Here is a 113486-nt window from a genome sequence, read left to right on the forward strand (position 1 = left end):
CCCCGGCCATTGCCCTGCTGCTCAAGGCGATAGTGCGTGGGCGCTTGAACGTGCTGATTTCCGGCGGTACCGGCAGCGGCAAGACCACCATGCTCAATGTCCTGTCCAGTTTCATTCCGCACAACGAGCGGATCGTGACCATCGAGGATTCGGCCGAACTACAACTGCAGCAGCCCCACGTGGTTCGCCTGGAAACCCGGCCTTCGAATATCGAGGGGCGTGGCGAGGTGAGCCAGCGGGAATTGGTGCGCAACAGCCTGCGGATGCGCCCGGACCGCATCGTGATCGGCGAAGTGCGCGGCGTCGAGGCGCTGGACATGCTGACGGCGATGAACACCGGCCACGACGGCTCGTTGACCACGATCCACGCCAACACCGCGCGCGATGCGTTGGGGCGGGTCGAGAACATGGTGTCGATGACCGGGGCGACCTTCCCGATCAAGGCCATGCGTCAGCAGATCGCATCGGCCATTGATGTGGTGATCCAGTTGGAACGCCAGGAGGACGGCAAGCGCCGTCTGGTCAGCGTGCAGGAGATCAACGGCATGGAAGGCGAGATCATCACAATGACCGAAATCTTCTCCTTCGCGCGCCATGGCATGGGCGAAAACGGCGAAGTGCTGGGTGACTATCGGCCCAGCGGCATGATTCCCGCTTTCCGCGATGTACTGGCCAAGCGCGGCATCGAGTTGCCGCTGGCAATGTTCAGGCCTGAGTGGATGGAGGCACGGCAGTCATGAATCAAATTCCTGGTGAATTCATTCTGATGTTTCTGGGCATGGTGTTCATTGCCGTCTTCCTCCTGTCCCAAAGCGTGGCGGTGCCGGTGTTTGGCGAGGCCGGCAAGATGCGCAAGCGCATCCGCGGCCGCCTTCACGTACTGGAGAAAGCCAATAATTTGCCCAACATGCAGACGGTGTTGCGGCAGAAATACCTGACGCGCTTGTCGCCCCTGGAGGCCAGGCTTGAGCAGCTGCCCTTTATGGAAGCATTGACGCAGATGATTGAGCAGTCCGGGCACGAATACCGGGCCTATCGGGTATTGCTGCTCGGGCTGGCGCTAGGTGTCTGGGCGGGCATCTTGATCTGGATGGTCTCGTCAGTCTGGTGGATGGCGCTGATCGCGGGCTTCGCGGTCTTCTGGTTACCCATACTGAAAATCTCTCGTGACCGTGGCAAGCGTTTCGCTGAGTTTGAGGAAGGCCTGTCGGATGCGCTGGATGCCATGTGCCGCGCTCTGCGTGCCGGGCACCCATTCAACGAAACCCTGCGTCTGGTGGCCGAGGAGCACAAGGGTGCGGTCGCTCATGAGTTTGGCCTGACCTTCTCCGATATCAACTATGGCAACGATGTACGCCGGGCCATGCTCGGCCTGCTGGAGCGCATGCCGAGCATGACGGTGATGATGCTGGTGACCTCGATCCTCATCCATCGCGAGACCGGCGGCAATTTGACCGAGGTGCTGGAGCGTCTGAGTCGCCTGATCCGCGGGCGCTTTCGCTTCCAGCGCAAGGTCAAGACCCTATCGGCCGAAGGGAGGATGTCGGCCTGGATACTGGTGGCCATTCCCTTCGTGCTGGCGGCGGTGATCGTATTCACCACCCCTAGATACATGCCGTTGCTGTTCAATGATCCGGTGGGCCATAAGCTGATATTCGGGGCTTTTGGTTCCATGTTGGTCGGGATTTTCTGGATTCGTAAAATCATCCGGATTCAGGTTTAAGCGGTATTCGCTACCGGGAGTACAGGTCATGGATTTTTTGCTCGGATTGTTCGGTCGGGTCACAGGGAACGAGGAGATGGCGCGCCTGTTGTTCCTTGGCGCGATCGGTTTGAGTACTGTGCTTGCGGTCGTCGCCGTGATCTTGTTGATGCAGGGTCTTCAGGACCCGGTGCAGCGGCGTCTGGCGCTGATCAAGCGTGGTCATTTAGGCAATACGACCGGGCAGGAAGCTCCGGGTAACCTGCAACTGTTGCTGGAGCGGGTCGGCCAGCGCTTTGCCTCGGCCGAATCGGCTCAGACGTCCGTTACCCAAACCCTGTTGATGCATGCGGGATACCGCTCCTCGTCGGCGGTGCAGATGTACTGGGCGGTACGCTTGATGTTGCCGCTGTTATTGATCGGTATTGCCTTGCTGTTGTTACCGATGATTCCCAAGGTTTCCCTGATCATGGGGCTGCTGTTGGTGGTCATGGTGGCTGGTATCGGATGGTTGGTGCCAGCGCTGTATGTCGCCAAGCGCAAGCAGTTGCGACAAGGCCGGCTGCGTGCCGCGTTTCCGGATGCGCTGGATCTGATGGTGGTGTGCGTGGAGTCGGGCCTGGCCTTGCCCACGACCATCGAGCGGGTGGCTGAGGAGATGTCGGTCAGTCAGGTCGAACTGGCTGAAGAACTGGCCATGGTCAATGCACAAATCCGCGCGGGCATTTCCAGTACCGAGGCGCTCAAACAACTGGCTGTGCGCACTGGCCTGGATGACGTACAAGGGCTGGTCAACCTGTTGGCGCAGAGTATCCGTTTTGGTACCAGCGTGGCCGACACCTTGCGCATCTATGCCGATGAGTTCCGCGACCGGCGTACGCAGGCCGCCGAAGAGATGGGGGCGAAAATTGGCACCAAGATGATATTCCCGCTGATTTTCTGTCTGTGGCCGAGCTTCTTCCTGATAGCCATTGGCCCCGCCATGATCGGGGTACTCAAGGCATTCGGTAAGTGAGCAGGAGTGGCTTGCTGTCGAACAGGATGGCTGTACTGCATAAGAACGGGGTGGAGCAGGCGAACGGAGTGCATTCACTCCAATCGCTTGCTCCACCTTGTAGTACCTGGACTGTATTTTCCTGCACTCGTGATTGAGCCCGGCTTTTTAGCCAGGCCACTCTGGACGACGCCAGAGGCTGATCACCCATCGATATGCCTCAGTTGCCGATAGTCATTTGTCCCGCTGCATCCTGGTCATAAAACTCCGGAATCGGGTAGTTGAAGCTATTCAGCCAGCGCTGCATGGCCAGGTCACGTTCGGTGGCCGAGGCGGTTTGCAGTTTAGGGGAGGCAACCACACCGCGAATCTGCAGCTGCAACCACTGTTCGGTGCCTTGTTGATACGGCGAAGAAGGGCCCGGCTCAATGGCCCAGGCAGTGGTTGACAGGCAAGCCGTGCACACGATCAACAGCCGTTTGGTATTCATCTCGACTCCTCGAACGTTCTACTTGTTCGCACTGGCTGAGGCATCGGCTACCTCAGTCTTGCGATTCCCCTCGGATGCCACCACTTTTTTGGCGGAGGCCTTGAGTTTTTCCGCGCGGGTTTGAGCCTCTACGACTTGCTTGGGGCTCAAGTCGGCGCGGGTCACGAGTTCGGCTGCCGCCTTCCAGTTATCCTGATAGATCAGCAACGTCACCATGTTGAGTGCCGCCAGTGTGTTTGCCTGCTTGAGCTCCATGGCGGTCATGAACTCAAAGCGTGCTTCGGGGATCCGTCGCTGATTGAGGTAGACGACCCCCAGGTCATTGCGCATCCTGTCGTCGGTGGGGGCCATCCTCACCGCACGCTCGAGGTGAGTGGCAGCGGCGGCATTATCATTTCTGGCGGCGGCCAACTGGCCCAGGCCATGTTCCCCTTCAGCCGCCAGACAGGTGCCTAGCAAGCCTTCGTACAACGGCTGCGCGTCGCCGCTACGCCCCATCAAGCGCAGCACCCGCGCTTTGCGCAGGCGAACCTGGACCAGGTTGTCGGGCAATCCTTCTAGATTCGCCAGGCTGGCATACAAACGGCCTTCGTCGGCCATGTTGTCGGCCAGGTTCAGGGCCAGTTCTTGCTCCGAACCGGGCTTGGCACAGCTGGCCGGTCGCGAAGACAGGCCATTGCTGGCACAACCTGCGAGCATTAATGTCGCCGCAATTGCAATGACTGCTTTCATCGAAGGTCCTCTGGCGACAACAGGTTGAGCGCCTGGCCAATGGCAATACAGCTGGCCCGGCAAGCGTTCAACGTCACCGTTACGAGTGAGGGCGAGGCCAGTCTGGTTCAGGCTCCGGTTCATTTCGAGAGTCCGCTGAGACTGTCGAAGTCGCCATTTTCCAGGAAGAACATGCGGTAGAAGTTCGGGTCGTAATTGCGCAGCTGCTCACCAGGCAATGACGGTAGTTGTGCATTGGCCGCCAGTGGCTGGACCAGATGGGGGGTGACGATCATCAGCAGTTCGCGCTCTTCACGGTTGATGGTGTTGTCGCGGAAAAACGCGCCCAGAACCGGGATATCGCCCAGCCCCGGAAACTTGTTCACCTGGGAATTGTTGCGGGAGCTGATCAGGCCGCTGATGACGAAACTTTCGCCGTCGGCCAGGGAGATGCTGGTATCGGTCCGGCGCACGGTCAGGGCCGGGACGACCGTGCCGGCGATGCTCACGGCGTTGGTGAAGTCCAGTTCACTGACTTCCGGCGCCACCTTCAGCGCGATACGGTTTTTCCCGACGATGGTCGGCGTCAGGGTCAGGCGGATACCGAATTCCTTGTACTCGATGGACACGTTATCGCTGCCTGAACTGGGCACCGGAATCGGTATTTCACCGCCGGCCAGGAAGCTCGCACTCTGCCCGCTGAGCGCTACCAGGCTTGGCCGTGCCAGGGTGTAGGCGAAGCCGCTGCCCTCCAGCGCATTGAGCGCCACCAGGGTACTGCCGGTAGCAAACGTGAGGTTGAAGTTGTCGTTGTTCACCGGTATCGACGGCGTGACAATGCCGCCGATGGTGGGCAAGGTTCTCGGCGAGCCGAACAGCCAGTTGCCACGGATGCCGAAAATCGAGGCGGAGGCTTCCTTGAGTTTGGTCCGGCTGACTTCAACGAAGCGGATATCGGTCTGCACCTGGCTCGGTAGCAACGGGTCGTCGGAGGGCACCGACGGCACACTGGTCAGCGCCGATGTGGCTCTACCCTTGACGAACACCATGCTTTGGCGTGGAGTTTTCGAACAGGCGGTCCAGACCATCAGGCTGGTGGTCCCCGGCGCAATGCCCGTGAGTATGAACGCGCTGCTGCCGCTGGGCTGCACGTCGGCAATTTTCGGGTCACCCACCGCCAGTTGTGTTACTGGAACGGGGCTGCGCAGTTCATTCTGCAGCCCTTGGCCGACCTCGTACGTAGACGGCCAATTGTCCAGTTGCGAGCAATTGGCCGGCGCGGCCTGAGCCGCATCCACGCTGAGGCCCATCCAGAACAGGCCATGGAAAATTCGCTTGAAAGCGGGCACGGTACGAAGGCTCATTAAGTACATCCTCACTGGATAGGCCATCTTTAGTCAGGCTGAGTTGTCTCGGATCACTTCACGGGGACCGGACTATCCCCCCCAATGCGCCAGACCACTTATCCACGGCCTCGGCGTTATTCCTTGCGTGCTACACACGAGCGGGCGCAGTTCGCTGATCTGGCTGGATAGCGAGCGACCTTTGCTGAAACGGTTTTCAGTGATCCGGTGACCTGGACTGCCCGTCGGAGCGAAACTCGCGCCTATGGTTCGACCTGGTCCCCCCGGAAAGTCATCGGCAATGCAGGTACAGAGCCGGAAAACGCCTGCCAGGATCATGGTGAGGTAACTCCTTTTGCCAATCCGCTATCTGATCACTGAAGCTAACGTGAAAACTCAAGCCGTTATGACTTCTTGTAGTTTGAAGGTAGTTCAATCAAACCAAAGTGCCATGAGATAGAGAGAAAACTATTGGTGCAAAGGCTGGAGATAGGCAGGCGGACGCTGCGGAAAAGGTCGCAGCACAGTGCGGTTGCCTGAAGTCGACGGGGTGCGCTGAAGGAAAAAAAAGGCCCGCATGCTCAAGCATGCGGGCCTTTGGCATCACTGATTGATGATCAGTGCTTGCTGTCCTGGTTCGACAGCGCCAGCAACTGCTTTTCCTGGTTCCAGTCGAAGGGCTCGTCGTTCTGTTCGGCTTCGAAGCGGCGCTCTTCCAGTGCCTGATACAGGTCGATTTCATCATCGGGCATGTAGTGCAGGCAGTCGCCGGCGAAATACCACAGCAGGTCGCGCGGGACCAGGTGAGCGATTTGCGGATAGCGAGTGATGACCTGGCACAGGATGTCCTGGCCCAGGTACTGGCTTTCGATCGGGTCGACAGGCAGTAACGCAAGCAGTTCGTCGAAGCGCTCAAGGAACAAGGCATGACTTTCGTCGGGAACCTGCTCGGCCTCACCTACGGCGACCAGGATGCTGCGCAGGTGGTCGAGTAAAACGAGATGATCGGCAACGATGTTGGACACGAGATAAGTCCTCAAGAGCAAAACGGGCGCGGGAGTATAAAGCGCCCGCGCCCGTTTTTACATGCTTGACGGGATCAGCGGACTTTTCCCTCCGCCAGTGCCAAGGCCTCTTTGTCAAAGTCATCGACATCGATCACCTTGCGCCGGGCCGCCTCGGCTTCTCGCAGGGTTTGGGCTTCCACCGGCTGCAATACACCCGCCTCGAGGGCGGCATCGATCACCGACTCGCCGGCCACCGGTTTGACCTGGCCACTCTTGAGTGCCATATGCAGTTTTTTCTGCAGCGGCTGTGCGGCGCTCAACAGGTTGCAGGCGTGTTGCAATGCACCGACCGGATCGTCGCTCGCTTGCGGTCGGTAGCACCCCAGGAGCACTTCCTCCAGTGCCGGGTCGCCCTTGGCGCGGCCGATCACCCTTGCGACTTCGACCCCGAGTTTGTCCGATGGCCCTTTGTGCCGGCGCCCGAACGGGAACACGATCACTCGCAACAGGCAGCCCGCGACTTTGTTCGGGAAGTTGCTCAGCAGTTCATCCATCGCCCGTTCCGCCTGGCCCAGGCTTTCTTCCATGGCCCAGGTCAGCAGTGGTGTCATGTACTGCGGTGAGTCAAGGTCGTTGTAGCGCTTGAGCGCGGCGGACGCCAGGTAAAGGTTGCTCAATACGTCGCCTAGCCGTGCGGACAGGCGTTCGCGGCGTTTCAGTGCGCCGCCCAGCAACATCATGCTGAGGTCGGCGAGCAGGGCGAAAGCAGCGGCCTGACGGTTGAGTGCGCGGAAATAACCTTGGCTGAGTTTGTCGCCCGGGGTGTGTTCCAGATGCCCGAAACCGAGATTGAGCACCAGCGTACTGGCGGCGTTGCCCACGGCGAAACCGATGTGCTTGAGCAGCAGGTCATCGAATTCTCTGAGCGCCTGATCCTTGTCTTCACGGCCGGCGAGGGCCATTTCCTTGAGCACGAACGGATGGCAGCGAATCGCGCCCTGGCCGAAGATCATCAGGTTGCGCGAGAGAATGTTCGCGCCTTCGACGGTGATGAAAATCGGCGCGCCGTTCCATTTGCGACCGAGGTAGTTGTTCGGCCCCATGATGATCGCCTTGCCGCCGTGCACATCCATGGCGTCGCTAATGCAGTCGCGGGCGCGTTCGGTCAGGTGGTACTTGAGAATTGCCGACAGCACCGACGGTTTCTCGCCCAGATCGACTGCATTGGCGGTCAGCATGCGGGCGGCGTCCATCATCCAGGCGTTGCCGCCAATGCGGGCCATGGCTTCCTGGATGCCTTCGAACGAGGCAATCGGCACATTGAACTGCTCGCGAACCTGAGCGTATTGGCCCGTTACCAGACTGGTGAACTTGGCCATGCCGGTGCCCACCGCCGGCAGGGAAATCGAACGCCCGACCGACAGGCAGTTCATCAGCATCATCCAGCCTTTGCCGAGCATCTCCTGGCCGCCGATGAGGAACTCCAGCGGGACGAACACGTCCTTGCCCGAGTTCGGGCCATTCATGAATGCCGCGCCCAACGGCAGATGCCGGCGGCCGATCTCGACACCGGCGATGTCGGTCGGAATCAGTGCCAGGCTGATGCCCAGGTCTTCCTTGTCACCCAGCAGGTGATCCGGATCGTAGGCCTTGAAGGCCAGGCCGAGGAGGGTGGCCACCGGACCGAGGGTGATGTAGCGTTTTTCCCAGTTCAGGCGCAGGCCGAGGACTTCCTGGCCCTCCCATTCACCTTTGCAGATCACTCCAGAGTCCGGCATACCGCCGGCGTCGGAGCCGGCCAGCGGACCGGTCAGGGCAAAACACGGGATGTCGTCGCCGCGCGCCAGGCGAGGCAGGTAATGATTGCGTTGTTCGTCGGTGCCGTAATGCAGCAACAGTTCGGCCGGGCCGAGGGAATTGGGGACCATCACGGTTGAGGCAAGGTCGCCGCTGTGGCTCGCCAGTTTCATCGCCACTTGCGAGTGGGCATAGGCGGAGAAGCCCTTGCCGCCAAACTCCTTGGGGATGATCAGGGCGAAAAAGCCGTTGTCCTTGATGAATGTCCATGCTTGTGGCGGCAGGTCCATGGTTTGACCGAGCTGCCATTCACTGACCATGGCGCAGAGTGTTTCGGTCGGCCCGTCGATGAAGGCCTGTTCCTCTTCATTCAATTGCGCCTTGGGATAGGACAGCAGCTTGCTCCAGTCCGGACGGCCACTGAACAGTTCGCCGTCCCACCAGACCGTGCCAGCGTCGATGGCATCGCGTTCGGTTTGCGACATCGGCGGCAGGGTTTTCTGGAACCAGTTGAACATCGGCGCGCTGAACAATTTGCGGCGCAGGTCGGGCAGCAGCAAAGGCGCGGCGACGGCGGCGATCAACACCCAGAAAACCAGCAGCAGCCAGCCCGGTGCGCGGCTGAAAGCGCCCATGGCCACGACATAGATGGCCACGATGACCAAGGCGGGCAGCGGGGCGATGCGGCGGTGGGCCAAATAAGCAATCCCGACCAGCAAAACCAGTATCCACAACAACAGCATATTCATTCCTCCGTGAAACCAGGGCGAACCAGCCCACAGAGCTTAGACGGCATCCGCGAAACAGGCTGGTTGGAGCGATGTGATTCGAATCGTGGGAAACCCCGGATGATTTTCGTGCGACAAATGGGCCGCACACGTGGGAAATACGTTCATTGAGCGAGCGGCAAAGCGGCCATGTTTGGCCGAAACGTCGTTATCTCTGTGCTGAAGCTCTCGCTAGACTCGGAGCTTCCCCAGGAGATTATTTTCATGCGCGAGTATCTGAGTCCCGGCCGCTTCATCGATAGTGACCATCCGTCCGTGGTGGAGTTCGCCGAAAAGCACCGTGGCGCCAGTCGCGATCCGCTAGAGCAGGCGATCAGTCTCTATTACGCCGTGCGCGAAGCGGTGCGCTACAACCCGTACACGTTCAGTCGCGACCCGCAGACCCTGCGCGGCAGTTATGCGCTGGCGGCCGGGGAGAGTTACTGCGTGCCCAAGGCCACGTTGCTGGCAGGTGCAGCGCGGCATTGCGGGATTCCCGCGCGGATCGGCCTGGCGGATGTGCGCAATCATTTGTCGACGCCACGGCTGCTCGAATTGCTCAAGAGCGACATGTTCGCCATGCACGGCTACACCGAGTTTTACTTGCAGGATCGCTGGGTCAAGGCGACACCCGCGTTCAACCGCAAACTCTGCGACCTGTTCAATGTGGCGCCGCTGGAATTCGACGGGATCAACGACAGCGTTTTTCATCCCTTCAACCGCGATGGCGCGAAGCTGATGGAGTACCTGGTCGATCACGGCCAGTTCGCCGACGTACCTGAAGCGTTCTTTTTCGAACACCTGGAAAAGTGCTATCCGCACCTGTTCGGTGAGCAACAGCAACCACTATTGGGCGATATGCAGAGCGATTTGAGTCGCGCCTGATCCGGCGTATGCTGCCTGCCCACTTACCGAAAAAGAGGCGGTCATGCTGAAGATCTGGGGTCGGAAAAACTCGTCGAATGTCAGAAAACCATTGTGGGCCGCCGAAGAACTGGGACTGGCCTACGAGGCGATCGATGCCGGTGGCGCCTTTGGTGTCGTCGATACACCCGAATACCGCGCCATGAATCCCAATGGTCGCGTGCCTGTCATTGAAGACGACGGTTTTGTGTTGTGGGAGTCCAACGCCATCGTGCGTTACCTGATGGCCTTGCATGCCGGCGGCACGGCCTGGTACCCGAATAGTCCCAAGGCGCGGGCCACTGCCGACAAGTGGATGGACTGGACCACCTCAAGCTTTGCCGGCCCGTTCCGTACCGTGTTCTGGGGTGTGCTGCGTACCCCGGCAGACCAGCAGGACTGGCCCGCCATCAAGGCCGCGATCAAGGAGTGCGACACGCTGCTGGCAATGGCCGATCAGGCGTTGGCGAACAAGCCCTACCTGTCCGGAGACGAGATCGGCATGGGCGATATTCCCCTGGGCAGTTTCATTTATGCCTGGTTCGAGATGCCGATCGATCGTGCGCCACAACCGCATCTGCAGGCCTGGTATGGCCGGTTGAAACAGCGTCCGGCGTATCAAAAGGCGGTCATGACCGCGTTGACTTAATACTCACTATCGACACGCTTGACTGTACTTGTGTGGCGGCGACAAGCACCATTGTGCCACTCCGCTGCGGTTGTATTGTTCGCCGCCGCCCATACTTATCCTTTTCTTCCCTTCTTGGTGCGTAAATCAGATATGAGTTCCGCTCTGTCCATCCGGCAGCTAACCAAAACCTACGGCAACGGTTTCCAGGCCCTGAGTGGTATCGATCTGGATGTCGCCGAAGGTGACTTTTTCGCCTTGCTCGGCCCGAACGGCGCCGGCAAGTCCACGACCATCGGCATTCTCTCGACCCTGGTGAACAAGACCAGCGGCACGGTGAACATCTTCGGTCACGACCTGGACAGGAATCCTGCGCAGCTCAAACGCTCCATCGGCGTGGTGCCTCAGGAATTCAACTTCAACCAGTTCGAAAAGACCTTCGACATCGTCGTGACCCAGGCCGGCTACTACGGCATCCCGGCGAAAATCGCCAAGGAACGCGCCGAACAGTACCTGACCCAGCTCGGCCTGTGGGACAAGAAGGACGTGCCATCGCGCTCGCTGTCCGGCGGTATGAAGCGTCGCCTGATGATCGCCCGCGCGCTGGTTCATGAACCGCGCCTGTTGATCCTCGACGAGCCGACCGCCGGGGTGGACATCGAGCTGCGTCGCTCGATGTGGAGCTTCCTCACCGAGCTGAACCAGAAAGGCATCACCATCATCCTCACGACCCACTATCTGGAAGAGGCTGAGCAGTTGTGCCGCAACATCGGCATCATCGACCACGGCACCATCGTCGAGAACACCAGCATGCGGCAGTTGCTCAGCCAGCTGCATGTCGAAACCTTCCTGCTGGACCTCAAGGGCGACCTGCCAGCTGCGCCGCAGTTGCTCGGCTATCCGTCCCGGCTGATCGACAGCCACACCCTGGAAGTCCAGGTGGAAAAGTCCATGGGTATCACCGCGCTGTTCACCCAGTTGGCGCAGCAGAACATCGAAGTGCTGAGCCTGCGTAACAAAACCAATCGCCTCGAGGAGTTGTTCGTGTCCCTGGTGGAGAAAAATCTGTCGAAGGTGGCGGTATGAGTTCCGAGCTGCGCCCCAACCTCGTTGCCCTCAACACCATCGTTTACCGTGAAGTCCGGCGTTTCACCCGGATCTGGCCCCAGACCCTGCTGCCGCCGGCCATCACCATGGTCCTGTACTTCGTGATCTTCGGTAATCTGATTGGTCGGCAGATCGGCGACATGGGTGGCTTCACTTACATGGAGTACATCGTGCCGGGGCTGATCATGATGTCGGTGATCACCAACTCCTATGGCAACGTGGTGTCGAGTTTCTTCGGCAGCAAGTTCCAGCGGTCCATTGAAGAATTGATGGTCTCGCCGTTGTCGCCGCACACCATCCTGATCGGCTACACCCTGGGCGGTGTGCTACGCGGCTTGATGGTGGGGATCATCGTGACCCTGCTGTCGCTGTTCTTCACCCATTTGCAGGTGCATCACCTGGGCGTGACCATTCTGGTGGTGGTGCTGACCGCGACCATCTTCTCGTTGCTGGGCTTCATCAACGCCGTGTTTGCGCGCAACTTCGATGACATTTCGATCATCCCGACTTTCGTGCTGACGCCACTGACCTACCTGGGCGGGGTCTTCTACTCGATCACCTTGCTGCCACCGTTCTGGCAGACCGTGTCCCTGGCCAACCCGGTGCTGCACATGGTCAACGCGTTCCGCTACGGCATCCTTGGCGTATCGGATATCCGCATCAGCGTGGCCATCGCCTTCATGCTGGTTGCGACCGCGGTGCTGTATCTCGGTAGTGCAAGGTTGCTGGTCAGCGGGCGCGGGATGCGGACTTAAGGGATACCGCGTTGCTTTCAATCGCGAGCAGGCTCGCTCCCACAGGGGATCTTGTTCGCCGCGTAGATTGAATGTGGGAGCGAGCCTGCTCGCGAAAGCGTCAGCCCGGACACCACAAAAAAAACGGCCTCCCAAGTGGAGGCCGTTTTGCATTCTCACATCCGGCTCTTCTTGCGCCGCTTCCACTGCCTGGCCACCCACCAGCGCCAATACATCATCACCAGAAAGTAGGCCAGTGCGCCGAGTACCAGCCCAGTTACCACCGAGCCCAACAGAAACGGTTGCCACAAGGTCGAGATTTCACCCGTGATCCATTCCCAGTTCAGTGAGTCCGGCAACTGTCGGGCGGGAACGTCCATCAGCCAGGCGCCGGTCTGGTAAGTGCAGAAGAACACGGCAGGCATGGTGATCGGGTTGGTCAGCCAGACCAGGCTCACGGCAATCGGCATGTTGCCGCGCACGATGATGGCGAGGATTGCCGCCAGCAGCATCTGTAGCGGGATCGGCAGGAACGCGGCGAACAGCCCCACCGCCATGGCGCGGGCAACGGAGTGGCGGTTGAGGTGCCACAGGTTCGGGTCATGCAACAGCGTGCCGAGAAAGCGTAAGGACTTGTGTTCCCTGATGCTCATCGGGTCTGGCATGTAGCGTTTGAATAAGCGCCGGGGCATAAGGCTTCTCGGTCGGTCAGGGCGGCAAGTATGTCTGGATTCCATGAACTGCCTATTCAGATTTTGTGACAATTATTGACGGCGCCCATGGGACGAGCGGGCTAAGCCTTGAAGGGGACTTTCAAGGACGGGCTTATGCGCACAGGGATGATGGCGCTGGCGTTGGGTCTTTTGACCTTGCGTTTTTTACCGGCATTACCGCCGGTCTGGTTATGGCTGGCGATGCCGGTGGCGGGTTTGATGTTGCTGCCGTTCAGGACTTATCCGGTGGCGTTTTACTTGTTCGGCTTGAGTTGGGCCTGCGCGAATGCGCAATGGGCGCTGGATGACCGGTTACCGCCGGCGCTGGACGGAGAAACCCGTTGGGTCGAAGGGCGGGTCACTGGCTTGCCCCGGCATGACGACGGTGTCGTGCGTTTCGAGTTGACCGACATCCAGTCCCGACGTACCCGGCTGCCGCAGCAAATGCGTCTGGCCTGGTATGGCGGGCCGCCGGTGAACAGTGGCGAGCGCTGGCGCCTGGCAGTCAAGTTGAAGCGTCCGGTCGGGCTGCTCAATCCGCAGGCCTTCGACTACCAGGCCTGGTTGCTGGCACAACGCATCGGGGCGACCGGGACGATCAAGCAGGGCGAACGCCTTGCGCCAGCCCAGTGGGCCTGGCGCGATGCAATCCGTCAGCGTTTGCTGGCGGTGGATGCCCAAGGGCGAAACGGCGCGTTGACGGCGTTGGTGCTCGGGGACGGCGCCGGGTTGAGTCGCGAAGACTGGCAGGTATTGCAGGACACCGGCACGGTTCATCTGTTGGTGATTTCCGGGCAGCACATCGGATTGCTGGCGGGCGTCGTGTATCTGCTGATCGCCGGCCTGGCCCGCTTTGGGTTATGGCCGAACCGTCTGCCATGGTTGCCCTGGGCGTGTGGCCTGGCATTCGCCGCTGCGCTCGGTTACGGGATGCTGGCCGGTTTCGAGGTGCCGGTGCGACGGGCCTGCTTGATGATTGGTCTGGTGTTGTTGTGGCGTCTGCGGTTCCGTCATCTCGGTGCGTGGTGGCCACTGTTGTTGGCACTCAACGGCATTTTGCTGCTGGCGCCGCTGGCGAGTCTCCAGCCTGGTTTCTGGCTGTCTTTCGCGGCCGTGGCAGTCTTGATATTGACCTTCGGCGGACGTTTGGGGCCGTGGCGTTGGTGGCAGACCTGGACCCGTGCCCAGTGGCTGATTGCAATCGGGCTGTGCCCGTTGTTATTGGCACTGGGGTTGCCAATCAGTCTGAGCGGGCCGCTGGCCAATTTGTTTGCGGTGCCCTGGATCAGTCTGGTGGTACTGCCACCGGCGTTGCTCGGGACGCTGTTGCTGCCGGTGCCTTATGTGGGTGAGAAATTGCTGTGGCTGGCGGGCGGTCTGATCGACGGTTGGTTCAGCGGCTTGGGGTTCGTCTCCGGTCAGGTTCCTGCGTGGGTGCCCGCGGCGGTCCCGCTATGGGCCTGGGCAATCGGTGCTTTTGGCGCCTTTTTGCTCTTGCTGCCGCGAGGCTTGCCGATGCGCCCGTTAGGGTGGCCCATGCTGTTGATGCTGGTTTTTTCGCCCAGGCCGATGTTGCAGGAGGGCATGGCGGAAGTCTGGCAACTGGATGTCGGTCAAGGCCTGGCGATCCTGGTGCGCACTAGGCATCACACGTTGCTGTATGACGCCGGACCGCGTTTCGGAGAACTCGACCAGGGGGAACGGGTGGTGCTGCCGGCATTGCGCAAACTGGGGGTGAAGGGCATAGACCTGATGCTGATCAGCCACGCCCACGCCGATCATGCCGGCGGTGCCCCGGCGATTGCCAGGGGGTTGCCGGTGAAACAGGTGGTCAGTGGTGAACCGTCAGACTTGCCTGCGCAACTGCAGGCCGGGAGATGTGAGAGCGGTCGGCGGTGGACCTGGGATGAAGTCGATTTCCAGCTTTGGCACTGGCCATTGGCCGGCGACAGCAACCAGAACTCTTGTGTCTTGCTGATCGAGGCCAATGGCGAACGGTTGCTGTTGAGTGGCGACATCGATGCCGCCGCCGAGAGAGCCCTGCTGGACAGTCCGTTGGCCCGGCCCACCGATTGGCTGCAGGCGCCACACCACGGCAGTCGCAGCTCGTCGTCCAATGCCCTGCTGGATGTCCTGCAACCCAAAGGTGCGCTGATCTCCCGCGGGCAGGGCAATTCGTTTGGCCATCCGCATCCCACGGTCATCGCGCGTTATCAAAAACGTGGAATGGCGATCTACGACAGCGTCGAACAGGGTGCCATTCGTCTGCAACTGGGACGCTTCGAGCCGCCGTGGTCATTGCGCCAGGAACGGCGTTTCTGGCGCGATCCGCCGCCCTTGAACCCATAACCGAGCGTTATCAAAGCCCGACCGGATGCGACATCACGGTCTTCGGTGCGTCCACCCCCTATGTTAGAGTGGCGCACTTTTTCGAGGGGGCTGTCACTGTGTGGGAATTGGTCAAATCCGGCGGCTGGATGATGCTGCCGATCATTTTGAGTTCCATCGCGGCCATGGCGATCGTTGCCGAGCGTCTGTGGACCCTGCGGGCCAGCCGCGTGACCCCGGAGCACTTGCTCGGGCAGGTATGGGTCTGGATCAAGGACAAACAGCTCAATAAGGAAAAGCTCAAGGAACTGCGCACCAATTCGCCTTTGGGCGAGATCCTGGCGGCCGGCCTGGCCAACTCCAAGCATGGTCGCGAGATCATGAAGGAGTGCATCGAAGAGGCCGCTCAACGGGTCATCCATGAGCTCGAACGCTACGTCAACGCCCTGGGCACCATTGCTGCCATGGCCCCGTTGCTGGGCTTGCTCGGTACCGTGCTGGGCATGATCGATATTTTCAGCGCGTTCACAGGCTCAGGCATGACCACCAACGCCTCGGTACTGGCCGGTGGTATTTCCAAGGCCCTGATCACCACGGCTGCCGGTTTGATGGTTGGTATCCCGGCGGTATTCTTCCATCGATTCCTGCAACGCCGGATCGATGAACTGGTGGTAGGGATGGAGCAGGAAGCGATCAAACTGGTCGAGGTAGTGCAGGGCGACCGCGACGTGGACCTGGCCGGGAGCAAAGCGTGAAATTCCGCCGCAAACCACGGGAAACGGTGGACATCAACCTCGCGTCGCTGATCGACGTGGTGTTCATCCTGCTACTGTTTTTTGTCGTGACCACCACCTTCACCCGTGAAACCCAGCTGCGCGTCGATCTGCCGGAAGCGGTCAGCGGCGCGCCGGCCGACGATCAGAACAAGCCTCTGGACATCGCCATCAGTGCCGACGGCGTGTTCTCGGTGAACAACCAGATCCTGCCGAAAAGCGACCTGGCTTCGCTGATGGACGCGCTGCAGAAGGAAGCCAATGGCGACACCAACCGGCCACTGTCGATCAGCGCTGATGGCAAGACACAGCATCAGTCCGTCATCACCGCCATGGATGCGGCCGGCAAGCTCGGTTTCAGCCATTTGCGCATGACCACTGTCGAAGCGGCGCCCCCCGCGTCCTGATGGCCATGTCCGATCGATTGCTCGCCGCGTGGTACGCAGGTCATCCGGCCCTGAAACTGTTGCAGCCACTGGAATGGCTGTACCGGCGCGTGGTCATGAACAAGCGCAAGCGCTTTCTGGCCGGTGAGGGCGAGATCTATCAGCCACCGGTGCCGTTGATCGTGGTCGGCAACATCACCGTGGGTGGCACCGGCAAGACACCGCTGATTCTGTGGATGATCGAGCACTGCCAGCGCAGCGGCCTGCGGGTCGGCGTGGTCAGCCGCGGCTACGGCGCCAAACCGCCGCAATTGCCATGGCGAGTCGAGGCCGAGCAAGGCGCCGAGGTCGCCGGTGACGAGCCGTTGCTGATCGTCCAGCGCACGGGCGTACCGCTGATGATCGACCCCAATCGCAGCAACGCCGTCAAAGCCTTGTTGGCCAGTGAGCCGCTGGACCTGATCCTGTCCGACGACGGCATGCAGCACTACCGCATGGCCCGTGACCTGGAACTGGTGCTGATCGACGCCGCCCGTGGCCTGGGCAATCGCCGTTGCCTGCCTGCCGGGCCATTGCGTGAGCCGGTCGAGCGCCTGCAAAGCGTCGACGCGGTCCTCTACAACGGTGCCGTGGCCGACCGCGATGATGGATTTGCCTTCCTGTTGCAACCCACCGCGCTGGTCAACCTGCTCAGCGGCGAACGGCGTCCCCTCGACCACTTTGGCGCAGGCCAGGCCGTGCACGCGGTGGCCGGCATCGGTAATCCACAACGTTTCTTCAAGACCCTCGAAACGCTACACTGGCAGCCGGTTCCACATGCGTTTGCCGACCACGCCGAATACAGCGTGGAGGCGTTGAATTTCACGCCGTCATTGCCGTTGGTGATGACGGAAAAGGACGCGGTGAAATGCCGTGCCTTTGCCGCCGCCGACTGGTGGTACCTGGCGGTCGATGCTGTGCCGTCGCCGGCCTTCGTGGCCTGGTTCGACACGCAGTTGATGCGCCTGCTGCCGGCTCGTTTGTTGCCTTAACTCCGTTTTTTCCAGGGAATGCTCATGGACACCAAATTGCTCGATATCCTCGCTTGCCCGGTCTGCAAAGGCCCGCTCAAGCTCAGCGCCGACAAGACCGAGCTGATCAGCAAGGGCGCAGGCCTGGCCTACCCGATTCGCGACGGCATCCCGGTGATGCTCGAATCCGAAGCGCGCACCCTGACCACCGACGAGCGCCTGGATAAATGACCACAGCCTTTACCGTCGTCATTCCATCGCGTTACGCCTCCACACGCCTGCCCGGCAAGCCGCTGCTGCTGATCGCCGGCAAGCCGATGATCCAGCACGTCTGGGAACAGGCGAGCAAAAGCAGCGCCGAGCGGGTAGTGGTGGCCACCGACGACGCGCGCATCGTCGAGGCCTGCAATGGCTTTGGCGCCGAAGTGGTGCTGACCCGTGAAGATCACAACTCCGGCACCGATCGCCTGGCCGAAGTCGCGATGAAGCTGGGCCTGGCGCCCGACGCAATCGTGGTCAACGTCCAGGGCGACGAGCCGCTGATCCCGCCGAACGTGATCGATCAGGTGGCCGCCAACCTGGCAGCCCACGCCGAAGCGCGCATGGCCACCCTGGCCGAGCCGATCGAAGACGTGGACACCCTGTTCAATCCCAACGTGGTCAAGGTCGTCAGCGACCTCAATGGCCTGGCGCTGACGTTCAGCCGTTCTACCTTGCCCTGGGCGCGGGATGCCTTCGCCGTGAACCGTGAGCAGTTGCCCGAAGGTGTGCCGTACCGCCGCCATATCGGCATTTATGCCTATCGCGCCGGATTCCTGCAGGATTTCGTCAGCTGGGGTCCATGCTGGCTGGAAAACACCGAGTGTCTGGAACAGCTGCGTGCGCTGTGGCACGGCGTACGAATTCACGTCGCCGATGCACTGATCGCGCCGCCACCCGGTGTCGACACCGTTGAAGACCTTGAGCGCGTTCGTCGCCTGCTGGAGGCGTGATGCGGGTTCTGTTTGTCTGCCTGGGCAACATCTGTCGCTCGCCCACGGCCGAAGGCGTGCTGCGGCATAAGCTGCGCGAGGCCGGCTTGGCCGATCAGGTTGAAGTGGCCTCCGCCGGCACCGGTGACTGGCATGTCGGCAAGGCGCCGGACAAGCGCAGTCAGGCCGCGGCGAAGCTGCGCGGTTATGACTTGTCCGCCCAGCGCGCCCGGCAAGTCAGCCGTGCCGATTTCGCCACCTACGACCTGATCCTGGCGATGGATAACAGCAACCTGCGCAACCTCAAGGCCTTGCAGCCGGCCAAGGGCAAGGCCGAGCTGGACCTGTTCCTGCGTCGCTACCAGTCGCCAGTCGATGAAGTGCCGGACCCGTACTACGACGGCGAACAAGGCTTCGAGCAGGTGCTGGACCTGATCGAGCACGCCAGTGATTTACTGGTGATCGAATTGAAGGGGCGGTTATGAGTTTGCAGGTTCAATCACAGGTTTCGCTCAAACCGTTCAACAGCTTTGGCGTGGATGTCCAGGCCCGGCTGTTTGCCGAGGCCCATAGCGACGCCGATGTGCGCGAAGCTCTGGCCTACGGGCTGGAGTACAAGGTCCCGGTGCTGGTGATCGGCGGCGGCAGCAACCTGTTGCTGACGGCGGATATCGAATCACTGGTACTGCGCATGGCCACGCGCGGGATTCGCGTGCTGAGCGATGAGGGCGGCAAAGTGGTGATCGAGGCCGAGGCGGGCGAGCCCTGGCATCCATTTGTGCAACACACACTGTCCCTGGGGCTGTCCGGCCTGGAAAATCTCAGCCTGATTCCCGGCACTGTCGGTGCGGCACCGATGCAGAACATTGGCGCTTATGGCGTCGAGATCAAGGATGTGTTCGCCGGCCTGACCGCCCTCGATCGCCAGACCGGCAAACTGCGCGACTTTACCCTGCAAGAGTGCAACTTCGCCTACCGCGACAGCCTGTTCAAGCAGGAGCCGGGGCGTTGGTTGATTCTACGTGTGCGTTTCGTCCTCGACCGCGCCGCGCATTTGCACCTGGAGTACGGCCCGGTGCGCCAGCGCCTGACCGAACAAGGCATCGAGCATCCGACCGCCAGCGATGTCAGCCAGGCCATTTGCAGCATCCGCAACGAAAAACTCCCGGACCCGGCCGTACTCGGCAATGCCGGCAGCTTTTTCAAGAACCCTTTGGTGTCGTCGGCGCTGGCTGCACGGCTCAAGGGTGAATACCCGGACCTGGTGGCCTATGCGCAACCCGACGGGCAGATGAAACTGGCCGCCGGTTGGCTGATCGAGCGGGCAGGGTGGAAAGGTTTCCGTGAAGCTGATGCTGGCGTGCATAAATTACAGGCGCTGGTGCTGGTCAACTATGGAGGCGCGACGGGCCTGCAACTGCTGAATCTGGCGCAGCGCATCCAGAAAGACATTCTCGAGCGTTTCCATGTCGATCTGGAAATGGAGCCGAACCGGTATTGAGCTAAGCTTTCAAGACGGATCAAAAAGCCCTGCACAATGTTTATTGTGCAGGGCTTTTTTGTTAATGCTCGGTTAACTTAGTCAGCTAACGATGCACACTCTTGCTCCACCAAAGGCCCGGTGCAGACCGTTTGCGTCCGCATAAGAGAGCCCATTAGCCTGAGTCGATCTGCGTGCGACCCACCGAGATCCAGCGGCAGATTGCTCGACCCCATAACTCAAGACCTATGCGGGCGTGCCCATGATTACCCTAAAACTCAATGGTCAAGACCATCAACTCGACGTCACCGAGGACATGCCGCTGCTCTGGGCGATCCGCGACGTGGCCGGTTACAACGGCACCAAGTTCGGCTGCGGCATGGGCCTGTGCGGCGCCTGTACCATTCATATCGAAGGAGCTCCGGCACGCAGTTGCATTACGCCCATCGGTTCAGTCGTCGGGCAGAATGTCAGCACCATCGACAACCTGCACGCCGATCCGATCGGCAAAGTCGTGCAGCAAGCCTGGCTCGACACGGCAGTGGCTCAATGCGGCTTCTGCCAGGGCGGGCAAATCATGTCGGCGACGGCGCTGCTCAAGACCCATCCGAACCCGAGCGACGAGCAGATCGAAGAAGCCATGGTCGGCAACATCTGCCGCTGCGGCACCTATAACCGTATCAAGACCGCGATCCGTCAGGCTTCCACTCACCTGAAGGAGGCCAAGGCATGAGCCGGTTACCGAATGATTTCGCCCTGAGCAACCTCAGTCGCCGTGGTTTTCTCAAGGGCGTGGGGGCGACCGGTGCGCTGGTGGTCGCCGCGAGTTGGGGCTGGCAAGACGCGTTTGCCGAAGAGAAAGAGAAGAAGTTCGGCGCCGACGGCATGCCCCACGGCTGGGTCGACGATCCGAAAGTCTATGTGAGTATCGCCGCCGATGGCACGGTGACCGTTATCTGCAACCGCTCGGAGATGGGCCAGGGCGTGCGAACCAGCTTGACCATGGTGGTGGCCGATGAACTGGAAGCCGACTGGGCGATGGTCAAGGTACAGCAGGCCCCCGGCGATGAAGTGCGCTTCGGCAACCAGGACACCGACGGCTCGCGCAGCATGCGTCACTGGTACGAGCCGATGCGTCGCTGCGGTGCCGCCGCACGCGCGATGCTGGAACAAGCCGCCGCTGACCAATGGAAAGTGTCAGTCGGCGAGTGCCAGGCGCAACTTCATAAAGTCATTCATAAACCGTCGGGCCGCGATCTGGGCTATGGCGCGCTGGCCGCCGCCGCTGGCGCTTTGGCCGTGCCTGCGCGAGAAAGCCTGAGACTCAAGCAACCTTCGGAATTTCGATATATCGGTAAGGAAGGCACCAAGGCCATCGACGGTGAAGACATCGTCAATGGTCGTGCGGTGTACGGCGCCGACGTGCATTTCGACGGCATGCTGTACGCGACCATTGCGCGGCCCACGGTGTATGGCGGCAAGGTCAAAAGCTTCGATGGCAGCGCGGCGATGAAAGTCCCTGGCGTGGTCAAAGTGGTACAGATCGAAAGCCGTCCGTTGCCTTCGGAGTTCCAACCCCTGGGCGGCATCGCCGTGGTGGCGAGCAATACCTGGGCGGCGATAAAGGGCCGCGAGGCACTGAAAATCGAATGGGACGACGGCCCCAACGCCAGCTACGACTCGATTGCCTATCGCAAGGAACTCGAAGCCGCCTCGCTCAAGCCCGGCAAGGTGGTGCGCAATACCGGCAACCTCGATGAGGCCATGGCCAGCGCCGATAGCACGCTGGAAGCCTCCTACTACTTGCCGCATTTGTCACAGTCGCCGATGGAACCGATGGTCGCCATTGCGCGGTTCAAGGACGGTGCGTGCCAAGCCTGGGGGCCAAGCCAGGCGCCGCAGGTCACCCGGGAACGGATCGGTGAGCGCCTGGGGCTGCCATTCGACAAGGTCACGTTCAACGTGACTCTGCTCGGGGGCGGGTTCGGGCGCAAGTCCAAGCCTGACTTCATCATCGAGGCCGCCATCCTCGCCAAGGAATTCCCCGGCAAAGCGGTGCGGGTGCAATGGACCCGCGAAGACGACATCCACTGTTCCTATTTTCACACCGTGTCGGCCGAATACCTCAAGGCCAGCCTGAACAAGGATGGCCTGCCATCCGGCTGGTTGCACCGTACGGTGGCACCGAGCATCACCGCGTTGTTTGCGCCGGGCATGAACCATGAGGCGGCGTTCGAACTGGGCATGGGGTTCACCAACATGGCGTATGCGATTCCCAACATTCGCCTGGAAAACCCCGAGGCAACGGTGCATACCCGGGTAGGTTGGTATCGCTCGGTGTCGAACATTCCCCATGGTTTCGCGATCCAGAGTTTTATCGATGAACTGGCGCACAAGGCCGGGCAGGATCCGCTGAAGTACCAGATCAGATTGCTCGGCCCGGACCGTCAGATCGATCCGCGTACCTTGAGTGAAGAGTGGAACTACGGAGAATCCCCTGAGCGTTATCCGATCGACACCGCGCGCCTGCGCACGGTACTGGAGACCGCCGCCAAAGCCGCCGGTTGGGGGCGTGAGTTGCCCAAGGGACGCGGCCTGGGCCTGGCAGTGCATTACAGCTTCGTGACGTATGTGGCGGCGGTGATCGAGGTGGAGGTCAAGGACGACGGTACGCTGGTGGTGCACAAGGCTGACATCGCCGTCGATTGCGGGCCGCAGATCAACCCCGAGCGGATTCGCGCGCAATTCGAAGGCGCCTGCGTCATGGGCCTGGGTAATGCGGTGCTGGGGGAAATCAGCTTCAAGGACGGCAAGGTCCAGCAGGATAACTTCCATATGTACGAAGTGGCGCGCATGTCCTTGGCGCCGAAGGAAGTGGCGGTGCATCTGGTGACGCCGCCGGGCAATGTCCCGTTGGGTGGTGTGGGTGAACCGGGCGTGCCACCGATTGCGCCGGCACTGTGCAACGCGATCTTCGCCGCCACCGGCAAACGCATCCGCAATCTGCCGGTTCGTTATCAGCTGTCGGGTTGGCAGAAGGCCGGCGCCTGATGGACAGCGCCGATCTGAACGTCCTGCGCAGCGTGTTGCAATGGCATCGCGCCGGTCAGCGGGTGGTGTTGTACAGCGTGGTCGAAACCTGGGGCACTGCGCCCCGGGCACCCGGCGCCATGCTGGCCCTGCGCGAAGACGGCATGGTGATTGGTTCGGTCTCGGGCGGGTGTGTCGAAGATGACTTGATTGCCCGGCTGCACGACGGACGCCTCGCACTTGACGGGCCGCCGGTGCAATTGATCACCTACGGCGTGACCCGCGAGGAAGCCGCACGTTTCGGCTTGCCCTGCGGTGGCACCTTGCGCTTGACCGAGGAGCGTATCGACGATGGGGATTGGGTCGAGCAATTGCTCGCCCGTTGCGAGGCCCATGAAATCGTTGCGCGTGAACTGAACCTGACCACCGGCGAAGTACTTTTGCAGCCGGCCAGTAAAGATGACGTGTTGACGTTCGACGGGCAGACCCTGCGGGTGATCCATGGCCCGCGCTGGCGCTTGCTGCTGATCGGCGCTGGGCAGCTGTCGCGCTATGTGGCGCAAATGGCCCGGCTGCTGGATTTCGAGGTGCTGATTTGCGACCCGCGTAGCGAGTTCGTCTACGGCTGGGAGGAACAGCACGGACGATTCGTTTCGGGCATGCCGGATGAGGCGGTATTGAATATCCAGACCGATGAACGCACGGCTATCGTGGCCTTGACCCATGATCCGCGTCTGGATGACATGGCGCTGCTCACGGCCCTGGATTCCAGGGCTTTTTACGTCGGAGCGCTGGGGTCGCGGGTCAACAGCCAGAAGCGCCGGGAAAACCTGGCTCAACTGGGTTTGTCGCAATCGGCGATTGACCGCTTGCATGGCCCGATCGGTTTGCACATCGGCAGTCATAATCCAGCGGAAATTGCCTTGTCGCTCATGGCGGAAATCGTGGCGGTCAAAAACGGCATCGAACTGAAGCAGAAGAAAGTCCTGCGGGAGAGCGTATGAGCAAATCCATCGGCGTTATCGTGTTGGCAGCGGGGCAGGGCAGCCGGTTTCGTCAGGTGGCGGGTGCCGAAAAGGATAAGTTGGTGGCCGATTGCACCGGGTGTGACGGCGTGGTGCGGTCCGTCATTGAGCACACATTGGTCAACCTGCCGGCGACGCTGGACAAGCGCGTACTGGTGACCACTGCTGACCGCCCGCAAGTGATTCGCATGGCTCAGGCCTATGGCTGCGAGATTGTGCTGATCGAATCGACGGGAATGGGCGACAGCATTGCCGCGGGAGTCGCTGCCTGCAAGCACCTCGATGGCTGGCTGATGGTGCTGGGGGATATGCCGTTCATCCTGCCATCGAGTATCGAGCAAGTGGTGGCGGGGATTGGCGATGACAGTATCAGCGTGCCCGTGCAGGACGGCGGGTACGGGCATCCGGTCGGGTTCGGACGGGACTTCGCGGCGGGGTTGATGGCGCTATCGGGGGATCGCGGCGCCAAGCCGCTGTTCGCCCAAGGGCGGGTGGTTGAAGTGAGCGTGGATGATCCTGGTGTGGTGTGGGATGTGGATGTGCCGCAGGCATTGATCTTCAAGCCTGCCTAGACCTTCAGGCCAGCCTGGATCCCCTGTAGGAGCGAGCCTGCTCGCGATAGCAATCTGGCATCCAACAGAGATGCAATCTGATCCACCGCTATCGCGAGCAGGCTCGCTCCTACAAGGGATTGCTGTGAAGTCCGGACATAAAAAAAGCCCCGCCTGGGATCACCAGGCGGGGCTTTTTAGTGGCCGATGGAATCAGACGAGAGGTTTAGGCTCGTGTTCTTTTTCCTGGGCTTGCTCGTGTTGCTCTACCGCTTCCTGAACGGAGCGCGGTGCTTCGTGGATCACCGACTCAACCGGCTCGGCAGCCACTTCGGCAGCCGGGGCAGGAGCTGCCTCAACCACTTCAGCAGCAACCGGTGCAGGCTCGGCGGCGACAACCGCTTCAGCTGGAGCCGCAGCGGCAGCCAGTTCAGCTTCCTTCTGCAGACGCTCGGCTTCACGCTTGCGACGACGCACTTCACGCGGGTCGTTAGGCGCACGGCCACTTGGCGTCAGGGCGCTGGCAGGAGCGGCTTCGACCACTGGTGCCGGTGCTTGGGCAACGACCGGTGCTTCAACGGCTGGCGCTTCAACCACCGGCGCCGGGGCCGGTTCGGCAGCGGCAACCACCGGCTCGGAAACCATGGCTTCTGCCACTTGGGTTTCAGCGGCTGGTGCAGCGGTTTCAGCGACCGCTGGCTCGGCAACCCAGTTGAATGCGGTTTGCTCTTCGCGAACTTCACGCACGGTGTCCGTCACGGTTTCAACAACCGCTTCTGCATCCTGGGCAGGTGCTTCTACCACTGGCGCTGGCTCGGCAGCCGCTTCAACAGCAGGCTGAGCTTCTGGCGCTGGCGCCACTTCGATTTCCGGCGAGGCGGTGACTTCGACCGGTGTGGTCGCTTCAACGACTGGCGCTTCAACCGGAGCTGCTTCCAGGGTCGCGGCAGTGGCGCGTTCGGCTTGCACATTGGCTTCAGCTTCTGCTGGAGCGCTGATCACGCTGCTGGCAACAGCTGCGGTGACAGCCAGGCCGGCGGCCAGATCGGCAGTGCTTGGCGCTTCAGCGTTTTCGCCGGACTCGGACTCTTCCGAACCTTCGATCACGTTGCCGTTGGCGTCACGCTGACGCTCGCGACGGTTGCTGCGACGACGCTGACCACGGGAGCGGCGGCGTGGACGGTCGCCTTCGGCGCTTTCCTGACCGTCTTCCGACAGTTGCTCTTCGTTGGTGGTCAGTTCTTCTTCAGTTGCGGCTGCGGCAGCTTGTTCGGCACGTGGCTGACGTTCTTCACGCGGTGGGCGTGGCGCGCGTTCTTCACGTGGCTGACGAGCCGGGCGTTCTTCAGCGGTAGCAGCCGTAGCGGTAGCAGCGGCGGCCGGAGCAGCCGGAGCGGCATCCAGAGGCTCGCGCAGTTCACGAACGCGTTCTTCACGCTCGCCACGTGGCTTGCGATCTTCACGCGGAGCGCGCGGTGCACGTTCTTCACGAGGCGCGCGTGGTGCGCGTTCTTCGCGGGCTACCGCTGGCGTTTCTTCGCGGGTTTCGCGAGGTTCACGCACTTCCCGTGGCTGGCGCTCTTCACGCGGCTCACGTGGTGCGCGTTCTTCACGCGGTGCACGCTCTTCGCGAGGCTTGCGCTCTTCATCGCGGCGACCGTTACGGTTGCGGCTCTGCTGGCGGCCGTTGCGACGCTCTTCGTTGCGGGCCGGACGCTCGGCGGCAGGTTTTTCAACCACAACCGGTGCGGCAGGCTCTTCCTTGGTGGCGAACAGGCTCACCAGCGACTTCACCAGGCCTTTGAACAGGCTTGGCTCCGGTACGGCGGCCGGGGCAGGGGCTGGAGCGGCCACTTCGGTCGGCACCGGAGCGTTGGCGCGGGCCGGGGCCGTTTTGACCGCAGCTTCCTGGCGAACCAGGGTGCGGGTCGCAGCGGCTGGCTGGACTTCTTCGACTTCGGCAGCGGCAGCGGCGATTTCGTAGCTGGACTGGTTGGTCGCGGCTTCCGGGCTGTCGTCACGCAGGCGCTGTACTTCGAAGTGCGGCGTTTCGAGGTGATCGTTCGGCAGGATGACGATGCGGGCACGGGTGCGCAGTTCGATCTTGGTGATCGAGTTGCGTTTTTCGTTGAGCAGGAACGCCGCCACCGGGATCGGCACTTGTGCACGAACTTCGGCGGTACGGTCTTTCAGGGCTTCTTCTTCGATCAGGCGCAGGATCGCCAGGGACAGCGATTCAACGTCACGGATGATGCCGGTGCCGTTGCAACGCGGGCAGACGATGCCGCTGCTTTCACCCAGGGATGGACGCAGGCGCTGACGGGACATTTCCAGCAGGCCGAAGCGCGAAATGCGACCGACTTGCACGCGAGCGCGGTCGGCTTCCAGGCATTCGCGGACTTTTTCTTCCACGGCGCGCTGGTTCTTGGCAGGGGTCATGTCGATGAAGTCGATGACGATCAGGCCGCCGATGTCGCGCAGGCGCAACTGACGGGCGATTTCCTCGGCCGCTTCAAGGTTGGTTTGCAGCGCGGTTTCTTCGATGTCGCTGCCTTTGGTGGCGCGCGCCGAGTTGATGTCGATGGACACCAGGGCTTCGGTCGGATCGATCACGATGGAACCGCCGGAAGGCAGTTCGACAACGCGCTGGAAAGCGGTTTCGATCTGGCTTTCGATCTGGAAACGGTTGAACAGCGGAACGCTGTCTTCGTACAGCTTGATCTTGCTGGCGTACTGCGGCATTACCTGGCGGATGAAGGTCAGGGCTTCGTCCTGGGCTTCAACGCTGTCGATCAGCACTTCGCCGATGTCCTGGCGCAGGTAGTCGCGGATCGCGCGGATGATCACGTTGCTTTCCTGGTAGATCAGGAATGGCGCGGCGCGGTCCAGCGAAGCTTCCTTGATGGCGGTCCACAGTTGCAGCAGGTAGTCGAGGTCCCACTGCATTTCTTCGCTGCTGCGGCCAAGGCCTGCAGTGCGCACGATCAGGCCCATGTCGGCCGGGGCAACCAGACCGTTCAGGGCTTCACGCAGTTCGTTGCGCTCTTCGCCTTCGATGCGACGGGAGATACCGCCGGCACGCGGGTTGTTCGGCATCAGCACCAGGTAACGACCGGCCAGGCTGATGAAGGTGGTCAGGGCTGCGCCCTTGTTGCCACGTTCTTCTTTTTCGACCTGAACGATGACTTCCTGGCCTTCGCTCAGGACGTCCTTGATGTTGACGCGACCTTCCGGGGCTTTCTTGAAGTATTCGCGGGAGATTTCTTTGAGGGGCAGGAAGCCGTGGCGCTCAGAGCCGAAATCGACAAAGGCAGCCTCGAGGCTTGGTTCGATGCGAGTAATCCGGCCTTTATAGATGTTGGCCTTCTTCTGCTCGCGTGCACCGGATTCGATGTCCAGGTCGTAGAGGCGCTGGCCATCTACCAGTGCAACACGCAACTCTTCGGGTTGAGTTGCGTTAATCAGCATTCTTTTCATGTAGTACCGTCGGTTTCCGGGCTGCCGGAAACGGCGTTCGGCACACACGACTTCTCACGGTCGGTGTCAGGTGCGTCGGGAGTGGTTGGCCATTTCCCGTGTCCAGCGAAGTCCGGCCAATGTGGGCCTTCATCGCGACGTACGCGTCCTGCTTGCTGTGGCTACTTAAGCACTCAGTCAGGAGGAGGAATCAACCAGCGGCTGTGGACGAGATGAAGCGTCTTGAGAAAGCCTGTTGCTACACAGTCCGGCGGTTGTGCATCTCCACCCTACACGTATCCCTGATAATTCGGGTGCTGCCGCGCGCAGAATCCGCAGCGGGTTGGCATTTACCGTGAGCTCCGAAAGGGGAGGTCACGCATCATGGCTAATTTAGGCGTTGTTTCCGATGCCTTCGCTCGGGGTCATTCGCAGCTGACTGCACTTTGTGAACTGGCCGTGAATATGGCTCGCAAAACGAGTGGAAAACTCTGCTTTGTGGCGTGATTCAGGCCTCATGTCACCTGCGCTCGTTACACCTGCAAACTCCACCGTTACGTAGCGAAAGCCCCGTAGGACGGCCTCGCGTCCTGGTGAATTGCGTTGGTCAGGGCCGGTTTTTGACCGTTGGTCCGCTGTCCAGGCCGCTTTTGGCGACGTTCGCGACTATAGCAGCAATGATTAAGTGCTTCAATTCCATAAAAAATTGTTATCATCCGCGCCATGACGACGACTACCCCCCCGACTCCAGGCGTACAACTGCTTGAGGTCTCGCCGGAATATGCCGGCCAACGCATTGATAATTTCCTTCTCGCCCGACTCAAAGGCGTGCCCAAGACCTTGATTTACCGCATTTTGCGCAAGGGCGAAGTGCGCGTGAACAAAGGTCGGATCAAGCCCGAGTACAAGCTGCAGGCGGGCGATATCGTGCGCGTGCCGCCGGTTCGGGTGCCTGAGCGCGACGAACCGGTGCCACTGGCACAAGGCCTGTTGCAGCGGCTCGAGGCCTCGATTGTCTTCGAAGACAAGGCGCTGATCGTGATCAACAAGCCCGCGGGCATTGCTGTTCATGGTGGCAGCGGCCTGACTTTCGGGGTGATCGAAGCCTTTCGTCAGTTGCGCCCCGATTGCAAAGAGCTCGAACTGGTTCACCGTCTCGACCGTGATACGTCCGGCCTGTTGATGATCGCCAAGAAGCGCAGCATGTTGCGCCACTTGCACACCGCATTGCGCGGTGATGGCGTCGACAAGCGCTACATGGCGCTGGTCCGCGGTAACTGGGCGAGCTCGATCAAGCAAGTCCGTGCGTCGCTGGGCAAGAGCAATCTGCGCTCCGGCGAGCGCATGGTCGAGGTCGACGAGGAGGAGGGGAAGGAGTCCGTGACCGTGTTCAAGGTCCTGCGCCGCTTCGGCGACTTTGCCACCCTGATCGAAGCCAAGCCGATTACCGGCCGGACTCACCAGATCCGCGTCCATACCTTGCACGCCGGGCATTGCATCGCTGGCGACACCAAGTATGGCGACGAAGGTTTCAGCAAGGAAATCCGCGATCTGGGCGGCAAACGCCTGTTCCTGCACGCCTACATGCTGACGGTGCCGCTCCCCGATGGTGGTGAGCTGAAGCTGCAAGCGCCGGTCGACGAGATGTGGGCCAAAACCGTGGAGCGATTGAGTGCGCCCATCTGATTACAAGCTGCTGATCTTTGATTGGGACGGCACTCTGGCCGATTCCATTGGTCGGATTGTCGAGGCGATGCACGTTGCCTCGCAGCGTTCCGGTTTTGAGCTGCGCGATGATCTGGCCGTCAAGGGCATCATCGGCCTGGGCTTGCCGGAAGCGATCCGCACCCTGTACCCCGAAATCGGCGATGCCGAGCTGATCGCGTTCCGCGAGCACTATGCTGAGCATTACATCGCGTCGGAGGCTGTGCCTTCGCCGCTGTTCGAGGGTGTGGTCGAGTCGCTCGAGGCATTTCGTGCCGAGGGCTATCATCTGGCTGTGGCGACCGGCAAGGCCCGTCGCGGGCTGGATCGGGTGTTGAAGTCCCATGGCTGGGAGAATTACTTCGATATCACTCGCGCCGCCGACGAAACCGCGAGCAAGCCCCATCCGCTGATGCTCGAACAAATTCTCGCCCATTGCGAGGTTCGCCCGGAACAGGCGTTGATGGTGGGTGATTCGTCCTTTGATTTGCAGATGGCGCGCAACGCCGGCATGGGTTCGGTGGCCGTCAGTTATGGCGCTCAATCGATCGATGCGTTGAGGTTGTATGAGCCGCGACTGGCCATCGACCGTTTTTCAGAATTGCATGCCTGGCTGAATCAGCGGGCTTAACCGGTTGTTTTTGGGGTGGATGGCATGACCGACGAATGGAAGGCGCCCGCCAAGGCGAGCGCAGAGAGCGGTGACGACAAAAGCTGGAAACTGCTGGAAAAGACCCTGCTGGCCGGCATACAGGAGCAGCGCCGGTCCCGTCGCTGGGGGATATTCTTCAAGTTTCTGATTTTTGTGTATCTGTTCGGCGCCATTGCCCTGTTTTCGCCTCTGATGGATATGGAAAAGGCCGGCACCCTTAGTGCCAATTACACGGCGTTGATCGATGTGAGAGGCATGATTGCCGACAGGGAGTCGGCCAGTGCAGACAATATCGTTGGCAGCTTGCGTGCGGCTTTCGAGGACAAGAAGGTCAAGGGCGTCATCCTGCGCATCAACAGCCCGGGCGGCAGTCCGGTGCAGTCGGGTTATGTCTATGACGAGATCAAGCGTCTGCGCGGTCTGCACCCGGACATCAAGCTCTATGCGGTCATTTCCGATCTGGGGGCTTCCGGCGCTTACTACATCGCCAGTGCGGCGGATCAGATCTACGCCGACAAGGCGAGCCTGGTCGGCTCCATCGGTGTGACGGCAGCCGGTTATGGCTTTGTCGGCACCATGGAGAAGCTGGGTGTCGAACGTCGTACCTACACCTCTGGCGAGCACAAGTCGTTCCTCGATCCATTCCAGCCACAGAAGCCGGAAGAAACCGCCTTCTGGCAGGGCGTGCTCGATACGACCCACAAGCAGTTCATCAATAGCGTCAAGCAGGGTCGTGGCGACCGCCTGAAAGACAAGGAGCATCCGGAGCTGTTCTCTGGCCTGGTCTGGTCCGGCGAGCAGGCGCTGCCATTGGGATTGATCGATGGGCTGGGTAATGCCAGTTCGGTTGCGCGGGATGTGATCGGTGAGAAAGAACTGGTGGACTTCACCGTTCAGGAATCGCCATTCGATCGCTTTTCGAAAAAGCTCGGCGCCAGCGTGGCTGAGCATTTGGCGATGTGGATGGGTTTTAACGGTCCGTCGCTGCGCTGATTCTGACGTGACATGAAAAACCGGCCTGCGTGGCCGGTTTTTTAGTATCGGGATTCAGGGAACCTGTACGCCTTCAGTCAGCAGCATGTCGATCAGGCGAATCAGCGGCAGGCCGATCAGGCTGGTGGCGTCAGGTCCTTCGGTGCTGCGAAACAGGCTGACCCCCAGGCCTTCGGCCTTGAAGCTGCCTGCGCAGTCGTAGGGTTGTTCGGCGCGCAGGTAGCGTTCGATGCGAGGTGCGTCGAGTGTGCGCATGTGTACGGTGAACGGCACGCAATCGACCTGGCAGTGCCCTGTCTGGCTGTTGAGCAGGGCCAGGCCGGTGAGGAACGTCACGCTGGCACCGCTGGCGGCCAGCAGTTGTTCCCGGGCTTTTTCGAATGTGTGGGGTTTGCCGATAATCCGCTCTCCCAGCACTGCGATCTGGTCGGAGCCGATTATCAGATGAGCGGTATGGCTGTCGGCCAGGGCGCGCGCTTTCTCTTCGGCGAGGCGCTTGACCAGCTCGATGGCGGACTCGCCCGGGCGATGGCTTTCGTCGATATCCGGCGAGCTGCAAGTGAAAGGCAGCTGCAGGCGGGTCAGCAATTCCCGGCGATAGGCCGAGCTGGAAGCGAGTAATAAAGGCAGCATGCACAACTCCATAAGGCGTGTGCGAATTCTAGCGAGGCTTCCAAGTGACGGACAGGGCTGAATTTCCTTTGACATGGGCGGGTGCATCCCTATAATGCTGCGCCTATGTTGAATGACCCGATTCCACCTCACGTTGACCCGCGCAAATTGGCTGATCGTGGCACCACCCTTCAAGGTGAAATGCTGCTGGCCGATTTGGAGAGACTCTGCGACCCGCTTTCCGACAATGTCGGTACGGTGCAGGCTAAATTCGTTTTTGAACGAGATGAACGTAAATCTGTGGTCATCCACAGCTTTATCGACACTGAAGTCAAAATGGTTTGCCAGCGTTGTCTTGAGCTGGTCACCCTGCCGATCCATAGCGAATGCAGTTACGCTGTGGTGAAGGAGGGTGCGAATACCCAGTCGTTGCCGAAAGGTTATGACGTGCTGGAACTGGGCGAAGATCCTTTGGATCTGCAGTCACTGATCGAGGAGGAGCTTCTGCTCGCCTTGCCCATTGTGCCTGCTCATCATCCGGAAGAATGCCAGCAGCCGGCGGGTCTCGATGAGCCCGAACCGAGCGAGGACGAGGTAACGCGGTCCAACCCGTTCAGTGTATTGGCGCAGTTAAAGCGTGACCCAAACGTTTAGGAGTTAATCAATTATGGCTGTTCAGCAGAACAAAAAATCCCGCTCTGCCCGTGACATGCGCCGTTCGCACGACGCTCTCGAGGCTAGCACCCTGTCTGTAGAAAAAACCACCGGTGAAGTTCACCTGCGTCACCACGTATCGCCAGAAGGCGTATACCGTGGCCGTAAAGTGATCGACAAGGGCGCTGACGAGTAATCACTTGTCCGCTCAAGTCATCGCGATTGACGCAATGGGCGGGGACTTCGGTCCCCGCAGCATTGTCCAGGCCAGCCTTGCTTGCCTGTCTGCCACGCCCTCGCTGCACCTGACCCTCGTCGGTCAACCCTCCCTTCTTGAAGAATTGATCGCTGGCCATCCGGCTGTGGATCGCGCGCGCCTGTCGATTACGCCGGCGTCCGAAGTCATCACCATGGACGAAAAGCCTGCCCAGGCCTTGCGCGGCAAGCCCGACTCGTCGATGCGCGTGGCGCTTGAGTTGTTGCGTGACGGCAAGGTCCAGGCTTGTGTCAGTGCCGGTAATACCGGTGCGTTGATGGCGTTGTCGCGGTTCGTGCTCAAGACCTTGCCCGGCATTGACCGTCCGGCCATGGTAGCGGCGATTCCGACACAAAAGGGTTATTGCCAATTGCTCGACCTGGGCGCCAACGTCGATTGCAGTGCCGAGCATCTGTTGCAGTTTGCGGTCATGGGCTCGGTGGCGGCCGAGACCTTGGGCATAGCGCGTCCTCGGGTGGCGTTGCTGAACATCGGCACCGAAGACATCAAGGGCAATCAACAGGTCAAGCTGGCAGCGACATTGTTGCAAGGCGCCCGTGGCATCAATTACATCGGCTTTATCGAGGGCGACGGTTTGTACCGTGGCGAAGCGGATGTGGTGGTGTGTGACGGTTTTGTCGGCAACATTTTGCTCAAATCCAGCGAAGGTCTGGCGACCATGATTGCCGGGCGCATCGAAGCGTTGTTCAGGAAGAGCCTGGCCTCTCGCGTGGTCGGTGCGCTTGCACTACCGTTGATGAAGCGCCTGCAGGCCGATCTGGCACCTGCCCGGCACAACGGTGCGAGCTTTCTCGGCTTGCAGGGCATTGTGGTGAAAAGCCACGGTTCTGCTGGGGTCCAGGGGTTTCAGAGTGCCATTCAGCGCGCCTTGATCGAGATTCAGGAGAATCTTCCCGAGCGCCTGCACGGTCGTCTGGAGGATTTGTTGCTTTAGGCGTTTTCGTCGGACAATGCTTAAATGTGACCGCTTGGTTCGATGGGCCATCCAACTGTCAGTTTCTTGCGTCCCCAAAGCGGGGCGCCAACTCTCCGACGACAAGATCATTAGGGGCTTGTTACATGTCTGCTTCCCTCGCATTCGTCTTTCCAGGACAGGGTTCGCAGTCCCTCGGCATGCTGGCCGAGCTGGGCGCGCAACATCCGGTTGTCCTTGAAACATTCAAAGAAGCTTCCGATGCACTGGGTTACGACCTGTGGGCACTGACCCAGCAAGGGCCGGAAGAGCAACTCAATCAAACCGATAAAACCCAGCCAGCCATTCTGACCGCCTCTATCGCCCTGTGGCGTTTGTGGCTGGCCGAAGGTGGTGCGCGCCCGGCTTACGTTGCCGGGCACAGCCTGGGTGAATACAGCGCGCTGGTCGCGGCAGGCAGTCTGAGCCTGGGCGATGCGGTGAAGCTCGTCGAGCGTCGTGGCCAGTTGATGCAGGAAGCCGTTCCGGCCGGGCAGGGCGGCATGGCCGCCATCCTGGGTCTGGACGATGCCGACGTACTGGCAGCCTGTGCCGAAGCAGCGCAAGGTGAAGTGGTCAGCGCGGTCAATTTCAACTCGCCGGGCCAGGTGGTCATCGCTGGCGCCAAGGCTGCCGTCGAGCGCGCCATCGAAGGCTGCAAGGCGCGTGGTGCCAAGCGCGCCATGCCGTTGCCGGTCAGCGTGCCGTCGCACTGCGAGCTGATGCGCCCGGCTGCCGAGCGTTTCGCCGAATCGATCGCGGCGATCGACTGGCAGGCACCGCAGATTCCCGTGGTGCAGAACGTCAGTGCCCAGGTGCCGGCCGATCTGGAAACCCTCAAGCGCGATCTGCTCGAGCAACTGTACAAGCCAGTACGCTGGGTTGAATCGGTCCAGGCACTGGCCGCCAAGGGCGCGACCAACCTGGTCGAGTGTGGTCCGGGTAAAGTGCTGGCCGGTCTGAACAAGCGTTGCGCCGAAGGCGTGTCGACATCCAACCTCAATACCCCAGACGCTTTCGCTGCCGCCCGTGCAGCGTTGGCCTGAATCAGGAGAAGCTTGCATGAGTCTGCAAGGTAAAGTTGCACTGGTCACCGGTGCAAGCCGTGGCATCGGCCAGGCTATCGCCCTGGAACTGGGTCGTCAGGGCGCCATCGTTGTTGGTACCGCGACCTCCGCGTCGGGTGCTGAGCGCATTGCCGCGACCCTGAAGGAAAACGGTATTCAGGGCACTGGCCTGGAACTCAATGTCACCAGCGACGAGTCCGTGGCAAGTGTTCTGGCGAGCATTCAGGAGCAGTTCGGTGCGCCGGCGATTCTGGTCAATAATGCCGGTATCACCCGCGATAACCTGATGATGCGCATGAAAGACGACGAGTGGCACGACGTTGTCGATACCAATCTGAACAGTCTGTTCCGCCTGTCCAAGGGTGTTTTGCGCGGCATGACCAAAGCTCGTTGGGGCCGAATTATCAGTATTGGCTCGGTTGTGGGTGCCATGGGCAACGCAGGCCAAGTAAACTACGCTGCCGCCAAGGCCGGCCTGGAAGGTTTCAGCCGTGCTCTGGCGCGCGAAGTCGGTTCGCGTTCGATTACGGTAAACTCGGTGGCTCCTGGGTTCATCGATACCGATATGACCCGTGAACTGCCCGAGGCACAGCGTGAAGCCTTGCAGACGCAGATTCCGCTGGGTCGTCTGGGGCAGGCTCAAGAGATCGCGTCCGTGGTCGCTTTTCTTGCGTCGGACGGTGCGGCTTACGTTACCGGAGCTACAATCCCGGTGAACGGCGGGATGTACATGTAATTCAAATGTGACGGATTGCTTCAAAAAAATGTCATACGAGCTGTCTAAAATCCGTTATAAAGCTGCAATCTATTTATAGGCAGAGGGTCACCGGGTTCGAGGAGTGAAGCTTTCAGTTGAAAAGCTGAAAAGCCTTTCTATACACTTACCCACTGGCCAGCTGCCTGAATTTGTCCATTAGGAGTGAAAACAAGGTATGAGCACCATCGAAGAGCGCGTCAAGAAAATCGTTGCTGAGCAACTGGGCGTTAAAGAAGAAGAAGTGGTCAACACTGCTTCCTTCGTTGAAGACCTGGGTGCCGACTCCCTTGACACCGTTGAGCTGGTGATGGCTCTGGAAGAGGAATTCGAGACCGAAATCCCTGACGAAGAAGCCGAGAAGATCACTACTGTACAAGCTGCAATCGACTACGTTACTAGCCACCAGGCGTAATAGTTTGTAATCGTTGCTCGCTGTCATGGAAAAACCGCACTGCCATCATGGCGTGCGGTTTTTTCTTTAGGCCTGATGCAAAGTCGTCATTTGAAAAAAGGAGAGTGCTGTGTCGCGTAGACGCGTCGTAGTCACCGGTATGGGTATGTTGTCGCCACTGGGCACGGATGTGCCGAGCAGCTGGCAGGGCATTCTGGCTGGCCGCAGTGGCATTGGTCTGATCGAACACGCCGACCTTTCTGCCTATTCCACCCGTTTTGGCGGCTCGGTAAAGGACTTCAATGTCGAGGAATACCTGTCGGTCAAGGAAGCCCGCAAGCTCGACCTGTTCATTCAATACGGTCTGGCCGCAGGTTTTCAGGCGGTACGCAATGCCGGTCTGGAAGTCACTGACGCCAACCGTGAGCGTATCGGCGTGGCCATGGGCTCGGGTATTGGCGGTCTGACCAATATCGAAGAAACCGCCCGCACGCTGCACGAGACCGGCCCACGACGGATCTCTCCGTTCTTCGTGCCAGGCTCGATCATCAATATGATTTCCGGTTTCCTGTCCATCCACCTCGGTGCACAGGGACCCAACTACGCCATCGCCACGGCCTGTACCACCGGTACACACTGCATTGGCATGGCGGCCCGCAACATCATGTACGACGAAGCTGACGTGATGATTGCCGGCGGCGCCGAGATGGCGGCCTGCGGTCTGGGCATGGGCGGCTTCGGTGCTTCCCGCGCGCTGTCGACCCGCAACGACGAGCCGACCCGCGCCAGCCGTCCATGGGACAAGGGCCGCGATGGCTTCGTATTGTCCAATGGTGCCGGTGCGCTGGTACTGGAAGAACTCGAGCACGCCAAGGCGCGTGGCGCGACCATCTACGCCGAGCTTATCGGCTTCGGCACCAGTGGCGATGCCTACCACATGACCTCGCCGCCAGCCGATGGTGCGGGTGCTGCGCGCTGCATCACCAATGCGCTGCGCGATGCCAAAATCAATGGCGATCAAGTGCAGTACATCAACGCCCACGGCACCTCGACTCCTGCAGGCGACCTGGCCGAAGTCAATGCGATCAAGTCGGTATTCGGCGAGCACGCCTACAAGCTGGCCGTCAGTTCCACCAAGTCCATGACCGGTCACCTGCTGGGTGCGGCGGGCGCGGTCGAGGCGATCTTCAGCGTGCTGGCAATCAACAGCCAGGTAGCGCCGCCGACCATCAACCTCGATGAGCCGGACGAAGGCTGCGATCTCGATTTTGTGCCGCACACGGCGCGCAATATGGATATCGATGTGGTCGTTTCCAACTCCTTCGGTTTTGGCGGCACCAACGGTTCGCTGGTGTTCCGTCGGTTCGCAGGCTGATGGACAGCTGGGTCGACGGTCAGCCGGCTGACGCTTTGTCGCTGAAGGATCGCGGCCTGGCTTATGGCGATGGTCTGTTCGAGACCATCGCCGTGCGCAGCGGCCAGCCCGTGTTGCTGGACCGGCATCTGTCGCGCCTGGCGGACGGCTGTTCGCGCCTGGCGATAACAGCCGAGCAGGAGCTGATCCGCAGCGAACTGCTGGCCTACGCTGCGGCACTGGGTGACGGGGTGCTCAAGCTCATTCTCACCCGTGGCGACGGTCTGCGCGGTTATGCCCCCGATCCTTCGGCCCAGGCCCGACGCATTGTGCAAGGCAGTCCACCTGTGGCTTACCCTGCCGCGCATGGTGAGCGGGGTGTTCGTTTGTTTCCCTGCGCCACGCGATTGTCCAGGCAGCCACTACTGGCCGGCCTCAAGCACCTCAATCGTCTTGAGCAAGTCCTCGCCCGTGCCGAATGGCAGGACACCGAGCATGCCGAAGGCTTGATGCTCGATCAGGCCGGGCGCGTAATTGAAGGTGTGTTCAGCAACTTGTTCCTGGTGCGTGATGGCGTGCTCATCACAGCTGACCTCAAGCGCTGCGGCGTGGCAGGCGTGATGCGCGCAGAAATATTGTTTCAGGCCAAGTCGCTGGGAATCCCCACGCAAATCACCGATATCCCCCTCGAACAGCTGCAATGGGCTGACGAAGTCTTTGTCTGCAACAGCGTGTATGGTGTCTGGCCGGTGCGCGCCTATGCTGCTCTTCACTGGCCGGTTGGGCCGCTCACCCGTAAACTCCAAACCATTGCCCGTGTGCTACTGGATGCTTGATACGTGAGACGTAAACTCTTGCTGCTGCTGGAAACCGGTGTGGTTCTGGCGGGGCTGCTGATGGGTGCTTCAGCCTGGAAGATTCATTCGGCGCTGGTACAGCCGCTGAACATTACCCAGGAACAATTGCTGGATGTGCCCAAGGGCACCACGCCGACCCGCACCCTCTACCGACTCGAAGCCAACGGCGTCATCAAGGACGCATTCTGGCTGCGGGTGTATTGGCGCTTCAACCTCGCCAGACAACCCCTGCACAGCGGTGAATACCGCATGCAGCCCGGCATGACCGTCGAAGGCCTGATCGACCTGTGGAAACGCGGGGAAATGGTTCAGTACAGCCTGACCCTGGTCGAAGGCTGGAGTTTCCGTCAGGTCCGCGCAGCGCTGGCCAGGGAAGAGAAGCTCGAACATAGCCTCGACGGTTTGAGCGATAGCCAGGTCATGGACAAGCTCGGCCACACCGGGATTTTTCCGGAAGGGCGCTTCTTCCCTGACACCTATCGTTACGTGCGGGGCATGTCCGATGTCGAGGTGCTGAAAACCGCTTACGACCGCCTCGATGAAGTGCTCGCCAAGGAGTGGGAAAAGCGCTCTGCAGATACACCGTACACCGAACCCTACCAGGCGCTGATCATGGCTTCGCTGGTGGAAAAGGAAACCGGCGTACCGCAGGAGCGCGGGCAGATTGCCGGCGTGTTTGTACGACGCATGGCGATGGGCATGCTGCTGCAGACCGACCCGACGGTGATCTACGGCCTCGGCGACCGCTACAGCGGCAAGCTGACCCGGGCTCACCTCAGGGAATCGACGCCGTATAACACTTACATGAATGCGGGATTGCCGCCGACGCCGATTTCGATGGTCGGTCGCGAAGCCATCCATGCGGCACTCAATCCGGTGGACGGCAACAGCCTTTACTTCGTGGCGCGTGGCGATGGCACCCATGTGTTCTCCGACGACCTGGATGCCCACAACAATGCCGTGAAGGAGTTCCAGATCAAGCGCCGCGCCGATTACCGCTCCAGCCCGGCTCCCGCTACTACGCCCGAGATGCCGCCAATCCAGGCTGAGCAAAACGGTATGCAGGAGGCCAGGTCTTCGCAGGAGCAGGCGCCGATCCCGGCCGCTTCACCGAACACGGCTCCCGAGGTACTGCCGCAAGTGCCGGCGCAAGATCCTGCGCCAGCCCCTGAAACGCCCGAACCCGATGCAAGCGCACCGAAAAGCCCGCAATGACTCTGATTAAGGACTGCCTGTGACTGGCTTGTTTATTACTCTGGAAGGCCCGGAAGGCGCCGGCAAGAGCACCAATCGCGAATACCTGGCCGAGCGCCTGCGCGCCGCGGGCATCGAGGTGGTGCTGACCCGCGAGCCGGGTGGCACGCCGTTGGCCGAGCGCATTCGTGAAGTGCTGCTGGCCCCGGTCGATGAAGTCATGAACCCGGATACCGAGTTGCTGTTGGTGTTCGCGGCGCGTGCCCAGCATCTGGCCGAGGTGATTCGCCCGGCGCTGGCCCGCGGTGCCGTGGTCTTGTGTGATCGTTTTACCGATTCGACATACGCCTATCAAGGCGGCGGTCGCGGCTTGTCGCTGGAGCGCATCGCGACCCTGGAAACCTTCGTCCAGGGCGATCTGCGCCCGGACCTCACGCTGATTTTCGATCTGCCTGTCGAGGTCGGCCTGGCCCGCGCCAGCGCTCGTGGTCGTCTGGATCGCTTCGAGCTCGAAGGCCGGACCTTTTTCGACGCGGTACGCAGTGCCTTCCTCAAGCGGGCCAAGGCGGATCCGGCGCGTTATGTGCTGGTCGATGCTGCCCAGCCATTGGCACAGGTTCAGCAATCGCTGGATGCCTTGCTGCCGCGCCTGCTGGAGTTGAGCCGTGGCTGAGGCCTATCCGTGGCAGGAAAACCTCTGGCAGCAACTGGCCGGTCGCACCCAGCATGCGCACGCCTACCTGCTGCATGGCCCCGCCGGAATCGGCAAGCGGGCACTGGCCGAGCGCTTGATGGCCAGCTTGCTGTGCCAGCGCCCGAACGCGCTGCAAGCCTGCGGCGAATGCAAATCCTGCCTGCTGCTCAGGGCTGGCAGCCATCCGGATAACTACATCCTGGAGCCGGAAGAAGCCGACAAGGCGATCAAGGTCGACCAGGTTCGCGACCTGGTCGGTTTCGCGGTGCAGACCGCACAGTTGGGCGGGCGCAAAGTGGTGCTGATCGAGCCGGCCGAGTCGATGAACATCAACGCCGCCAACGCCTTGCTCAAAAGCCTTGAAGAACCGTCCGGCGATACCGTTCTGTTGCTGGTCAGCCATCAGCCGAGCCGCTTGTTGCCAACCATCAAGAGTCGCTGCGTGCAGCAGGCCTGTCCGCTGCCGGGCGAGGCCATGAGCTTGGAGTGGTTGGCCCAGGCGTTGCCGGAGTGCTCCGAAGATGAGCGCGTCGAACTGCTGACGCTGGCCGCCGGTTCGCCGCTGGCGGCGGTCAATCTCCAGGCCCAGGGCGTGCGTGAACAGCGCGCGCAAGTGGTGGAAGGGGTGAAAAAACTCCTCAAGCAACAGCAGTCGCCGACGCAACTGGCCGAAGAATGGAAAAACATTCCGATGTTGCGCCTGTTCGATTGGTTCTGCGATTGGTCGAGCCTGATCCTGCGCTATCAATTGACTCAGGATGAAGCCGGCCTCGGCCTGACCGACATGCGCAAGGTCGTGCAATACCTGGCGCAGAAAAGCGCCCAGGGCAAAGTCCTCGATATTCAGGACTGGATCCTCGCCCAGCGGCAGAAAGTTCTGAGCAAGGCCAACCTCAACCCGGTCTTGTTGCTGGAAGCATTGCTGGTGCAATGGGCGTCGTTGCCTGCCCAACGATGACTGTCTGCGCCTAGACTCTGAGTATCAGAACATCCGACCGTCCCACCCATACAAGTTGCAGCCCTTTATGCTCGTAGATTCCCATTGTCACCTTGATCGCCTTGACCTGACCGCCCACGCGGGCTCCCTGGACGCTGCCCTGGAGGCTGCCCGGCAACGTGGGGTAGGGCACTTTCTGTGTATTGGTGTCAGCGCGGACAACGCGGCCGACGTCAAGGCCCTGGCCGAACGTTATGACGATGTCGACTGCTCGGTGGGCGTGCACCCTCTGGATGTGCAGCCGGGGGCCGCGCCGGCGCTGGACTGGCTGTTGCAGGAACTCAATCACCCGCGGGTGGTGGCGATTGGCGAAACCGGCCTCGATTACCACTACGAGCCGGAAGCAGCAGAGTTGCAGCAGGAATCGTTCCGCCTGCACCTGCAAGCGGCGCAGCAGACCGGCAAACCGGTGATCATCCATACCCGTGGCGCCCGCACCGATACCCTGGACTTGCTGCGGGACGCGGCGCTGCCCCAGGCAGGCGTGTTGCATTGCTTCACTGAAGACTGGGAGATGGCGAAGGCCGCGCTGGACATGGGCTATTACATTTCCCTGTCCGGGATTGTCACTTTTCGCAATGCCGACGCATTGCGTGATGTGGCCAGCAAGGTGCCGGCCGACCGATTGCTGGTGGAAACCGACTCGCCGTACCTGGCACCGATCCCCTATCGCGGCAAACCAAACCTGCCGCAGTACGTGCGTGAGGTTGCGGAATTTCTGTCAATGTTGCGCGGTGAGCCCTACGAGCGGTTTGCCGAGCAAACCACTGAGAACTTCAAGCGGTTGTTTCCGTTGGCGCATGTGAAATCAGTTTAGGGTTCGAAGCCGCTTTCGCGAGCAGGCCCGCTCCCACAAGGTTAAATCGCAGGCAAAAAAAAACCCGGGTTCTGGGGGGTGAATCCGGGTTAAGACCATTAGGAGTAAAACAATGGCACGCGGTCCGTTGGTACCAATATCGGCGTGACACTTGGGGGAGATGCCCCGCCGACAGTTCAAGTATTGATCAGGATTGCGCCTCGTCCAGTTTACCGGTCCGGGTTTTTAAACAAATTTGGAATACGTGCGCTTCGGAAGAGTTCTCATCACCCTGTAAACGTACGCGGAATGACCAGAAAGCGCAGATATGGTCGGATGATCCGTGCATTTTTGCGTAAGTTAGGCATAATACGCGGCTTCGAATTTTGACCCCGACAGACCTTTTCTTATGCATAAAGAACCTCGTAAGGTCCGTGAATTCCGTCGCCGCGAGCAGGAAATTCTCGATACCGCGCTCAAGCTGTTCCTCGAACAAGGTGAAGACAGTGTCACCGTCGAGATGATTGCTGATGCCGTCGGTATCGGCAAAGGCACGATCTACAAGCACTTCAAATCCAAGGCGGAAATCTATCTGCGCCTGATGCTCGACTACGAGCGCGATTTGAACGCTCTGCTGCATTCGGCCGATGTCGACAAGGACAAGGAAGCCCTGTCCCGGGCCTACTTCGAATTCCGCATGCGCGATCCACAACGCTATCGCCTGTTCGACCGCCTCGAAGAGAAAGTGGTCAAGGGCAACCAGGTGCCGGAGATGATCGAGGAGCTGCACAAGATCCGTGCCTCGAACTTCGAACGCCTGACCTTGCTGATCAAGGGCCGGATCAGCGAAGGCAAGCTGGAAGACGTGCCACCTTACTTCCACTACTGCGCGTCCTGGGCGCTGGTGCACGGTGCCGTCGCGCTGTATCACTCGCCGTTCTGGAGCAATGTGCTGGAAGATCAGGAAGGTTTCTTCCAGTTCCTGATGGACATCGGCGTGCGCATGGGCAACAAGCGCAAGCGTGACACCGACACTTCCGGCAGCTGAGCCATTCAGTTGCCTTATTGCGCCATGATTTCGCTACATGGCGCAGTAGCGCAGGAATATACTCAGGTAGAGGACTTGCTAAAACTTGATTTCTGAGTCAAGTTTTAGCGGCCCGATATTCTTCCGCCGGAGTGACCATGATCGTTGATCGTCAAGGCAGGCGTTTTCGCAACTTGCGAATCAGTCTGACCTCAGCCTGCAATTACGCCTGTACCTACTGCGTGCCCAACGGCAAGCGGCTGGTGGCTGCGCAGGATGAATTGTCGGCCGAAGCCATGGCGCGCGGCGTGGCTTATCTGATTGAAGCGGCGGGCATCGAGCGTCTGCGCATTACCGGCGGCGAGCCGCTGGTCAGCCCAAAACTCGAAGCGTTCATGACGGCGGTCGGGCAGATGGGCCTGGAAGACATCAGCCTGACCACCAATGGACAGTTGCTGGCGAAGAAACTGCCGCTGCTGGTGAACGCCGGCATTCGGCGTCTCAACGTCTCCCTCGATACTCTCGACGCCGGTGCGTTCCGCAGTATTGCCCGGGGCGGCGACCTGGCCACCGTGCTCGACGGCATGAGCGAGGCCAGTGCGGCCGGCATGAAGATCAAGGTCAACATGGTGCCGCTGCGCGGACAGAACCTCGATCAAGTGATGCCGCTGCTCGACTACTGCCTGGAGCGCGGTTATGAACTGCGCTTCATCGAACTGATGCGCATGGGCCACCTGGCCAACGACTCCAATGCCTTTCTGCAGCAGTTCGTCAGTCTCCAGCAATTGCTGAGCCTGATCGGCGAACGCTACGAATACCTGCAAGCCGATGCCCCGGTCGATGCGACGGCCGTTCGATATGAAATTCCCGGCCAGGGTTATTTCGGCGTGATCGCCAACGAGAGCGTGCCTTTCTGCCGTACCTGTTCGCGACTTCGTTTGTCTTCAACCGGGTGGCTGCATGGCTGCCTGTCGTCGAGCAATCGCCATTACATCGGTGACCTGCTGGACAAGCCACGCCATCAGGCCCTGCCGGCCTTGCAGCGGCTGCTGGTGAAAGCCTTGGGTGACAAGCAGGAAGTGGCGTTCTCTGGCGGCGCGACCGTGATGAAAATCATCGGCGGCTGAGCAGTCCTTGTGGCGAGGGGGCTTGTCGGAACGCCGCATCGCCCCGTTGGATCGCGAAGCGGTCCCAAACCCATCCTCCGCATTATTATCTGGATAACCGCATGCGTCGGTATTACGACTGCTGCGCAGCCGAACGGGGGCAAGCCCCCTCGCCACATGTGTTCATTCTCAAGTTTGAGGTGTGGAGGAGGTTAAGGACTGGCGCGGAAGCTGCATCCTACGGCCATTCGCCGGTTTTCCGACACCGGCCTCTGGAGGATAGGATGCGTAGCCTGGTTTTGCTGCTGGCCGTTTTGGCACTTGGTGGCTGCATGAACGTCAGCGATATGGCCGAAGGGACTCGTTACCATATGAGCGATGCGGGGCTGCTCGATCACAGTGACAGCCGTCGCGTAAACAACCTGCGCATTCAGCCGGACTCGTTCGTCTACATCGCCCAGGGCGCTTTCATGCCGCCGGGCAGCGCCGTTTATCCGCGGCCCAACGTGATTGCCGAAGTCGCGTTCGACGGCTTCGTCGAATATTTCCCGATGGTCCGCCGTGCCCGTACGCCGGAAGGCCTCGACCAGGCCATGGGCGAAGCCCGTGCGGCCGGTGCGCACTATCTGCTCTACACCCGGTTTGCCAAGTCTGACGACCGTATCGGCAACTCGGACGAGTGGCTGGACCAGGAAGCCCTGGATCGTCTCGGCATCGACAGCGGTATGATTCAGATCATGTTGATCGAGACCAGCACCCAGTATTTGATTGATACTGCAACCATCAAGAGTCGTGGCGGTTTACTGACGTTCCACGATAAAAAACCCGAAGACCTGATGGGCCCGCCGCTGGAGCAATACGCGCGCAGCCTGCTGGGGCTCAGCGACCAGTAATTTCAAGGAGAACGCCATGAGTGGCCCGCAAAAAGCCAACGACTTGCTGGGGCAAATCCCCAAGACCAAAGGCTTGCCGCCGGTGCACCTGTGGAATCCCGATTTCTGCGGCGACATCGACATGCGCATCGCCCGGGACGGCACCTGGTATTACCTGGGCACGCCGATCGGGCGCAAGCCGATGGTCAAACTGTTCTCCACCATCATTCGCCGCGACGGCGATGATTATTTCCTGATCACTCCGGTGGAAAAGGTCGGGATCAAGGTCGACGATGCGCCGTTCGTGGCGATCGCGGTGGACGTGGAAGGCGAGGGCGAGGCGCAGGTGTTGCGCTTTACCACCAACGTCGATGAAACCGCCGAGGCCGGTGCCGAGCACCTCCTGCGTGTGGTCATCGACCCGGAAACGCAGGAGCCTGCCCCTTACGTGCATGTGCGCAGCAATCTCGAAGCGTTGATCCATCGCAACGTGTTCTATCAATTGGTGGAGCTGGCGGTGAGTCGCGAGATCGACGGCCAGCGCTGGCTCGGTGTATGGAGTGGCGGCGAGTTCTTCCCCATCGGTCTCGAACCCTGACCCATAACAACTCTGTGGGAGCGAGCCTGCTCGCGAAAGCGCTGGGTCAGTCGACATCTGCATCGGACATGACCCGTCTTCGCGAGCAGGCTCGCTCCCACAGTGCTTTGCGAGCGTTTAAAAAATCAAATTGACATCCAATCATATGATGATTAGCGTGGGCCTCCATCGCGAACGGCATTGAGGTGTCCATGTCCAGCAGCTTTCATGCATCGACGGTTGACTGGCTGGGTTGCTGGCTCGCCACGGGGCAGGTCAAGCCAGGTGAGTCACTCAAGGTCGAAGCCGACCTCGGCGAACAACTCGGCGTGAGCCGCACGGTCATCCGTGAAGCCATCAAGACCCTGGTTGCCAAAGGCATGCTCGAGGTCGGGCCGAAAGTCGGCACGCGGGTATTGCCAGTGCGGCGCTGGAACCTCTTCGATCCACAAGTCGTTGGCTGGTTGTCGCGCAGCGGCTTACCGGAAAACTTCGTCGACGATCTGCTCGACCTGCGCCGCACCATCGAACCGATGGCCGTGCGCTGGGCCTGCGAGCGCGCAACCGGCGAACAGGTGAACGAGATCCTGTTGGCCTGCAACGCGCTGGAACGGGCAGTGGACAGCGGCATCGATTACAACCGCGCCGATCAGTTCTTCCACGAGTGCATCCTCGCCGCCAGCCACAATCAATTCATTGAACAAATGGTTCCCGCCCTCGGCGCGTTGCTGGCGGTGGCCTTTGAAGTGTCCGCCGCCGACCCGGATGAACTGCGTCGCACCCTGTCGATTCACCGGGACCTGGCCGAGGCTATCGCGGCCCGGGATACCGCCCGGGGTGTCTGGGCCTGCATGACCCTGATCGATAACGCGGACCTTGCGATCAAGCGTTACTACCCGCAAGTCATGGCCGATAAAAAAGCCAGCTGACAGCTCGAACCACTGTAGGCGCGAGCTTGCTCGCGATGGTGTATCAGCTACCACCAGGTCGACTGGCACACCTTCGCGAGCAAGCTGGCTCCTACACAATAAAAACAAGAACAACGCAGGAGGCTTCATGACGTGGAGCGCGGTTACCGGGCATCGGGCACAACTGGGCGAAGGCCCGTTCTGGGATGCGCCGACCCAAGCCCTGTACTGGGTGGATATCGCCGGTAAGCAGGCGCTACGGCTGATCGGCGCCAACGTGCAGATCTGGCAGATGCCGGAGCACGTGTCGGCGTTCATTCCCTGCGAAAGCGGCGATGCCCTGGTGGCATTGAGCAGCGGCGTGTATCGGCTCGATCTCGATTCACCGGGCCTGGCGCCGCGCCTGACACTGTTTTGCGTTGCCGATCCGCAACCGGGCAACCGCCCCAATGAAGCCCGTTGCGACGCCCAGGGCCGGCTCTGGCTCGGCACCATGCAAAACAACATCGGCGCAAACGGCGAAGACCTGCCCATCGTCCACCGTTCCGGTGGATTGTTCCGCATCGATCGCGCCGGGCGAGTTGCGCCGTTGCTGCGCAATCTGGGCATTCCTAACACGCTGCTGTGGAGCGATGACGCCACCAGCGTGTATTTCGGCGACAGCCTCGACGGCACCTTGTATCGACATTTCATCCGTACCGACGGAGCCCTTGATGCGCCGCAGGTCTGGTTTGGTCCGCACGGGCGTGGCGGCCCGGATGGTTCAGCGATGGATGCCGAAGGTTTTATCTGGAATGCCCGTTGGGACGGCAAGTGCCTGCTCAGGTTGAGCCCGGACGGCAAAGTCGATCGGATCATCGAACTGCCGGTCAGTCGTCCCACCAGTTGCGTGTTCGGCGGTACAGACCTCAAAACCCTGTACATCACCAGCGCGGCCAGTCCGCTGGGCCATCCGTTGGATGGGGCTGTGTTGTCGATCGCAGTGGATGTGCCTGGAAAACATTGCACGCGCTTTGCTGGGTAAATCCCAAAATATGGGATGTAAATATATATATTGAGATTTGTCGTGGGCCAGGTTTATAGTCGGCCTCACCAGTTACATGCACTCACACTTAAAAAAACAAAACAGGTGAAGTGATGCAGCGAAGTTCCCCCGTGCCCCCTTGCGGAGCCTGTGCCTCAGAACGTTTCCGAGCTGAAACGTTTTCGCACTCACCTGTTTCCTCCCCAGCGCCCTTTGACCGGACATCGACAGATGCCCGGTTTTCGTCGTGTTTTCGAACAGGAGTCTTGATCCATGGCTGAACCACTGTCATTGCCACCGGTGCCCGAACCGCCCAGGGGCGAACGCCTGAAAAACAAGGTCGTATTGCTGACCGGTGCCGCCCAGGGTATTGGCGAAGCGATTGTGGCGACCTTCGCGTCCCAGCAGGCCAGGCTGATCATCAGCGACATTCAGGGCGAGAAAGTCGAGAAGGTCGCGGCGCATTGGCGAGACCAGGGCGCCGATGTGGTGGCGATCAAGGCCGACGTGTCGCGTCAGCAGGACCTGCACGCCATGGCCCGGCTGGCGATCGACCTGCACGGCCGGATCGATGTGCTGGTCAACTGCGCCGGGGTCAACGTATTCCGCGATCCGCTGGAAATGACCGAGGAAGACTGGCGTCGCTGCTTTGCCATTGACCTCGATGGTGCCTGGTACGGTTGCAAGGCGGTGCTACCGCAGATGATCGAGCAGGGCGTCGGCAGCATCATCAATATCGCGTCCACCCATTCCACCCACATTATCCCAGGCTGCTTCCCGTACCCGGTGGCCAAGCATGGCCTGCTCGGCCTGACCCGCGCGCTGGGCATCGAATATGCGCCCAAGGGGGTGCGCGTCAACGCGATCGCGCCGGGCTACATCGAAACCCAGTTGAACGTCGATTACTGGAACGGTTTTGCCGATCCCCACGCCGAACGCCAGCGCGCGTTTGACCTGCACCCGCCGCGCCGCATCGGGCAGCCGATCGAAGTGGCAATGACCGCCGTGTTCCTGGCCAGTGATGAAGCGCCGTTCATCAATGCTTCGTGCATCACCATCGATGGTGGTCGCTCGGTGATGTACCACGACTGAGTGATCGGGCTTTCAGGCGTGTTACTACGCCTGAAATCCAATCATCATACGATATGACTATTGGCAGTATGTTTTTACCGCCCGTTGGTTAACAAAGAACGCTTTCAACGAGTGCTCAAGAAAAATAACAAGGAGTCAGCTTATGAATCGTCGTCATGCTATCCGTTCCCTGTGCTGTGCCGCGTTGGCGGTCTCGGCGTTCAGCCTGAGCAACACGCTGCTGGCAGCCGAGGAAGTGAAGATCGGTTTCCTGGTCAAGCAGGCCGAAGAACCCTGGTTCCAGACCGAGTGGGCCTTTGCCGAAAAGGCCGGGAAAGAGAAGGGCTTCACCCTGATCAAGATCGCCGTGCCCGACGGTGAGAAAACCCTTTCTGCCATCGACAGCCTCGCGGCCAACGGCGCCAAGGGGTTCGTGATCTGCCCGCCGGACGTGTCCCTCGGCCCGGCGATCATGGCCAAGGCCAAACTCAACGGGTTGAAAGTGATCGCCGTCGATGACCGTTTCGTCGATGCCAGCGGCAAGTTCATGGAAGACGTGCCGTACCTTGGCATGGCCGCTTTCGAAGTCGGCCAGAAACAAGGTAATGCCATGGCGACCGAAGCGAAGAAACGCGGCTGGGACTGGAAAGACACCTATGCGGTGATCAACACCTACAACGAACTCGACACCGGCAAGAAGCGCACCGACGGTTCGGTGAAAGCGCTGCAGGATGCCGGCATGCCGAAAGACCACATCCTGTTCGCGGCCCTCAAGACCCTCGACGTGCCGGGCAGCATGGACGCCACCAACTCGGCCCTGGTGAAACTGCCGGGGGCGGCGAAGAACCTGATCATCGGCGGCATGAACGACAACACCGTGCTCGGCGGGGTGCGCGCCACCGAGAGCGCCGGTTTCGCCGCAGCCAACGTGATCGGCATCGGCATCAACGGTACCGACGCCATCGGTGAGCTGAAGAAACCCGACAGCGGCTTCTACGGCTCGATGCTGCCGAGCCCGCACATCGAGGGCTACAACACCGCCAGCATGATGTACGAGTGGGTCACCACCGGCAAAGAACCGGCGAAGTACACCGCCATGGATGACGTGACGCTGATCACCCGCGACAACTTCAAGCAGGAACTGGAAAAGATCGGCCTGTGGAACTGACGGCCGTTTGACTTCAGCGGCGGCCTCGGCGGCGGGGTCGCCTGATCGGTGTGAAGAGGTGGTTATGCACGCGCAAACAATCCAACACGAACACAGCCTTACCGGCAGCTTGCGCTTCAACGGGATCGGCAAGACCTTTCCCGGAGTGAAGGCGCTGGACAACATCAGCTTCGTCGCCCATCCGGGGCAGGTTCACGCCTTGATGGGCGAGAACGGCGCCGGCAAGTCGACGCTGCTGAAAATTCTCGGCGGGGCCTATACGCCTTGCAGCGGTGCCTTAAAGATCGGCGAGCGGACGATGGACTTCAAGTCCACCGCCGACAGCATCGGCAGTGGCGTCGCGGTGATCCACCAGGAGCTGCATCTGGTACCGGAAATGACCGTGGCCGAGAACCTGTTTCTCGGGCATCTGCCAGCCAGTTTCGGCCTGATCAATCGCAGCACCCTGCGCCAGCAGGCACTGGCCTGCCTCAAAGGCCTGGCCGATGAAATCGACCCGCAGGAGAAAGTCGGGCGCCTGTCCCTCGGCCAGCGGCAACTGGTGGAAATCGCCAAGGCTTTGTCCCGTGGCGCCCACGTGATTGCCTTCGACGAACCCACCAGCAGCCTTTCGGCAAGGGAGATCGACCGCTTGATGGCGATCATCGGTCGGCTGCGGGACGAAGGCAAAGTGGTGCTCTATGTCTCCCATCGCATGGAAGAAGTGTTCCGCATCTGCAACGCGGTGACGGTGTTCAAGGACGGGCGCTACGTGCGCACGTTCGATGACATGAGCCAACTGACCCACGATCAACTGGTCACCTGCATGGTCGGGCGCGACATCCAGGACATCTACGATTACCGCCCGCGCCAGCGCGGCGCGGTGGCACTCAAGGTCGACGGACTGCTCGGGCCGGGGTTGCGCGAGCCAGTGAGTTTCGAGGTGCACAAAGGCGAAATCCTCGGGCTGTTCGGGCTGGTCGGGGCCGGTCGCACCGAGCTGTTGCGCCTGCTCAGTGGTCTGGCACGCCACAGCGCCGGACAGCTGAAACTTCGAGGCCATGAACTGAAGCTGCGTTCACCCCGGGACGCGATTGCCGCCGGGATCCTGTTGTGCCCCGAGGACCGCAAGAAGGAGGGCATCCTTCCGCTGGCCAGCGTCGCCGAGAACATCAACATCAGCGCCCGAGGCGCCCACTCCACCTTTGGTTGCCTGTTGCGTGGCCTGTGGGAGAAGGACAACGCCGAGCAGCAGATCAAGGCGTTGAAAGTGAAGACGCCCAACGCGGCGCAGAAAATCATGTACCTGTCCGGTGGCAATCAGCAGAAGGCCATTCTCGGCCGCTGGCTGTCGATGCCGATGAAAGTGCTGCTGCTCGACGAACCCACACGCGGCATCGACATCGGTGCCAAGGCCGAGATCTACCAGATCATCCATAACCTGGCAGCCAAGGGGATCGCGGTGATTGTGGTGTCCAGCGACTTGATGGAAGTCATGGGTATTTCCGACCGCATCCTGGTGCTGTGCGAAGGCGCCCTGCGTGGCGAGCTGAGCCGCGAACAGGCCAACGAATCCAACCTGCTGCAACTGGCTTTGCCGCGCCAACGCGCCGACGGCGTGGCGAACTGAGAGGTGACTATGATGACAACCCAAAACAACACCCTGCCGACCACGCGCAAACCGCTGGACTTGCGGCGCTTCCTTGATGACTGGGTGATGCTGCTGGCGGCGGTCGGCATCTTTGTCGCCTGCACCTTGCTGATCGACAACTTCCTTTCACCGCTGAACATGCGTGGCCTGGGCCTGGCGATTTCCACCACCGGCATTGCTGCCTGCACCATGTTGTATTGCCTGGCGTCCGGGCATTTCGACTTGTCGGTGGGCTCGGTGATTGCCTGTGCCGGGGTGGTCGCGGCGGTGGTGATGCGCGACACCGACAGCGTGTTTCTCGGTGTCTGTGCGGCGCTAGTGATGGGCCTGATCGTCGGGTTGATCAACGGGATAGTGATCGCCAAGCTGCGGGTCAATGCGCTGATCACCACGCTGGCGACCATGCAGATCGTGCGCGGTCTGGCCTACATCTTCGCCAACGGCAAAGCGGTGGGGGTGTCCCAGGAATCGTTCTTTGTGTTCGGTAACGGCCAGATGTTTGGCGTGCCGGTACCGATCCTGATCACCATCGTCTGCTTCCTGTTCTTCGGCTGGCTGCTGAACTACACCACCTACGGGCGCAACACCATGGCCATCGGCGGCAACCAGGAAGCGGCGCTGCTGGCCGGTGTGAATGTCGACCGGACCAAGATCATCATCTTCGCCGTGCACGGTGTGATCGGCGCGTTGGCCGGGGTGATCCTGGCCTCGCGCATGACCTCCGGCCAGCCAATGATCGGCCAGGGTTTCGAATTGACGGTGATCTCGGCCTGCGTACTGGGCGGGGTGTCGTTGAGTGGCGGGATCGGCATGATCCGGCATGTGATCGCCGGGGTGTTGATTCTGGCGATCATCGAAAATGCGATGAACCTGAAGAACATCGATACGTTTTATCAGTATGTGATCCGGGGTTCGATTTTGCTTCTGGCCGTCGTGATTGACCGCCTGAAACAGCGCTGACACCCCATTACACCTGTGTGCGAGCTTGCTCGCGATGACGGACTGGCTTCATTACTCTCTCAAATGGCTTTCCTCGTCCTCGGTGGTGCTTGAACCGAGGCCGCCACTGCCGGGTGTTTTTTTGTCCGGCAGGTTCGTCCCGCCCTGACGTCCCGCGTCGTTGCCTTGAATCCGCGGGTCGGTGCCGGTGGCGGGCGGCAGGTTATGGTCGATCGTCGTGCCATCGGTGTTCATGCCGGGGGCACTCTGGATGGCGGGAGCCCTGGGTTTTTCCACCGGATTGGTCGGGCCGGTGCTCGAGCCGATGGTTCCGGCGAAGGAGGCGGCGGATAAAAGGGCAGTGAGAACGAGGGCGGTCAACCTGGACAGGGTCATGGTGGTGTCTCCAGCGAGTAGAGTCCTTACCTGATTAGTCCGCCCTCGACCCGGATGGGTGCATTGTCAGCGACGAACGGCTCAGGCCTCCTCCAGTGCCCTGACCGCTGTGGCTCTACGCCAGATCAAGCGACCCACGGTGATCAGCCAGTTGAGCGAGGCAACCGCCAACACCGTGAGCAACAGCGTGGGCATGCCTTGCTCGACGATGATTTTCCCTGCCAGCAATGGAAATCCGAACACGCCGAAGAAGTACGACAGGCTGAACAGCAGCAAGGATTGTGCGGTGGTGCCGTTCGGCGCTTCATTGGCGGCCAGGCCGTTGATCACCGAGTAGGTCAGGCCGTAACCGATCCCGAGCATCACCGCCGCGAGCACGTAGCTGACGCTGTTGTCGACGACAAAACCGAACATCACGATCGATGCCAGCATCAGCCCCGAAAGCAGGAACGATGCACGCAATGGATCGCGCTTGACCACGAAACCGGCAACCAGCATGCGGCCGCTGATCGCCGCACTCATGAAGCCGAGGAAGAACAGCGAATAGTCGAGCGAGCGCGCTGCGGCATAACTGGTTTGAAAGCTCGACAGACCACCGAACACGCAGCCGCCGAGACCAACCATGATGATCGGAAGAACGGCCCTGGACGACAGCACCTGACCCGCTGCACGCCAGGAAATTCGCGACACGCTGCCAGATTGCGCGGGCGCCGGTTTCAGTTGTCGAGCCAGGCGCCAGAACAGCAATACGCCGATCAGGCTGGCCAGCGCCGCCAGGTAAAACGCCGCGGTCACCGGATAGCCAAGCGCACTCGCCGCGCGGCCGAGCAACGGGCCGCTGCCGATCCCGGTCATCATGCTGCCGGACAACAGGGCGAAGTATCTGGCGCGCTGCGCGGGTGTCACCAGGCTTGCCACGATGATCGGCCCCAGGGTGTAGAACACGCCCCAGCCCAAGCCCAGCAGCAGGCCGAAAAACAACAACAGGTGACCGAAGCCCGGGGTCAGGGCGAAGCCCAAGCTGGCCGCTACCAGCAATACACCGAACAGCGCCACCGAGCGGGCGGCACCGAGCAGGTCGGACAAATGACCGGAAACAATCACCGCTGCAAAGGTGCTGAGCATTGCCGCCGAAATCACACTTCCGGCGTCGTGTTCGTTACCGCCGCGAGAACCAATCAGCAACGACAGCAGAAACGTCGAGCCGTAGGACAATGACAACAGGTAACTGGCGAGGCAAAAAAGGCCGAACAGCTTGCTTGAAACTGGGGGTGTTGCGGTAGACATGACGCGGTTCCTTGACCGGATAAATGAGCAGCGCGTCTATCTAACCACGCAGACCCCGAATATTAGGTCCGAGGTTATCGATTCCAGGGTTAGTGCCGGCCGGAGTAAAGATCCATTTTTTGGCAAGGGGCTTTTGTGGCGAGGGGGCTTGCCCCCGCTAGCCTGCGAAGCAGGCCCTTCCTTAAAGACTGCATTCCACCAGAAAGACTCAATTGTTCTTATTGGGGTTGCTACGCAACCCAACGGGGGCGAGCCCCCTCGCCACAATGATTTCCCATGTGACGAGTGCCACGCGCCGACTTAGTATGGCGTTTTCCACTTTTGACAAGGCACGTCCATGACGATCGAAATCCGCCCGGCGACCCCCAGTGATGCACCGCAAATCCTCGCGTTCATCACTGAACTGGCCGACTACGAACGTGCCCGCCATGAAGTTATCGCCAACGTTGCCGATATCGAGCGCAGCCTGTTCAGCGAAGGCGCCACAGCCCATGGCCTGATCTGCCTGCGCGAGGGTGCACCCATCGGTTTCGCGGTGTTCTTCTTCAGCTATTCCACCTGGCTTGGCAGCAACTGCCTGTACCTCGAAGACCTCTACATCACCCCGGAACAACGCGGTGGTGGCGCGGGCAAGACCCTGTTGCGGCATCTGGCGAAAATCGCCTGCGCCAACGACTGCGGCCGTTTCGAGTGGAGCGTGCTGGAGTGGAATACGCCGGCCATCGATTTCTACAAATCCCTGGGCGCGCAGCCGCAGGAGGAGTGGGTGCGCTATCGGATGGATGGGGCGGTGTTGCGGGATTTTGCAGCGGGTAACTGATCGCTTCCAAAAGATCGCAGCCTTCGGGCTGCGATTTTTTTGTCTTGTCCCATAATATGGGATTGATATTTATATATTGAGATTTGTCCCGTCACAGGTTTATAGTCCCGCTCACTCACTGCCAAAAACCAAAACAGGTGAAGCGATGCAGGCGCAATTGATCGCGCTCGACTGGGGGACAACCTCATTACGTGCTTACAAACTGGCCGAAGGCGGGCAAGTGCTCGAACAGCGTTCGCTGTCGTCGGGGATCATGCAGCTGCCGAAAGCGCCGCGAATCATTGGCGGCCGGGAATGCGCCGATGGTTTCGAACTGGCCTTCGATGAGGCTTGCGGCGACTGGCTCGACGCCCAGCCGGATTTGCCGGTGATTGCCTGCGGCATGGTCGGCAGCGCCCAGGGTTGGAGTGAAGCGGCCTACCGGGACACGCCGGCGAACGTCGCCACGCTCGGTACTTCCTTGCAAACCGTGCGCAGCCGGCGCGGCGTCGATGTGCACATCGTGCCCGGCGTCATCGAGCGTTCGCCTTTGCCGAACGTGATGCGCGGCGAAGAAACCCAGGTACTCGGCGTGCTGCAAAACCTGACGAGCGAGACGGGCGCTGATCTGCTGATCGGCCTGCCGGGCAGCCATTCGAAATGGGTGGAAGTGGCCGACGGCTGCATCGTGCACTTCGACACTTTCATGACCGGCGAAGTCTTCGCTGTGCTCAGTCAACACAGCATTCTCGGACGCACCCAACAATGTGGCGCGTCTTTCGATGGCGATGCGTTTGATCGCGGCGTGAAGGTCGCGTTGTCGGCGCACGGTGAAATCGGTCCGCTGTCGACGATGTTCAGCGCCCGCAGTCTCGGGCTGACCGGCGAGTTGAGCGCAATCGCCCAGGCGGACTATCTGTCCGGCCTGCTGATCGGCCACGAGTTGACGGCCTTGGCCAATGTCCAGCGGCGCCGACGCAACAGTGTGCATCTGCCTTCGATCATCCTCATCGGCAACACCCAACTCTGTGCCCGCTACAGCCGTGCGCTCGACGCCTGCGGTTTTGCCCGGGTGACTCTGGCCGAACAAGCCACCGAACGCGGGTTGTGGCAACTGGCGCTGGCTGCCGGCCTGGTCACGTGCACCGCATCCCGTTAAACCTGACTGGAGTCCTGACATGCTCAAACAAGCCCTGGCGCAAAATGGCCTGATCGCGATCCTGCGTGGCCTGCGCCCGCAGGAAGCGGCGGCCATCGGCGAAGTCCTGTACGCCGCCGGATTTCGCGTCATCGAAGTGCCGCTCAATTCCCCTGAACCGTACGAAAGTATCCGCATCCTGCGCAGTACCTTGCCCGCCGATTGCCTGATCGGTGCCGGTACGGTGTTGACGCCGGAGCAGGTCGAGCAAGTGAAAGCAGCGGGCGGCCAGGTGATCGTCATGCCCCATAGCGATCCGAAGGTCTTGCGCGCGGCGAAAGCGGCAGGGCTGTACCTGTCGCCGGGTGTCGCCACGCCGACCGAAGCCTTCACGGCACTGGCTGAAGGCGCGGATGTGCTGAAGCTGTTTCCGGCCGAGCAGATGGGGCCGGCAGTCGTCAAAGCCTGGCTCGCCGTATTGCCTGCCGGAACCCTTCTGGCGCCGGTCGGCGGGATCACGCCGGACAACATGCAGTCGTTCATCGACGCCGGCGTCAAAGGTTTCGGCCTCGGTTCCGGCCTGTTCAAACCGGGCATGACGCCTACGCAGGTGGCGGCCAATGCCGAGGCCTACGTCGCTGCCTGGAAAGCCCTTCGCTAAGACTTCATTGAGCGCCGAGCGCGCTGCATCTAATAAGAGAGCCAAAAGATGAAAATCACCAAACTGACCACCTTCATCGTTCCGCCGCGCTGGTGCTTCCTCAAGGTCGAAACCGACGAGGGCGTCACCGGTTGGGGTGAGCCCGTGGTCGAAGGCCGCGCCCACACCGTTGCCGCTGCCGTTGAAGAATTGTCCGACTACCTGATCGGTAAAGACCCGCGCAACATCGAAGACATCTGGACCGTGCTCTATCGCGGCGGCTTCTACCGTGGCGGCGCGATCCACATGAGCGCTCTGGCCGGTATCGATCAGGCCTTGTGGGACATCAAGGGCAAGGCGCTGGGCGTGTCGGTCAGCGATCTGCTGGGTGGCCAGGTGCGGGACAAGATTCGTGTGTACTCGTGGATCGGCGGTGACCGTCCAGCGGACACCGCGCGTGCGGCGAAAGAAGCGGTCGAGCGTGGTTTTACCGCGGTGAAAATGAACGGCACCGAAGAGCTGCAATTCCTCGATACCTTCGACAAGGTCGACCAGGCCCTGGCCAACGTCGCTGCCGTGCGCGATGCCGTCGGCCCGAACGTCGGCATAGGCGTGGACTTCCATGGCAGGGTGCACAAGCCCATGGCCAAGGTGCTGATGAAGGAGCTTGATCCGTACAAGCTGATGTTCATCGAAGAGCCGGTGCTGAGCGAAAACTACGAAGCGCTCAAAGAGTTGGCGCCGCTGACCAGTACGCCGATTGCCCTGGGCGAACGGCTGTTCTCGCGCTGGGATTTCAAGCGCGTGCTCAGCGAAGGTTATGTCGACATCATCCAGCCGGATGCCTCCCACGCCGGTGGCATCACCGAGACCCGCAAGATCGCCAACATGGCCGAAGCCTACGACGTGGCGCTGGCGCTGCATTGCCCGCTGGGCCCGATTGCCCTGGCGGCCTGCCTGCAACTGGACGCGGCTTGCTATAACGCGTTCATCCAGGAACAGAGCCTGGGCATCCATTACAACGAGAGCAACGACCTGCTCGACTACGTCAAAGACCCAAGGGTGTTCGACTACGACAAAGGCTTCGTGAAGATCCCGAACGGCCCGGGCCTGGGCATCGAGATCAACGAGGAATACGTGATCGAACGCGCCGCCATCGGCCACCGCTGGCGCAACCCGATCTGGCGCCATGCCGATGGCAGTTTTGCCGAGTGGTGAGTGATCTCTGATCCACCACCTATCCCCTGTAGGAGCGAGCCTGCTCGCGATGGTGTGTCAGTCGACATCAGGTTGAATGACACACCATCGCGAGCAAGCTCGCTCCTACAAGGGGTCTGCGCGAAGTTTCAAATTGACCTCAATAACCATAAGAAGAGGCACCCCTCATGCAACCGCAAACCCTCACCGGGCAGGCATCGTTGGTGACGCCCAGCCGCAAGCGTTTTTTCATCATGGTGCTGTTGTTCATCACCGTGGTGATCAACTACCTGGACCGCAGCAACCTGTCCATCGCTGCCCCGGCATTGACCAGTGACTTGGGCATCGACCCGATCCACGTCGGCCTGATCTTCTCCGCGTTCGGCTGGACCTACGCGGCCATGCAAATCCCCGGCGGCTGGCTGGTGGATCGCGTGCCACCGCGCATCCTTTACAGTGTTGCCTTGCTGCTGTGGTCGGTGGCCACGGTGATGCTCGGCTTCGCTGCCAGCTTCATCGCGCTGTTCGTGTTGCGCATGGCGGTCGGTGCCCTGGAAGCGCCGGCCTATCCGATCAACAGTCGCGTGGTCACCACCTGGTTCCCCGAGCGTGAGCGCGCCACGGCCATTGGTTTCTACACCTCCGGGCAATTCGTCGGCCTGGCATTCCTGACGCCGGTGCTGGCCTGGCTGCAGCACGAATTCGGCTGGCACATGGTGTTCGTCACCACCGGCGCTGTGGGCATTGTGTGGGCGGTGATCTGGTACGCGGTGTATCGCGAGCCGCGGGATTTCAAAGGCGCCAATGACGCGGAAATTGACTTGATCCGCGAGGGCGGCGGGCTGGTGGATATCCAGGCCGAACAGGCCAGGGTCAAAGCCAAATTCAGCTGGACCGACCTGGGGATTGTCCTGACCAAGCGCAAGCTCTGGGGCATTTACCTCGGGCAGTTCTGCCTCAACTCGACACTGTGGTTCTTCCTCACCTGGTTCCCGACCTACCTGGTGAAGTATCGCGGCATGGACTTCATCAAGTCCGGCCTGTTGGCATCGCTGCCGTTTCTCGCCGCGTTTATCGGTGTGCTGTGTTCCGGTTTCTTCTCGGACTTTTTGATCCGTCGCGGTTACACGGTAGGTTTCGCCCGCAAGTTGCCGATCATCAGCGGCCTGCTGATTTCCACCTCGATCATCGGCGCCAACTTTGTCGAGTCGACGCCGTTGGTGATTGCCTTTCTCGCGCTGGCATTCTTCGGCAATGGCCTGGCTTCGATTACCTGGTCGCTGGTATCGACCTTGGCTCCGGCGCGCTTGCTCGGGCTGACCGGCGGTGTGTTCAACTTCATCGGCAACCTGTCGGCGATTGCCACGCCTATCGTGATCGGCTTCCTCGCGACGGGTGATTCTTTTGCCCCGGCGATCACCTACATCTCGGTGCTGGCACTGATTGGCGCACTGTCCTACATCTTGCTGGTGGGCAAGGTCGAGCGTATCAAGTTGTAGTCGTGGCACGCGGGCGACCATAATGCCGCCCGTTCACTCGCTCAACGGTAAAGGCTGGATATGCAGGAAGACGCCCAAAAAATCGCCAAGGACGCCGCGCCGACCGGCACCCAGACCCTGCTTCGCGGGTTGGGTGTGGTCCAGGCCGTGGCCAGCGGCGCCCGGGATCTCAAGGAAATCGCCCGGCTGATCGGCACCACGCGCAGCACCACCCATCGCCTGGCCAGTTGCCTGGTGGACGAGCGTTATCTGCGGGTGGTGCCGCAAGTCGGTTATTTGCTGGGGCCGAAACTGATCGAACTGGGCTTTCAGGCCCGTGAAGAGCTGCCGTTGGTGACCCTGGCCGGGCCGTACCTGGATGAGTTGTCGGCGTTGACCGGCGACACCATTCACCTGGCGATCCGTGAAGGCGACGAAGTGCTGTACCTGCACAAGAATCCGGGGCGCAATGGCCCGGAAATGCGTTCGCGGGTCGGCCATCGCATGCCGTTGGCGCGCACCGGGATCGGCAAGGCGCTGATGCTCGATGATTCACCGCAAGAGTGGCAGCGCCTGTACGAAGTCAGCCTGCCGGTGGGTGGGAAAAACCAGTTCTGGCCGCAGCACCCGGAGCAATCCTGGGAGCAGTTTCAGCAGCGCATGGTCGAGTATGTGGCCGGCGGTTATGCGTTCGACCTGGAAGACAACGAACCGTCGATCCGCTGTGTGGCCGCTCCGATCCGTGATGCCAGCAAGCGCATCGTCGCCGGCATCAGCATTGCCAGTACCGTGCCTTACATGCCGCTGGAAAAAATGGCCGAGCTGATTCCCCTGATCAAAGGGGTCACGGCCCGGCTGTCGGCGGAGCTTGGCTTGAAGGTTTAGATTTTCAAGGTCGCCATGTCGATGACGAAGCGGTACTTCACGTCACCGGCGATCATGCGGGCGTAAGCCTCGTTGATCTGGCGGATGTCGAGCATTTCGATGTCGCAGGTGATGTTGTGTTCGGCGCAGAAATCCAGCACTTCCTGGGTTTCTGCGATGCCGCCGATCAGCGAGCCGGCGAGCACGCGACGCCCCAACACCAGTTTGGCGGCATGTACCGGTGGGTCCACCGGTTCGATCAACCCCACCAGGATATGTACGCCGTCGAATCGCAGCGTATCGAGGTAAGGGTTGAGGTCGTGCTGCACCGGAATGGTGTCGAGCAGGAAATCGAAGTGCCCGGCCGCAGCCTGCATCTGGGCGTCATCGGTGGACACGATCACATGGTCCGCGCCCTGACGACGAGCCTCTTCGGCCTTGCTCGCCGAACGGGTGAACAAGGTCACCTCGGCGCCCATGGCCTTGGCGAACTTGATACCCATGTGGCCCAGGCCGCCCATGCCGAGAATCCCGACCTTGTCACCGGCCTTCACGCCGTAGTGCTTGAGCGGTGAGTAGGTGGTGATGCCGGCGCACAGGATCGGCGCGGCGCTGGCCAGGGGCAGTTTTTCCGGGATACGCACCACAAAGTGCTCGCTGACCACGATGCTGTCGGAGTAGCCGCCCATGGTGTTGCTGCCATCCACGCGGTCCGGGGTGGCGTAGGTCATGGTCGGACCTTCGAGGCAGTATTGCTCGAGGTTGGCCTGGCAGGCTTCGCAGCTGCGGCACGAATCGACCATGCAGCCGACACCGACCAGATCGCCGACTTTATGCTGGGTGACACTCGCACCCACGGCGGTCACCTTGCCTACGATTTCGTGGCCAGGCATCAGCGGGTAAACGGCAATGCCCCACTCGTTGCGGGCCTGATGGATGTCGGAATGGCAGACGCCGCAGTAGAGAATCTCGATGGCAACGTCGTCAGGCCTTGGGCTGCGACGTTCGAATTTCACGGGGGCGAGGGGAGTGGTGGCCGACTGGGCGGCGTATCCGATGGCGGTGTACATGGTGAACCTCGCAAAAAGCGCTGACGGGTGAGGTGGCGCATTCTGGGCGTCGTCCCCTGTACCGGCCATGGCGATTCCTCCGGGTGTCATGCCTATTCCTCCGGCATCCGCCTCTGTTCGAACCCATTGGCAATCAGACCTGCGATGATGCTTTCGTCCCTTAATCCGTGACCTTTTTTGTGACCTTTTTTGTGAAGAGCCCCGATGCTGTTGACCCGTTACCTTGATGCCAATGCCACCCTGGTTTCGCTGATCGAGCCGCTGTCCACTCGCGACGGTTTCGTCCCGACTGCGTTGCCGGGCGTACAGGTTCTGCGGGCCAGTTGCGACGTGGCCCGTGGGCCGCAGATCTATGAGCCGAGCCTGGTGATCATCGCCCAGGGCAGCAAACTGGCGTACCTGGGGCCGCGCACCCTGGAATATGGTGCTGGGCATTACCTGATTCAGGCGCTGCCGGTGCCGTTCGAGTGTGAAACCTTTGCCGCGCCCGGCGGGCCGATGCTGGGTGTTTCCGTCGCGATCGACCGGGTGATGCTGGGCGAGTTGGTGTTGGCGATGGGCCTGGCGCCGGGGCGGCATATTCCGGCGCAAACACCGGAGTCCATGACCTCGGCAGTGCTCGATGACGCCATGCGCGGTTGTGTCGAGCGGCTGCTGCGTTGCCTGCACGATCCGCTGGAATGCCAGATCATGGGGCAAGCGCGTTTGCGTGAGTTGCTGTTCGTCGCTTTGCGCGGTCCGCAAGCCGATGTATTGCGGGCACTGGTTGAGCAGCAGGGGCAGTTCGCCCGGATCGCGGCATCCCTCAGTCATCTGCATGCGCATTACACCGAACCGTTGAATGTCGAGACCCTGGCCAGTTGCGCCAACATGAGTGCGTCGACCTTTCACGAGCATTTCAAGCGCAGCACCTTGTTGTCACCGGTGCAGTACCTGAAACGATTGCGTCTGCTGCGGGCGCAGCAGTTGTTGGTGGGGGAGGGGCTGGGTGTGGCGCAGGTGGCGCATCGGGTGGGGTATCAGAGCACGTCGCAGTTCAGTCGTGAGTACAAGCGGTACTTCGAGCGTAATCCGGGCGACGAGCGCGCAGCCTGACTCACCGAATATCCCACAGGGGGCGGTGGTGCTGCAAGGATTGCAGGCAACAAAAAGGCCCCCGTTTCGGGAGCCTTGATGTTCAGCGGTTCGGCTTACATGTTCGGGTAAGTCGGGCCGCCGGCACCTTCCGGCGCCACCCAGGTGATGTTCTGAGCAGGGTCCTTGATGTCGCAGGTCTTGCAGTGAACGCAGTTCTGGGCGTTGATCTGGAAGCGCTTCTCGCCGTCTTCCTTGGTGATCACTTCATACACGCCGGCCGGGCAGTAACGCTGTGCCGGCTCATCGTACAGCGGCAGGTTCTTGCTGATCGGGATGCTCGCGTCGGCCAGCTTCAGGTGGCACGGCTGTTCTTCTTCGTGGTTGGTACCGGAGATGAACACCGAGCTCAATTTGTCGAAGCTGAGCTTGCCGTCCGGTTTCGGGTAGTCGATCTTCTTGCAGTCGGCCGCGAGCTTGAGGCAAGCGTAATCCGGCTTGGTGTCGTGCAGGGTGAACGGCAGTTTGCCTCCGAAGATGTTCTGGTCGAGCCAGTTGAAGCCGCCGCCGACGATGGCGCCGAACTTGTGGATCGCCGGGCCGAAGTTGCGGCTGGCGAACAGCTCTTCGTAGAGCCAGCTCTTCTTGAACGCGTCCACATAAGTGGTCAGCTCTTCGGTGCCGTCCTTCTCGGCGAACAGCGCCTCGGCCACGGATTCAGCGGCGAGCATGCCGGACTTCATCGCGGTGTGGCTGCCTTTGATCTTTGCAAAGTTCAGGGTACCGAGGTCGCAACCGATCAGCGCGCCGCCCTTGAACACCATTTTCGGCAGCGAGTTCAGGCCGCCCTTGCAGATGGCACGTGCGCCGTAGCTGATGCGCTTGCCGCCTTCCAGGTACTGAGTAAGCACCGGGTGATGCTTGAGACGCTGGAACTCGTCGAACGGCGACAGGTAGGTGTTGCTGTAGGACAGGTCGACGATCAGGCCAACCACGACCTGGTTGTTTTCCAGGTGATAGAGGAACGAGCCACCGGTGTTCTCGGTGCCCATGATGTCCATCGGCCAACCGGCGGTGTGCACTACCAGGCCTGGCTGATGCTTGGCCGGGTCGACTTCCCAGATTTCCTTCAGGCCGATGCCGTAGTGCTGGGCATCAGCGTCAGTGTCCAGGTTGAAGCGCTTGATCAGTTGCTTGCCGATGTGGCCACGGCAACCTTCGGCGAACAGCGTGTACTTGCCACGCAGTTCCATGCCCGGGGTGTACAGGCCTTCCTTCGGGTTGCCTTCGCGGTCAACGCCCAGGTCGCCGGTGATGATCCCGCGAACCACGCCGTTTTCGTCGATCAGCGCTTCCTGAGCGGCGAAGCCAGGGTAGATTTCCACGCCCAGGTTCTCGGCCTGCTGGGCCAGCCAGCGGCACAGGTTGCCCAGGGAGATGATGTAGTTGCCTTCGTTGTGCATGGTCTTGGGCACAAAGAAGTCTGGAATTTTCTGCGCGCTTTCAGCGTTCTTGAGCACGAAGATGTCGTCGCGGGTGACAGGCGTGTTCAGCGGCGCGCCGAGTTCTTTCCAGTTCGGGAACAGTTCGTTCAGGGCCCGTGGTTCGAACACGGCGCCGGACAGAATGTGAGCACCGACTTCGGAGCCTTTTTCGACCACGCAGACGCTGATTTCCTTACCGGCTTCGGCGGCCTTCTGCTTCAAGCGGCAGGCGGCGGAAAGACCAGCGGGGCCGGCACCGACGATGACCACGTCGAATTCCATGTATTCGCGTTCCACAGGTTATCTCCTACTCAAGGCTCAACAGTTTTTTTTCTAATTTGGAAGTCGGGTGTCGCATCCATGAATCCCGGCGCAACGCCGGAAGAGGACAATCGATTGACCACCTTTCTCTTTTGGTGGCGCATTATATCTACACCACTCTCAGCGTCCAATACAAACGTTTGTTTGAATTGGCTCAAAGCCAGAGAAATCAAAGTCACGCGCCTTATGAACGGCCATTTTGGCGTATTGACCGGAATAGGCGTTCCGGTCAAGATACGGGCGGTTTTGCGCTCGCCGTAGGCTGGCTGTTGGTTTCAAGAGCACCTCTAAAGACAGGGCGATGGCAGTAGAGAGTGATGCGCTGCGCGGGTTTGATGTGCAGTTTACACGCCGCGATGTTGAATGACTCGTCAGTCACCACTGACCAACGGTCATCCAGATCATGAGCGATGGTCACTTGACAGCTTTGCCGGCGTTTTTGGAGGTGCCCTTGCGCCCGATGAGCATCAACCGCCAGGTTCGCCTAGGCGACTTTCTTTTCACCGGAGAGTAACGAGGAATCCATGAAGGTTCTTGTAGCTGTCAAACGCGTTGTGGATTACAACGTCAAGGTTCGCGTCAAGGCGGACAATTCCGGCGTCGATCTTGCCAACGTCAAGATGTCGATGAACCCGTTCTGCGAAATCGCCGTGGAAGAAGCCGTACGCCTGAAAGAGAAGGGTGTTGCGACTGAAATCGTCGTCGTCTCCGTAGGCCCGTCCACCGCTCAAGAGCAACTGCGCACTGCGCTGGCTCTGGGTGCCGACCGCGCCATCCTCGTCGAGTCCGCCGAAGACCTGACTTCCCTGGCTGTTGCCAAACTGTTGAAAGCTGTTGTCGACAAGGAACAGCCTCAGCTGGTGATCCTTGGCAAACAGGCCATCGACAGCGACAACAACCAGACTGGCCAGATGCTCGCTGCATTGAGCGGCTACGGTCAGGGCACGTTCGCTTCGAAAGTCGAAATCAGCGGCGACAGCGTAGCTGTGACCCGTGAAATCGACGGCGGCGCGCAGACAGTTTCCCTGAAACTGCCGGCGATCGTCACCACCGACCTGCGTTTGAACGAGCCGCGCTATGCGTCTCTGCCAAACATCATGAAAGCCAAGAAGAAGCCTCTCGAAGTGCTGACTCCGGATGCTTTGGGCGTTTCCACCGCCTCCACCAACAAGACTTTGAAAGTCGAAGCGCCGGCTGCACGCAGCGCGGGTATCAAGGTCAAGTCGGTGGCTGAACTGGTCGAGAAACTGAAAAACGAAGCGAAGGTAATCTAAATGACTATCTTGGTTATTGCTGAACACGACAACAAAGTGCTGGCTCCGGCCACGCTGAACACCGTTGCTGCTGCCGCCAAAATCGGTGGTGACATCCACGTTCTGGTCGCTGGCCAGGGCGCTGGCGCCGTGGCTGAAGCCGCTGCGAAAGTCGCTGGCGTGGCTAAAGTGCTGGTAGCCGATAACGCTGCCTACGCTCACCAGCTGCCGGAAAACGTCGCTCCTCTGGTTGCAGAGCTGGGCAAGGGCTACAGCCACATCCTGGCTGCCGCCACTTCCAACGGCAAAAACATCCTGCCGCGCGTTGCCGCTGCACTGGACGTTGACCAGATCTCCGAGATCATCTCGGTAGAAAGCGCTGACACCTTCAAGCGCCCGATCTACGCCGGTAACGCCATCGCTACCGTTCAGTCGAACGCTGCGGTCAAGGTGATCACCGTGCGTGCCACCGGTTTCGACCCGGTTGCAGCCGAAGGTGGCTCCGCTGCCGTTGAAGCTGTTGGCGCTGCCCACGACGCTGGCATCTCCAGCTTCGTTGGCGAAGAGCTGGCCAAGTCCGATCGTCCGGAACTGACCGCTGCCAAGATCGTCGTTTCCGGCGGTCGCGGCATGCAGAACGGCGACAACTTCAAACACCTGTACGCCCTGGCCGACAAGCTGGGCGCTGCCGTCGGTGCATCGCGCGCCGCGGTCGACGCAGGTTTTGTACCCAACGACATGCAGGTCGGTCAGACTGGCAAGATCGTTGCTCCACAGCTGTACATCGCCGTCGGTATCTCCGGCGCGATCCAGCACCTGGCCGGCATGAAAGACTCCAAAGTGATCGTTGCGATCAACAAGGACGAAGAAGCGCCGATCTTCCAGGTGGCCGATTACGGCCTGGTGGCGGACCTGTTCGAAGCCATCCCTGAGTTGGAGAAGCTGGTCTAATCCGGCTGCTTCACTTATAAAGAGCCCGGCCTTTTGGTCGGGCTTTTTTTTGCTCTTCATTCTGTAGGAGCGAGCTTGCTCGCGATGGACGTTAACGATGACGCGTTGATCCTGGATAAACGCGGTGCCTTTGAATCCATCGCGAGCAAGCTCGCTCCTACAGGGGGCATAACCAGGTATGAGTGGAGTGTGAAGCCATGGATCTGCGCTGTGTGTGGAGCTTGCTGGGATTGACGCTATTGCCGGCGCTGTCTGTCGCCGCAGGCAAATGCGAGCGCCTTGTGGTAACCGGCAGCCCGGACGCACCGCCGTACCTGTGGCAAGACCCGCACAATCCCAAATACCTGATCGGTGCCAGCGCCGATTTGCTGCAGCAAGTGGCGGGGGAGTTGGGGCTCAAGGTCGAACTGCTTTATGCCGGCAAGCGCGCCCAGGCCCTGGACGAAGTGCGCAGCGGGCGCATGGACATGCTGGCGGACGCGACGTTGACCGTCAGCGAGCTGGAGACCCTGGACTACATCCATCCAGCCTTGCTGGAAAACGACTATCTGGTCTGGACTCGCAAGGACTCGACACTGGTCTACAACGAAGCACAGGACCTGCACGGCCATCCCGGTGCCGTGTCGGAAAAGGCCCGAATGACCCCGCAATTCAGCACCTTTGCCGAACAGCAACTGACCCTCACTCGCACGTCCAACCTGACCCAGGCCTTTCAGAAACTGCTGTTGGGCGAGGTCGAGTTTGTACTGGCAGGGCGTTACTCGGGCATGGCGACCGCACAGACACTGGGCATGGCCGCTGACCTGGTCGCGCGCTCGCAACCGGTCGACAAACCTGGCCTGTACCTGGCGATTTCCCATGACTCGGCGTGCAACGATCCGTGGTTGCGCGGACAGTTGGCCAAAAAGATGACAGAATTGCCCGCGTCCGGACTGACGGAGGCCGTGCTGATGCGCAATATCGAGCGATGGAAAGCACAACGCTCACAACCACAGCCAAGCCCCCCGCAACAACCCGTCAGTACCCCAAAACAGTAAGGATTTTCAGTGAGTATTCGACCTCTTTTCGCTGCCGTGGCCTTTGCCGCCCTGGCGGGTTGTGCAACCGATCCTGCGCCGAATGAACAGATTCGCCTGACCGAACAGGCACTCGAACAGGCCAAGGCCGTAGGCGCCACCGCCGACGATGTGCCGGAAATGAAACTGGCCGAAGACAAGTTCAACCGCGCCAAGGGCAACATGACCGATCAATCCTTCAAAAACGCACGCATGCGGGCCGAACAGGCCGAACTCGATGCGCGCCTGGCTGAAGCCAAGGTGTTGACGGCCAAGAGCGAGGAACAGTTGAACGTGCTCAACACCCGCATCGCCCGCCTGCGCAAGCAACTGGGAGATGCCCAATGAACCTCAAGAGCAAAGCCCTCGGCGGTTTGATCCTGGCAGGCTGCGCGAGCCTCTTTGGCTGCGCCAGCCAGCACAGCGAGTCCGCGTTGCAGCAGGCCGGTGCCGACTTTCAGAAGGTCAAGGAAGACTCCAATGTGCTGCGAATCGCCCCCAAGGACGTGATTCGCGCCGGTGAGTCCCTGGCCCGTGCCGATCGCCTGTCCAGCTATTGGGGCAGCGGTTCGGACGTGGTGCATTACGCCTACCTGAGCCAGCGCTACAGCGCCATTGCCCGGGAGCACACCAATCAGGTGCTCAACGAAGAGCAAGCGGCGAAACTCGAACTGGAACGGCAGCGTCTGCAACTGGCATTGCGTGAGTCCAAACTGTTCAGCGTGCAGCAGCAAGGCAAATGGCTCGAGGAGCAGATCCTGGCATTGACGACCAGCCAGACTGACCGCGGTCTGGTGATGACCTTGGGCGACATGCTGTTCGACACCGGCGAAGCGGAATTGAAACCGTCGGCCAACCGTGTGGTGTTGAAGATCGTGCAGTTCCTGCAACTCAACCCCAAGCGAGTGGTGCGGATCGAAGGTTATACGGACAGTACCGGGGGCAAGCAGGAAAACCTCAAGCTGTCCCGCGACCGCGCGCAATCGGTGGCTGACGTGCTGATGGACCTGGGTATCGATGACAAGCGCATCCAGGTCGAGGGTTATGGCGACGAGTATCCGGTGGACGCGAACGCGTCGGAACGGGGCCGGGCGCAGAATCGTCGGGTGGAAATTGTGTTTTCCGACGAAAAGGGCCAGCTCGGCGCTGCCCGCTAAGGGTTGCGTCGCTGGAAAGCCCGGCCTGCCATGCAGTGCCGGGTTTTTTTATGCCTGCCGATTACCGCACAAAACAGTACAGATTTTGCTGACACTGCACTGTACGGTCGACTATTGTGGCAACTGTCCCCGTACACTTCTAAACTGTTCCGGTATTGTTTCACACAAGAATAAAATGCCCGTGAAATCGAGTGCTGCGTCATGACCAATCTTTTGCTCTATCAACGTATTGCTCAACAACTGGCCGAAGACATCCGCCGTGGGGTCTATCAGCCGGGGGAGCGCGTGCCTTCGGTGCGCAAGATGAGCTCGCAGCTCAATGTCAGCCATGCGACGGTATTGCAGGCGTATGCCAATCTCGAGGATCAGGGGCTGATCCGCGCCCGGCCGCAGTCGGGTTACTACGTGCACCAGACGCCGGCACTCACCGCGCCGACGCCGGACATCGCCCGGGTCGAGCGCCCCGGCCTGGTCACCCGCAGCAGCATCATTCAGCAAGTCCTGGTCGAGTCCCGTCGTGAAGGTGTCTTCCCGCTGGGCGCTGCGGTGCCGAGTGTCGACTATTTGCCGGTGCGGGCACTGCATCAGCAATTGGCCAAAGTCACCCGTTTCCATAGCCCGCGGGCCTTCAGCTACATGTTCAGCCCTGGTTTCGAGCCGTTGCGCCGACAGGTGGCGATCCGCATGCGCGATGCCGGCGTGGTGGTCGATCCATCGGAAGTGGTGATCACCCACGGTTGCGTCGATGCGCTGCAGATGTCCTTGCGTGTGCTGACCCGTCCGGGCGATCTGATTGCGGCCGAGTCGCCGACCTATTACGGGTTGCTGCAACTGGCCGACCTGTTGGGGCTCAAGGTCATCGAGATCCCCAGTGATCCAGCCACGGGCATGAGCCTGGAAGCCCTGCAACTGGCGGCCAACCAATGGTCGATCAAGGCGTTGGTGCTGACCACCCGCCTGAGCAATCCGTTGGGCGGCACCATGCCGGAGGAGCGGCAGAAACAATTGCTGCGCCTGGCGTCGGACTTCGATATCCAGATTGTCGAAGACGATATCTACGGTGAGCTGATGTTCGAGCAGGGGCGCACCAAGTCTCTCAAGGCCTATGATCGGCTGGACCGGGTGATCTATTGCTCGAGTTTCTCCAAGACCCTGTCGCCTGGCGTGCGGATCGGCTGGATGATCGCCGGCAAGTATCAGCAGGAAATCCAGCGCTTGCAGACCTTCAGTACGCATTCTGCGTGCAGCGTGACCCAGATGGGCATTGCCGCGTACCTGGAAAATGGCGGGTACGACCGGCATTTGCGCTTCATCCGTCAGGAGTACCGGAAAAACCTCAGTGCCTTCCAATTGGCCGTGCAACAGTATTTCCCTGAAGGCACGCAGATGACCCGACCTACCGGCGGCTTCATTCTGTGGGTCAGTCTGCCGGGGCGGGTCAACACGCAAGAGTTGCACGTGCGAGCATTGCAGCAGGGCATCAGTATCGCGCCGGGACTGATCTTCAGTAATACCGAGCAATTCAATCACTGCATCCGGCTCAATTGCGGCACCCCGTGGAACCGCGAGGCCGAGCGTGCATTGATGACCCTGGGCATGCTGGCCACCCAACTCTGCCAGGAGATGGCTGGCGGTTTGTAACAGGCTGCGACTGCGCTTGTCTTGTGGGCTGCAACAGGCGAGCATATGCATCTCTGCCGTTTGCACCCACCGTTGGATACATGAAACCGACTTTTCCTGCCGCCTGGCTTTTGCTCTGCCTGATTGCGAGTATTCAGCCGGCATCCGTCGTGGCTGCTACCGAGCAGGATCAGACTACCGGCAGTTTCCACGTCGCACCGATAGAAGCCGCACCTGTCAAAAAAGCCTCGGTGGCCGATAAGCAGGCGACGCCCGTGAAAAAGCGTCCGCCCATTGCCTCCAAATCGAAACCGGCCAGCGAGGTGGCAAAGACCGAGCTTCCATCTACCAAACTGGATCTGAGCTTGCCCAAGGATATGGTTCAAGAGCTCAAGCCGGTCGGAACGGTGCCGTTGGTCAGGCGTGAACCGTTGTTACCCCAGATGTTCGGTGAAAAAAGCGGCAACAGCGAGTTCCAGCTCAACGGCCGCCTGCTCAGCAACGAAATGCAGCTGCAACTGCGAAATGAAGAACGCCACGAGGTCGAAGGCGCGGCGCTGGATTTCGAGTTCAAGCAGTAACCCCGTCAGGATCGGCGAGCCGCAGGCCAGACGCTTTGTCGGAGACTGGCCGGTCATGCTCGTTTGCGTTGAAAAACCCGCTCGCAGGTAATTTAAAACAACTGTTTTAACGGGTACTCTGTGCCCCGTCCATTAACACATTGCTCGTCGCGAGGAGCTTGTCGTCATGAAATGCCGTGAGGGCTGTGGCGCTTGTTGCATTGCCCCTTCCATCAGTTCGCCGATTCCCGGTATGCCCAATGGCAAGGCCGCGGGGCAGCGTTGCCTGCAACTTTCCTCCGATAACCTGTGCAGTATTTTCGGCCAGCCGGAACGGCCGGCGGTGTGTTCTGCCTTCGAGGCCGACCCCGAGGTGTGCGGAAACAGCAGCGAAGAAGCCATCCGGTTGATTGGCTGGTGGGAGCAAATGACGGCGGCGTGATGTGTGGGCTTGCACCTGCGATCACCTCCGAAAAACCTGAAGGTGATCGGAGGTGCAAGCCCAACGAACGGAACTTCAACAATAAGGAATAAGACTATGGGTTCGCTGCATCGTATGGCTGTGCTGTGTGGTTTGACGGTTGTGCTGGCTACCTCGACGGCCCAGGCCGAAGACTGGAAGGTCAAGAAAGACGAAGACGGCATCAAGATCTCCCTGAGTGAAGTGGCCGGCTCCGACTACAAGGCCTACCAGGGTGTCACGTTGATGAAGACCACCATGGCCAAGCTGCGTGCATTGCAGGAAGACGTGTCCGGAGCCTGCGCCTGGATTCACGAATGCAAAACCCAGAAGCTGCTCAAGCACGAAGGTGAGCAAAGCTGGACCTACACTCAGTTCAACACCCCGTGGCCGGTTACTCCCCGTGATTCGGTGTTGCACATCACCACCATCGAAGGGGCCGATGGCAGCCTGACCCGCAAGCTCGAAGGCGTGCCGAAATACATTCCTGAAGAAAAAGGCTTCGTCCGGGTCGCCAAGGTCGACGGTTTCTGGAAGTTCGTACCCAAGGGCGACCAGATCGAAGTGACCTATCAGGTGCACACCGAGCCGGGCGGCAGCGTGCCGTCGATGGTGGCCAACAAGTTCGTGGTGGACGCCCCGTTCAATACCTTGAAAGCCCTCAAGGAACGCGCCGAGAAGTAAATGTGTCACTCTTTTGAGGTGACTTCGTGACGCCCCGACTCGATCGGGGCGTTTGCTTTTTTGAACGCTGCTCAGGTTTTAATTTGTTTCCGGATATGCGTTGCACGAAATTTTCACCCACTCTCCAAGACAATTCGCCAGCTCTCCCGTAACGCGCAGCGTATGGCTGAATGCAGGATGAAAGACTCGGGATGAGGGTAGTTATCAATGGCAATGCTGCCGTTGATCGTGCAACATTTGCGCACCGCGCAAACCCCCAGGCCTGGTACGGGCCGAAAAGAGGGCAAGGCGCAGCTGTATTTTTGAAACTTCAACTTCCAATGGGTCCTAAAACGACATGGCAATCCCGGACGCCCTGAGTCAGCAGCGAGCTTCTAGTCGCCTGCTGCAACCGACCGTCAAATCGCATCTGGCCTACACGCTGTTGTGTGCCCTGGTCATGATGGTCATGTTCAGCCTGCTGCGCGTCGCGCTGCTGGCTTACAACAGCTCGATGATCCTCGACACACCGGCCTCGACCTTCCTCGAGGCATTCGCCAACGGTCTGCGTTTCGACCTGCGCCTGGTGGTCTATCTCAGTATTCCGTTGCTGCTGGCCTTGTTCAGCGCCCGGGCCATGGCGGCACGCGGGCTGTTCCGACTCTGGCTGACAGTGGTCTCCAGCATCGCGCTGTTCCTGGGCCTGATGGAGATGGACTTCTATCGTGAATTCCACCAGCGCCTCAACGGCCTGGTCTTCCAGTACGTCAAGGAAGACCCGAAAACCGTGGCCAGCATGCTCTGGTATGGTTTTCCGGTGGTCCGCTATCTGCTGGCGTGGGCTCTGGGTACCGTGATCCTGAGCATGGCATTCAAGGGCGCCGACCGTGCGACCCGCCCTCGTGGCCCGTTCAGTGGCGGCAGCATCGGCACACGCAAGGTCGCGCCGTGGTATGCACGCATTGGCGTGTTCGTGGTTTGCCTGCTGATCTGCGTCGTCGCGGCCCGTGGCACCTTGCGCCAAGGCCCGCCGATGCGCTGGGGTGATGTCTACACCACAGATTCCAACTTCGCCAACCAGTTGGGTCTCAACGGTACGCTTTCTCTGGTCGCCGCCGCCAAGAGCCGGATGTCCGAGGATCGCGACAATATCTGGAAAGCCACGCTGCCACAGCCACAAGCCCAGCAAGTGGTGCGTGACATGCTGGTGATGGCGGATGACAAACTGGTGGATGGCGAGACCGCGGCGGTACGTCGCGATTACACCCCGCCAGCCGACAAGACCTTGCCGATCAAGAACGTCGTCGTGATCCTGATGGAAAGCATGGCCGGTCACTCGGTGGGTGCGCTGGGTGGGCCGGGCAACATCACACCTTACCTCGACAAACTGTCGAAGGAAGGCTTGCTGTTCGACCGCTTCTTCTCCAACGGTACCCATACCCACCAGGGCATGTTCGCCACCATGGCCTGTTTCCCGAACCTGCCTGGCTTCGAATACCTGATGCAGACTCCGGAAGGCAGCCACAAGCTGTCCGGTCTGCCGCAGTTGCTCAGCGCCCGTGACTTCGACGACGTGTATGTCTACAACGGCGATTTCGCCTGGGACAACCAGTCGGGTTTCTTCAGCAACCAGGGCATGACCAACTTCATCGGCCGTAACGATTTCGTGAATCCGGTGTTCTCTGATCCGACCTGGGGCGTGTCCGACCAGGACATGTTCGACCGTGGCCTGGTCGAGCTCAAGGCGCGGGAAAACGGCAAGCCGTTCTATGCCTTGCTGCAAACCCTGTCCAACCACACGCCTTACGCCTTGCCGACGCCATTGCCGGTCGAGCGCGTGACCGATCGTGGCAACCTGAACGAACACCTGACCGCCATGCGTTACTCGGACTGGGCACTGGGCCAGTTCTTTGAAAAGGCCCGCAAGGAGCCGTACTTCAAGGAAACCCTGTTTGTCGTCGTCGGTGACCACGGTTTTGGTAACGAACGGCAGATCACCGAAATGGACCTGGGCCGCTTCAACGTGCCGATGCTGATGATCGCGCCGGGCATCCAGGAAAAGTTCGGCCAGCGTGACCACACCGTGGGCACTCAGATCGACATCGTGCCGACCATCATGGGCCGCATCGGTGGCGAAGTACGTCATCAGTGCTGGGGACGCGACCTGCTCAACCTGCCGGAAGGCGACGCCGGTATTGGTGTGATCAAGCCGTCGGGCAGCGAGCAGACCACGGCCGTCCTCACCGCGGACCAGATTCTGGTCCTGCCGAAGGACAAGGACATGGCGCCGAAGTTGTATCAGTATGAATTGGGTGCCAACCCTCGCGCCGAAGTCATTGCTGATGCGCCGCGTACCGCCGAGTTGAAACTCAAGCTCGAAGCGTTCCTGCAAACAGCGACCAAGAGCCTGCTGGACAACACCGCCGGTGTTGTTGATGGCAAGCCGGACTAAGTTGTGACGCAAGAAAAGAGGCCCTTCAAGGGCCTCTTTTTTTTGCCTGGTGGATATTTATATTCGGCCAAGCAAGAGCAGGATCAACAGCACCACCAATACGACGCCGATGATACCGGACGGGCCGTAACCCCAACTTCTGGAGTGCGGGAAGACCGGTAAACCACCGATCAGTAACAGGATCAGAATGATGATCAGTATTGTGCCCATGTCTATTTCCTTGTCGAAAATGCAGTGGATTGACCATGCCAATCAAGGTCAGCGGGAATGAAGTAAATTCGAGCTGCTTAAAAATTCGGACTCTTGCGCTTGCAGGAAAATTCCAAGTTTTTTTGAAGTATTTCGCACGGGTTCTTATTTTTTGTAGTTGCCTTGATTGCGTCAGACGCTCCCGCAGTTTGCTCGGGCCATTCAGCAATCTGATGGAGCGTGGGTCGGGCAATTTCCTTCGCTACACTCGGTGCATCTTCCAAGAACAACAAGGCTGTCTGCTATGCAAAATCGCATGATGATCACTGGTGCAGGCTCTGGCCTGGGTCGCGAAATCGCGCTGCGCTGGGCGCGTGAAGGCTGGCAACTGGCTTTGTCGGACGTCAGCGAGCCCGGCTTGCAGGAAACCCTCAAGCTGGTCCGCGAAGCGGGCGGCGATGGTTTCATCCAGCGCTGCGACGTACGCGATTACAGCCAGTTGACAGCGTTCGCCCAGGCCTGCGAGGTCAAACTCGGCGGCATCGATGTCATCGTCAATAACGCGGGTGTAGCGTCTGGCGGGTTCTTCAGTGAGTTGTCCCTGGAGGACTGGGACTGGCAGATCGCGATCAACCTGATGGGCGTGGTCAAGGGCTGCAAGGCTTTCCTGCCACTGCTGGAAAAAAGCAAAGGCAAGATCATCAACATCGCGTCCATGGCCGCGCTGATGCAAGGCCCGGCGATGAGCAACTACAACGTGGCCAAGGCGGGCGTGGTGGCGTTGTCCGAAAGCCTGCTGATCGAGCTGGCGCATCAGGAAGTCGGCGTGCATGTGGTGTGTCCGTCGTTCTTCCAGACCAACCTGCTGGACTCCTTCCGTGGCCCGACCCCGGCCATGAAAGCCCAGGTCGGCAAGTTGCTGGAAAGCTCGCCCATCAGCGCCGCCGACATCGCCGACTACATCTATCAGCAGGTCGCCGCCGGCGAGTTCATGATTCTGCCCCACGAACAGGGCCGCATGGCCTGGGCGATCAAGCAGAAGAACCCGCAATTGCTCTACAACGAAATGACCGCCATGGCCGACAAAATGCGCGCCAAGGCCAGGCAATCCGCAAGCTGATCTTGCCCGCAGGCAACGCTGTGGTTAGGGTGGCCGCCATCGGCCATCCTCGCGAGACGCTTGCATGCTTAATTACCTGTGGTTTTTCGTCGCCGCACTGTTCGAAATTGCCGGTTGCTTTGCTTTCTGGATGTGGCTGCGCCAGGGTAAAAGCATATGGTGGGTGGTGCCGGCGCTCCTGAGTCTGACCCTGTTCGCCCTGCTGCTGACCCGGATCGAAGCCACCTACGCCGGCCGCGCCTACGCCGCTTACGGTGGCATCTACATCGTTGCCTCAATCGGCTGGCTGGCCGTGGTCGAGCGGATTCGTCCGCTGGGTTCGGACTGGCTCGGCGTGGCGCTGTGCGTGATCGGCGCGAGCATCATCCTGTTCGGGCCGCGATTCTCCGCGTCCTGACAGATCGGCCCTACAATCAACCGATCTGTCAGACCTTTCCGTAAGTGGTGTGCGTCAAGGGCTGTCAGTCCGGTCTGGTTTGCTGTCGGAGCATTGTAGGCGTACCGCGGGCCGGGCATCTTCAAGGGCCAGAAACCCCTGAAGGACACTCCTCATGCTCGTACTCACTCGCGTTGTGGGCGAAACCATTTCCATCGGTGACAACATTTCCGTGCGCGTTCTCGCGATCAACGGAAACAACATCCGCTTTGGCGTTGAGGCGCCTCAGGACGTCAATGTGCACCGCTGTGAAATCTACGAACGCATCCAGAACAAACTGGCGAAAACCAAGGGACGCTGAAGACTTCAGTCGAACAGATGCTTGGGCACATCGTGCTTGAGCATCAGTTGGCACTGCTCGCTTTCCGGGTCGAAGACAATCAGTGCCTGACCCTTGGTCAAGGCCTGGCGCACGCGCAATACGCGGGTTTCCAGGGGGGTGTCGTCACCATTGTCCGTGCCGTCGCGGGTCACGAAATCCTCGATCAGGCGGGTGAGGGTGTCGACTTGAAGTTGGTCGTGGGGGATCAGCATAGGCACCTCGGTTGGATCAATGGCGCGATGCTACGGCGAATGACCGGTATCGGCTAGCCTGGGGTTTGATGTCGTCTGCTCTGACGCCATCGCGAGCAAGCTCGCTCCCACAGGGGACCGGGTTCTTTCATGGGAATGCGGTCGAGTGTGGGAGCGAGCTTGCTCACGATAGCGGTTTACCAGGCAATGAAGATCCTGGATCAGCTCTCCGACCGCTGCCCCACCAGGCTGTCCACCGACGGCACCCGTGTATCGCTTTCCATCTGTGTGTCATGTTCGAGCTGATGGCTGAAGCGGTCCAGTGAGCCCTTGGCCGGTTGTGCATCGCTGGCAAACACGGGCGGGCTGAGGATGTACGCACCGAGCAGGCGGCTCAGGGCGGCGAGGCTGTCGATGTGGGTGCGCTCGTAACCGTGGGTGGCATCGCAGCCGAAGGCGAGCAGGGCGGTGCGAATGTCGTGGCCGGCGGTCACCGCTGAATGGGCGTCGCTGAAGTAGTAGCGGAACAGGTCCCGGCGTGCCGGCAACTCGTTGTCGCTGGCCAAGCGCAGGAGGTGGCGCGACAGGTGATAGTCATACGGCCCGCCGGAATCCTGCATAGCGATGCTCACTGCGTGCTCGCTGGAATGTTGGCCAGGCGCGACCGGTGCGATGTCGATGCCGACGAACTCACTGACGTCCCAGGGCAACGCCGCCGCCGCGCCGCTGCCGGTTTCTTCGGTGATGGTGAACAGTGGATGGCAGTCGATCATCAGCTCTTCACCACTGTCGACAATGGCCTTGAGCGCCGCCAGCAGTGCGGCCACCCCGGCCTTGTCGTCGAGGTGACGGGCGCTGATGTGGCCGCTTTCGGTGAACTCCGGCAGCGGGTCGAAGGCGACGAAATCGCCGACGCTGATGCCCAGCGACTCGCAGTCGGCACGGGTGGCGCAGTAGGCGTCCAGACGCAATTCGATGTGATCCCAACTGATCGGCATCTCATCCACGGCGGTATTGAATGCGTGCCCGGAAGCCATCAGCGGCAAGACGCTGCCGCGGATCACGCCATTGTCGGTAAACAGGCTGACCCGGCTGCCCTCGGCAAAGCGGCTGGACCAGCAGCCGACGGGCGCGAGGGTCAGACGGCCGTTGTCCTTTACTGCACGCACCGCCGCGCCGATGGTGTCCAGATGGGCGGAAACGGCGCGGTCGGGGCTGTTCTTCTTGCCCTTGAGCGTGGCGCGGATGGTGCCGCGACGGGTCAGCTCGAAGGGAATGCCCAGTTCTTCAAGACGTTCGGCGACGTAGCGCACGATGGTGTCGGTGAACCCGGTGGGGCTGGGAATGGCGAGCATTTCCAGCAGCACTTTTTGCAGATAGCCGAGGTCCGGTTCGGGGATTTTGCTGGTCATGGAAACTCCTGATTGGTTATCGCCTGTACGGCCGCCTTCGCGAGCAGGCTCGCTCCTACAGGGGGAACGCGATCAAAGGTGGGAGCGAGCTTGCTCGCGATGGCATCAGCCCAGCCAACACATGGCTAAGAGACCACCGGCTGACTGTACGGAAACAACAGATCCACAAACCGCTCCGCCGTCGGCTGCGGTTCGTGGTTGGCCAGCCCGGCCCGTTCGTTGGCTTCGATAAACACATAGTCCGGCTGGTCAGCGGCGGACACCATCAAGTCGAGGCCGACCATGGGAATGTCCAGCGCCCGAGCCGCGCGGACGGCGGCGTCCACCAGCGTCGGGTGCAGGATCGCCGTGACATCCTCAAGCACGCCGCCGGTATGAAGATTCGCCGTGCGCCGTACGAACAGGTGCTCACCGGCCGGCAGAATGCTGTTGTAGTCGTATCCGGCGGCACGCAAGGTGCGCAGGGTTTCCTGGTCCTGCGGGATCTTGCTTTCGCCGCCCGTGGCCGCGTGTCGCCGTCGGCTCTGGGCTTCGATCAATGCACCGATGGAGTGTTGGCCGTCGCCGACCACTTCGGCTGGCCGGCGAATGGCGGCGGCGACCACTTCAAAACCGATCACCACAATGCGCAGGTCCAGGCCCTCGTGGAAACTTTCCAGCAGCACGCGGCTGTCGAAGTGGCGAGCGGCTTCTATGGCTTGCTGCACTTCCTCTATGGTGCGCAAATCCACCGCCACCCCTTGGCCCTGTTCACCATCCAGTGGCTTGACCACCACGCGCTGGTGTTCATCGAGGAAGGCCAGATTGTCATCGGCGTTACCCGCCAGTTGCTGCGCCGGCAGGTTCAACCCTGCTGCCTTGAGCACTTTGTGGGTCAGGCTTTTGTCCTGGCACAGGGTCATGCTGACGGCGCTGGTCAGGTCGCTCAGGGATTCACGGCAGCGTACCCGGCGCCCGCCATGGCTGAGGGTGAACATCCCGGCGTCGGCGTCATCGACGTGCACATCGATGCCACGACGGTGTGCTTCTTCGACAATGATCCGCGCGTAGGGGTTGAACGCGGCTTCCGGGCCGGGCCCGAGAAACAGTGGCTGATTGATGCCGTTCTTGCGCTTGATGGCGAAGGTCGTCAGGTTGCGAAACCCGAGCTTGGCGTAAAGGTTTTTCGCCTGGCGGTTGTCGTGCAGCACCGACAGGTCGAGGCAGGCGAGCCCGCGACTCATGAAGTGTTCGATCAAATGCCGCACCAGCACTTCACCGACACCCGGCCGCGCACAATGCGGGTCGACCGCCAGGCACCACAGGCTGCTGCCGTTTTCCGGGTCGTTGAAGGCCTTGTGGTGGTTGAGGCCCATGACGCTGCCGATGACCGCGCCGCTGTCCTCGTCTTCGGCCAGCCAGTACACCGGGCCGCCCAGATGGCGCGGCGTCAGCAGGGTGGCATCGATCGGCAACATGCCGCGGGCCTGATACAGCTGATTGATCGCCTGCCAGTCGGCATCGCTTTGCGCGCGTCGAATGCGGAAACCGCGAAACACCCGGGTCGCCTGACGGTAGTCGCTGAACCACAGGCGCAAGGTATCGGACGGGTCGAGGAACAGCTGCGTCGGCTCCAGCCCCAGTACTTGCTGGGGCGCGGCGACGTACAGGGCAATGTCCCGCTCGCCGGGCTGCTCGTTGAGCAACTCCCCGGCCAGGCTCGCGGCATCGGCAAAGGTGTGGCCGATCAGCAAGCGTCCCCAGCCGCAATGCACGGCAATCGGCGCCCCGCCGAGTTCACTGCCATCCTCGGCCAGACGTGCCTGCAAGCGTTCGTAGGAGGGCGACTGGCCGCGCAACAGGCGTTGGCTGAAAGCCGTGGCGTGAGGTTTCATCGGTCAGATTCCTTGTTCGCTGAGCCACAGGTTGAGGGCCGCCAGTTGCCACATCTTCGAGCCGCGCAACGGTGTCAATTGCCCCTGGGGATCAGTCAGCAGACGGTCGAGCATCGCGGGGTTGAACAGGCCGCGATCCTGGCTGGGATCGAGCAGCAGTTCGCGCACCCATTCCAGCGTATCGCCCTGCAAATGCTTGAGGCCCGGCACCGGGAAGTAACCTTTTTTGCGGTCGATCACTTCACTGGGAATCACTTGTCGCGCGGCTTCTTTCAAGACTTGCTTGCCGCCGTCCGGCAGTTTGAAACGTCCCGGAATCCGTGCCGACAGCTCCACCAGGCGGTAATCGAGAAACGGCGTGCGCGCTTCCAGGCCCCAGGCCATGGTCATGTTGTCGACCCGTTTGACCGGGTCGTCCACCAGCATCACCGTGCTGTCCAGACGCAAGGCCTTGTCCACCGCCGCATCGGCACCGGTCTGGGCGAAATGGGCTTTGACGAAGTCACCGGCGGCGTCATTCGCGGTCAGCCATTTCGGTTGCACGGTGGCGGCGTAGTCGTCGTAACTGCGGTCGAAAAAAGCTTCGCGGTACGCGGCATACGGATCACTCGCGCCGTCCACTTGCGGATACCAGTGGTAACCGGCGAACAGTTCATCGGCGCCCTGGCCGCTCTGGACGACTTTGCAGTGTTTGGCCACCTCCCGTGACAACAGGTAGAAGGCGATGCAGTCATGGCTGACCATCGGCTCGCTCATGGCGCGGAACGCGGCGGGCAGTTGTTCGATGATTTCCTTTTCGTCGATGCGCAGTTGATGGTGCTGCGTGCCGTAGTGTCGGGCGATCAGGTCCGAATACTGGAACTCGTCTCCACGCTCGCCGCCGGCATCCTGGAAGCCGATGGAGAAGGTCGACAGATTGTCCACGCCGACTTCCCGCAACAGCCCCACCAGCAGGCTTGAATCGACACCGCCGGACAGCAGCACGCCGACATCCACCGCCGCACGCTGACGAATCGCTACCGCTTCGCGGGTGCTGTCGAGCACACGGTCGCGCCAGTCCTCGAGGGTCAGATTCGTCTCATCGGCGTGAGGGCCGTAGGGTAGGGTCCACCAGGTTTTCTGCTCGGTGCGGCCATCGGCTTCAATGCGCATCCAGGTGGCTGGCGGCAGTTTTTCAATGCCCGCCAGCAAGGTGCGCGGTGCCGGGACCACAGCGTGGAAATTCAGATAGTGATTGAGCGCCACGGGATCGAGGATCGGGTTGATGTCGCCACCCTTGAGCAATGCCGGCAGCGCCGAGGCGAAGCGCAGGCGCTGGCCGGTGCGCGACAGGTACAGCGGTTTCACGCCGAGACGGTCGCGGGCGATGAACAGGCGTTGGGCATCGCGCTCCCAAACGGCAAAGGCAAACATGCCGTTGAGTTTTGGCAGCAAGGCTTCGCCCCAGGCGTGATAACCCTTGAGCAACACTTCGGTGTCGCCACCGGAATAGAAGGCGTAACCCAGGCTTTCAAGTTCCGCGCGCAGTTCCGGAAAGTTGTAGATCGCCCCGTTGAAGGCCAGGGACAAGCCCAGTTGCGGGTCGATCATCGGCTGCGCCGAGCCGTCCGACAGGTCCATGATCTTCAGGCGCCGATGGCCCAGGGCAACCGGCCCCTGGCTATGAAATCCCCAGGCGTCGGGGCCGCGGGGGGCCAGGTGATGGGTGATTCGTTCAATGGCTGCAAGGTCTGCAGGTTGATGATCAAAACGTAACTCGCCAGCTAATCCGCACATAAATTCCTTACCGGTTTTTCCGTTGGGGAGGGTCAATCGATACCACGCCCAAACGGCGGGTACTCAGAAAGTGACCCTCCTCGGTAAGGGGAGTTTTAGATCGATGAGTTATATGCGCGACTGACCACGGCCGAATCGCCCCGTGAGGGCGACTTCGGCTGCTGTATCGACTACTTGCCCCGGATCAGGCGTCGCAGGGCAAATCGGTTGGGATGACAGGCTTCGGCCACGCTTCTGGGCAACGGCAGGGGTTCGTTATCCAGCCAGGCTGCCAGCAGTTCAGCGGACAGCGGCGCGGTGATCAGGCCGCGCGAGCCGTGACCGCTGTTGACGTACAAACCGTCAAGCCATGGGCATTCGACGTCCGGCACCTGCCGGGCATCCTTGCCCAGCGCCGCATACGCCTGAGTGAACGCCTGGGTGTCGGCCAAGGGGCCGACGATTGGCAAGTAGTCGGGGCTGGTGCAGCGAAAAGCGGCGCGCCCCTGGAGACTTTCAGGCGCAAGTTTATCGGCCTGTAAACGCTCGACCAGATCGTGGGAAATCTCTTCGAGCATGGCCAGGTTGCCCAAGTGTTCTGCCGTGGTCGGTGTCAGGTCATCGCTCTTGAAATCGAAACTGGCCCCCAGGGTGTGTTCGCCCAAACGGGCTGGGGCGACATAGCCTTCGGCACACACCACGGTGCTCAGGGCCTGGCTTTGCGGGGTTTGCGCCAAGCGGGTGATTTGCCCGCGAATGCGCTTGAGCGGCAACTCGGCGCTCTCGGGGAAACGCTGGATTTCAGCGGCCCCGGCGAGCACCACCACGGGAGCATCGGCAAGCAACCGCTCGCCGTCCCAGGCTTGCCAACGGCCTTCAACCTTGCGCAGTTCCAGCGCATCGTGATGGGTGAGCAATTGAATCAGTGGCTGCGCAGCCTGCCACTGGCACAGCGCCGGTGGGTGGACCCAGCCGCCTTCGGGATAGAACAGGCCGCCGTGTGCCAGTCCGATACCGGCCACGGCCTGTGCTTCGGGTTGATCCAGCAGGTGCAGCAAGTCCGCTGGAAACGCCGCGGCCAATTGCGCCTGGCGTTCGGCTTCCTTGGCATTGAAGGCCAGTTGCAATACGCCGCAATCGTCCCAGTCGCGGCCCCGTTGCAAGTGTTCGAGCAGACGTCGGGTGTAGCCGAATCCACTGACGATCATTTGCGACAGCGCCGTGCCATGGGCGGATAGCTTCAGGTAGAGCACACCCTGCGGGTTGCCCGAGGCTTCCCGGGCGATGGCGTCGTGGCGCTCCAGCAATGTCACTTGCCAGCCCCGCGCGGCGAGGCTGGCGGCGCTGGCACAACCGGCCAGGCCGGCACCGATCACCAGTGCCTGGCGCTCGCTGGTCAGCGGGGCCGGGCGGGCGAACCAGGGTTTATCCAGGGCCGGGGCCGGCGTTTCCCGGGGCCAGCCGAGGAACTCGCCGCGCATGATCTCCCATTTGTGGCCGATGCCGGGGGTGCGTTTCATCTTGAAGCCGGCGGCGTTGAGCAGACGCCGCACCCAGCCGGTGCTGGTGAAGGTGCTGATGGATGCACCGGGAGCGGCCAGGCGAGCCAGCTCGGCAAACAGTTCGGCGGTCCACATGTCGGGGTTTTTCGCCGGGGCGAAACCGTCGAGGAACCAGGCGTCGATTCGGGCATCGAGTTGCGGCAGTTGCTCCAATGCATCGCCGATCAGCAGCGTCAGGGTGACGCGGCCGTGGTCCAGCGTCAGGCGCTGAAAACCCTGATGGATGGCCACGTATTGCCCAAGCAATTGATCGGCAAATACCTTGAGTTCCGGCCACAGCGCCAGGGCACGTTGCAGGTCGGCCGGGCTCAACGGGTATTTCTCTACGCTGACAAAATGCAGCCGCGCTCCGGCCGCTGCGTGTTGCTCGAACACCTGCCAGGCGCACAAAAAATTCAGCCCGGTGCCGAACCCCGTCTCACCGATGACCAGCCGCCCACCCTCGGGCAAGGCGGCAAAGCGTTCGGCCAGTCGATTCTGCTCGATGAATACATAGCGGGTTTCATCCAGCCCTGACTTGTCGGAGAAGTACACATCGTCGAACACTCGCGAATACGGGCGACCTTGGTCGTCCCAGTCGAGCTGGGCGTGGGGCAATACAGGTTTCATGGCAGGCTCTGCAACGGCAAGGGCGCCATTCTAGCTGATTGAAGGTGTGGTGCTTGATCCAGGGCAAGCTTGCAATTTCTGGATCAGCGAAACTTCCAGGTCGGGCGAAGGGCGAAGGGCGATGGGCTTTTGTGGCGAGGGGGCTTGCCCCCGTTGGGTTGCGAAGCAGCCCCAAACGAGGCGACTACTTTGTGTCAGGTAGCCCGAGTCTGCCGATTTGACGACTGCTTCGCAGCCGAACGGGGGCAAGCCCCCTCGCCACAGGAATCCGCAACCATCCGGAAAATCTCCACTGACCTTCAGGTCCATCCGCTAGTCTTGCTCACATCTGGAAGGGAGCCGCCCATGTTTGAATCCGCCGAAATCGATCACGCCATCGACAAAGAAACCTACGACGCCGAAATCCCGGCCCTGCGCGAAGCGTTGCTCGAAGCGCAATTCGAATTGCAGCAGCAACGCCGCTTCCCGGTGATCATTTTGATCAATGGCATCGAAGGTGCCGGCAAGGGTGAGACGATCAAGGTGCTCAACGAGTGGATGGACCCGCGCCTGATCGAGGTCCGCACGTTCGATCAGCAAACCGACGAAGAACTGGCGCGGCCACCGGCCTGGCGGTACTGGCGGATGCTCCCGGCCAAGGGGCGCATGGGGATTTTCTTCGGCAACTGGTACAGCCAGATGCTGCAGGGGCGGGTCCATGGCGAGTTCAAGGATCCGCGCCTGGACCAGGCGATCAATGCCGCCGAGCGCCTGGAAAAGATGCTCTGCGATGAAGGTGCGCTGATCTTCAAGTTCTGGTTTCACCTTTCAAAGAAGCAAATGAAGGCACGCCTCAAGGCACTGGCCGACGACCCGCTGCACAGCTGGCGCATCAGCCCGCTGGACTGGCAGCAGTCGCAAACCTACGACAGGTTCGTGAAGTATGGTGAACGGGCGCTGCGCCGCACCAGCCGCGTTTATGCACCCTGGCATGTGATCGCCGGGGCGGATGCCCATTATCGCAGCCTGGCCGTGGGGCGGATTCTGCTGGCGGGCCTGCAGGGCGCATTGAAGCGACCGAAGATCCATCCGGAAAAGGTCAGCGCCGCGCCAGTGTTCCCCAGTGTCGATCAAGTGAACCTGATCGACAGCCTGGACCTGACCCTGCAGTTGGACAAAGAAGATTACGAAGAACAACTGATCACCGAGCAGGCGCGGTTTTCCGGGTTGATGCGAGACAAACGCATGCGCCGCCACGCGCTGGTGGCGGTGTTCGAAGGCAACGACGCGGCCGGCAAGGGCGGGGCGATCCGCCGGGTAGCGGCAGCGCTTGATCCGCGCCAGTACAGCATCGTGCCGATTGCCGCGCCCACCGAGGAAGAACGGGCGCAACCGTATCTGTGGCGCTTCTGGCGGCACCTGCCGGCCCGGGGCAAGTTCACCGTGTTCGACCGCTCCTGGTATGGCCGGGTGTTGGTGGAGCGCATCGAAGGTTTTTGCAGCCCGGCAGACTGGCTGCGTGCCTATGGTGAAATCAACGATTTCGAAGAGCAGCTCACCGACGCCGGTGTGATCGTGGTCAAGTTCTGGCTGTCCATCGACAAACAGACGCAACTGGAGCGCTTCGAGGAGCGTGAAAAGATTCCCTTCAAGCGCTTCAAGATCACTGAAGATGACTGGCGCAACCGTGAAAAATGGGATGACTATCGCGCGGCCGTCGGCGACATGGTCGACCGTACCAGCACCGAGATTGCGCCATGGACCCTGGTGGAAGCCAACGACAAACGCTGGGCGCGGGTCAAAGTCTTGCGCACCATCAACCGGGCACTGGAGGAGGCTTTCGAAAAATCCGCCCGGCATGAACGCAAGCGTAAGGACAAGGATTGAGGCCATGGTTCCGCATACGCGGGGTGAATGATCGTCGCGGTCGGTGAAGAGCTGGACTTATGCTCGGTCCACTCTCAACCGATAACAACAATGAGGTATGTCATGCGTGAAGTGGTGATCGTCGACAGCGTGCGGACCGGCCTGGCCAAATCCTTTCGCGGTAAATTCAACATGACCCGCCCGGACGACATGGCGGCACACTGTGTCGATGCACTGTTGGCGCGCACCGGTATCGATCCGGCGAGCGTCGAGGACTGCATCGTTGGCGCCGGCTCCAACGAAGGCGCCCAGGGTTTCAATATCGGTCGCAATGTCGCGGTGCTCTCGCGCCTGGGCATCGGCACGGCCGGCATGACCCTCAACCGGTTCTGTTCCTCGGGCCTGCAGGCGATCGCCATTGCCGCCAATCAGATCGCTTCGGGTTGCAGCGATATCATCGTCGCCGGCGGCGTCGAGTCCATCAGCCTGACCATGAAGAGCGTCAACACCGACAACCTGATCAATCCGCTGCTCAAGGAACAGGTGCCGGGCATCTACTTCCCGATGGGCCAGACTGCTGAAATCGTCGCGCGTCGGTACAACGTCAGCCGCCAAGAGCAGGACCTGTATGCGTTGCAAAGCCAGCAGCGCACCGCAGAAGCTCAGGCCGCCGGGCTGTTCACTGATGAAATCGTGCCGATGTCGGTGAAGTATCGCGTCGAAGACAAGGCCACAGGTCAGGCACAGATCCTCGACGGCATCGTCGACCGCGATGACTGCAACCGCCCGGACACCACCCTGGAAAGCCTGGCCGGGTTGAAGCCGGTGTTCGCCGAAGATGGCTCGGTCACGGCGGGCAACTCTTCGCAGCTGTCTGACGGCGCGTCCATGACCCTGGTGATGAGCCTGGAGAAAGCGCTGGAACTGGGGCTCAAGCCGAAAGCGTTCTTCCGCGGCTTTACCGTGGCCGGTTGCGCGCCGGACGAGATGGGTATCGGCCCGGTGTTTTCGGTACCGAAACTGCTCAAGGCCAAAGGCTTGCGGATTGACGACATCGACCTGTGGGAACTCAACGAAGCGTTCGCCTCGCAGTGCCTGTACAGCCGCAACCGCCTGGAAATCGACAACGCCCGGTACAACGTCAACGGCGGCTCGATTTCCATCGGTCACCCGTTCGGCATGACCGGCTCGCGCCAGGTCGGGCATCTGGTTCGTGAATTGCAGCGACGCAATCTGCGGTACGGCATCGTCACCATGTGCGTGGGTGGCGGGATGGGGGCTACGGGGTTGTTTGAGGCGGTGAGGTAAACCCTGGTTTTTTGCGTTGTCTGCCAGATAGCTTTCGCGAGCAAGCCCGCTCCCACATTGAACGGTGTACGCGGTCAACTGTGGGAGCGGGCTTGCTCGCGAATGCAGGCGCCGCGGTCTTTCACTTTACGACCCGCACAGTTTCATTCGCGGCCAGACCGAAACTGTGCCTGTGTACGCCAAGGCTCCAGGCCTAGAATGACGACTCCTGTCAGTTGGCGTTGGGGTTCACATGCACATTTCATCGGGTCGCTGGGGTTACGGTCTGTTCCTGGCCTTGTTGACCGCGTTGTTGTGGGGAATCCTGCCGATCAAGCTCAAACAAGTGTTGTTGGTAATGGACCCGGTGACGGTGACCTGGTTTCGCCTGATGGTATCCGGCGGCTGCCTGTTCATTTACCTGGCGGCCACCAGGCGTCTGCCCAGCCGCAAGGTGCTCGGTCCTCGTGGTGGCTGGTTGGTGCTGATGGCGGTGCTCGGCCTGGTCGGTAACTATGTGTTGTATCTGATGGGCCTGAACCTGCTCAGCCCCGGTACGGCGCAACTGGTAGTGCAGATGGGGCCGATCATGCTGCTGATCGCCAGTCTGTTTGTGTTCAAGGAGCGTTTCAGCCTGGGGCAGGGGATTGGCCTGCTGGTGCTGCTGATTGGCTTTGCGCTGTTTTTCAACCAGCGCTTGAGTGAGTTGCTCACGTCTCTGACCGACTACACCGCCGGTGTGCTGCTTGTGTTGCTGGCGTCCACGGTCTGGACCTTCTATGCCCTGGGGCAGAAGCAATTGCTGACGGTGTGGAATTCGCTGCAGGTGATGATGGTGATCTACCTGTTCTGCGCAGCGCTGTTGACGCCGTGGGTGCATCCGCTCGAAGCGTTGCAATTAAGCCCCTTGCAGGGTTGGTTGCTGCTGGCGTGCTGCCTTAACACCCTGATTGCCTATGGCGCGTTTGCCGAGGCCCTGGCCCATTGGGAAGCCTCCCGGGTCAGCGCGACGCTGGCCATCACGCCGTTGGTGACCTTTGCCGCGGTTGCCATGGCTGCGTGGCTGTGGCCCGACTATGTGCATGCCGAGACGATCAATGGCCTGGGATATGGCGGTGCGGTGCTGGTGGTGCTGGGGTCGGCGCTGGTGGCGTTGGGGCCTTCGCTGATTGCCGGGCTGAAGGCGCGGAAGGTGCGGATGGCAGCCAGTTAGACCGCGTTATCGTTCTTCGCGGGCAAGCCACGCTCCCACAGGGTTTGCGTCGTCCACAATATCAATGAACGACTCAGAACCTGTGGGAGCGTGGCTTGCCCGCGATGACGGACGATCAGGCGCTACCGATTCAGCCCTTGGCCCCAGCCTCCAGCATGTTCTCCGGCCTCACCCACGCATCGAACTCTTCGTCTGTCAGATACCCGAGCTGCAACGCCGCCTCGCGCAAGGTCAGGCCTTCGCTGTAGGCTTTCTTGGCGATCTCCGCCGATTTGTCATAGCCGATGTGCGGGTTGAGTGCCGTCACCAGCATCAAGCCACGCTCCAGGTGCTCAGCCATTTTTTCCGCATCCGGCTCCAGCCCGGCCACGCAGTGCTGCTGGAAGTTGCTGCAGCCATCAGCCAGTAAGCGGATCGATTGCAGCAGGTTGTGGATGATCACCGGTTTGAACACGTTGAGCTGCAAGTGGCCCTGACTGGCGGCAAAGCCAATGGCGACATCGTTGCCCAATACCTGGCAGGCCAGCATCGACAGCGCTTCGCATTGGGTCGGGTTGACCTTGCCCGGCATGATCGAACTGCCCGGTTCATTGGCCGGCAGCCTGACTTCGGCGAAGCCGGCGCGCGGGCCGGAACCCAGCAGGCGCAGATCGTTGGCGATTTTCATCAGTGTTACGGCGAGGGTTTTCAGCGCGCCGGACAGCGTGGTCAGCGGCTCATGACCGGCCAGTGCGGCAAACTTGTTCGGCGCTGTGATAAACGGCAAACCGGAGAGGGCGGCCAATTCTGCGGCGATGGCCTCACCGAAGCCGTGGGGTGAATTGAGCCCGGTGCCGACGGCCGTTCCGCCTTGGGCCAGCTCGCAGACCGAGGGCAGTGCGCTGCGGATCGCCCGCTCGGCGTAATCGAGTTGCGCGATGAAGGCCGAGATTTCCTGGCCGAAGCTGATCGGTGTCGCATCCATCATGTGGGTGCGGCCGGTCTTGACCAGTTTCATGTGGCGTGCGGCCAGTTCGGCCAGCCCGCCAGACAGTTCGCTGATCGCCGGCAGCAAGTGCTGTTGCACCGCCTGGACGGCCGCGATATGCATGGCGGTGGGGAAGCAGTCGTTGGAGCTCTGGGAGCGATTGACGTGATCGTTGGGGTGCACCGGGGACTTGCCGCCACGGGGGTTGCCGGCCAGCTCGTTGGCGCGACCGGCGATCACTTCATTGACGTTCATGTTGCTCTGGGTACCGCTGCCGGTTTGCCAGACCACCAGCGGAAACTGGTCGTCGTGGTCGCCGGCGAGCACTTCGTCGGCCGCCTGCTCGATCAGGCGGGCGATATCGGCGGGCACATCGCCATTGCGATCATTGACCCGTGCCGCGGCTTTCTTGATCAGCGCCAGGGCATGCAACACGGCCAGCGGCATGCGTTCGTTGCCGATGGCGAAGTTGATCAGCGAGCGTTGCGTCTGAGCGCCCCAATAGGCTTCATCCGGGACTTCAACCTGGCCGAGGCTGTCGGTTTCGATACGGCTCATCTTGCTCACTCCTGTAGGTCCGATTGCGCAGTTTAGGCCGTGATCGACGGCCGTGGTTCCATCAGTCTGAAATTGACCATTCAACCCCTCTAAATCAGGTGCGACAAGGCTTGGGGTTGAGCGACACACTTTTTTAGGCGCAGAATGGACGCCCTTGGGGTCTTACCTCGCCAGCTAGAAAAGGAAACTCGATGACTCGTCTTCGTGCCATCTGTACCGCCGTTGCTTTGGTCTGCGCCAGCGGCCAGGTTCTTGCCGACACCGCCAGCCATAACGCCAGTGCCGAGGCTTTCCTGACCATGGCGCACGCTGACAAACTGGGCACCCCGGTGTACATGCAAGTACAGCAGATGTTTGCCCAGCGTTTCGAACAGACCAAAGCCCCTGAGTCGAAAAAGGCCGTGCTGGAAACCTACCAGGCCAAGGCCAACGCCGCTCTGGACCAGGCCATTGGCTGGAACAAGCTGAAACCGGACATGGTCAAGCTCTACACCACCAACTTCACCGAATCCGAGCTCAAGGACCTGGTTGCGTTCTACCAGTCGCCACTGGGCAAGAAAGTCCTGGAAAAAATGCCTCAGCTGACCCAGCAATCGGCCCAGATGACCCAGGCCAAGCTGGAAAGCGCGGTGCCTGTGGTCAACAAGCTGCTGGCTGATATGACCGCCGAGCTGACGCCGAAAGACGCAGCCGCCCCAGCCAAGAAAAAGCCTTAAGCGGAGTTCGGTATGACCATGCAACAACGCATCGAATCGACGCTGGCCCTGCTTCAGCCCGAACATCTGCAAGTGCTGGATGAGAGCCATATGCACAGCCGTGGGCTGCAAACCCATTTCAAGGCTGTTGTGGTCAGTGCGCAGTTCGAAGGCCTGAACCGGGTCAAGCGCCACCAGAAGGTCTACGGCACGCTCGGCGAGCTGATGGGAGAGTTCCATGCGTTGGCGCTGCATACCTACACGCCAGAGGAATGGGCACAGATTGACGCGGCTCCGGCCTCGCCGACCTGTGCCGGCGGCAGCAAGCACTAAACACCGGTTTTTTGTTAGAATGCCCAACGCGCCGCTAACCCGGCGCGTTTTTTTTCGCATCCGGTTCACCCCTTACGAGGGTAGCCACCTGGAGATTTACCCATGACACAAAAGATTGTCGTGGCGGCACTGTATAAGTTCGTCACCCTGGAAGATTACGTCGCCCTGCGCGAGCCCCTGCTGCAAGCGATGGTCGACAACGGCATCAAAGGCACCCTGCTGATTGCCGAAGAAGGCATCAACGGCACTGTGTCCGGCAGCCGCGAAGGCATTGACGGGCTGATGGCCTGGCTCAAGAACGACCCGCGCATGGATGACATCGACCACAAAGAGTCGTACTGCGACGAGCAGCCGTTCTACCGCACCAAGGTCAAACTCAAGAAAGAAATCGTCACCCTCGGCGTGGAAGGCGTGGACCCGAACAAAAAGGTCGGCACCTACGTCGATCCACAGGACTGGAACGCGCTGATCAGCGACCCGGAAGTGTTGTTGATCGACACCCGTAACGACTACGAAGTCTCGATCGGTACCTTCGAAGGCGCCATCGACCCGAAAACCACCAGTTTTCGCGAATTTCCCGATTACATCAAAGCCAACTTCGACCCGGCCGTGCACAAGAAGGTCGCCATGTTCTGCACCGGTGGCATCCGCTGCGAGAAGGCGTCGAGCTACATGCTCAGCGAGGGCTACGGTGAGGTTTTTCACCTCAAGGGCGGCATCCTGAAGTACCTCGAAGAGGTGCCGCAGGAAGAAACCAAGTGGCAGGGCGACTGCTTCGTGTTCGACAACCGCGTGACCGTTCGTCACGACCTGAGCGAAGGCGACTACGATCAATGTCATGCCTGCCGCACGCCGGTGAGCGTGGAAGACCGCGCGTCCGAGCATTACGTGGCCGGCATCAGTTGCCCGCATTGCTGGGATAAGCTGAGCGAGAAGACCCGTCGCAGTGCGATCGACCGGCAGAAGCAGATCGAACTGGCCAAGGCTCGTAACCAGCCTCACCCGATCGGCTTCAACTACAAGCAAGCATCTTCCGAGGCCTGAACCATGTCTGCGCGCCTGCTCTATGTGATGGACCCGATGTGTTCCTGGTGCTGGGGGTTTGCCCCCGTGGCCAAGTCACTGGTGGAGCAGGCGCAAGCCGCGGGTGTGGATGTGCACTTGATCGTGGGTGGTTTGCGCACCGGTAGCGGTGCGGCGCTGGAGCCGACCACCCGACGCTACATTCTTGAACACTGGCAGGCGGTCACCGAGGCCACCGGCCAGCCCTTCAAGTTTGAGGGCGCGTTACCCGATGGCTTTGTCTACGATACCGAGCCTGCCTGCCGGGCACTGGTGACGGCGCGCGGACTGGCGCCGGATTGTGCCTGGAAGCTGCTCGGGCTGATTCAGCATGCGTTTTATGTCGAAGGTCGGGACGTCACCCGCGCCAGCGTGCTGGTGGAACTGGCCGAGCAGGCCGGCGTGCCGCGCATCGAGTTCGCCGCCGCTTTCGACCGTGCCGACATGCACACTGCGACTGAAGCCGATTTCACCTGGGTCCAGGACCTGGGCATTGCCGGTTTCCCCACCCTGCTGGCCGAGCGTAACGGCCAACTGGCGTTGTTGACCAATGGCTATCAGCCGTTGAGCGAGTTGTCCCCGCTGCTCGGCCGCTGGCTGGAGCGTGCTGCCTGTGCATGACCTGCCTGATGATGTCGCACCCGCTAAACGTGTCGACCGTCTGAGCTGGGCGGAAATCCGCCGCCTGGCCCTGCATCACAAGAAATCCCTGTGGATCGCCAACGGCGTAGCCGTGCTGGCGACCTTGTGCAGCGTGCCGATTCCCTTGCTCCTGCCGTTGCTGGTGGACGAGGTGTTGCTGGGGCATGGTGATGCCGCGCTGAAGATCATGAACCACGTGCTGCCCGAAGGCTGGCAGAAGGCCGCTGGCTACATCGGCCTGATGCTGGTGGTGACCTTGACCCTGCGTTGCACGGCTCTGCTGTTCAACGTGGTGCAGGCGAAATTGTTCGCCGGGTTGGCCAAGGACATCGTCTACCGCATTCGCATACGCTTGATCGAGCGTCTCAAGGGTATCTCCCTGGGCGAATACGAAAGCCTGGGCAGCGGAACGGTGACTACGCACCTGGTCACCGACCTGGACACGCTGGACAAATTCGTCGGCGAAACCCTCAGTCGTTTCCTCGTGGCCATGCTGACCCTGGTCGGTACGGCGGGCATTCTGATGTGGATGCACTGGAAACTGGCGTTGCTGATTCTGCTGTTCAACCCGCTGGTGATCTATGCCACGGTGCAGTTGGGCAAGCGGGTCAAGCACCTGAAGAAACTCGAGAACGACAGCACTTCGCGCTTTACCCAGGCGCTGACCGAAACGCTGGATGCCATCCAGGAAGTTCGCGCCGGCAACCGCCAGGGGTTTTTCCTCGGTCGCTTGGGCCAGCGCGCCCGGGACGTGCGTGACTATGCGGTGAATTCGCAATGGAAAACCGATGCATCGAACCGGGCCAGCGGTTTGCTGTTCCAGTTCGGCATCGATATTTTCCGGGCCGCGGCGATGCTCACCGTGCTGTTTTCCGACCTTTCAATCGGCCAGATGCTCGCGGTGTTCAGCTACCTGTGGTTCATGATCGGCCCGGTCGAACAGTTGCTGAACCTGCAATATGCCTACTACGCTGCCGGCGGTGCGCTGTCGCGGATCAACGAGTTGCTGTCCCGAGCCGATGAGCCCCAATACCCGGGCGGCATCGACCCTTTCGTCGGTCGCGAGACGGTCGGGCTGGAAGTACAAGGGTTGAGCTTCGGTTACGGTGATGAACTGGTCCTGAACCAGATGAATCTGTCCATCGCCCCTGGCGAAAAGGTCGCGATCGTCGGCGCCAGTGGTGGCGGCAAGAGCACGCTGGTGCAACTGCTGCTGGGCTTGTACACGCCGTTGGCCGGAACCATTCGCTTCGGCGGTTCGACCCAGCAGGAGATCGGCCTGGAAACCGTGCGGGAAAATGTTGCCGTGGTCCTGCAACATCCGGCGCTGTTCAACGATACCATCCGGGCCAACCTGACCATGGGCCGCGAGCGCAGTGACGAGGCCTGCTGGCAGGCGCTGGAAATCGCCCAGTTGCACGGTACGGTCCGGGATTTGCCCAAGGGCCTGGACAGCATCGTCGGGCGCTCCGGGGTGCGGTTGTCCGGCGGGCAACGTCAACGCCTGGCCATCGCCCGGATGGTACTGGCCGAGCCCAAGGTGGTGATCCTCGACGAAGCCACCTCTGCGCTGGATGCCGCCACCGAATACAACCTGCACCAGGCCTTGGCGCGGTTTCTGAGCAACCGCACCACGTTGATCATTGCCCACCGCCTTTCGGCGGTAAAACAGGCCGACCGTGTGCTGGTGTTCGACGGCGGGCAAATTGCCGAGGATGGCGATCATCAGCAACTGATTGCCGACGGTGGCCTGTACGCCAAGCTGTATGGGCATTTGCAGCGGTTGTAGCGAAATGATATCAAGGTTGCAGGGCGTCACTTCAATACGATAAAAAAACATCATCGCGACCGAATTCAGTGGCCGCGATATTCCCTCCGGGCATAGCTTGTCGCTTGCCGGGATCGGAATCGCAACCTAGTCTAGCTATAGCGATTTCGTCCGGAAGACGAGCAAGCAGTGCCAATGCAAGGGACCTCATGAATCAAACGCGGACTCTCGGAACGCCACGGCTGTTGGGCATCGTCTGGCCATTTATCGCCGTTGTGGTGTTTCAAGCCTTGTTGGGCGGCGTTAGCCTTTACGTACTGTCGGCGGTTCGCGGCTATGTTGCTGGCGAAAGCCTCTGGTCCAAGGGCCAGAAGGACGCAATCTATTACCTCAACCTCTATGCCGACAGCGGCGACGAAGCGATTTTTCGTAAATACCAGCACGCCATTTCCGTGCCTCAGGGCGGGCATGAGTTGCGCGTGGCGCTGGATCATCAACCGCCGAATATAGAGGCGGCACGTGTGGCGATTCTCAAGGGTGGCAACCACCCGGAAGACGTTTCCAGCCTGATCTGGCTGTACCTCAACTTTCGTCACTTCAGTTACCTCGAAAAAGCCATCAACCTTTGGACCGTGGGGGATGCCTATCTGGTCCAGCTCGATGACGTTGCGCGGGACATGCATCAGCACATCACTGCCGGCCCGGCCTCCGGTGCGGATGTACAGCGCTGGAAGGAGCAGATTTTCGCCATCAACGACGGCGTGACGCCGGCGGCAAAGGCGTTCAGCGATGCCTTGGGTGAAGGTTCGCGGGTCATTCTTCGTTTGCTGCTGCTGACTAACCTCGCCACTGCTCTTGGATTGATTGCGCTGGCGCTGATGCGCACCCATAAACTGCTCAAGCAGCGCCATGCGTTCGCCGATGCGCTGCAACTGGAAAAAGAACGGGCGCAGATCACCCTGCAATCAATTGGTGATGGGGTGATCACCACGGATGTTTCCGGTGCAATCGCCTACATGAATCCGGCGGCCGAAGCGATGACCCACTGGAAGGCCGAGCAGGCGACGGGATTGCCGCTGGCGGCGCTGTTCAACCTGTTGGACGAAAATGCCCAGACCGATGGTTTCACCCTGATCGAGCATATTCTGAGCGGCCAGCTCAGTGGCGGCAGTGAACACTCCAAGTTGATTCAACGCCTGGACGGCAGCACGGTGTCGGTCACTCTGGTGGGCGCGCCCATCCGCAATGCCGGAAAAGTCAGCGGGACGGTGCTGGTGCTGCATGACATGACCCAGGAGCGGCAGTACATCGCCAATCTGTCGTGGCAGGCGACCCACGATGCCTTGACCGGCCTTGCCAACCGTCGCGAGTTCGAATATCGCCTGGAACAGGCGCTGCACAACCTGACCCGCCATTCGGGTCGCCATGCTCTGATGTTCCTCGATCTGGACCAGTTCAAGCTGGTCAACGATACCTGCGGCCACGCGGCGGGGGACGAACTGCTGCGGCACATCTGCGCGCTGTTGCAATCGGGGCTGCGCGAAGGCGACACCCTGGCGCGCCTTGGCGGCGACGAGTTCGGCATCCTGCTGGAAAACTGCGCACCGGAAGCAGCGGAGAAAATTGCCGAAAGCCTGCGCCAGACGGTGCAGAATCTGCATTTTGTCTGGAAAGGCCGGCCTTTCGTGACCACTGTCAGTATCGGGCTGGTCCATGTCGCGCAGAACCCGACGACGCTCGAAGCCTCGCTGCGTGCTGCCGACATGGCGTGCTACATGGCCAAGGAAAAGGGTCGGAACCGGGTCCAGGTCTATCATCCGGATGACTCGGAATTGTCCCTGCGCTTCGGCGAGATGGCCTGGGTGCAGCGTTTGCACATGGCGCTGGAGGAAGACCGCTTCTGCCTGTACGCCCAGGAAATTGCCCCCTTGGGTCATGTCGATCAGGACGGCGGGCACATTGAAATCCTGCTGCGATTACATGATGAAGCCGGGCGAATGATCTTGCCCGACAGTTTCATTCCGGCAGCTGAACGCTATGGCCTGATGAGCTCGCTTGATCGTTGGGTGGTGCAGAACGTGTTCAAGATCATCGCCCAATGCCGGGCCGAGCAAGGCCACGGACCGCTGGCCATGTGTGCGATCAATCTGTCAGGCACGACGATCGGGGATGAGGCGTTTCTGGACTTCTTGCGCGAACAGTTTGTGACGTATTCGATTCCGCCTGAAATGATTTGTTTTGAAATTACTGAAACCAGTGCCATTTCAAATCTTGGCAGCGCCATTCGATTCATTAATGAACTCAAAGGCTTAGGCTGCCATTTTTCGCTGGATGACTTTTGCGCCGGAATGTCCTCATTCGCGTACCTGAAACATTTGCCTGTAGACTTCCTGAAGATCGACGGGAGTTTCGTAAAGGATATGCTGGACGACCCGATTAACCGCGCCATGGTCGAAGTGATCAATCACATTGGCCATGTGATGGGTAAGCGCACGATTGCCGAGTTTGTCGAAACGCCCCAGATCGAGCAGGCATTGCTGGAGATCGGGGTGGATTACGCTCAAGGGTATGTGATTGAACGCCCGCAGTTGTTTACCAGTGATAGTCTGTTAAGTCGTCCCGCCAGGCCTCAACCGCTGTTGTTCAAGGCGCCTGGCACGTTCCGTTGAGACTCCTGTCGGTCTTACAATCACAATCAAAAGGAGCTCGACAGTGATCGATACATTCAACCGAACCGGACCGCTCATGGAAGCTGCAAGTTACCCTGCCTGGGCCCAGCGCCTGATCCAGGATTGCAGCGAGAGCAAGCGCCGGGTTGTCGAACACGAACTGTACCAACGCATGCGAGACAACAAACTCAGTGCGAAGACCATGCGCCAGTACCTGATCGGTGGCTGGCCGGTGGTCGAACAGTTCGCGTTGTATATGGCACAAAACCTGACCAAGACCCGCTTTGCCCGTCATCCCGGCGAAGACATGGCCCGTCGCTGGCTGATGCGTAACATCCGCGTCGAACTGAACCACGCCGATTACTGGGTGAACTGGAGTCGCGCGCACGGTGTCAGCCTGGAGGAGCTGCAGGCTCAGCAGGTTCCCCCCGAGCTTCACGCCCTGAGCCATTGGTGCTGGCACACCAGTTCAGCCGACTCGCTGATCGTTGCGATTGCCGCTACCAACTACGCCATCGAAGGGGCGACCGGGGAGTGGTCGGCGGTAGTGTGTTCCAACGGTGTCTACGCCGCGTCGTTCCCCGAGGAAGATCGCAAGCGGGCGATGAAGTGGCTGAAGATGCATGCTCAGTACGACGATGCCCATCCATGGGAAGCCCTGGAGATCATCTGCACATTGGCGGGCACCAACCCCGGCAAATCCCTGCAGGTGGAGTTGCGTCAGGCCGTTTGCAAGAGCTACGACTATATGTACCTGTTTCTCGAACGTTGCATGCAAATGGAGCACGCAGAGCGGGTACCGGTCGTGCGTGAGCGGATGGCGTTGGCCGAAGGCTGATTCAATCGCTGCTTGAAAAACAACTGTGGGAGCGAGCCTGCTCGCGAATACGGACTGTCAGTCAACATCATCGTTGAAAGTCAGATCCCATTCGCGAGCAAGCCCGCTCCCACTTTGGTTTGTGTCGTGGCTGAAAAATCAGCCCGCCATCTCCAGCCGGTTACGACCTTCGCGCTTGGCCACATACAACGCGCTGTCTGCCCGTCGCAACAGGCTTTCGGCAGACTCGCCGGGCAACAGGGTCGAACAGCCGAGGCTGACCGTCAGCAGGATCCTGTGACCATCGGCCAGGTACTCTTCAGACTGGGCTGCAAACCGCAGCCGCTCACCGACCATGGCTGCGGCCTCGCGACAGGTATTCGACAGCAGGATCAGGAACTCCTCGCCGCCATAGCGGAACACCATGTCCACGTTGCGCAGCTGGTTTTTGATCGTGGCGGCGACCGCCTTGAGCACGTCATCGCCTGTGCTGTGGCCATGGGTATCATTGACTAGCTTGAAATGATCGATGTCCAGCATCAGTACTGACAACGGTTGCAGATGGCGCCGGGACAGTTCGATTTCCCTTTGCAGCGTCTGGTCCATGGCGATGCGGTTACCGGCACCCGTCAGCGGGTCGCGCAGTGCGCTTTGGGTGGCGGTACGGTACAGCAGCGCATTGCGCATCGGGAAAAGCAGTGCGGCTAGCAGTGATTCGAGATTGCCCTGATCCTGTTCGCTGAAACGCTGATTGCGACGGAAGATCAGCTCACCCAGGTGTTCGCCTTCGTGGCTGAGGCTGTAACTGATGGAGTGGTGGCCGCGTTGGCCGAACTCCAGGCGCAGGTCACTGCTCTTGTGCTGGTAGCACAAGGCGTCCAATGGCACCAACCGCTGAATCTCGCGATAGAACGTCCCAAGAATGCGTTGCGGCTCCAGACTGGTTTGCAACTGCAGGCTCAGTTGCTGGCGCAATTGCGCAAGACTGACAGGTCTTTCCAGGAGGGGCGGCTGCTGACCAAAGCCCAGGCGCTGCAATTTGGCGCTATCGAAGTCAATTGCGTTGGTCTGGGAAGGTGGTTTCATAAGGCATGCGCCCCTAAGCAGTAAGGCTGTCTTACAAGCAGGGTGAGAGCGGCTTAGGGCTGCGCGTCGTACTGGTCCGTCAGTCCCGTAGGACATTTCGTACAAGTTTAATCCGCTTTGTAGAAGATGAGTAATCTCTGCGCTCAAGCTTCACCCCCGTCTGCTTTCACTTTACGTGTCTGAGCAAACTTAGAGCGAAAGTCGTGCCATTCGGTTCATCCGAATAAAAGTCGTATTAAATCAATTGGTTGTTGTTTGTCTGCTACCTGTGTAGCGCGGCGTGTGACGTTTGTTTGACAGGTGCCTGGCTCGAACCCGAGAGCCTTCAAGTGCCGCGACAGGAAGCTGGCGCGGCACTAAAAAGCGACGTACGGTCGTTACTGGGCGTTGAACGCCTGGCCATTGATACCGGTGCTGTCCGGGCCCATCAGGTAAAGGTAGACCGGCATGATCTCCTCGGGCGTCGGGTTGTTCAGTGGGTTTTCACCCGGGTAAGCCTGGGCGCGCATGCTGGTGCGGGTGGCGCCCGGGTTGATGCTGTTGGAGCGCACCGGGGCCACGGTATCGACTTCGTCAGCCAGGGTTTGCATCAAGCCTTCAGTGGCGAATTTGGAGACGCCGTAAGCGCCCCAATACGCACGCCCCTTGCGGCCGACGCTGCTGGAAGTGAACACCACCGAGGCATCCTGCGACAACTTGAGCAGCGGCAGCAGGGTGCTGGTGAGCATGAACATGGCATTGACGTTGACTTGCATGACCCGCATGAAATTTTCGCCGGAAAGCTGCTCGATCGGCGTGCGCGGGCCGATGATCGAGGCATTGTGCAGAAGACCGTCGAGATGCCCGAATTCGCTTTCGATCATCGCTGCCAGCTCATCGTATTGATGGGGCAGGGCGGTTTCGAGGTTGAAGGGGATGACTGCCGGTTGTGGATGGCCGGCGGCTTCGATTTCGTCGTAGACCTGGGTCAGGTTGGCTTCGGTCTTGCCCAGCAGCAGCACGGTTGCGCCGTGTGCCGCGTAGGTTTTTGCCGCTGCGGCACCGATGCCGCGTCCTGCGCCGGTGACCAGAATGACCCGATCCTTGAGCAGTTCGGGGCGGGCGGAATAATCAAACATAAAAAACCTCTACAAAAATTCTTCAGGTCAAGCGCTATCCCTGTAGGAGCGAGCTTGCTCCGGGCGGCGTTCCGACGATGGGCGTAAACGATGACGCGAGAAGTCTGGCACCCCGTGGCGCTCTCAGGTTCTTCGCGAGCAAGCTCGCTCCTACAGAGGTCAACGACAGTCTCAGCAGCTACAGAGGGCGCTATCCAAAACCTTGCGCAGCTCCAACGGATGATCGACCACCACGTCCGCTCCCCAATGCCGCGGGTTGTCATCCGGGTGGATATAGCCGAAGGTGACGGCGGCAGTCTTGGTGCCGGCATCGCGGCCCGACTCGATGTCGCGCAGGTCATCGCCGACGAACAGCACGCTGGCCGGGTCCAGGTCGAGCATCTTGCAGGCGAGGATCAGCGGCTCGGGATCCGGTTTGCTGTTTTTCACATGATCCGGGCAGATCAGCAGCGCCGAACGCTCGGCCAGTCCCAGCTGTTGCATGATCGGCTCGGCGAAGCGCAGCGGCTTGTTGGTGACCACGCCCCAGATCAGGTGGGCCTTCTCGATGTCCGCCAGCAGTTCGCCCATGCCGTCGAATAGCTTGCTATGGACGGCACAACCCACGAGGTAGCGCTCCAGGAACTCCAGGCGCAATTCCTCGAATCCCGGCGATTCCGGGTCCATGGAGAAGGTCACTGCAACCATCGCCTTGGCGCCGCCGGAAATCTCGTCGCGAATGTGCTTGTCGTTCATCGGTGGCAAGCCACGGTCGGCACGCATCGCCTGGCAGATCGCAATGAAGTCCGGCGCGGTGTCGAGCAGGGTGCCGTCCATGTCGAAAAGAACTGCTCTGATTGGCATCGGCTTATTCCTCGCGCAGGGTCTGGATCATGTAGTTGACGTCCACGTCGGAGGCCAGTTTGTAGTGCTTGGTCAGCGGGTTGTAGGTCAGGCCGATGATGTCCTTGACGGTCAGGCCGGCCATGCGGCTCCAGGCGCCAAGTTCGGAAGGGCGGATGAATTTCTTGAAGTCGTGGGTGCCGCGCGGCAACAGCTTCATGATGTATTCGGCACCGACGATGGCGAACAGGTACGCCTTCGGATTGCGGTTGATGGTCGAGAAGAACACCTGGCCGCCGGGCTTGACCATGCGGAAGCAGGCACGGATGACCGACGACGGGTCTGGCACGTGCTCAAGCATTTCCAGGCAGGTGACCACGTCGAACTGCTCGGGCATTTCCTCGGCCAGGGCTTCGGCGGTGATCTGCCGGTATTCGACGCTCACGCCCGACTCCAGCTGATGAAGCTGGGCAACCGCCAGCGGCGCTTCGCCCATGTCGATACCCATCACGGTCGCGCCGCGCTGAGCCATGGCTTCGCTGAGGATGCCACCGCCGCAACCGATGTCGAGGACCTTCTTGCCCGCCAGGTTGACCCGCTCGTCAATCCAGTTCACCCGCAGCGGGTTGATGTCGTGCAGCGGTTTGAATTCGCTTTCGCGGTCCCACCAGCGATGGGCCAGGGCCTCGAATTTGGCGATTTCGGCGTAGTCGACGTTGCTCATGGTTTAAGTCCTCTAAAACTTGAAAAATCCTGTTGCCCCGGATTGTGCTCCAGGGTGCTTACGATTCGGTGCGGCCACTGATGCGCCGGCCCCAGGCCTTCGCGACAGTACTTAGCTGTTGTTCATCCAGGCGTGTCAGGCGACGGTCGTCGAGCAACTGCTTGCCGGCAACCCAAAGGTGTTTCACGCAGTCCCGGCCGGTGGCGTATATAAGCTGCGAAACCGGGTCGTAGACCGGCTGCTGGGCCAGGCCCGAGAGATCGAAAGCCACCATGTCCGCGGCCTTGCCGATTTCCAGCGAACCGACTTCGGCCTCGATACCCAGTGCCCGGGCACCGTTGAGGGTGGCCATGCGCAAGGCACGATGGGCATCCAGTGCGGTGGCCGAGCCAGCGACAGCCTTGGCCAGCAGGGCCGCGGTGCGGGTTTCGCCGAGCAGGTCCAGGTCGTTGTTGCTGGCCGCGCCATCGGTGCCGACCGCGACATTGACCCCGGCCTGCCACAAACGCTCTACCGGGCAGAACCCGCTGGCCAGTTTCAGGTTCGATTCCGGGCAATGAATCACATTGCTGTTGCTTTCTACCAGCAGCGTCATGTCTTCTTCGCTGATCTGGGTCATGTGAACCGCCTGGAAGCGTGGCCCCAGCAAGCCCAGGCGCGCCAGTCGGGCCAGCGGTCGTTCGCCGCGCTGCTCGACCGATTGCTGCACTTCAAACGCCGTTTCATGCACGTGCATGTGGATCGAGGCGTCCAGTTCTTCGGCGATCACCCGGATTTTTTCCAGGTTTTCGTCGCCCACGGTGTAGGGTGCATGGGGGCCAAAGGTGATTTTGATGCGCTCGTGGTGCTTGAGATCGCCAAACAGCTCGACGCCCTGACGAATGGCTTCGTCCGCTGTAGCGGCGCCCGGAATGGGGAAGTCGAGGATCGGAATCGCGATCTGCGCGCGAATGCCGCTGTTGTGCACGCGCTCGCTGGCAACCTTCGGGAAGAAGTACATGTCAGAGAAACAGGTGATGCCACCTTTGATTTGCTCGGCGATGGCCAGATCCGTGCCGTCGCGCACGAAGTCCTCGTCGACCCACTTGGTTTCGGCGGGCCAGATGTGGTTTTCCAGCCAGGTCATCAATGGCAGGTCATCGGCCAGGCCACGAAACAGCGTCATCGCCGCGTGCCCGTGGGCATTGATCAGGCCGGGGCTGAGCAACATGTCGGGCAACTCGCGGGTTTCGGTTGCGTTAAGCTTCAGTGCGGCGGAACGTGGGCCGATAAACACGATGCGTCCATCACGAATGCCCACGCCATGTTCCTTGAGGACAACACCAGCGGGTTCGACGGGTACCAGCCAGGTCGGCAGCAATAACAGGTCGAGCGCAGCGGCAGTGTTCGGCATCGAGGGTCGGTTCCAGTGCTTTTGTAAAGGATGGCGAAGTATACCCGAGCGTCTTCGCGGGGGGATCGCTATAATCGGCGGCTTTTGTTCATGAGTGCGGGGTGAGGGATGCGCGATCGACTGTTGGCTGCGGAAAAGGTAAAGGCCATCGATTGGCGTGATGGCGCTCTCCATCTGCTGGATCAGCGCATTTTGCCGTTCGAGGAAACCTGGATCGCCTACACCAGTGCAGCCGGTGTGGCCGAGGCCATTCGCTCGATGGTGGTGCGCGGTGCGCCGGCGATTGGTATCAGTGCCGCTTATGGCATCGTGCTCGCGGCCCGTGCCCGGATTGCCGAAGGTGGCGACTGGTACGCGGCGCTGGAAGAGGATTTCGCGCTGCTGGCCGATTCCCGTCCCACTGCGGTCAACCTGTTCTGGGCGCTGGGCCGCATGCACGACCGGCTTGATCGCCTGAAAGACAATGCCGATCCGCTGGAGGTGCTGGAGGCAGAGGCCATCGCCATTCACGAAAGCGATCGCGAAGCCAACCTGACCATGGCGCAACTGGGTGTGGACCTGATCCGCAAGCATCAGGGCAACGCCCAGGCGATCCTGACCCACTGCAACACCGGCGCGCTGGCCACGGGCGGCTTTGGCACGGCGCTGGGGGTGATTCGTGGGGCTTTCATCGAGGGCATGGTCGAGCGGGTGTATGTCGACGAAACCCGCCCGTGGCTGCAGGGCTCGCGGCTGACCGCGTGGGAACTGGCCAATGAAGGCATTCCAGTGACCCTCAATGTCGATTCCGCCGCCGCGCATATCATGAAGACCAAAGGCCCTACCTGGGTCATCGTCGGTGCTGACCGGATCACCGCCAATGGCGACGTGGCCAACAAGATCGGCACCTATCAACTGGCCGTCAACGCCATGCACCACGGCGTGCGCTTCATGGTGGTGGCGCCGAGTTCGACCATCGACATGCACCTGGCCAGCGGCGATGACATTCCGATTGAGGAACGTGATGGCCGCGAGTTGCTGGAGGTCGGTGGCAAGCGGGTGGGCGCGGATGTCGAAGCGTTCAATCCGGTGTTCGATGTGACTCCGGCGGACCTGATCGATGCGATCGTCACCGAAAAAGGCATCGTCGAGCGCCCGGATACGGCGAAGATGGCGCAGTTGATGTGCCGCAAGCGTCTGCATTGATCATCGCCGGCGTCTGACGAATCGCCATCGCGAGCAGGCTCGCTCCCACAGTTGATCGAGGTGTGACCGCAATTGTCGACACAATAAAGAACCGCTGTGGGAGCGAGCCTGCTCGCGAAGAGGCTCTCAAAGCCCACGAATCAGCCAGATCCTGCCCTGAATTCCCTATTCAAAACGGCTCTAAGCCCCTCTCGTCCCCTTCAAGCCTGTCACCGGTCAACTAACTACTCTCCATGCGCATCTGGGGGATAGGTGCGTGGCGGCTCTTGTGATAACATCCGGCGGTTTCCAGGGTTGCCCGAAGTGGCGACCCGTACTGCGCAGATCCATGGCATAACTCGTTGATTTGTCGTAAGTCGGTGCATGGCACTCAGCCTGTATCGGCGAGCTTCGTTGGTCCCATATGGATGTGACGAAGTTTCACCAGAAAAAGGAATCAGGCTTCTCATGGGCGAACTGGCCAAAGAAATCCTCCCGGTCAATATCGAAGACGAGCTGAAGCAGTCCTACCTCGACTACGCGATGAGCGTAATTGTCGGGCGGGCACTGCCGGATGCGCGCGATGGCTTGAAGCCCGTGCACCGGCGCGTGCTGTTCGCGATGAGCGAGCTGGGCAACGACTTCAACAAGCCGTACAAGAAATCTGCCCGTGTTGTCGGTGACGTGATCGGTAAGTATCACCCGCACGGTGATACCGCGGTGTACGACACCATCGTTCGGATGGCGCAGCCATTCTCCCTGCGCTACCTGCTGGTAGACGGCCAGGGCAACTTCGGTTCGGTGGACGGCGACAACGCCGCGGCCATGCGATACACCGAAGTGCGCATGACCAAGCTGGCGCACGAGCTGCTGGCTGACCTGCATAAAGAAACCGTGGACTGGGTGCCGAACTACGACGGCACCGAAATGATCCCGGCGGTCATGCCGACCCGTATTCCCAACCTGCTGGTCAACGGCTCCAGCGGTATCGCCGTGGGCATGGCGACCAACATTCCGCCGCACAACCTCGGTGAAGTCATCGACGGTTGCCTGGCGCTCATCGACAATCCAGAGCTGACTGTCGACGAGCTGATGCAATACATCCCCGGTCCGGACTTCCCGACCGCCGCGATCATCAACGGTCGTGCCGGCATCATCGAAGCCTACCGCACCGGTCGCGGGCGCATTTACATGCGCGCCCGCTCGATGATCGAAGACATCGACAAAGTCGGTGGCCGCCAGCAGATCGTCATCACCGAACTCCCTTACCAGCTGAACAAGGCGCGTCTGATCGAGAAGATCGCCGAACTGGTAAAAGAGAAGAAGCTCGAAGGCATCACCGAGCTGCGCGACGAGTCCGACAAGGACGGTATGCGCGTCGTGATCGAACTGCGTCGCGGCGAAGTGCCTGAGGTCATCCTCAACAACCTCTACGCCCAGACCCAGCTGCAAGCGGTGTTCGGTATCAACATCGTCGCGCTGATCGACGGCCGTCCGCGGATCCTGAACCTCAAGGATCTGCTGGAAGCCTTCGTCCGCCACCGTCGCGAAGTGGTGACCCGTCGTACCGTGTTCGAACTGCGCAAGGCGCGCGAGCGTGGTCACATCCTTGAAGGTCAAGCGGTTGCCCTGTCGAACATCGACCCGGTCATCGCCCTGATCAAGGCATCGCCAACGCCGTCGGAAGCCAAGGAAGCGCTGGTCAGCACCCCTTGGGAGTCCTCGGCCGTGGTGGCAATGGTCGAACGTGCCGGCGCCGATTCGTGCCGTCCGGAAAACCTCGATCCGCAATACGGTCTGCGCGACGGCAAGTACTTCCTGTCGCCAGAGCAGGCGCAAGCCATTCTGGAACTGCGTCTGCACCGCCTGACCGGCCTGGAACACGAAAAGCTGCTGGCCGAGTATCAAGAGATCCTCAACCAGATCGGCGAGCTGATCCGCATCCTCAACAGCGCCACGCGCCTGATGGAAGTGATTCGCGAAGAGCTGGAAGTGATTCGCGCCGAGTACGGCGACGTGCGTCGCACCGAGATCCTCGATGCCCGTCTCGACCTGACCCTGGGTGACATGATCCCGGAAGAAGAGCGCGTCGTGACCATTTCCCACGGTGGCTACGCCAAGACCCAGCCGCTGGCTGCGTACCAGGCCCAGCGTCGTGGCGGTAAAGGCAAGTCGGCGACCGGCGTCAAGGATGAGGACTACATCGCTCACCTGCTGGTTGCCAACAGCCACACCACGCTGCTGCTGTTCTCCAGCAAGGGCAAGGTGTACTGGCTGAAAACCTACGAAATCCCTGAAGCGTCCCGCGCTGCCCGTGGTCGTCCGCTGGTCAACCTGCTGCCGCTGGACGACGGTGAGTACATCACCACCATGCTGCCGGTCGAGGAATACACCGAAGGTCACTACATCTTCATGGCCACCGCCAACGGCACCGTGAAGAAGACCCCGCTGGAATCCTTCAGCCGTCAACGCAGCGTCGGCCTGATCGCACTGGAACTGGACGAAGGCGACGTGCTGATTTCTGCTGCCATCACCGATGGCGAGCGTGAAGTCATGCTGTTCTCCGACGGCGGCAAAGTGACGCGCTTCAAGGAATCCGACGTTCGCGCCATGGGCCGTACCGCCCGCGGTGTGCGCGGCATGCGTCTACCGGAAGGTCAGAAGCTGATTTCCATGCTGATTCCGGAAGAAGGCAGCCAGATCCTCACCGCTTCGGCGCGTGGCTACGGCAAGCGCACGGCGATCACCGAGTTCCCTGAATACAAGCGTGGCGGTCAGGGCGTTATCGCCATGGTCAGCAACGAACGTAACGGCCGTCTGGTCGGTGCGGTCCAGGTACTCGACGGCGAGGAAATCATGCTGATTTCCGACCAGGGCACCCTGGTGCGTACCCGTGTCGACGAAGTGTCCAGCCTGGGTCGTAACACCCAGGGCGTGACCCTGATCAAACTGGCCAACGACGAAACGCTGGTCGGGCTGGAGCGGGTTCAAGAGCCGTCGGAAGTCGAGGGTGAAGAGCTGGAAGGTGAAGAGGGTGAAGGGTTTGTCGGTGAAGTCGTGATCGACGACGTTGCCGAAGACCAGCAACTCGATGCCGCCGCTGACGAAGAACCACAGGAATAAGTGGGCAAGCAGGGGGCGGATGAAAATTCGCCCCCTTGTTGTTTGTCCCTTTTGAAATAATGAGATCCCCTGTAGGAGCGAGCTTGCTCGCGATGGTCGTCAACGATAACGCAGGGCGTCTGGTGCACCCTTGCGTTCTCAGGTTTTTCGCGAGCAAGCTCGCTCCTACAGTGATACCACCAAATCAGAGCGAGATTGGATGTGAGCAAGAGAGCCTATAACTTCTGTGCCGGTCCTGCGGCGCTTCCCGAAGCTGTCCTGCAGCGCGCCCAGGGTGAACTCCTCGACTGGCACGGCAAGGGTCTGTCGGTCATGGAAATGAGCCATCGCAGTGATGAGTTCGTGTCCATCGCCACCAAGGCCGAGCAGGATCTGCGTGATCTGCTGAATATCCCCTCGAACTATAAAGTGCTGTTTCTGCAAGGCGGCGCCAGCCAGCAATTTGCTCAGATTCCTCTGAACCTGTTGCCGGAAAACGGCTCGGCCGACTATATCGACACCGGTATCTGGTCGCAGAAGGCGATCGAAGAAGCTTCGCGCTTCGGCCACGTCAACGTTGCCGCCACCGCCAAGCCTTACGATTATTTCGCCATTCCCGGCCAGAACGAGTGGAAGCTGTCGAAAGACGCGGCCTACGTTCACTACGCGCCGAACGAAACCATCGGCGGCCTGGAGTTTCAGTGGATCCCGGAAACCGGCGATGTTCCGCTGGTGGCTGACATGTCCTCGGACATCCTGTCGCGCCCGGTGGATGTGTCGCGCTTCGGCATGATCTACGCCGGTGCCCAGAAAAACATCGGCCCGAGTGGTATCGTCGTCAACATCGTACGCGAAGACCTGTTGGGCAAGGCCCGTTCCCTGTGCCCGACCATGCTCGACTACAAGGTCGCGGCCGATAACGGTTCGATGTACAACACCCCGCCGACGCTGGCCTGGTACCTGTCCGGCCTGGTGTTCGAGTGGCTCAAGGAGCAGGGCGGCGTCGAGGCCATCGGCAAGCTCAACGAAGTCAAGCAGCGCACGCTGTACAGCTTCATCGATGCCAGCGGCCTGTATAGCAACCCGATCAACAAGTCGGACCGCTCGTGGATGAACGTGCCGTTCCGCCTGGCTGATGATCGCCTGGACAAGCCGTTCCTGGCCGGTGCCGACGAGCGTGGCCTGTTGAACCTCAAGGGCCACCGTTCCGTGGGTGGCATGCGCGCCTCCATCTATAACGCCGTCGACATCAACGCCGTCAATGCGCTGATTTCGTACATGGCAGAGTTCGAGAAGGAACACGGCTAATGTCTGAGCAAGAACTCAAGGCACTGCGCCTGCGCATTGATGCCCTGGACGAAAAGGTCCTTGAGCTGATCAGTGAGCGCGCGCGCTGCGCCCAGGAAGTCGCGCGAGTAAAGATGGCCTCGCTGGCCGAAGGCGAAGTGCCGGTGTTCTATCGTCCTGAGCGCGAAGCTCAGGTGCTCAAGCGTGTCATGGAGCGCAACCAGGGGCCGCTGGGCAACGAAGAGATGGCGCGGTTGTTCCGTGAAATCATGTCTTCGTGCCTGGCGCTCGAACAGCCGCTGAAAGTGGCTTATCTCGGCCCTGAAGGCACCTTCACTCAGGCAGCGGCCATGAAGCATTTCGGTCACGCCGTGATCAGCAAGCCGATGGCGGCGATCGACGAAGTGTTCCGTGAAGTGGCGGCGGGGGCGGTGAATTTTGGTGTGGTGCCGGTGGAGAACTCCACCGAAGGCGCGGTCAACCACACCCTCGACAGCTTCCTCGAACATGACATGGTGATCTGTGGTGAAGTCGAGCTGCGTATCCACCATCACCTGTTGGTCGGTGAAAACACCAAGACCGACAGCATCAGCCGCATCTACTCCCACGCCCAGTCACTGGCCCAGTGCCGCAAGTGGCTGGACGCCCATTACCCGAATGTCGAGCGCGTGGCGGTGTCCAGCAACGCCGAAGCGGCCAAGCGGGTCAAGGGTGAGTGGAACTCGGCGGCGATTGCCGGCGATATGGCGGCCGGCCTGTACGGCTTGACCCGTCTGGCCGAAAAAATCGAGGACCGTCCGGATAACTCCACGCGCTTCCTCATGATCGGCAACCAGGAAGTGCCACCAACCGGCGACGACAAGACATCGATCATCGTTTCGATGAGCAACAAGCCGGGTGCGCTTCACGAGTTGCTGGTGCCGTTCCACGACAATGGCATCGACCTGACGCGAATCGAGACCCGTCCGTCGCGCAGCGGTAAATGGACCTATGTGTTCTTCATCGACTTCGTCGGCCACCACCGCGACCCCTTGGTCAAAGGTGTGCTGGAAAAGATCAGTCAGGAAGCAGTGGCACTCAAGGTGCTGGGTTCCTACCCGAAAGCAGTTCTCTAAGGGGCGGTAGCAAATGAGTGGCAATTTCCTCGCTCTGGCACAGCCGGGCGTGCAACAACTTTCGCCTTACGTTCCGGGCAAACCCGTGGACGAACTGGCGCGTGAGCTGGACCTAGATCCAGCCAGCATCATCAAGCTGGCGAGCAACGAAAATCCGCTGGGCGCTGGCCCCAAGGCGCTGGCGGCGATCCGCGATGCGCTGGCCGAGCTGACCCGTTATCCGGACGGCAACGGTTTTGCCCTCAAGAGCCTGCTGGCCGAGCAGTGCCGCGTCGAACTCGATCAGGTCACGTTGGGCAACGGTTCCAACGACATCCTGGAACTGGTTGCGCGTGCTTATCTGGCACCGGGCCTGAACGCCGTGTTCAGCGAGCATGCATTCGCTGTCTACCCGATTGCCACCCAGGCGGTCGGCGCACAGGCCAAAGTGGTTCCGGCCAAGGATTGGGGGCATGACCTGCCTGCCATGCTGGCGGCGATCGATGCCAACACCCGCGTGGTGTTCATCGCCAACCCGAACAACCCGACCGGGACCTGGTTCGACGCCGAGGCGCTGGACGAATTCCTGCAGGATGTGCCGGAGCATGTGCTGGTCGTACTGGACGAGGCTTACATCGAATACGCCGAAGGCAGCGATCTGCCGGATGGCCTGGACTTCCTGGCGGCTTATCCGAACCTGCTGGTTTCCCGCACCTTCTCCAAGGCCTATGGCCTGGCGGCGCTGCGCGTGGGTTATGGCTTGTCCACGGCGGTGGTCGCAGACGTGCTGAACCGTGTACGCCAGCCGTTCAACGTCAACAGCCTGGCCCTGGCCGCGGCCTGTGCAGCGTTGAAGGACGAAGAGTATCTGGCGCAAAGCCGTCAGTTGAACGAGTCCGGCATGCAGCAGCTGGAGGCCGGCTTCCGTGAGCTGGGGCTGAGCTGGATACCATCCAAAGGCAATTTCATTTGCGTCGATCTCGGTCAGGTTGCGGCCCCGGTGTTCCAGGGCTTGCTTCGTGAAGGCGTGATCGTGCGTCCGGTGGCCAACTACGGCATGCCAAACCACCTGCGCATCACCATTGGCCTGCCGGCAGAGAACAGCCGCTTCCTTGAGGCGCTGACCAAGGTTCTGGCTCGTGGTTGATGTCACTGCGCTGCAATCTGCTGAGCCTATGATCGGTCGCCTGGTGGTGGTCGGTCTCGGGTTGATCGGCGGTTCGTTTGCCAAGGGCTTGCGTGAAAGCGGTCTGTGCCGCGAAGTGGTCGGAGTCGATCTCGATCCGCAATCGCGCAAGCTCGCGGTCGAGTTGGGTGTTGTGGATCGCTGCGAGGAAGACCTGGGCGTTGCTTGTCAGGGCGCCGACGTCATCCAGCTGGCGGTGCCGATCCTGGCCATGGAGAAAGTGCTTGCGCGTCTGGCGGGCATGGATCTGGGGCAGGCGATCCTGACCGATGTCGGCAGTGCCAAGGGCAATGTGGTGCGCGCGGCCACCGAAGCATTTGGCAAGATGCCGTCATGCTTTGTGCCGGGGCACCCGATTGCCGGTTCAGAGCAGAGTGGGGTGGAAGCCTCCAACGCTGAACTGTTCCGTCGCCACAAAGTGATCCTGACGCCGCTGGAGCAAACCGATCCGGCAGCCCTGGCGGTAGTCGACCGTTTGTGGCGCGAGTTGGGCGCCGATGTCGAGCACATGCAGGTCGAGCGTCACGACGAAGTACTGGCCGCGACCAGCCATCTGCCGCACTTGCTGGCGTTCGGCCTGGTCGATTCGCTGGCCAAACGCAATGAAAATCTTGAGATCTTCCGTTACGCAGCGGGCGGTTTCCGCGATTTCACAAGAATCGCCGGAAGCGACCCGGTCATGTGGCACGACATCTTCCTCGCCAACCGCGAAGCTGTCCTGCGCACACTCGATACATTTCGCAGCGATCTCGACGCCTTGCGCGACGCGGTCGATGCAGGGGATGGGCACCAATTGTTGGGCGTTTTCACTCGCGCCCGGGTTGCCCGCGAGCATTTCAGTAAAATCCTGGCCCGTAGGGCCTATGTGGACGCTATGAATTCCAACGATCTGATTTTCCTGGCTCAACCTGGTGGCCGCCTGTCCGGTCGGATTCGCGTACCGGGTGACAAATCGATTTCCCACCGTTCGATCATGCTTGGCTCCCTGGCCGAAGGCGTCACCGAAGTCGAAGGTTTCCTCGAGGGCGAAGATGCCCTGGCGACCTTGCAGGCTTTCCGTGACATGGGCGTGGTCATCGAAGGTCCGCACCACGGTCGCGTGACCATTCACGGCGTTGGCCTGCATGGCCTGAAGCCGGCACCGGGCCCGATCTATCTGGGCAACTCCGGTACTTCGATGCGTCTGCTGTCCGGCCTGTTGGCTGCGCAGAACTTCGACAGCACCCTGACCGGCGACGCTTCGCTGTCCAAGCGCCCGATGAATCGTGTGGCCAATCCGCTGCGTGAAATGGGCGCGGTGATCGAAACCGCCGCCGAAGGTCGTCCACCGATGACCATTCGTGGTGGCAACAAGCTCAAGGGCCTGACCTATACCATGCCGATGGCCAGTGCCCAGGTTAAGTCCTGCCTGCTGCTGGCCGGTCTGTATGCCGAAGGCAAGACCACGGTGACCGAGCCTGCTCCGACCCGCGACCATACCGAGCGCATGCTGCGTGGCTTCGGCTACCCGGTAACGGTCAACGGTGCGACCGCATCGGTCGAGTCCGGCAACAAGCTGACCGCGACCCACATTGAAGTCCCGGGTGATATTTCGTCCTCGGCGTTCTTCCTGGTAGCGGCATCGATCGCTGAAGGTTCGGAACTGGTGCTGGAACACGTCGGCATCAACCCGACCCGTACCGGCGTGATCGACATCCTGCGCCTGATGGGCGCTGACATCACCCTGGAAAACCAGCGTGAAGTGGGTGGCGAACCGGTGGCTGACTTGCGCGTACGTGCAGCTAAACTCAAGGGTATCGAGATTCCCGAGGCGCTGGTTCCGCTGGCGATCGACGAGTTCCCGGTGCTGTTCGTCGCCGCCGCCTGTGCCGAAGGGCGCACCGTGTTGCGTGGTGCCGAAGAGCTGCGGGTCAAGGAGTCGGATCGCATCCAGGTCATGGCGGATGGTTTGCTGGCGCTGGGCGTCAAGTGCGAACCAACCCCGGATGGCATCATCATCGACGGCGGCCAGATCGGCGGCGGTGAAGTGCACGGTCATGGTGATCACCGTATTGCCATGGCGTTCAGCGTTGCTTCGCTGCGCGCTACTGCGCCAATCCGCATTCATGATTGCGCCAACGTCGCGACGTCGTTCCCGAATTTCCTGGTGTTGTGCGCACAGGTCGGTATTCGCGTGGCGCAAGAGGCACAGTCGTGAACAACATTGCACCGGTCATCACCATCGATGGGCCAAGTGGTTCGGGCAAGGGCACGGTAGCCGGGATTCTGGCCAAGCGCCTGGGCTGGAACCTGCTGGATTCCGGTGCGTTGTACCGATTGCTGGCCTTCGCCGCGCATAACCATGGTGTCGACCTGACCAATGAAGAGCTGCTGAAGAAACTCGCCGCTCATCTGGATGTGCAGTTCATCGCGGCGACGGACGGTCAGTTGCAACGCATCATTCTGGAAGGTGATGAAGTCAGCGATGTCATTCGCACCGAAAGCGTCGGTTCCGGTGCTTCCCAGGTGGCTGCGTTGCCGGCTGTACGCGAGGCGCTGCTGCAGCGCCAGCGGGCTTTTCAGGAAGCGCCGGGTCTTGTGGCGGATGGACGCGACATGGGCACAGTGGTTTTTCCTGACGCGCCACTGAAGATTTTTCTGACCGCCAGCGCCGAGGAGCGGGCGCGCCGTCGATATTTGCAGTTGAAGGGCAAGGTCGAGGGTGTTAGTCTGTCGAGTCTGCTAGATGAGATACGTGCGCGCGATGAGCGTGACACCCAGCGAGCGGTAGCCCCGCTCAAACCGGCGGCTGACGCCATACAGCTGGATTCCACGGAATTATCCATCGACCAGGTGCTGGAACGCATCATGAGCGAGATCGCCATTCGCGATATCGCCGGGTGACCAAGAAGGCCGCAGGGACCAGTCATAGTCCTGCGGTGGCTTCTTTTAAATGAAACTAACCCACACCGTCTGGGGTGTGGAGATGGGCGTATTCTTCGCCCTCATCAACAGGAATTAAAATGAGCGAAAGCTTTGCGGAACTCTTTGAAGAAAGCCTAAAAACCCTGAACCTTCAGGCAGGCTCCATCATCACCGGTGTTATC

106 protein-coding genes and 1 pseudogene (2 of these 107 cut by a window edge) are annotated in these 113486 nt (G+C 60.6%); 83 read left to right on the forward strand and 24 right to left on the reverse strand.

Annotation, left to right across the window (positions count from 1 at the left end):
• The 3 genes in view from KGB20_RS13210 to KGB20_RS13220 are tightly spaced (at most 28 nt apart) and all read left to right on the forward strand, a layout consistent with a single transcriptional unit that may run on beyond the window.
• Positions 1-740, forward strand: the 3' portion of a protein-coding gene (locus KGB20_RS13210) for a CpaF family protein (protein WP_223532447.1). The gene continues 703 nt to the left of window position 1, outside the view; only the last 740 of its 1443 coding nucleotides appear in the window; the start codon falls outside the window, past its left edge; it ends in the stop codon at positions 738-740.
• Positions 737-1723: a type II secretion system F family protein gene (locus tag KGB20_RS13215; RefSeq protein ID WP_223532449.1), complete on the forward strand. Its 987-nt coding sequence runs from the start codon at positions 737-739 to the stop codon at positions 1721-1723. The genes KGB20_RS13210 and KGB20_RS13215 overlap by 4 nt, the downstream gene beginning before the upstream one ends.
• 28 nt (positions 1724-1751) lie before the next feature.
• Entirely contained in the window at positions 1752-2717 is a 966-nt protein-coding gene (locus KGB20_RS13220) for a type II secretion system F family protein (protein ID WP_223532451.1), read from the forward strand.
• Between the two features lie 199 nt (positions 2718-2916).
• On the opposite strand, the gene KGB20_RS13225 is transcribed toward KGB20_RS13220, so the two are convergent.
• From KGB20_RS13225 to KGB20_RS13245, 5 genes are all read right to left on the reverse strand, one after another.
• On the reverse strand, positions 2917-3186 hold the full coding sequence (locus KGB20_RS13225; protein ID WP_150812188.1) for a DUF3613 domain-containing protein: 270 nt from the start codon (positions 3184-3186) through the stop codon (positions 2917-2919).
• 18 nt (positions 3187-3204) lie between these two features.
• Positions 3205-3918, reverse strand: coding sequence for a tetratricopeptide repeat protein (locus KGB20_RS13230; RefSeq protein ID WP_223532453.1), 714 nt, complete (start codon positions 3916-3918; stop codon positions 3205-3207).
• Between the two features lie 119 nt (positions 3919-4037).
• Positions 4038-5261 (reverse strand): type II and III secretion system protein family protein, encoded by a 1224-nt coding sequence (locus KGB20_RS13235; RefSeq protein WP_223532455.1) that lies wholly within the window; start codon positions 5259-5261, stop codon positions 4038-4040.
• 596 nt (positions 5262-5857) lie between these two features.
• Positions 5858-6265 carry a PA2817 family protein gene (locus tag KGB20_RS13240; RefSeq protein ID WP_007972361.1) on the reverse strand — a complete coding sequence of 136 codons (408 nt, stop codon included), beginning with the start codon at positions 6263-6265 and terminating at the stop codon, positions 5858-5860.
• 74 nt (positions 6266-6339) lie between these two features.
• Entirely contained in the window at positions 6340-8787 is a 2448-nt protein-coding gene (locus tag KGB20_RS13245) for an acyl-CoA dehydrogenase (protein WP_223532457.1), read from the reverse strand.
• Positions 8788-9036: 249 nt separating this feature from the next.
• Here KGB20_RS13245 and KGB20_RS13250 point away from each other — a divergent pair, with 249 nt between their 5' ends.
• The 4 genes from KGB20_RS13250 to KGB20_RS13265 all read left to right on the forward strand — a co-directional run bounded on the left by KGB20_RS13250 (position 9037) and on the right by KGB20_RS13265 (position 12204).
• The gene (locus KGB20_RS13250; RefSeq protein ID WP_057713694.1) at positions 9037-9696 is read left to right on the forward strand and encodes a transglutaminase-like domain-containing protein; all 660 of its coding nucleotides are present in this window, start codon (positions 9037-9039) and stop codon (positions 9694-9696) included.
• Between the two features lie 43 nt (positions 9697-9739).
• Complete coding sequence (locus KGB20_RS13255) at positions 9740-10363, forward strand: glutathione S-transferase family protein (protein WP_223532459.1); 624 nt, start codon at positions 9740-9742, stop codon at positions 10361-10363.
• 132 nt (positions 10364-10495) lie between these two features.
• Positions 10496-11428 carry an ABC transporter ATP-binding protein gene (locus KGB20_RS13260; protein ID WP_057713696.1) on the forward strand — a complete coding sequence of 311 codons (933 nt, stop codon included), beginning with the start codon at positions 10496-10498 and terminating at the stop codon, positions 11426-11428.
• Positions 11425-12204, forward strand: coding sequence for an ABC transporter permease (locus tag KGB20_RS13265; protein WP_046037490.1), 780 nt, complete (start codon positions 11425-11427; stop codon positions 12202-12204). The genes KGB20_RS13260 and KGB20_RS13265 overlap by 4 nt, the downstream gene beginning before the upstream one ends.
• Positions 12205-12359: 155 nt before the next feature.
• On the opposite strand, the gene KGB20_RS13270 is transcribed toward KGB20_RS13265, so the two are convergent.
• Positions 12360-12875 carry a DUF2062 domain-containing protein gene (locus tag KGB20_RS13270; protein ID WP_057713698.1) on the reverse strand — a complete coding sequence of 172 codons (516 nt, stop codon included), beginning with the start codon at positions 12873-12875 and terminating at the stop codon, positions 12360-12362.
• Positions 12876-13010: 135 nt separating this feature from the next.
• Between KGB20_RS13270 and KGB20_RS13275 the strand changes: the two genes are divergently transcribed.
• From KGB20_RS13275 to KGB20_RS13330, 12 genes are all read left to right on the forward strand, one after another.
• Complete coding sequence (locus KGB20_RS13275) at positions 13011-15245, forward strand: DNA internalization-related competence protein ComEC/Rec2 (protein WP_223532461.1); 2235 nt, start codon at positions 13011-13013, stop codon at positions 15243-15245.
• Positions 15246-15343: 98 nt separating this feature from the next.
• Positions 15344-15979: a MotA/TolQ/ExbB proton channel family protein gene (locus tag KGB20_RS13280; protein WP_223532463.1), complete on the forward strand. Its 636-nt coding sequence runs from the start codon at positions 15344-15346 to the stop codon at positions 15977-15979.
• A complete protein-coding gene (locus KGB20_RS13285; RefSeq protein ID WP_057713701.1) occupies positions 15976-16404 on the forward strand; it encodes an ExbD/TolR family protein in 429 nt (142 codons plus the stop codon). Before KGB20_RS13280 ends, KGB20_RS13285 begins: the two co-directional genes overlap by 4 nt.
• Positions 16404-17414 (forward strand): tetraacyldisaccharide 4'-kinase, encoded by a 1011-nt coding sequence (gene lpxK / locus KGB20_RS13290; protein ID WP_223532465.1) that lies wholly within the window; start codon positions 16404-16406, stop codon positions 17412-17414. Before KGB20_RS13285 ends, lpxK begins: the two co-directional genes overlap by 1 nt.
• Before the next feature lie 24 nt (positions 17415-17438).
• The gene (locus tag KGB20_RS13295; protein WP_003179363.1) at positions 17439-17624 is read left to right on the forward strand and encodes a Trm112 family protein; all 186 of its coding nucleotides are present in this window, start codon (positions 17439-17441) and stop codon (positions 17622-17624) included.
• Positions 17621-18385 (forward strand): 3-deoxy-manno-octulosonate cytidylyltransferase, encoded by a 765-nt coding sequence (gene kdsB / locus KGB20_RS13300; RefSeq protein ID WP_090457217.1) that lies wholly within the window; start codon positions 17621-17623, stop codon positions 18383-18385. The genes KGB20_RS13295 and kdsB overlap by 4 nt, the downstream gene beginning before the upstream one ends.
• Positions 18385-18849 carry a low molecular weight protein-tyrosine-phosphatase gene (locus KGB20_RS13305; RefSeq protein ID WP_090457215.1) on the forward strand — a complete coding sequence of 155 codons (465 nt, stop codon included), beginning with the start codon at positions 18385-18387 and terminating at the stop codon, positions 18847-18849. Before kdsB ends, KGB20_RS13305 begins: the two co-directional genes overlap by 1 nt.
• Positions 18846-19865, forward strand: a complete 1020-nt coding sequence (gene murB, locus KGB20_RS13310) for a UDP-N-acetylmuramate dehydrogenase (RefSeq protein WP_223532467.1) — start codon at positions 18846-18848, stop codon at positions 19863-19865. Before KGB20_RS13305 ends, murB begins: the two co-directional genes overlap by 4 nt.
• A 241-nt stretch (positions 19866-20106) precedes the next feature.
• Positions 20107-20577, forward strand: a complete 471-nt coding sequence (locus KGB20_RS13315; protein ID WP_015096391.1) for a (2Fe-2S)-binding protein — start codon at positions 20107-20109, stop codon at positions 20575-20577.
• Positions 20574-22895: a xanthine dehydrogenase family protein molybdopterin-binding subunit gene (locus KGB20_RS13320; RefSeq protein WP_223532469.1), complete on the forward strand. Its 2322-nt coding sequence runs from the start codon at positions 20574-20576 to the stop codon at positions 22893-22895. The genes KGB20_RS13315 and KGB20_RS13320 overlap by 4 nt, the downstream gene beginning before the upstream one ends.
• Positions 22895-23878 (forward strand): XdhC family protein, encoded by a 984-nt coding sequence (locus tag KGB20_RS13325; RefSeq protein WP_223532471.1) that lies wholly within the window; start codon positions 22895-22897, stop codon positions 23876-23878. Before KGB20_RS13320 ends, KGB20_RS13325 begins: the two co-directional genes overlap by 1 nt.
• Positions 23875-24471, forward strand: coding sequence for an NTP transferase domain-containing protein (locus KGB20_RS13330; protein ID WP_223532473.1), 597 nt, complete (start codon positions 23875-23877; stop codon positions 24469-24471). The genes KGB20_RS13325 and KGB20_RS13330 overlap by 4 nt, the downstream gene beginning before the upstream one ends.
• 192 nt (positions 24472-24663) lie before the next feature.
• Here KGB20_RS13330 and rne read toward each other — a convergent pair whose 3' ends face one another.
• Positions 24664-27927, reverse strand: coding sequence for a ribonuclease E (gene rne / locus KGB20_RS13335; protein ID WP_223532475.1), 3264 nt, complete (start codon positions 27925-27927; stop codon positions 24664-24666).
• A 702-nt stretch (positions 27928-28629) separates the two neighbouring features.
• On the opposite strand from rne, the gene rluC reads away from it, so the two are divergent.
• Genes rluC through KGB20_RS13350 form a run of 3 tightly spaced genes read left to right on the forward strand, consistent with a single transcriptional unit; the run spans position 28630 to position 31255 of the window.
• Entirely contained in the window at positions 28630-29592 is a 963-nt protein-coding gene (gene rluC / locus KGB20_RS13340) for a 23S rRNA pseudouridine(955/2504/2580) synthase RluC (RefSeq protein ID WP_007977058.1), read from the forward strand.
• Positions 29579-30241 (forward strand): HAD-IA family hydrolase, encoded by a 663-nt coding sequence (locus KGB20_RS13345; protein ID WP_154909309.1) that lies wholly within the window; start codon positions 29579-29581, stop codon positions 30239-30241. Before rluC ends, KGB20_RS13345 begins: the two co-directional genes overlap by 14 nt.
• A gap of 24 nt (positions 30242-30265) precedes the next feature.
• Positions 30266-31255 (forward strand): S49 family peptidase, encoded by a 990-nt coding sequence (locus KGB20_RS13350; RefSeq protein ID WP_223502401.1) that lies wholly within the window; start codon positions 30266-30268, stop codon positions 31253-31255.
• Between the two features lie 54 nt (positions 31256-31309).
• Here the strand turns inward: KGB20_RS13350 and KGB20_RS13355 are convergent, their stop codons facing one another.
• Positions 31310-31888, reverse strand: coding sequence for a Maf family protein (locus KGB20_RS13355; RefSeq protein WP_223532476.1), 579 nt, complete (start codon positions 31886-31888; stop codon positions 31310-31312).
• A gap of 105 nt (positions 31889-31993) precedes the next feature.
• Here KGB20_RS13355 and KGB20_RS13360 point away from each other — a divergent pair, with 105 nt between their 5' ends.
• From KGB20_RS13360 to araH, 22 genes are all read left to right on the forward strand, one after another.
• Entirely contained in the window at positions 31994-32521 is a 528-nt protein-coding gene (locus KGB20_RS13360; RefSeq protein WP_008050439.1) for a YceD family protein, read from the forward strand.
• Positions 32522-32534: 13 nt separating this feature from the next.
• Positions 32535-32717: a 50S ribosomal protein L32 gene (gene rpmF / locus KGB20_RS13365; RefSeq protein WP_003179396.1), complete on the forward strand. Its 183-nt coding sequence runs from the start codon at positions 32535-32537 to the stop codon at positions 32715-32717.
• Positions 32718-32721: 4 nt separating this feature from the next.
• Positions 32722-33732, forward strand: a complete 1011-nt coding sequence (gene plsX, locus KGB20_RS13370) for a phosphate acyltransferase PlsX (RefSeq protein ID WP_150812205.1) — start codon at positions 32722-32724, stop codon at positions 33730-33732.
• 125 nt (positions 33733-33857) lie between these two features.
• A complete protein-coding gene (fabD, locus tag KGB20_RS13375) occupies positions 33858-34796 on the forward strand; it encodes an ACP S-malonyltransferase (protein ID WP_008050436.1) in 939 nt (312 codons plus the stop codon).
• A gap of 16 nt (positions 34797-34812) precedes the next feature.
• A complete protein-coding gene (gene fabG, locus KGB20_RS13380) occupies positions 34813-35553 on the forward strand; it encodes a 3-oxoacyl-ACP reductase FabG (RefSeq protein WP_007987168.1) in 741 nt (246 codons plus the stop codon).
• 196 nt (positions 35554-35749) lie between these two features.
• Positions 35750-35986 (forward strand): acyl carrier protein, encoded by a 237-nt coding sequence (acpP, locus tag KGB20_RS13385; RefSeq protein ID WP_003175607.1) that lies wholly within the window; start codon positions 35750-35752, stop codon positions 35984-35986.
• A gap of 109 nt (positions 35987-36095) precedes the next feature.
• The gene (fabF, locus tag KGB20_RS13390) at positions 36096-37340 is read left to right on the forward strand and encodes a beta-ketoacyl-ACP synthase II (protein WP_095056620.1); all 1245 of its coding nucleotides are present in this window, start codon (positions 36096-36098) and stop codon (positions 37338-37340) included.
• A complete protein-coding gene (gene pabC, locus KGB20_RS13395; RefSeq protein ID WP_223532478.1) occupies positions 37340-38155 on the forward strand; it encodes an aminodeoxychorismate lyase in 816 nt (271 codons plus the stop codon). Before fabF ends, pabC begins: the two co-directional genes overlap by 1 nt.
• A 3-nt stretch (positions 38156-38158) precedes the next feature.
• Complete coding sequence (gene mltG, locus KGB20_RS13400) at positions 38159-39391, forward strand: endolytic transglycosylase MltG (protein ID WP_223532480.1); 1233 nt, start codon at positions 38159-38161, stop codon at positions 39389-39391.
• Positions 39392-39410: 19 nt separating this feature from the next.
• Complete coding sequence (gene tmk / locus KGB20_RS13405) at positions 39411-40043, forward strand: dTMP kinase (RefSeq protein ID WP_057713719.1); 633 nt, start codon at positions 39411-39413, stop codon at positions 40041-40043.
• Positions 40036-41022 (forward strand): DNA polymerase III subunit delta', encoded by a 987-nt coding sequence (locus tag KGB20_RS13410; protein WP_223532482.1) that lies wholly within the window; start codon positions 40036-40038, stop codon positions 41020-41022. The genes tmk and KGB20_RS13410 overlap by 8 nt, the downstream gene beginning before the upstream one ends.
• A 67-nt stretch (positions 41023-41089) precedes the next feature.
• On the forward strand, positions 41090-41878 hold the full coding sequence (locus tag KGB20_RS13415; protein ID WP_223532484.1) for a TatD family hydrolase: 789 nt from the start codon (positions 41090-41092) through the stop codon (positions 41876-41878).
• Between the two features lie 388 nt (positions 41879-42266).
• Complete coding sequence (locus tag KGB20_RS13420) at positions 42267-42905, forward strand: TetR/AcrR family transcriptional regulator (RefSeq protein ID WP_007977040.1); 639 nt, start codon at positions 42267-42269, stop codon at positions 42903-42905.
• 137 nt (positions 42906-43042) lie between these two features.
• A complete protein-coding gene (locus tag KGB20_RS13425; protein WP_154909304.1) occupies positions 43043-44011 on the forward strand; it encodes a GTP 3',8-cyclase MoaA in 969 nt (322 codons plus the stop codon).
• Between the two features lie 263 nt (positions 44012-44274).
• Positions 44275-44883, forward strand: coding sequence for a DUF4823 domain-containing protein (locus KGB20_RS13430; protein WP_057713723.1), 609 nt, complete (start codon positions 44275-44277; stop codon positions 44881-44883).
• Between the two features lie 16 nt (positions 44884-44899).
• A complete protein-coding gene (locus KGB20_RS13435; protein WP_223532485.1) occupies positions 44900-45460 on the forward strand; it encodes a DUF1285 domain-containing protein in 561 nt (186 codons plus the stop codon).
• A gap of 191 nt (positions 45461-45651) precedes the next feature.
• Positions 45652-46368 (forward strand): FadR/GntR family transcriptional regulator, encoded by a 717-nt coding sequence (locus tag KGB20_RS13440; RefSeq protein WP_223532486.1) that lies wholly within the window; start codon positions 45652-45654, stop codon positions 46366-46368.
• 127 nt (positions 46369-46495) lie between these two features.
• A complete protein-coding gene (locus KGB20_RS13445) occupies positions 46496-47371 on the forward strand; it encodes an SMP-30/gluconolactonase/LRE family protein (RefSeq protein WP_223532488.1) in 876 nt (291 codons plus the stop codon).
• 273 nt (positions 47372-47644) lie between these two features.
• A complete protein-coding gene (locus KGB20_RS13450; protein WP_150812215.1) occupies positions 47645-48463 on the forward strand; it encodes an SDR family oxidoreductase in 819 nt (272 codons plus the stop codon).
• A 142-nt stretch (positions 48464-48605) separates the two neighbouring features.
• Entirely contained in the window at positions 48606-49610 is a 1005-nt protein-coding gene (locus KGB20_RS13455; protein WP_057713728.1) for a substrate-binding domain-containing protein, read from the forward strand.
• Positions 49611-49674: 64 nt separating this feature from the next.
• Complete coding sequence (gene araG / locus KGB20_RS13460; protein WP_223532490.1) at positions 49675-51219, forward strand: L-arabinose ABC transporter ATP-binding protein AraG; 1545 nt, start codon at positions 49675-49677, stop codon at positions 51217-51219.
• Between the two features lie 12 nt (positions 51220-51231).
• Entirely contained in the window at positions 51232-52200 is a 969-nt protein-coding gene (gene araH, locus KGB20_RS13465) for an L-arabinose ABC transporter permease AraH (protein WP_090457976.1), read from the forward strand.
• Positions 52201-52251: 51 nt separating this feature from the next.
• On the opposite strand, the gene KGB20_RS13470 is transcribed toward araH, so the two are convergent.
• Both KGB20_RS13470 and KGB20_RS13475 read right to left on the reverse strand, forming a co-directional pair.
• Positions 52252-52575, reverse strand: a complete 324-nt coding sequence (locus KGB20_RS13470; protein WP_150812216.1) for a hypothetical protein — start codon at positions 52573-52575, stop codon at positions 52252-52254.
• A gap of 81 nt (positions 52576-52656) precedes the next feature.
• Positions 52657-53862: an MFS transporter gene (locus tag KGB20_RS13475; protein ID WP_223532492.1), complete on the reverse strand. Its 1206-nt coding sequence runs from the start codon at positions 53860-53862 to the stop codon at positions 52657-52659.
• A gap of 337 nt (positions 53863-54199) precedes the next feature.
• Between KGB20_RS13475 and KGB20_RS13480 the strand changes: the two genes are divergently transcribed.
• The 6 genes from KGB20_RS13480 (at position 54200) to KGB20_RS13505 (ending at position 59999) form a co-directional block, all read left to right on the forward strand.
• Positions 54200-54682, forward strand: coding sequence for a GNAT family N-acetyltransferase (locus KGB20_RS13480; protein WP_150812219.1), 483 nt, complete (start codon positions 54200-54202; stop codon positions 54680-54682).
• 145 nt (positions 54683-54827) lie between these two features.
• The gene (locus KGB20_RS13485) at positions 54828-55820 is read left to right on the forward strand and encodes a 2-dehydro-3-deoxygalactonokinase (RefSeq protein ID WP_223532494.1); all 993 of its coding nucleotides are present in this window, start codon (positions 54828-54830) and stop codon (positions 55818-55820) included.
• Between the two features lie 19 nt (positions 55821-55839).
• Entirely contained in the window at positions 55840-56460 is a 621-nt protein-coding gene (locus KGB20_RS13490; RefSeq protein ID WP_057713734.1) for a 2-dehydro-3-deoxy-6-phosphogalactonate aldolase, read from the forward strand.
• Positions 56461-56508: 48 nt separating this feature from the next.
• Positions 56509-57657: a galactonate dehydratase gene (gene dgoD, locus KGB20_RS13495; RefSeq protein WP_008047041.1), complete on the forward strand. Its 1149-nt coding sequence runs from the start codon at positions 56509-56511 to the stop codon at positions 57655-57657.
• 167 nt (positions 57658-57824) lie between these two features.
• Entirely contained in the window at positions 57825-59135 is a 1311-nt protein-coding gene (locus KGB20_RS13500) for an MFS transporter (protein ID WP_223532496.1), read from the forward strand.
• 60 nt (positions 59136-59195) lie between these two features.
• The gene (locus KGB20_RS13505) at positions 59196-59999 is read left to right on the forward strand and encodes an IclR family transcriptional regulator (protein WP_223532498.1); all 804 of its coding nucleotides are present in this window, start codon (positions 59196-59198) and stop codon (positions 59997-59999) included.
• On the opposite strand, the gene KGB20_RS13510 is transcribed toward KGB20_RS13505, so the two are convergent.
• A complete protein-coding gene (locus tag KGB20_RS13510; protein WP_223532500.1) occupies positions 59996-61048 on the reverse strand; it encodes an NAD(P)-dependent alcohol dehydrogenase in 1053 nt (350 codons plus the stop codon). The two genes, KGB20_RS13505 and KGB20_RS13510, sit on opposite strands and share 4 nt — an antisense overlap.
• A gap of 204 nt (positions 61049-61252) precedes the next feature.
• Between KGB20_RS13510 and KGB20_RS13515 the strand changes: the two genes are divergently transcribed.
• Entirely contained in the window at positions 61253-62143 is an 891-nt protein-coding gene (locus tag KGB20_RS13515) for an AraC family transcriptional regulator (RefSeq protein ID WP_223532502.1), read from the forward strand.
• A 95-nt stretch (positions 62144-62238) separates the two neighbouring features.
• Here the strand turns inward: KGB20_RS13515 and KGB20_RS13520 are convergent, their stop codons facing one another.
• Positions 62239-63903: an electron transfer flavoprotein-ubiquinone oxidoreductase gene (locus KGB20_RS13520; protein WP_223532504.1), complete on the reverse strand. Its 1665-nt coding sequence runs from the start codon at positions 63901-63903 to the stop codon at positions 62239-62241.
• Positions 63904-64451: 548 nt separating this feature from the next.
• On the opposite strand from KGB20_RS13520, the gene KGB20_RS13525 reads away from it, so the two are divergent.
• From KGB20_RS13525 to KGB20_RS13570, 10 genes are all read left to right on the forward strand, one after another.
• Positions 64452-65201 carry an electron transfer flavoprotein subunit beta/FixA family protein gene (locus KGB20_RS13525; protein WP_015093946.1) on the forward strand — a complete coding sequence of 250 codons (750 nt, stop codon included), beginning with the start codon at positions 64452-64454 and terminating at the stop codon, positions 65199-65201.
• Positions 65202-66131 carry an electron transfer flavoprotein subunit alpha/FixB family protein gene (locus KGB20_RS13530; RefSeq protein ID WP_008004325.1) on the forward strand — a complete coding sequence of 310 codons (930 nt, stop codon included), beginning with the start codon at positions 65202-65204 and terminating at the stop codon, positions 66129-66131.
• Between the two features lie 197 nt (positions 66132-66328).
• Positions 66329-67168: a substrate-binding periplasmic protein gene (locus KGB20_RS13535; protein ID WP_154910863.1), complete on the forward strand. Its 840-nt coding sequence runs from the start codon at positions 66329-66331 to the stop codon at positions 67166-67168.
• Positions 67169-67177: 9 nt separating this feature from the next.
• Complete coding sequence (locus tag KGB20_RS13540; RefSeq protein WP_056727192.1) at positions 67178-67534, forward strand: DUF4398 domain-containing protein; 357 nt, start codon at positions 67178-67180, stop codon at positions 67532-67534.
• Complete coding sequence (locus KGB20_RS13545; RefSeq protein ID WP_223532506.1) at positions 67531-68343, forward strand: OmpA family protein; 813 nt, start codon at positions 67531-67533, stop codon at positions 68341-68343. The genes KGB20_RS13540 and KGB20_RS13545 overlap by 4 nt, the downstream gene beginning before the upstream one ends.
• Before the next feature lie 201 nt (positions 68344-68544).
• A complete protein-coding gene (locus KGB20_RS13550) occupies positions 68545-69984 on the forward strand; it encodes a PLP-dependent aminotransferase family protein (protein WP_007973699.1) in 1440 nt (479 codons plus the stop codon).
• A gap of 80 nt (positions 69985-70064) precedes the next feature.
• Entirely contained in the window at positions 70065-70544 is a 480-nt protein-coding gene (locus KGB20_RS13555) for a translation initiation factor 2 (protein WP_223532508.1), read from the forward strand.
• Positions 70545-70710: 166 nt separating this feature from the next.
• The gene (locus tag KGB20_RS13560; protein ID WP_057713744.1) at positions 70711-70965 is read left to right on the forward strand and encodes a YkgJ family cysteine cluster protein; all 255 of its coding nucleotides are present in this window, start codon (positions 70711-70713) and stop codon (positions 70963-70965) included.
• Positions 70966-71061: 96 nt separating this feature from the next.
• Positions 71062-71667 (forward strand): START domain-containing protein, encoded by a 606-nt coding sequence (locus KGB20_RS13565; protein WP_150812228.1) that lies wholly within the window; start codon positions 71062-71064, stop codon positions 71665-71667.
• 337 nt (positions 71668-72004) lie between these two features.
• The gene (locus KGB20_RS13570; RefSeq protein ID WP_150812229.1) at positions 72005-74098 is read left to right on the forward strand and encodes an LTA synthase family protein; all 2094 of its coding nucleotides are present in this window, start codon (positions 72005-72007) and stop codon (positions 74096-74098) included.
• Positions 74099-74155: 57 nt separating this feature from the next.
• Here KGB20_RS13570 and KGB20_RS13575 read toward each other — a convergent pair whose 3' ends face one another.
• Positions 74156-74314 carry a DUF3309 family protein gene (locus KGB20_RS13575; protein ID WP_172435350.1) on the reverse strand — a complete coding sequence of 53 codons (159 nt, stop codon included), beginning with the start codon at positions 74312-74314 and terminating at the stop codon, positions 74156-74158.
• 277 nt (positions 74315-74591) lie between these two features.
• On the opposite strand from KGB20_RS13575, the gene KGB20_RS13580 reads away from it, so the two are divergent.
• The 3 genes from KGB20_RS13580 (at position 74592) to csrA (ending at position 76144) form a co-directional block, all read left to right on the forward strand.
• Positions 74592-75407 (forward strand): SDR family oxidoreductase, encoded by an 816-nt coding sequence (locus tag KGB20_RS13580; RefSeq protein ID WP_057713747.1) that lies wholly within the window; start codon positions 74592-74594, stop codon positions 75405-75407.
• Positions 75408-75471: 64 nt separating this feature from the next.
• Positions 75472-75804: a YnfA family protein gene (locus KGB20_RS13585; RefSeq protein WP_223532510.1), complete on the forward strand. Its 333-nt coding sequence runs from the start codon at positions 75472-75474 to the stop codon at positions 75802-75804.
• A 154-nt stretch (positions 75805-75958) separates the two neighbouring features.
• Positions 75959-76144, forward strand: coding sequence for a carbon storage regulator CsrA (gene csrA, locus KGB20_RS13590; RefSeq protein ID WP_154860296.1), 186 nt, complete (start codon positions 75959-75961; stop codon positions 76142-76144).
• Positions 76145-76149: 5 nt separating this feature from the next.
• On the opposite strand, the gene KGB20_RS13595 is transcribed toward csrA, so the two are convergent.
• The 5 genes from KGB20_RS13595 to mnmC all read right to left on the reverse strand — a co-directional run bounded on the left by KGB20_RS13595 (position 76150) and on the right by mnmC (position 83568).
• Positions 76150-76377 carry a YheU family protein gene (locus KGB20_RS13595; RefSeq protein WP_056727184.1) on the reverse strand — a complete coding sequence of 76 codons (228 nt, stop codon included), beginning with the start codon at positions 76375-76377 and terminating at the stop codon, positions 76150-76152.
• 200 nt (positions 76378-76577) lie between these two features.
• On the reverse strand, positions 76578-77768 hold the full coding sequence (locus KGB20_RS13600; protein WP_007973683.1) for an osmoprotectant NAGGN system M42 family peptidase: 1191 nt from the start codon (positions 77766-77768) through the stop codon (positions 76578-76580).
• A gap of 125 nt (positions 77769-77893) precedes the next feature.
• The gene (gene ngg, locus KGB20_RS13605; protein WP_223532512.1) at positions 77894-79642 is read right to left on the reverse strand and encodes an N-acetylglutaminylglutamine synthetase; all 1749 of its coding nucleotides are present in this window, start codon (positions 79640-79642) and stop codon (positions 77894-77896) included.
• A gap of 3 nt (positions 79643-79645) precedes the next feature.
• Positions 79646-81418, reverse strand: coding sequence for an N-acetylglutaminylglutamine amidotransferase (locus KGB20_RS13610; protein WP_223532514.1), 1773 nt, complete (start codon positions 81416-81418; stop codon positions 79646-79648).
• A 170-nt stretch (positions 81419-81588) separates the two neighbouring features.
• Positions 81589-83568: a bifunctional tRNA (5-methylaminomethyl-2-thiouridine)(34)-methyltransferase MnmD/FAD-dependent 5-carboxymethylaminomethyl-2-thiouridine(34) oxidoreductase MnmC gene (gene mnmC, locus KGB20_RS13615; RefSeq protein WP_223532516.1), complete on the reverse strand. Its 1980-nt coding sequence runs from the start codon at positions 83566-83568 to the stop codon at positions 81589-81591.
• Between the two features lie 345 nt (positions 83569-83913).
• On the opposite strand from mnmC, the gene pap reads away from it, so the two are divergent.
• From pap to KGB20_RS13630, 3 genes are all read left to right on the forward strand, one after another.
• Positions 83914-85434, forward strand: a complete 1521-nt coding sequence (gene pap, locus KGB20_RS13620; RefSeq protein WP_223532518.1) for a polyphosphate:AMP phosphotransferase — start codon at positions 83914-83916, stop codon at positions 85432-85434.
• 102 nt (positions 85435-85536) lie between these two features.
• Positions 85537-86721, forward strand: coding sequence for a thiolase family protein (locus KGB20_RS13625; protein WP_102671649.1), 1185 nt, complete (start codon positions 85537-85539; stop codon positions 86719-86721).
• Positions 86722-86953: 232 nt separating this feature from the next.
• On the forward strand, positions 86954-87913 hold the full coding sequence (locus KGB20_RS13630) for a DMT family transporter (RefSeq protein WP_057713756.1): 960 nt from the start codon (positions 86954-86956) through the stop codon (positions 87911-87913).
• Positions 87914-88043: 130 nt separating this feature from the next.
• On the opposite strand, the gene KGB20_RS13635 is transcribed toward KGB20_RS13630, so the two are convergent.
• Positions 88044-89438, reverse strand: a complete 1395-nt coding sequence (locus KGB20_RS13635; protein WP_057713757.1) for a class II fumarate hydratase — start codon at positions 89436-89438, stop codon at positions 88044-88046.
• 191 nt (positions 89439-89629) lie between these two features.
• On the opposite strand from KGB20_RS13635, the gene KGB20_RS13640 reads away from it, so the two are divergent.
• The 7 genes from KGB20_RS13640 (at position 89630) to KGB20_RS13670 (ending at position 97445) form a co-directional block, all read left to right on the forward strand.
• A complete protein-coding gene (locus KGB20_RS13640) occupies positions 89630-90154 on the forward strand; it encodes a DUF2059 domain-containing protein (RefSeq protein WP_007997268.1) in 525 nt (174 codons plus the stop codon).
• 12 nt (positions 90155-90166) lie between these two features.
• Positions 90167-90466, forward strand: a complete 300-nt coding sequence (locus tag KGB20_RS13645; RefSeq protein WP_218427580.1) for a BolA family protein — start codon at positions 90167-90169, stop codon at positions 90464-90466.
• 102 nt (positions 90467-90568) lie between these two features.
• Entirely contained in the window at positions 90569-91510 is a 942-nt protein-coding gene (locus tag KGB20_RS13650) for a rhodanese-related sulfurtransferase (RefSeq protein WP_223532520.1), read from the forward strand.
• 3 nt (positions 91511-91513) lie between these two features.
• Positions 91514-92149, forward strand: coding sequence for a DsbA family protein (locus tag KGB20_RS13655; RefSeq protein WP_057713760.1), 636 nt, complete (start codon positions 91514-91516; stop codon positions 92147-92149).
• A complete protein-coding gene (locus KGB20_RS13660) occupies positions 92142-93959 on the forward strand; it encodes an ABC transporter ATP-binding protein (RefSeq protein WP_223502424.1) in 1818 nt (605 codons plus the stop codon). The genes KGB20_RS13655 and KGB20_RS13660 overlap by 8 nt, the downstream gene beginning before the upstream one ends.
• 188 nt (positions 93960-94147) lie before the next feature.
• Positions 94148-96607 (forward strand): EAL domain-containing protein, encoded by a 2460-nt coding sequence (locus KGB20_RS13665; RefSeq protein ID WP_090457153.1) that lies wholly within the window; start codon positions 94148-94150, stop codon positions 96605-96607.
• A gap of 76 nt (positions 96608-96683) precedes the next feature.
• Complete coding sequence (locus KGB20_RS13670) at positions 96684-97445, forward strand: iron-containing redox enzyme family protein (RefSeq protein WP_263293073.1); 762 nt, start codon at positions 96684-96686, stop codon at positions 97443-97445.
• A 138-nt stretch (positions 97446-97583) separates the two neighbouring features.
• On the opposite strand, the gene KGB20_RS13675 is transcribed toward KGB20_RS13670, so the two are convergent.
• The 5 genes from KGB20_RS13675 to KGB20_RS13695 all read right to left on the reverse strand — a co-directional run bounded on the left by KGB20_RS13675 (position 97584) and on the right by KGB20_RS13695 (position 102567).
• Positions 97584-98510, reverse strand: coding sequence for a GGDEF domain-containing protein (locus KGB20_RS13675; protein ID WP_057713764.1), 927 nt, complete (start codon positions 98508-98510; stop codon positions 97584-97586).
• Positions 98511-98887: 377 nt separating this feature from the next.
• On the reverse strand, positions 98888-99628 hold the full coding sequence (locus KGB20_RS13680; protein WP_007999919.1) for a YciK family oxidoreductase: 741 nt from the start codon (positions 99626-99628) through the stop codon (positions 98888-98890).
• A 171-nt stretch (positions 99629-99799) separates the two neighbouring features.
• Positions 99800-100471 carry an N-acetylmuramic acid 6-phosphate phosphatase MupP gene (mupP, locus tag KGB20_RS13685; RefSeq protein ID WP_223532523.1) on the reverse strand — a complete coding sequence of 224 codons (672 nt, stop codon included), beginning with the start codon at positions 100469-100471 and terminating at the stop codon, positions 99800-99802.
• A 4-nt stretch (positions 100472-100475) separates the two neighbouring features.
• Entirely contained in the window at positions 100476-101174 is a 699-nt protein-coding gene (gene ubiG / locus KGB20_RS13690; protein ID WP_008148706.1) for a bifunctional 2-polyprenyl-6-hydroxyphenol methylase/3-demethylubiquinol 3-O-methyltransferase UbiG, read from the reverse strand.
• A 58-nt stretch (positions 101175-101232) separates the two neighbouring features.
• Positions 101233-102567: a TRZ/ATZ family hydrolase gene (locus tag KGB20_RS13695; protein WP_223532525.1), complete on the reverse strand. Its 1335-nt coding sequence runs from the start codon at positions 102565-102567 to the stop codon at positions 101233-101235.
• 108 nt (positions 102568-102675) lie between these two features.
• On the opposite strand from KGB20_RS13695, the gene mtnA reads away from it, so the two are divergent.
• From mtnA to rpsA, 9 genes and pseudogenes are all read left to right on the forward strand, one after another.
• Positions 102676-103752: an S-methyl-5-thioribose-1-phosphate isomerase gene (mtnA, locus tag KGB20_RS13700; protein ID WP_057713768.1), complete on the forward strand. Its 1077-nt coding sequence runs from the start codon at positions 102676-102678 to the stop codon at positions 103750-103752.
• Between the two features lie 447 nt (positions 103753-104199).
• On the forward strand, positions 104200-106854 hold the full coding sequence (gyrA, locus tag KGB20_RS13705; RefSeq protein WP_057713769.1) for a DNA gyrase subunit A: 2655 nt from the start codon (positions 104200-104202) through the stop codon (positions 106852-106854).
• A 59-nt stretch (positions 106855-106913) separates the two neighbouring features.
• A pseudogene (locus tag KGB20_RS13710) lies at positions 106914-107027 on the forward strand (outer membrane lipoprotein carrier protein LolA); the annotation flags it as partial.
• Between the two features lie 28 nt (positions 107028-107055).
• Positions 107056-108141, forward strand: coding sequence for a 3-phosphoserine/phosphohydroxythreonine transaminase (gene serC / locus KGB20_RS13715; protein ID WP_057713770.1), 1086 nt, complete (start codon positions 107056-107058; stop codon positions 108139-108141).
• A complete protein-coding gene (gene pheA, locus KGB20_RS13720; protein ID WP_007939916.1) occupies positions 108141-109235 on the forward strand; it encodes a prephenate dehydratase in 1095 nt (364 codons plus the stop codon). The genes serC and pheA overlap by 1 nt, the downstream gene beginning before the upstream one ends.
• A gap of 13 nt (positions 109236-109248) precedes the next feature.
• Positions 109249-110361, forward strand: a complete 1113-nt coding sequence (hisC, locus tag KGB20_RS13725; RefSeq protein ID WP_057713771.1) for a histidinol-phosphate transaminase — start codon at positions 109249-109251, stop codon at positions 110359-110361.
• 28 nt (positions 110362-110389) lie between these two features.
• Positions 110390-112597: a bifunctional prephenate dehydrogenase/3-phosphoshikimate 1-carboxyvinyltransferase gene (locus KGB20_RS13730; RefSeq protein ID WP_263293086.1), complete on the forward strand. Its 2208-nt coding sequence runs from the start codon at positions 110390-110392 to the stop codon at positions 112595-112597.
• Positions 112594-113283 carry a (d)CMP kinase gene (gene cmk, locus KGB20_RS13735; RefSeq protein WP_007973641.1) on the forward strand — a complete coding sequence of 230 codons (690 nt, stop codon included), beginning with the start codon at positions 112594-112596 and terminating at the stop codon, positions 113281-113283. The genes KGB20_RS13730 and cmk overlap by 4 nt, the downstream gene beginning before the upstream one ends.
• Before the next feature lie 119 nt (positions 113284-113402).
• Positions 113403-113486 carry the start of a 30S ribosomal protein S1 gene (gene rpsA, locus KGB20_RS13740; protein ID WP_007973639.1) on the forward strand. It continues 1608 nt past the right edge of the window, so the window shows 84 of its 1692 coding nt (coding positions 1-84); the start codon lies at positions 113403-113405; the stop codon falls past the right edge of the window.

The sequence above is a fragment of the Pseudomonas sp. BF-R-30 genome, from assembly GCF_019956175.1.
GTDB classification, from domain to species: domain Bacteria; phylum Pseudomonadota; class Gammaproteobacteria; order Pseudomonadales; family Pseudomonadaceae; genus Aquipseudomonas; species Aquipseudomonas jessenii.

What these genes read in the sequence shown, in the direction of transcription:
- KGB20_RS13730 (WP_263293086.1), top strand. Translation starts at nt 110,390, where the DNA reads ATGATCGGTCGCCTGGTGGTGGTCGGTCTCGGGTTGATCGGCGGTTCG.
- KGB20_RS13225 (WP_150812188.1), bottom strand. Translation starts at nt 3,186, where the DNA reads ATGAATACCAAACGGCTGTTGATCGTGTGCACGGCTTGCCTGTCAACC.
- KGB20_RS13270 (WP_057713698.1), bottom strand. Translation starts at nt 12,875, where the DNA reads ATGCCCCGGCGCTTATTCAAACGCTACATGCCAGACCCGATGAGCATC.
- KGB20_RS13470 (WP_150812216.1), bottom strand. Translation starts at nt 52,575, where the DNA reads ATGACCCTGTCCAGGTTGACCGCCCTCGTTCTCACTGCCCTTTTATCC.
- KGB20_RS13265 (WP_046037490.1), top strand. Translation starts at nt 11,425, where the DNA reads ATGAGTTCCGAGCTGCGCCCCAACCTCGTTGCCCTCAACACCATCGTT.
- KGB20_RS13325 (WP_223532471.1), top strand. Translation starts at nt 22,895, where the DNA reads ATGGACAGCGCCGATCTGAACGTCCTGCGCAGCGTGTTGCAATGGCAT.
- KGB20_RS13545 (WP_223532506.1), top strand. Translation starts at nt 67,531, where the DNA reads ATGAACCTCAAGAGCAAAGCCCTCGGCGGTTTGATCCTGGCAGGCTGC.
- KGB20_RS13425 (WP_154909304.1), top strand. Translation starts at nt 43,043, where the DNA reads ATGATCGTTGATCGTCAAGGCAGGCGTTTTCGCAACTTGCGAATCAGT.
- rluC (WP_007977058.1), top strand. Translation starts at nt 28,630, where the DNA reads ATGACGACGACTACCCCCCCGACTCCAGGCGTACAACTGCTTGAGGTC.
- KGB20_RS13515 (WP_223532502.1), top strand. Translation starts at nt 61,253, where the DNA reads ATGCTGTTGACCCGTTACCTTGATGCCAATGCCACCCTGGTTTCGCTG.
- KGB20_RS13435 (WP_223532485.1), top strand. Translation starts at nt 44,900, where the DNA reads ATGAGTGGCCCGCAAAAAGCCAACGACTTGCTGGGGCAAATCCCCAAG.
- KGB20_RS13505 (WP_223532498.1), top strand. Translation starts at nt 59,196, where the DNA reads ATGCAGGAAGACGCCCAAAAAATCGCCAAGGACGCCGCGCCGACCGGC.
- hisC (WP_057713771.1), top strand. Translation starts at nt 109,249, where the DNA reads ATGAGTGGCAATTTCCTCGCTCTGGCACAGCCGGGCGTGCAACAACTT.
- KGB20_RS13555 (WP_223532508.1), top strand. Translation starts at nt 70,065, where the DNA reads ATGAAACCGACTTTTCCTGCCGCCTGGCTTTTGCTCTGCCTGATTGCG.
- KGB20_RS13500 (WP_223532496.1), top strand. Translation starts at nt 57,825, where the DNA reads ATGCAACCGCAAACCCTCACCGGGCAGGCATCGTTGGTGACGCCCAGC.
- KGB20_RS13675 (WP_057713764.1), bottom strand. Translation starts at nt 98,510, where the DNA reads ATGAAACCACCTTCCCAGACCAACGCAATTGACTTCGATAGCGCCAAA.
- KGB20_RS13455 (WP_057713728.1), top strand. Translation starts at nt 48,606, where the DNA reads ATGAATCGTCGTCATGCTATCCGTTCCCTGTGCTGTGCCGCGTTGGCG.
- csrA (WP_154860296.1), top strand. Translation starts at nt 75,959, where the DNA reads ATGCTCGTACTCACTCGCGTTGTGGGCGAAACCATTTCCATCGGTGAC.
- KGB20_RS13645 (WP_218427580.1), top strand. Translation starts at nt 90,167, where the DNA reads ATGACCATGCAACAACGCATCGAATCGACGCTGGCCCTGCTTCAGCCC.
- KGB20_RS13350 (WP_223502401.1), top strand. Translation starts at nt 30,266, where the DNA reads ATGACCGACGAATGGAAGGCGCCCGCCAAGGCGAGCGCAGAGAGCGGT.
- araH (WP_090457976.1), top strand. Translation starts at nt 51,232, where the DNA reads ATGACAACCCAAAACAACACCCTGCCGACCACGCGCAAACCGCTGGAC.
- araG (WP_223532490.1), top strand. Translation starts at nt 49,675, where the DNA reads ATGCACGCGCAAACAATCCAACACGAACACAGCCTTACCGGCAGCTTG.
- kdsB (WP_090457217.1), top strand. Translation starts at nt 17,621, where the DNA reads ATGACCACAGCCTTTACCGTCGTCATTCCATCGCGTTACGCCTCCACA.
- pabC (WP_223532478.1), top strand. Translation starts at nt 37,340, where the DNA reads ATGGACAGCTGGGTCGACGGTCAGCCGGCTGACGCTTTGTCGCTGAAG.
- rne (WP_223532475.1), bottom strand. Translation starts at nt 27,927, where the DNA reads ATGAAAAGAATGCTGATTAACGCAACTCAACCCGAAGAGTTGCGTGTT.
- ngg (WP_223532512.1), bottom strand. Translation starts at nt 79,642, where the DNA reads ATGAAACCTCACGCCACGGCTTTCAGCCAACGCCTGTTGCGCGGCCAG.
- KGB20_RS13530 (WP_008004325.1), top strand. Translation starts at nt 65,202, where the DNA reads ATGACTATCTTGGTTATTGCTGAACACGACAACAAAGTGCTGGCTCCG.
- KGB20_RS13510 (WP_223532500.1), bottom strand. Translation starts at nt 61,048, where the DNA reads ATGTACACCGCCATCGGATACGCCGCCCAGTCGGCCACCACTCCCCTC.
- KGB20_RS13330 (WP_223532473.1), top strand. Translation starts at nt 23,875, where the DNA reads ATGAGCAAATCCATCGGCGTTATCGTGTTGGCAGCGGGGCAGGGCAGC.
- fabG (WP_007987168.1), top strand. Translation starts at nt 34,813, where the DNA reads ATGAGTCTGCAAGGTAAAGTTGCACTGGTCACCGGTGCAAGCCGTGGC.
- gyrA (WP_057713769.1), top strand. Translation starts at nt 104,200, where the DNA reads ATGGGCGAACTGGCCAAAGAAATCCTCCCGGTCAATATCGAAGACGAG.
- KGB20_RS13640 (WP_007997268.1), top strand. Translation starts at nt 89,630, where the DNA reads ATGACTCGTCTTCGTGCCATCTGTACCGCCGTTGCTTTGGTCTGCGCC.
- KGB20_RS13245 (WP_223532457.1), bottom strand. Translation starts at nt 8,787, where the DNA reads ATGCTGTTGTTGTGGATACTGGTTTTGCTGGTCGGGATTGCTTATTTG.
- mnmC (WP_223532516.1), bottom strand. Translation starts at nt 83,568, where the DNA reads ATGAAACCTGTATTGCCCCACGCCCAGCTCGACTGGGACGACCAAGGT.
- pheA (WP_007939916.1), top strand. Translation starts at nt 108,141, where the DNA reads ATGTCTGAGCAAGAACTCAAGGCACTGCGCCTGCGCATTGATGCCCTG.
- KGB20_RS13250 (WP_057713694.1), top strand. Translation starts at nt 9,037, where the DNA reads ATGCGCGAGTATCTGAGTCCCGGCCGCTTCATCGATAGTGACCATCCG.
- KGB20_RS13600 (WP_007973683.1), bottom strand. Translation starts at nt 77,768, where the DNA reads ATGACCAGCAAAATCCCCGAACCGGACCTCGGCTATCTGCAAAAAGTG.
- KGB20_RS13595 (WP_056727184.1), bottom strand. Translation starts at nt 76,377, where the DNA reads ATGCTGATCCCCCACGACCAACTTCAAGTCGACACCCTCACCCGCCTG.
- KGB20_RS13450 (WP_150812215.1), top strand. Translation starts at nt 47,645, where the DNA reads ATGGCTGAACCACTGTCATTGCCACCGGTGCCCGAACCGCCCAGGGGC.
- KGB20_RS13275 (WP_223532461.1), top strand. Translation starts at nt 13,011, where the DNA reads ATGCGCACAGGGATGATGGCGCTGGCGTTGGGTCTTTTGACCTTGCGT.
- KGB20_RS13295 (WP_003179363.1), top strand. Translation starts at nt 17,439, where the DNA reads ATGGACACCAAATTGCTCGATATCCTCGCTTGCCCGGTCTGCAAAGGC.
- KGB20_RS13635 (WP_057713757.1), bottom strand. Translation starts at nt 89,438, where the DNA reads ATGAGCCGTATCGAAACCGACAGCCTCGGCCAGGTTGAAGTCCCGGAT.
- KGB20_RS13260 (WP_057713696.1), top strand. Translation starts at nt 10,496, where the DNA reads ATGAGTTCCGCTCTGTCCATCCGGCAGCTAACCAAAACCTACGGCAAC.
- KGB20_RS13215 (WP_223532449.1), top strand. Translation starts at nt 737, where the DNA reads ATGAATCAAATTCCTGGTGAATTCATTCTGATGTTTCTGGGCATGGTG.
- lpxK (WP_223532465.1), top strand. Translation starts at nt 16,404, where the DNA reads ATGGCCATGTCCGATCGATTGCTCGCCGCGTGGTACGCAGGTCATCCG.
- KGB20_RS13315 (WP_015096391.1), top strand. Translation starts at nt 20,107, where the DNA reads ATGATTACCCTAAAACTCAATGGTCAAGACCATCAACTCGACGTCACC.
- murB (WP_223532467.1), top strand. Translation starts at nt 18,846, where the DNA reads ATGAGTTTGCAGGTTCAATCACAGGTTTCGCTCAAACCGTTCAACAGC.
- KGB20_RS13650 (WP_223532520.1), top strand. Translation starts at nt 90,569, where the DNA reads ATGACACAAAAGATTGTCGTGGCGGCACTGTATAAGTTCGTCACCCTG.
- KGB20_RS13655 (WP_057713760.1), top strand. Translation starts at nt 91,514, where the DNA reads ATGTCTGCGCGCCTGCTCTATGTGATGGACCCGATGTGTTCCTGGTGC.
- rpmF (WP_003179396.1), top strand. Translation starts at nt 32,535, where the DNA reads ATGGCTGTTCAGCAGAACAAAAAATCCCGCTCTGCCCGTGACATGCGC.
- dgoD (WP_008047041.1), top strand. Translation starts at nt 56,509, where the DNA reads ATGAAAATCACCAAACTGACCACCTTCATCGTTCCGCCGCGCTGGTGC.
- KGB20_RS13480 (WP_150812219.1), top strand. Translation starts at nt 54,200, where the DNA reads ATGACGATCGAAATCCGCCCGGCGACCCCCAGTGATGCACCGCAAATC.
- KGB20_RS13415 (WP_223532484.1), top strand. Translation starts at nt 41,090, where the DNA reads ATGCTCGTAGATTCCCATTGTCACCTTGATCGCCTTGACCTGACCGCC.
- KGB20_RS13625 (WP_102671649.1), top strand. Translation starts at nt 85,537, where the DNA reads ATGCGTGAAGTGGTGATCGTCGACAGCGTGCGGACCGGCCTGGCCAAA.
- KGB20_RS13360 (WP_008050439.1), top strand. Translation starts at nt 31,994, where the DNA reads ATGTTGAATGACCCGATTCCACCTCACGTTGACCCGCGCAAATTGGCT.
- KGB20_RS13550 (WP_007973699.1), top strand. Translation starts at nt 68,545, where the DNA reads ATGACCAATCTTTTGCTCTATCAACGTATTGCTCAACAACTGGCCGAA.
- KGB20_RS13580 (WP_057713747.1), top strand. Translation starts at nt 74,592, where the DNA reads ATGCAAAATCGCATGATGATCACTGGTGCAGGCTCTGGCCTGGGTCGC.
- KGB20_RS13430 (WP_057713723.1), top strand. Translation starts at nt 44,275, where the DNA reads ATGCGTAGCCTGGTTTTGCTGCTGGCCGTTTTGGCACTTGGTGGCTGC.
- KGB20_RS13535 (WP_154910863.1), top strand. Translation starts at nt 66,329, where the DNA reads ATGGATCTGCGCTGTGTGTGGAGCTTGCTGGGATTGACGCTATTGCCG.
- KGB20_RS13355 (WP_223532476.1), bottom strand. Translation starts at nt 31,888, where the DNA reads ATGCTGCCTTTATTACTCGCTTCCAGCTCGGCCTATCGCCGGGAATTG.
- KGB20_RS13630 (WP_057713756.1), top strand. Translation starts at nt 86,954, where the DNA reads ATGCACATTTCATCGGGTCGCTGGGGTTACGGTCTGTTCCTGGCCTTG.
- KGB20_RS13565 (WP_150812228.1), top strand. Translation starts at nt 71,062, where the DNA reads ATGGGTTCGCTGCATCGTATGGCTGTGCTGTGTGGTTTGACGGTTGTG.
- KGB20_RS13670 (WP_263293073.1), top strand. Translation starts at nt 96,684, where the DNA reads ATGGAAGCTGCAAGTTACCCTGCCTGGGCCCAGCGCCTGATCCAGGAT.
- mtnA (WP_057713768.1), top strand. Translation starts at nt 102,676, where the DNA reads ATGCGCGATCGACTGTTGGCTGCGGAAAAGGTAAAGGCCATCGATTGG.
- KGB20_RS13585 (WP_223532510.1), top strand. Translation starts at nt 75,472, where the DNA reads ATGCTTAATTACCTGTGGTTTTTCGTCGCCGCACTGTTCGAAATTGCC.
- KGB20_RS13305 (WP_090457215.1), top strand. Translation starts at nt 18,385, where the DNA reads ATGCGGGTTCTGTTTGTCTGCCTGGGCAACATCTGTCGCTCGCCCACG.
- KGB20_RS13525 (WP_015093946.1), top strand. Translation starts at nt 64,452, where the DNA reads ATGAAGGTTCTTGTAGCTGTCAAACGCGTTGTGGATTACAACGTCAAG.
- KGB20_RS13485 (WP_223532494.1), top strand. Translation starts at nt 54,828, where the DNA reads ATGCAGGCGCAATTGATCGCGCTCGACTGGGGGACAACCTCATTACGT.
- KGB20_RS13680 (WP_007999919.1), bottom strand. Translation starts at nt 99,628, where the DNA reads ATGTTTGATTATTCCGCCCGCCCCGAACTGCTCAAGGATCGGGTCATT.
- KGB20_RS13230 (WP_223532453.1), bottom strand. Translation starts at nt 3,918, where the DNA reads ATGAAAGCAGTCATTGCAATTGCGGCGACATTAATGCTCGCAGGTTGT.
- KGB20_RS13570 (WP_150812229.1), top strand. Translation starts at nt 72,005, where the DNA reads ATGGCAATCCCGGACGCCCTGAGTCAGCAGCGAGCTTCTAGTCGCCTG.
- KGB20_RS13440 (WP_223532486.1), top strand. Translation starts at nt 45,652, where the DNA reads ATGTCCAGCAGCTTTCATGCATCGACGGTTGACTGGCTGGGTTGCTGG.
- KGB20_RS13475 (WP_223532492.1), bottom strand. Translation starts at nt 53,862, where the DNA reads ATGTCTACCGCAACACCCCCAGTTTCAAGCAAGCTGTTCGGCCTTTTT.
- KGB20_RS13695 (WP_223532525.1), bottom strand. Translation starts at nt 102,567, where the DNA reads ATGCCGAACACTGCCGCTGCGCTCGACCTGTTATTGCTGCCGACCTGG.
- fabD (WP_008050436.1), top strand. Translation starts at nt 33,858, where the DNA reads ATGTCTGCTTCCCTCGCATTCGTCTTTCCAGGACAGGGTTCGCAGTCC.
- KGB20_RS13220 (WP_223532451.1), top strand. Translation starts at nt 1,752, where the DNA reads ATGGATTTTTTGCTCGGATTGTTCGGTCGGGTCACAGGGAACGAGGAG.
- KGB20_RS13610 (WP_223532514.1), bottom strand. Translation starts at nt 81,418, where the DNA reads ATGTGCGGATTAGCTGGCGAGTTACGTTTTGATCATCAACCTGCAGAC.
- KGB20_RS13665 (WP_090457153.1), top strand. Translation starts at nt 94,148, where the DNA reads ATGAATCAAACGCGGACTCTCGGAACGCCACGGCTGTTGGGCATCGTC.
- KGB20_RS13490 (WP_057713734.1), top strand. Translation starts at nt 55,840, where the DNA reads ATGCTCAAACAAGCCCTGGCGCAAAATGGCCTGATCGCGATCCTGCGT.
- pap (WP_223532518.1), top strand. Translation starts at nt 83,914, where the DNA reads ATGTTTGAATCCGCCGAAATCGATCACGCCATCGACAAAGAAACCTAC.
- KGB20_RS13235 (WP_223532455.1), bottom strand. Translation starts at nt 5,261, where the DNA reads ATGAGCCTTCGTACCGTGCCCGCTTTCAAGCGAATTTTCCATGGCCTG.
- KGB20_RS13420 (WP_007977040.1), top strand. Translation starts at nt 42,267, where the DNA reads ATGCATAAAGAACCTCGTAAGGTCCGTGAATTCCGTCGCCGCGAGCAG.
- mupP (WP_223532523.1), bottom strand. Translation starts at nt 100,471, where the DNA reads ATGCCAATCAGAGCAGTTCTTTTCGACATGGACGGCACCCTGCTCGAC.
- ubiG (WP_008148706.1), bottom strand. Translation starts at nt 101,174, where the DNA reads ATGAGCAACGTCGACTACGCCGAAATCGCCAAATTCGAGGCCCTGGCC.
- KGB20_RS13445 (WP_223532488.1), top strand. Translation starts at nt 46,496, where the DNA reads ATGACGTGGAGCGCGGTTACCGGGCATCGGGCACAACTGGGCGAAGGC.
- acpP (WP_003175607.1), top strand. Translation starts at nt 35,750, where the DNA reads ATGAGCACCATCGAAGAGCGCGTCAAGAAAATCGTTGCTGAGCAACTG.
- KGB20_RS13560 (WP_057713744.1), top strand. Translation starts at nt 70,711, where the DNA reads ATGAAATGCCGTGAGGGCTGTGGCGCTTGTTGCATTGCCCCTTCCATC.
- KGB20_RS13255 (WP_223532459.1), top strand. Translation starts at nt 9,740, where the DNA reads ATGCTGAAGATCTGGGGTCGGAAAAACTCGTCGAATGTCAGAAAACCA.
- KGB20_RS13320 (WP_223532469.1), top strand. Translation starts at nt 20,574, where the DNA reads ATGAGCCGGTTACCGAATGATTTCGCCCTGAGCAACCTCAGTCGCCGT.